The sequence below is a fragment of the Wolbachia endosymbiont of Ceratosolen solmsi genome, assembly GCF_017869155.1.
Lineage (GTDB): Bacteria > Pseudomonadota > Alphaproteobacteria > Rickettsiales > Anaplasmataceae > Wolbachia > Wolbachia pipientis.
Genome location: NZ_CP054598.1, coordinates 846,608 through 945,680, shown reverse-complemented (window position 1 = coordinate 945,680; position 99,073 = coordinate 846,608). Strand labels below are relative to the sequence as shown.

Here is a 99,073-nt window from a genome sequence, read left to right as displayed (position 1 = left end):
ATTTTCCTAATACACTATCCCTTATTCCTAGATCTCTTGCTACTTTTGCAACTGGTTGACCTACCTTTCTTTGTTCATTTGTCAGCTTAACAGCTTCCAATTTGAATTCTGCCTTATATTCTCTTGCCATTTCTAATCCTCCAAAATTTTATTTTACCCGAAAAAACTCCTTTCTTTCTCTCCACTTTTTCTGGGTAAGGTCAGTCTTTAGGCACCCAAACAAAGGGAAATGCTGGATAAAAAGAAAGTACTTTAAGAAGTATAATAACGAAAACTGGCGCTTTATGACAAGTAACAAGGTACGTCTTACTATACACAGCGATCATGTTATTAAACAAAGTGCAAAAAACCAGATCCCCATATGATGGTGATTGGGTATATTGGGGTAAACGTCTGAGAAAAATACCAGATAAGCCACTAGGAGTAATAAAATTATTGAGGTTGCACCAAAGTAAATGCGATAATTGTAGACTATGGTTTAAAAGTGATGATACAATAAAAATACATCACAAAGACCAGAATAGACGAAACAATATGATCACAAACTTATCTTTGTTACATGGACATTGTCACGATGAATTACACAGAAGGTGTGCATGAAAAGCACCAAATTAGAGAGAAGCCGTATGAGGCTCAAAGTCTCACGTACGGTTTTGAAGTCGAGTGAGGAGGGGCGACCTTCTTCACTTAGACAACAATATGCAGATGAAACTACGGAAGAAGACTTAAGGAAAATAGCAGAAAAAGCACCAATAATAAAGTTAGCCTACGATGAATTAGACAGGTTTAGCTGGAATGAAAAAGATTTAGTAGCATATGAAGAAAGAATAATGGATCTGCTGAAAGAAGAAGGCATCCTCGCTAAAAAACTTGATGAGGGAAAGATTGAAGGAAAGATTGAAGTAGCAAAAAACCTACTTAAGGCTGACATCTCTATTGATATTATCTCTCAGACAACCGGCCTTCCTCAAGCTGAGATTAAACGACTTCAGGAAGAAATCACCTAAAAGGCTAATGATCAACGAAAAAATTGTAAGAGAGAACTTAAAAAAAGTCATAGAGCAAAAAAGCGGTAAAGATGTGATCGCTCTTGGCATAATATCCTCAATTATTATTAAAGGTCAAGATGTTGGTTTTGTGCTTGAAGTTGCCGGTAACACGCAAGCAAATGAAGAATTAAGAAGAAATTGTGAGCAAGCTGTTAAAGCTATACCGGGGGTGACAAAAGTGACCGTGGTTGCTACTTGTCAAAAACAAACTGGGCAACAAAAAGCTAAATTACATATCGAAGGAGTGAAAAATATAATCGTTGTGGCCTCTGGTAAAGGCGGTGTGGGCAAGTCCACAGTTGCGCTAAATCTTGCTCTCTCATTAGCAAAGTTAAAACACAAAGTTGCGCTGGTTGATGCAGATATATATGGTCCTTCAATTCCTAAAATGCTTGGCGCTGAAAAATTAAAGCCAGAAATACAGGATAGTAAAGCAATGCCTATAGAAAAGTATGGACTGCATACTATTTCAATTGGCTATTTTATCGATAAAGATCGTGCAGCAATATGGCGCGGACCTATGATTACAAAAGCACTTTATAGTCTGCTAATGGGAACAAAATGGTCCGATATAGAGTATTTGATAATTGATACACCACCTGGAACTGGCGATGTGCATTTAAGTCTTATGGAAAATTTTAACTTAACTGGGGCGATAATAGTTTCAACTCCACAGGAGCTCTCTTTAATCGATGCTCGCAAAATTTATGATATGTTTACAAAGCTCAGCGTACCGGTTATTGGCATTGTAGAAAATATGAGTTATTTCATTCAAAGCGGCTCAAAAATATACATATTTGGAAAAGACGGTGCAAAAAAAATGTCTGAGGAGCTGGGCATCAAACTTCTAGGCAGAGTTCCTCTAGATCCACAAATATGCCATGCTTCTGATTGTGGAAATCCTTTAATGTTAAGTGAAGATTTAGCAGGGATTTATGAAGGTATTGCTAAAGATGTTATAGCTAAAGTGGCTCTACAATTTGAAAAACCGTCATTCCGCTACTAGTTAGCGCCGCGGCGGTATGACGTAGGGGTAACCGTTCACACTTAATTCTTCAATCTCACTAATAGAAAGGCCAGTAAACTTGACAATAGTGTTAACATCAACATTATTAGCCAGCATTGCTTTTGCGACTTCGATTTTCCCTTCAATTTTGCCTTCCTCTTTACCAATTTTTTTGCCTTTTTCAGTAGCAAGATCAAGTCTGTATTCAAGAATGGCTTCTTCTTTCCGTAGATCCATTATTCTTTCTTCGTAAGCTACTAAATCTTTTTCATTCCAGCTAAACCTGTCTAATTCATCGTAGGCTAACTTTATTATTGGTGCTTTTTCTGCTATTTTCCTTAAGTCTTCTTCCGTAGTTTCATCTGCATATTTGAAGAAAAATAACCAACGATCCACTATGCTTTCTAGCTGTTCTTTCTTATTCTTAGGAAATTTAGGTAGTTCAATAAATATAAATTGAAAATCTTTTAAGTCATGCTCATTGGTTTTCTCATCTCTTATAGTGTGGTTGGATATATAATCAACTTCTTCAGGAAGTAAGTTACAATTTGATATAGCAATAAAGAAGACTTTCTTTAAATCAATGTAGTTGCCAGATTTATCTAATTGTCTTGAGTAAGCCTTAGCAGCATACAGTTGAGCTCGTTTTTCGAAGCCTTTATCGCGAGTAAGCTGCATTTCAATCACATACCTGGTCCCACTAGAATCCCTGCAAAGAACATCAACTATACTTTGCTTATCAGAGGCAATTTCAGGATCCATTATAGTACTGAGGAATTCCACTTCTTGTATAGTATTTATCTCGGTAAACCCTAAAATATCATTCAAAAAATGTATGAGAATATTCTTATTTTTTTCAGTGCCAAAGATTCTTTTAAAGGTTAAATCCAGCTTAGGGTCGAGAAACTTAGATAAAGCCATAGCCAAAGTGCTTAAAAATATTAATAATTATACACTATTATTAACAATTATTCAACCATATTTTTGAAGATAGCTATGCCGCCGCGAACCGTCATACCGCCGCGGTATCTCGGCATAGATTCCGCTAACTAGTAGCGGAATGACGATTGTGTATCGTGCTTTGCTAAAAAAAAATCACAGAATGCAGTCTGGTTACAACCTTTCTTGGGTTAGCTATAGGTCTTTGTCTATAAAGTTTGTTTAAACTATTTTCAAAATAGATAAAATATAATTTTACAATTAGCGTAAATAAAATGAATTATGATGTAATCATTTCAGGTGGTGGGTTACTTGGTCTTATTACTGCAATTGGCCTCAGTTGTAACTCTGTGTCTGTAGCTGTAATTGAAAAAAATAGTTTGCCACGTGTAGTAGATGACAACCGAGCATTTGCTATTTCTCAAGGCTCGAAAAAAATATTGGAAAAATTAGGGATTTGGCAGTTTATAGAAAGCGAAGCTGAGCCAATACTTGATATATGCATATTAGATGCGGTTACTGTGCATTACAATCATAAAATGGTTGGTGAAGAACCAATGGGTTATGTTATTAACAATGCTGCTATATGGAATGCAATCAACAATAATTTTCTGAATAAACTAAATATATACTCTCCACATTCCTATAAAACAATTGCTTATGATTCAGGATATGTGGAAGTTATTCTTGATAATAACCAGGAATTAATATCATCGCTACTTATCTGCGCTGAAGGCAAAAACTCTAAATTACCAGAGTTATTTTCTATACCGACAGTGAAATTTGACTATAAACAAAGTAGCATAGTATTTAATGTAAAGCATGAACTGCATCACCAAAACTTAGCTGTAGAGCGTTTTTTTCCTGGCGGTCCATTTGCAATTCTACCGATGAAGGGTGGCTATACTTCTTCGATAGTTTGGACAGAAAAATCTGAAATTTCAAAAATGCTAATGGATCTGTCTGAAGAAGAATTTATTATAGAGCTTAAAAAAAGATTTGGTTCTTATTTAGGAGAGATAAAATTAGAGGGTGAAAGAAAACTTTATCCTTTAAGTTTTGCTTTTGCAAAAAAGTTATATAAGGGTAGAGTTTTGCTTATCGGCGATGCAGCACATTCAATTCATCCAGTTGCAGGTCAAGGGCTTAATCTTGGAATTAGAGATGTAGAAAGTATTATAAAGCACGTAGTTGCCGCAAAAGCATCTGGTATTGATGTTGGCAGTAGTTATTTATTAAAGAAAATTTCACGTAACAGATACTTTGATAATTTTACAATGGCGCTTGCAACTGATGGATTAAATAGGATGTTTTCCAACAGAATATTCTGCGCTAAAGCACTAAGAAATCTTGGCTTGATTGCAGTTGAAAATTCAAATTTCCTCAAAAAACGCTTCATTCGGCATGCTATGGGATTTATATAAATCACTATTTTATAGCTAATGCAAGTCAGGTTTCCCACGGCATACCGCCGCGGTATCTTGGCCGCTAACACGTAGCGGGATGACGAATGTATCTGTTCAGCAGTTGTGTTAAAAGTCAATAGAAAAATTGATGTAGCTGTGGATAAGCACGTTTATACAGATAAAAGTACTTATCCACAGCTATGCTGGCTCTTAGATAGAAACAGACAGAGAGTTATATTCCTCAGTAAAAACCCTGTCATCTCTGACTAAAGAGTTAGCAAGAATAAGCAATTTCCTCATGGCAGCAGTGGAAGCAATTTTATATGGCTTTTTATATTGACTATATAATCTAGTAAAGAAAGGTTTGATATAGGAATTAGGGGGGGAGGGGGGATGTATGGTCCCAGAGTGTGATGGTATGATAAAATATGAGAAAACAATACCATCAAAGGAGGAATTATGGGACAAATATTACATGGGTGCGCCAAAACAACAGAGACAATTCGTAGAGCAATACAAAATAGTAAAGAGAGCATAGCAAAACTCTCCAGGTACTATAACCTTAATCCAAAAACTATCATTAAATGGAGAAAACGGTCTTTTGCCAAAGACGCTGATATGGGTCCAAAGCATGCAAGATCAACTGTTTTAACTTTAGAAGAGGAGGCTGTAATTGTTGCATTTCGTAAGCATACTCTATTGCCATTAGATGATTGTCTCTACGCTTTGCAAACCTCAATCCCACACTTGACTCGCTCTAGTCTACATCGTTGCTTACAGAGGCACAGCATTAGCAGACTACCAGATGTTGATGGCGAAGTTAAACCAAAAAAGAAATTCAAACAATATCCTATAGGCTATTTCCATATTGATATTGCAGAAGTCAGAACAGAAGAAGGAAAGTTATATTTGTTTGTTGCAATAGATAGAACATCCAAATTTACGTATGTTGAGTTGTATAAAAGTGCTACAAAACCTATAGCTGCTGAGTTTCTACGTAATTTGATTAAAATTTTACCATATAAAATCCACACTATTTTGACAGATAACAGTGTACAATTTACCAACCAAAAACGCCATAAATACGCTTTTCAACATATATTTGATAGAGCTTGTGAAGAAAATGACATTGAACACCGTCTAACAAAAGTTAGCCATCCTTGGACAAATGGGCAAGTTGAGCGTATGAACAAAACTTTAAAGAATGCCACTGTTAAGAAGTATTACTATCAGTCTCACCAGCAACTCAAAGAGCATCTTTATGACTTTGTTATGGCCTACAATTATGCTAAAAGACTCAAAACTCTTAAGGGTCTTACACCTTTTGAGTTTATATCTTTACAGTGGACAAAATCTCCTGAATTGTTCATACTAAATCCACACCATCACACTCTGGGACCATACACTCCCTGTGTTTCGTAATATTATACAATCAAATTGATAAAAGCTGTATTATCTCCTTGCAGCATTAAGTGTATATTTTTTGCTATTTTTTCCACTAAGGAAGTAACATTATCAAAATTTGAAAATTTTGATAACACATAATCTGCTAAGCTTCTTTGATCTTCAGGTCTACCCACTCCAAATCTCAAGCGCCAATAATCGTTGCCAATAAAACTATCTATGGATTTAAGTCCATTATGTCCAGCAGAGCTACCACCTTTCTTTATTTTTATTCTTCCAAGTTCCAAATCAGCGTCATCGTGTATGACAACAATATTATCTAGCGATAATTTGTAAAAATTTCGTATTTTTGCAACAGGGATGCCTGAATTATTCATAAATGAATAAGGCTTTATTAACATGATTTTATTATCATTAATTATGCCAGAGGTTATTAGATAATCGGCTTTTTTAGAGAACGACTGGAAATTCCAATATTTGCAAATTGTATCAACTACGATGAAGCCGATATTATGATGAGTTAACTCATATTGACTACCAGGGTTACCAAGCCCAACTATCAGGTGCACTATTCCTCTGTTTCTGCTTGAGGTTCTTCAACGTCACTATCGGCAGCAGAAATTGTAACAATGGTAAAATTTTCTTCTTCATGGGCTACAAACTTAACACCTTCTGGTAATTTTACATCATTAATATGTATAGACTGGCCAATCATTTTACCGGATAAATCAACTTCAATAACCTGAGGTATTTTATCAGGAGAGCATTTAACAGCAATAGAACGACACAAAACATTAAGCACTCCACCTAACTTGATCCCTGGGGCTTTACTTTCATTCACAAATGATAGAGGTATGTCTATTTTAATTTCACTGCCTTTATCAACAAATTGAAAATCAACATGTTGCACAGTATCCTTTACTACATGCAATTGGATATCGCGAACAAGAGCATATTCCTTTTTGCCCGAAATATTCAGCTCTATCAAATGTGCAGAAAGAGAACCTGATTTATATTGCTTCGTGAATTCCTTTGCAGACAATGTCAAATTTACATTATCATGGCCCTTTCCATATATTATTCCAGGGATGTTTCCTTTCTTCCTTAGAGAATGCATCGCTTTTGTTTTTGTTATATCACGTAACTCTGCATTAATTGTTACTATTTCCTGTTGCATCATCGGTTACTCCTATTCAGCTAATCCTTTTAATATAATTTAATAATAATATAACATAAAAATATTTATTTCAAACTTCATTCTTTCATACTAATTGTTTGTGAAAGGATTTATTTAGATATATATTTAAGCTTATTTAACAAGAACTATGGGCATTGATGATAAAGTAGTTTTTAGGATTTATAAACCAACAAAAACTGCAACACAATCTGGTTTAGGTAATACAAATTTCTGGCACCTGAAAATTGAATCTGGCTCTTACTACATTGAACCTTTAATGGGGTGGGTTGGCTCAAAAGATCCAAAAAAACAGATTGTATTAAAGTTTGATTCTCGTGAAAAAGCAGTATTCTACGCAAAAAAACGCAACGTTAAATACATAATTGAAATGCCAAAAAATGTTAAGAGGCTGCCAAAATCTTACGCAAGCAATTTCATACTAAAGTAAGTTGCACAACAAATGGTGTTATGCAAGTAGCTGACACTGCTCTCCTTTGTCATCCCAGTGCCCAGACACTGGGATGGCTTTGTTGCATCGCTACTTATGAAAGGCTAACTATAGTTAGGATTATAAGCAACCTATTGAAAATCTTGTTTTTTTGCAATCAATCTGATCAAATTTAAGAATAGTAATTTGTTATTTATATTAATAAATTTAATTCTATTGAAAATAGCTAAAGCATTGAAATTCTTGAATTTTAGCCAGATTAGTGAGTGGTAGTGAAATTTCTTTTACTCAAATTTAGGTATTCACTGACCGTTCTTGTTATAAATACCAGAATAATAAGCTACTGATATTCGCTATCTTTTTTATCTTTAATCCATCATAGCTAGCGATGCAACAAAGCCCACTGGGATCCAGGAATTTTATTAAGTTGGTAAGCATAAAAATAGCTGTTTTACGTTAAAATACAATGTTTTTGATGATTATGGAAAGGCTGGATCCCAGTGTCAAGCACTGGGATGACACCATTTGTTGTAAACTCACTTTTACTCTATGGTTATACTACCTTGCCGCTATCCTGAACGGATACAAAGTAAGTTTTATTGTGATGTGCTCATCTGTAAAAAATAAGACTTAATCTCACTGTTGATCATGGATTTTAAGTTGTGCTAGCACACTGCGGCCATTTAAAGAGTCAAGATTTTAACCTGGCTAGCCAGTATTAAAGAGTTATTTTTCAGGTATTTCTTTACAAGACTTGCAAGCCTTTTTGGATTATTCAAATAGCTCCATTCTGCTTGTAAAACTTTCATATCACTTTGCACTAAATTAATTTCACTTTTTATTTTTATTAGCTCTCTATTTAATGACTGAACATGTAATTTTACCTTAAATAGTCCTACAATGCTAAGAAAAAACATAACTATTGAGATGATGCAGAAAGTTCTCATGACAACCTCTGTATAGCTCTTAGTTTTGCTGAGCGTGAACGCGGATTTGCACTTACTTCTTCTATACTTGCTTCGATCACTTTTTTATTTAGAAGAGAGAATGTCTTGCAATCAGTAGCACATAAATCTTTAAAAAAAGTTTTGACTATACGATCTTCTAAGGAATGAAAGGTGACGACAATTAATTTGCCATTCTCACTTAAAATCTCAGATGCAGCTTTAATGCCCTTTTCAAGTTCTCCCAGCTCATCGTTTACCCATATTCTGATTGCCTGAAATGTTCTGGTTGCAGGATCAATTTTGCTTTTTCCACGAAACACCACAGAACGTACAATATCCGCAAGCTCAAATGTAGTTTTGATAGTTTTCTTCTTCCGTGCATTTACTATTGCTCTTGCGATTTTGCGAGAATGACGTTCGCCTCCGTAGTTATATATAGTATTTGCGATTTCTTCTTCGCGTAAAGCGTTAACAAACGTTGAAGCGTTTATATAAGAAGAGTTATCCATACTCATATCGAGTGGACCATCATGTAAAAATGAGAACCCTCTATCTCCGTTATCAAGCTGCATAGATGAAACTCCGATGTCAAAAACTATTCCATCGATACCTTCAATATTGTTGCTATCTAATAAATTTTTAACATTACTAAACTTCTCAATAAATAGTTTTATTCTATCGGGATATCTAATGCTTAAATCATCATAAAACTTAGTTACCGTTTCATCTCTATCAATTGCATATACTTTGCAATCAGCTGACTCCAATATTGCTTTGCTATACCCTCCAGCTCCAAATGTGGCGTCCACATATATACCATCATCCTGCGGTGATAGTAGTGATAGCATCTCTTTTAACAAAACTGAAGTGTGTGTCATAGTGCTCCATCAAGAGACTCTGTGCATACAAATAAAAATAACTTCCCACTAAAACATATGGAAGTATATAGGCAATAATATAAAAACACTTGAATATAGTCAATGATATAAAAATATTAAGATTTAATAAGATGCTATTATTAATATGATGTTCAAATTTTTCTATTATATAAAAAAAGTAATGTATATTACTAAATACTAAACAAACTATAGAAAATTATGCAGCAAATAACAAAAGTAATATTTTCAAGTTTGATTTGTAACACTTTATTGTGGTATGACCACATGCTTTTTGGCCACTTAATAAACATAATAGGTAGTGTGTTTTTTCCATCGGATGATCAACTAACCAGCGTATTGAAAGCTTTTGGAGTGTTTGCAGTGGGTTTCTTAATGAGACCAGTCGGTGCTGCTATATTTGGTCACATTGGTGATAAGCATGGCAGAAGAGTTGCCTTATTGCTCTCGATTATATTAATGACTCTATCAACCGTATTAATTGCTTTTGTTCCAGGTTATCAAAGCATTGGAATACTAGCATCAATGCTGGTAGTTTGTTTAAGGTTATTGCAGGGTATATCTCTTGGAGGAGAAGCAGGAAATGCACCATTTTTAATAGAACATGCTCCTAAAAACAAAAAAGGATTTTTTGGCAGCATTGAAGTATTAAGCGCAATTTTTGGTTCAGTATTAAGCTTGATAGCGGTACTCATATGCAAAAAAGTATCTGATTTTGAATCTTGGGGGTGGAGATTACCTTTCATTTTCAGTTTAGCAATGGGATTAATTAGCATATATATGAGATATATACTTGATGAAAGCCCAGAGTATAAAAGACAGAAAAATCCATCTAAATTGCCATTAAAAGAGTTATTAAATAGCTATAAAAAACCTTTTCTGATATCAGTTGGGGTTGATATAGTTGAAAACTCATCTCTTTACATATATCTGGTATTTTTCAATGTGCTTACGAATAAAATATTAACAGTAAATACTCATTTTAATCATATAGTGGAAATACTGAGTCAAATTGCGCTCGGAGGATTGACAGTATTGTTTGCAATACTTTCTGATAAGGTAGGAAGAGAAAAAGTTATGAAGTTTGCATTTATAGCTTTTGTAATAGTGAGTTATCCAGTTTTTTCAATGTTATGTAGTAGCAATTACTTGCTGGCACACATTCTCTTTTATAATTCCAATAGCTGCATCGCTTGGTCCTGTCAGTGCACTTATGTGCGAATTATTTCCAACAAAGGTTCGGTACAGTGGATTTGGTTTATCAAGAAATATAGCTGCTGGATTTTTTGGCGGCCTTGCACCATTTATATGCACAACAATTATCAAGGTTACAGGACAAGAGACTTCAGCTAGTTTTTACATGATTTTCTGTGCATTAATTGGGCTAGTTGCTATATCGCAAATTAAGGGTGAGCTTTCTTCAAAATCACCCAAAGTAAACCAAGTATAGTTGCAGTATAGCAGAATTTAAAAAAATCTAATTATAAGGTGGGAAATGCCAATTCTTAGGTGATAATGTGAATATTTCAGCACCATCTTTTGTCACTCCAAGTGTATGCTCAAATTGAGCAGAAAGTGAAAGATCGCGTGTTGTTACTGTCCAGTCATCGAGTTTACTGAGCAGAGTCTCATGTTTTCCAGCATTAATCATTGGCTCTATTGTAAAAAACATACCTTCCTTTAAGACAAGATCTTCATCTTGATCATAGAAATGCACTACATTTGGTGGAGCATGAAAGACTTTTCCTATACCATGTCCGCAGTAGCTGCGTACGATAGAATATCCAAAATCTCTAATATATTTCTCTATAGCAAGCCCTATTTCATTTAACTTATTGCCGGGCTTAACTTGTTTGATTGCTTCCATCAACGCATTATAAGTAGCATCACATAAACGTTTTGCTTTGATTGATGGTTTGCCAACCCAAAACATGCGACTTGTATCACCATGCCAACCATTTAAAATCACCGTGACATCAATATTTAAAATATCTCCATCTTTAAGCGGTTTATCATCGGGAACACCATGGCACACAACTGCATTTTTTGAAGTGCAAATTGATTTTGGATACCCCCTATAGTTTAGTGGTGCTGGAATTGCACCTGCATTAATTATAAAGTCATGGCATAGATCATTTAATTCATTAGTTGTCACCCCTACCTTTACGTACGGTGCAATGAAATCAAGAGTTTCAGCAGCAAGCCTGCCAGCCTTGCGCATAAATTCAAAATCTTCTTGTGAGTGTATAGTTATGTTCATATTTTCCATGTCTTATTATAATTGGTACGCTTACTTGCAGTACATAAATGTAATAACTTTGCGTATTATGAAAATAAGCCCTATGGATCCTAGCGTCAAGTCATTTGTATGAAAGGTGGTCAAGCAAGAAGTCTATTTAATAATCTGAACTATACAACTATTATCTCAGGATAATCTGAAGGTTTTTTGTGATAGTAATCGATGCTCTTAGAATTCACCTCAATGTAAGTATTATAGATACGATTCTCAAAACCACCTCTCTCTTGTTTTTTAGAGATACGCTTTTCTTCAATTTGTTCTATTGATAGTCCACTTTCTTTGCCTAATGCATGTATGACCTCAAGTAAATCGGCTAACTCTTCAAGATTTTCATCTGGAGTTTTAGAGGCAATAACTTCCTTTGCTTCTTCTAAAAGTTTATCTTTGAGACGTTCAATGTATTCATCTTTTTCCATCACCCTCTCATAAACAATAATTCCATGGGAACGTATAATTTCAGTTGTATGATCACGAACCAATTTATTAATTTTGAAACAATGTTTTTTATTCATAATGTTTCCTTTGATAGATATAAGAATTTCATTCAGTAAAATTAAACTGTAACTTTTGATTTAACCCAATTATACAATTTACTCATTTTACCATCTTGTCCTAACATACCAGAGTTATTTTTATAAAAAGTGTCAACTATTAGCTTTATAGAACCTATAGCAGCAGAAAATACAGGATTTTTATCATATTCGCCATCAAGGCCACTGAGAGATTCAGGGGACCCAATTCGAACTTGTTTATTGAATATATAGCCTGCAATTTCCTTCATGCTTGTAAGTTGACTAGTTCCACCTGTGATCACTACTTTATTAATTGGATCTTTCTGCTCTTGAAATTGCTCTCTTACCATTTCAAGTATTTCTTCAACTCTTGGTCTTATGATGTTAATAAGCTCAGATTTGAATACTTGAGTAGGTTCATCATTTTCACTATTTTGGACTGTAATATATTCGTTCTCATCTATTGAAGTTACGATAGTGCTACCATACAGTATTTTTATATACTCTGCACGTTCTATGCTTGTGCATAGCCCGTAAGCAATATCTCGAGTGATATGAACGCCACCAATTGGAACGCTGCTTGCATACACAAGTTTCCCTCTTTTGAAAATTCCAATTGCAGTGCACCCACCGCCTATATCAACAATAGCAGTCCCGAGCTCTTTTTCATCTTCACTGAGACACGCAAGACCTGCAGAATATGCAGAAGCAATACAACCTGCCATATTTAATCCACCATTATTGGTAATACAGTTTTCAATATTGGTAAGCGCTGGACGCGAAGCAGTGACAACATTAACATCAGCAGATAGTCTTTTTCCGTACAATCCACCAACTTCTTTTATGTCAGTCATGTCATCTAAGTGATATTTTAGTGGTATATTGTGAATGATAACATTGTCTTCAATATATTTCTCAAATGTTTGAAAAACTAAACGTCTTATATCACGCTCAGAAATCTCATGGTTAGCTGCAATAATTTCATTATGTACATTGAAAGATGAGATGCCACATCCAGCAATGTTCACATATATCTGATCTATGGTTTCTTCTGATACTTGTTCAGTTAAACCTATAGTTGATGAGATGGAGTAATTTGCGTGTTTTACATTAGTTATTGATCCACCGTTTACACCTTCTGCAATCTTATAACCCGTTCCTGTTACTTTATAGCTGAAGTTGCCATTTATCTTAACGATTAGACAGATAATTTTTGTTGTACCTATGTCTAAAACAGCAAAAACATTTCTCTTTGGTTTTGCTATTACTGCAGAGTACATTAGTTAACCTTATTACGCAATTTCATTTAAATTGTAGCTTTCTTTAATAATTTATATTTCTATTATAGATATAGCAACATTTTAATATACACTAAATTCTGGACAAAAGGAAAAGTAAAACATAGAATGATAATTTTTATGTCCATATTACCAATTGTAATTGCCCCTGATGAAAGACTAATCACACGTGCCAGTGAAGTAACAGATATAAACGATAAAATTAAAGAATTAGTAAACGACATGTTCGAAACTATGTATGATGCAGAAGGTCTTGGCCTTGCTGCAGTGCAAGTTGGAGTGTTAAAGAGAATTTTTGTTATGGATATTCAGCTAGAAACAATTGAAAATGAGCCAGCAGGATATGGCTCAACTGGCAAATTTTACATGATTAATCCTGAGATTACAGAATTATCCGATGAACAAGTAATTCTCAAGGAAGGATGCCTTTCAATTCCAGAGCAAAGTCATGAAATTAAGCGTCCAAAGTATCTAACTGTGAAATATAAAGACTTAGATAATGAAGAACAAACACTAAAAGCTAGTGGTTGGCTTGCAAGGTGTATTCAGCATGAATTAGATCACTTAAACGGCATATTATATATTAGACATTTATCTAAATTAAAGTATGATATGGCGATGACAAAAGCACAAAAGATTAAAAAGCAATATGAGCAATAAAGACCTAGAATTATTAAAATTTTACCATGAAGTGGGCGTTGATTGCACACTAATGGAGGGTGAAGAGGAAAAAATTGGAGAGCAAAGAGAGTGTGCAACCCTCTGTTATCCAAACTGGGACCCAGAAGAAAGATGCAGATACGCGCTGGGGTGACACTAAAGATGGAAAAGACATGTTTCCAAGTGATTGGATAATTGAAGCAAGGAAACTTGCAGGTAAATGTGGTAGTGTGGATGAATTAAGAAGTGCAGTAAAGTCATTTGAAGGTTGTGAGATAAAAAAAACTGCAACTAATACTGTCTTTTCCGATGGTAATCCAAATGCAAAAATTATGCTCGTTGGTGAAGCTCCAGGAGCAAATGAAGACCTTCAAGGCATACCATTTTGTGGTGCAAGTGGAATGTTGCTCGATAAAATGTTAAATGCAATCAATCTTGATCGCACCAAAGTTTATATAAGCAATACCGTATTTTGGCGCCCACCTGGCAATAGAAAGCCAACCGACCTAGAGCTTGATATGTGCAGACCATTTGTCGAAAAACACGTTGCACTAGTTTCACCACAAATTTTAATTTTGGTCGGGGGAATCGCATGTTATAGCCTTCTTGACAGCACAAAAACTATATCGAATTTGCGTGGCAGATTTCATACGTACACTAACCAATATTTGTCCAATTCAATCACCACAGCCGCTATATTTCATCCAGCTTACCTACTTCGCCAACCGGCACAAAAACGTTTAGCCTGGGAGGACTTGAAGAAGATTAGGGAGTATCTTGATAACACCAATAACTGCACAAATACCTAATAAAGTGGTAGACCTCTTGCATAGTTTTTTGCAGCATGTTAACAATCGTTAGAAACGAAAAAACTTCCTTGACAAACTCCGCCAGCACTCTTATCATGAAACTGAAGCTATTGTATTTGCTTTCGCCAATCTGCAGATTAAAAGGTAAGGATTACTTAATGTATCGGCGTCTTATGTTCAATTTTTTGCAGTATATAGATACTGTATGTCTTTACAAAACTTCATCTACATCTAGATTTTTATCTAAATAAGCTGAACGCGCTTATAAAGCGTTACAAGACATCAAAAAATGCCAATACTCGACAGAGATAGTAAAAGACTAGCTAACTCGGGGATTCTTTGTCTTTTTTTCTGCTTAGTAAATTTCTTAAACATTTGCAGCGTAAGTTAGTTGCAATTAAAAGCAGCTAAATCTTGCTTGTCAAGTGTTTAAAACATAAAAAACGCCAATATTTTAAAGCGGATAATAACCCCAGGGCTTCTTTTGCCTTTTTTTTCATTTAGTAAATTTCTTAAATATTTATAGCTAAACGACAACCGTCATCCCGCTACGTGTTAGCGGGATCTCTTGTTAGCGGCTGAGATACCGCGAATAAATCGCGGTATGACGTAGAGCTCGCGTTAGCTACACTTTTATGCTTACCAACTCAGTATCCAATCAAAACCTGGATTTCAGTGTCAAGCACTGAAATAACACCGAAAGGGCTACTGCTGTCTTGGATGGAAACCAGTGTCAGCTACTTGAATCTGCCACGCAAATTGCCTGCAAATTGCAATGTTCGTACAGCTGTGCGTCATGCGCTGGAATGGCATCAAGGGGTAACTTTTTATTTAAACAATGATTGTAAAATGATTATAATAAGAGATCTATTGAAATTTTAAAGTTATTAAATATTGACGCTATATACTTAAGTGTTAAAATAGAATGAAAAGTTTTTAGGAGTTTATATGGCAGCAGGTGGGAAAGCAAAGACAGCTAGTAAAAATAACCCTACTCAGCGTAAGAAAGCTGAGCAAAAAATGTATAAAGATAAACCGGTAAAACCTGTTAGATATATAGATCGTGATTCGCGCATGAATTATATGTCTGCTCAATATGACAACGGCAATCTGGTTGAAGATGAGGTAAGCGGCAATCCTATAAAGTGGGAAGCTGTATAATAGTTGTGGTTAAAGTTACTATTAATTCTAAGGAATGTGAAGTAGAGCATGGGCTCACTATAATTCAAGCTTGTGAAGTCGTGGGCGTTGAAATTCCACGTTTTTGTTATCATGAGCGTTTAGCAATTGCTGGTAACTGCAGAATGTGTTTGGTTGAAGTGGAGGGTGGACCTCCAAAACCAGTAGCCTCTTGTGCAATGCCAGTTGCAGAAGGGATGGTTATTCACACTGATACCCCTAAGGTTAAAAAAGCACGTGAAGGTGTGCTTGAGTTTTTGCTAATTAACCACCCGCTTGATTGCCCAATTTGCGATCAGGGTGGTGAATGCGATTTGCAAGATATCACGATGGCTTATGGGAAAGGAACCAGCAGACTTGATGAGCATAAGAGGGCTGTGCCAAAAAAACACTTCGGACCACTGATTGAGACTGCGATGAATCGATGCATTCATTGCACTCGGTGTGTTAGATTTTTGTCTGATGTTGCAGGTACAAATGAACTTGGAGGAATCGGAAGGGGAGAAAATGTAGAGATTAGTACTTACATAAAAAGGCATATTAGTTCTGAATTATCTGGAAATATCATAGATCTCTGCCCGGTAGGAGCTTTAACTTCAAAGCCTTACTCCTTTACAGCGCGTCCATGGGAGCTATCACATTGTGAGACTATAGATGTGCTAGATGCTGTGGGTAGCGCAATTAGAGTTGGTTATCGTGGCCCGGAGGTTATGAGGATATTACCAAGGCTGAGCGAAGAGGTAAATGAAGAATGGATATCAGATAAAACCCGCTTTGCCTATGATGGACTAAAAGTTCAGCGTCTTGATCGACCTTATATAAAAAAAGATGGTAAATTAGCCCCAGTTGATTGGAATGAGGCATTAACTGTTGCTGCAAAGAAATTAAAGAATACAAAATCAAATAAAATAGCTGCAATTGCAGGTGATTTAGCAGATTGTGAGTCTATGCTTCTACTTAAAGAAATGATGCAGAAGCTCAGCTCGGGAAATATAGATTGCAGGCAGGATGGTGCAAAACTTATACCAAATAATCGTGGATCGTATGTGTTCAATACCACTATTGAAGGTATAGAGAATGCGGATTTGTGTCTGCTTATAAATACAAACCCAAGGATAGAAGCACCGATCATTAACGTAAGATTGAGAAAGAGATATTTACAGGGCAACTTTCCTGTTGCAAGTGTTGGTCCTAACATTGAATATTTGTATCATGTTGAGAAATTGGGCGATAATCCTGATATTTTGAGTGAAATAGCAAATGGAAATCATAAGTTCTGTAAGCTGCTGAGTGCTGCTCAGAGCCCTATGCTGATTATCGGTCAAGATGCATTAGTAAGAGACGATTCTGAATCAGTTCTAGTTCTAGCTGGCAAAATTGCAGAAAAATTTAACATGGTCAGAGATGACTGGAATGGCTTTAATATGCTGCATAAAGCTGCAGCAAGAGTTGGTGGGCTAGATATTGGGTTTGTTCCTAAAAAAGGCGAAAGGGATATTAATCAAATATTGGAACATGCAGAAAGTGGTGAAATAGAAGTTGTTTATCTTCTTGGTGCAGATGAAATTGACACATCAAAGTTAGAAAACACATTTGTAATTTATCAAGGTCATCACGGTGATAAGGGTGCACATGTGGCAGATGTTATCTTGCCTGGTGCTGCATATACAGAAAAATATGCAACTTATGTAAACACTGAAGGTCGAGTGCAAAGAACAAATTTAGCTGTATTTCCTCCAGGTGAAGCAAAGGAGGACTGGTTAATTATTAAAAATCTCTCGCAATATTTGGATCTCTCCTTACCATATGATAGTTTATTTGACGTGAGAAAAAAATTAGATACTATCGGTCCACAGTTTAGAAATGCTGATCAAGTGATAAAAAACACATGGGTACCAATCAGCAATGGTAAAATAAATTTAAGTAATACACCTTTTACTTTAAAGGAGTGTAATTTTTATATGACGGATTCAATAAGTCGCGCTTCAAAAATAATGGCAGATTGTACTAAAGCTTTTTATGAACACGCTAGTTAATATTTTATTTATTTTAGTACCGCTACTACTTTCAGTTGCATATTTGACATACTTTGAGCGTAAGGTCCTTGCTGCAATTCAACTGAGGCACGGCCCGAGTGTAGTTGGACCTTTTGGGCTATTGCAGCCATTTGCAGATGCTATTAAGCTACTGATTAAAGAGCCGATAATACCATTTAGAGCGAGCACCATACTGTTCATTATGGCTCCAATGCTTACCTTTATCTTGGCATTAATTGCCTGGGCAGTTATACCGTTTGGTGCTGAAGTAATTGTAGAAAATGGCCAGCAAGTAGTTATTCCTAAGGTTATAGCAAATATTAATGTTGGAGTGCTTTACGTGCTAGCTATATCGTCGCTGGGAGTATACGGCGTAATTATTGCAGGCTGGTCAAGCAATTCTAATTATGCATTTCTTGGTGCTATACGGTCGGCTGCTCAGATGATTTCATATGAAGTTTCAATAGGCTTAATAGTTGCTGCAGTCGTTATTACCACTGGAACATTAAATCTTGGAGAGATGGTGGTAGCGAAACACAATATGCCATTTTGGGTTGATTTACTACTAATGCCTATAGGAATAATATTTTTTATTTCTTTGCTTGCAGAAACTAATCGTCACCCATTTGATTTACCAGAAGCTGAAGCAGAGCTAGTCTCTGGATATAACGTTGAATATTCATCCATGCCTTTTGCCCTCTTTTTTCTTGGAGAATATGCAAATATGATTCTAGCAAGTGCTATGATGACGATATTCTTTCTAGGAGGATGGTATCCTCCGTTAGAACTTGGTTTGCTTTATAAAATTCCAGGTTTAATTTGGTTCGTTTTGAAGATAATTATACTTTTATTCGTATTTATTTGGATTAGAGCAACAATACCTCGTTATCGATATGATCAGCTAATGCGCCTTGGTTGGAAAGTATTTCTACCAATATCGGTGCTTTGGGTAATACTCATTTCAGGGGTGTTGCTCTTTACTGGGAATTTGCCTGGATCCAATGTTTAATTTCCCAAATACAAGATTAAGACGCAGGCGCTCGAGCAAATGGGTTCGCAATTTAACAAGTGAAAATAGTTTATCAGTAAACGATCTGGTTCTTCCTCTGTTTGTTCATGACAGAGAAGAAACAACTGAACCAATTTCTGGCTTACCAGATGTAAAGTGTTATTCAATAGATGGATTAGTGTCTATAGTTAAGGAAGCTAAAGATTTAGGAATTAATGCTGTTGCAATTTTTCCTGTAGTTGATAGTAAACTAAAATCTGAAAACGCTGAGGAAGCATATAATTCTGACAACTTAATCTGCAGAGCAATTTGTGCTGTAAAATTAAAGGTACCTGAAATTGGTATTATTGCAGACATTGCATTGGATCCATACACTATTCACGGCCATGACGGCATTTTAAAAGATAATCAGATGGATGTAGAAAACGATGAAACCGTGTCGATATTATGTAAGCAAGCACTTGCTTTAGCAGCATCAGGATGTGATGTAGTTGCTCCTTCTGATATGATGGATGGTAGAATAGGAAGAATCAGAAAATCATTAGATGATAACAATTTTCAAGACGTATTAATATTATCTTATGCAGTAAAATACTGCTCTAGCTTCTATGCTCCATTCAGGCAAGTCGTTGGTTCATGTGGGCTATCACATTCTATAGACAAAAGTGGTTATCAAATGGATTATAAAAATGCGCGCGAAGCAATGTGCGAAATTGAAATGGATATAAATGAAGGTGCAGATTTTATTATGATTAAACCAGGTATGCCATATTTGGATATTATCAAAACAGCAAGTGATAAGTTTAATTTTCCGATTTTTGCTTACCAAGTAAGCGGTGAGTACGCAATGATAAAAGCTGCTGCAAATAATGGCTGGCTAGATTATGACAAGGTGATTTATGAATCTTTGATTGGTTTCAAACGTGCGGGTGCAAGTGCAATATTCACTTACGCTGCACTTGATATTGCAAAAAATTTAAGTGCATAAGCCCTATAAAATTATTAAATTTTTGGCGCACGTTCTTCTACTGTTGCTGCATATTACCTAAAATCTTCCAATACATGTTTTAAGCTATTGATAAGTCTATTACAATACAGTATTATAAATAATATAAACCAAGTGTTACTTAGAACATGGGGATTTTTTTTAAATTTTTGGGGAAGATGCTAGGCAAGGTTTTTCCTGCTAAAACAGTAAGCTCTCTTTTAGGAATAGGATATTTACCAAGTTGGCAGAACTATTGGTCTTCTTTTTTAATATTATTTATTGTCGATGTTATATTAATTCTTACATATGGAGGCGAATACTTACTATATAAAATGCCAGACTCAGGAATAGTCGTAGCTGCTGTTTTTACAAAATTGGCAATAGTTATGTTAGTAATGCAATTAATTGGAATATTTATTTTTCATGCTCAAGACCCTTCAGCAAACAGTGGTGAAGAAATAGTAATACAAATAGCGTCAGGGCAAGTACTGACTGTAGCACTTTCAATGCCGGCAATGATGTCGATTTATTATGCTGTAAGTAAACTCTATGGGAATATATGTAAGCAGATGTTTCAATGCCCATTTTGGTTTAATGATTTTATGCACTTTTTCTTTTTTCTTATGATACCTTACGTATTTTTTAATGTCGTAGAAGTGATAAAACCATGGCCAATAAGTTCAATACAGCTCAGCTATAATAATGCAATGTCAATTACATTTGAGGGGATTTTTCACACATTTTATGCGGTGATTTTACTGTATTTAACAGCATTTATATTCTGCGATTTAACTATGCATGATGCAATTGTCCTAAATAAAAGCATAATTCAGTATGTGAGGGAAAGTTCAGCAGTTTTAGGTGATTATTTACATGATACTGTTAAAAAAATAGGTATTGAATAGTACTTATTTATTTATATATTTAGTATAAAAAGTGTGAAATTTGTGTGAACTTACAAAGTATAATAAAAGAGTTACAAGATTTTTGGGCTAGTGAAGGATGTGTTATACTTCACTCATACACATCTGAAGTTGGTGCTGGCACATTACATCCTGCAACAATTATGTCTGCAATTGATACAAAACCGGCAAAAATTGCATATCTACAACCAGTAATTAGGCCAGCAGATGGGCGCTATAGTGATAATCCTAATCGTTTGTATCAACATTACCAATATCAAGTTATAATAAAGCCATCTGGTAATAATTTACAAGACGTCTATTTAGATAGCTTAAAAGTTCTTGGCATATCTACAGAAAAATATGATATTAAGTTTGTTGAAGATGATTGGGAAAACCCAAGTGTTGGTGCATCAGGACTTGGATGGGAAGTTACATGCAATGGAATGGAAGTAACACAGCTTACTTATATACAGCAAGTTGGAGGGATTGACTGCAAGATGATTCCTGGTGAGGTGGCATATGGGTTGGAACGTTTAGCAATGTGCATACAAGGTGTAGATAATGTTTACGATATAATTTGGAACGATAACGGTGTAACTTACGGAAATATTTTTAAACAAAGAGAATATGAATTTTCTTATCTAGCATTAGATTATTATGATACTAAAGTGGTACAGCAGCAATTCGAAGATACGGAAAAATTGTGCAAGTTCCTTATTGAAAAGGAGCTACCAATGGCAGCTTATGACCAATGTATTAAAACTAGTCACCTACTTAATCTGCTTAATGCAAGAGGTGTGCTTGGTGTGAATGAACGTACAGCTTATATTGGTAGAGTTAGAGAGCTGACAAAAAAATGTTGTGAATTGTACATGAGTAAATAGCGTATGTCGTTGCAGTTGTTATTTGAGTGCCTTTCAGAAGAAATACCACCGAGAATGCAGAATGTAGCTGTAACTCAAGTTAAGAGCTGTATTGCCAATGTTTTTAACAAAAATAATGTAAAATTTACATCAATGGAGGTTTTTGTAACAGCACGTCGCATTACCCTATTTGTCGACAACATAAATGCTTTGGAGCTAAAGGATTCCAATAACGAAGTTAAGGGACCAAACATTAACGCACCAAAAAGTGCTATCGAAGGTTTTTTAAGAAAATATCAGAAAAATGAAGAAGATTTGCTCGTTCGAAAAGTAAATAATGAGGATTTTTACTTCATTAAAAGAGAAAGCTGCTCATTTAACATTCAAGAGTTTCTTAAAAATCAACTAGGAGAAATATTAAAAAATTTCTCTTGGCCAAAAAGTATGAGATGGGGCAAAGGAAAAGAAAGGTGGGTTAGGCCAATTAAAAACATTTTATGCATTTTAAATGACGAAATAATACCTGTGTCTTTTGCAGGGATCACAGCATCTAACACAACATATGGCCATCGATTTCTCTCAAGTGGTACAGCGTTAACTGTTAAAGCACCTAAAGACTATTTTGAATTGCTAGAAAAAAACAGTGTAATTCTCCAAATGGACAAAAGAAAGCAATTTATACTAGATCAGATTAATAAATTCACAAAAGAGCAGAATTTACAACTTGAGAAAAATGATTATTTACTAAATGAATTGACAGGGCTTATAGAGTGGCCAATCGTGCTGTTTGGTGAAGTAAATCAAGAAAAGTCATTTGGATTACCGAAGGAAGTAATACTTAGTATAGTTAATACACAACAAAAATACCTTGCTTTAAGTAATGGAAAGAGAATTTCACACTTTGTCACTGTTGTCAACGTCAACAATGGTGAAGTTGTTAAAGGGCACGAAAGAATATTAGAAGCACGTCTTGCTGATGCCCAATTTTTAATATCTCAAGATAAAAAGGAAAATCTAGATTATTATGTCAAAAAATTAGGTTCGATATTATTTCATGCTTCTCTTGGCAGCGTTGGAGAAAAGGTAAAGCGTATTACGGCTCTGTCAAAGTATATAGCTATATTTATTCCACATGCTTCGCTGATAAAAGTTGAACGCGCTGCATATTTGGCAAAAGCTGATTTGGCAACATCGATAGTAAGAGAGTTTCCAGAATTACAAGGAGTAATGGGTGGATATTATGCTTCTTATTTTCAAGAAGATAAAGAAATAGTGGAAGCTATAACTGAACACTATAAGCCAATCAGATCGGAGCAAGAATGCCCTAAATCCCCTTCAGCAATTGCTGTGTCAATTGCAGACAAAGTGGATAGCTTAGTTGGTTTAATTGCAGCAGGTGAAAAAATCTCTGGTTCGTATGATCAATTTAGTTTGCGGAGAATGACAATTGGTATAATTAGGACAATACTTGAAAATAATTTGCATGTTCCAATTAGGCTATTGATAGACAAGTCAGTATCTTTATATTCAAAACTTCTATTTAATAAAAATACAACGTCAGCTGATAAGCCAAATAGAAAACAAATTTCAGAATTAGTATTTAAATTCTGCTTAGAAAGATTCAAGGTTATTTTAAAAAATAGAGATATAAGACAAGATGTCGTAGATTCAATACTATATAAAATCGATATTAATGATCTGCTGACAGCAGAAAAGCAAACTGTTATATTGGATCGTTATCTTAGTACGCCAGAAGGTGAACAGATTCTAAGCACTTACAAAAGAGTCAGTAACATGATGAGCAAAGTAAGAAAAAGTGATGGCACTACTTATAGTGCATCTTACGGTAAGAGGTTTTTGATTGAAAGTGAAGAAATTGCGCTATCAAATTGTGCTATAACTGCTTGTAAAAACATAAAACAAGCGATAAAAAATAACCACTTTAATGTAGCACTTGATGAACTTGCTGGTTTTGCTCCGTTTATCAATCAGTTTATGGACAGTGTAAAGATTAACTGTGATTCTGATAAACTGAGGAGAAACAGATTATCTTTGCTTGAAAATGTAGTTTCCATCTTTCATTTAGTAGCAGATTTTAACCTCATACAGGTTAAGCAATGGATAAATGCTCAGGCAATATAAAGAACAAATCAAATCATCTCCACAGTCCTGTGGCGTGTATAAGATGGTTGGAGATAAGAATAAAGTTTTATATGTTGGAAAAGCAAAAAACTTAAAGTCGAGATTATCCGACTACCTTAAATTCGAAAACCTTTCTGAACGAATTAGAGTTATGCTCTTACAGGTTATTAAGGTTGAAATATTCATCACTGAGAATGAAATCGAAGCACTGCTTCTTGAAGCACAGCTAATAAAATCATTGAAACCACTTTATAATATTGTGCTCAAGGATGGAAAATTTTATCCTTATATAACAATTTCCAAGCACGATTATCCAAGAATAGCAAAATATAGAGGCAAATTTAAGAAAAATGAGTTTCATTATTATGGTCCCTTTACATCTGCCGCTGCTGTTAAGCAAACTATATTGTCATTGCAAAAAGCTTTTCTCCTAAGAGTATGTTCAGATCAATACTTTTCCTCAACAAAAAGACCATGTATTGAATATCAAATTAAGCGCTGCTCAGCACCATGCATAAACAAAATCACAAAAGACGACTACTGCCAATCAGTAAAACAGGCACGAAATACATTGCTTGGAAGAAATAAGGAAGTGAAAGAACAGTTACTTTTCACAATGAGAAAGTGCAGCAGTGAAGAAAACTATGAGCTTGCTGCTATATATAGAGATCGGGTAAAGTTTCTTGAGCAAATTCAAATACAGCACACGGATTTTTCTTTTGAAAAAGATGCAGATTTCTTCAGTATTGTACGTGAAGAGGATCTAGCATGTATTAGTGTGTTATCGTTCAGAAATAAAGACAACTACGGCAGCACTCCTTACTTTGCCGAGAACTGTGGTGATCACTCAAATGATGAAATTTTTCCACCTTTTTGGTCAATTTTTATAATTCAGCTAACATACCTCCAATACAAATTTACGTTCCAGATTCTATTGTGGATAAGGAAATTATAGAACAAGCACTATATAAGGTTGCTCAAAAGCCAGTAAAAGTTCTGCATGCAAAGAATAAAAAAGAGCGTGATTTATTGAAATTTGTTTATGATAACTCTCAGCATAGCTTAGAGCAGAAGCTTATCGATTATAGAAATAACCTAGAAAAGCTTGAGGAGCTTAGCAAAATCTTCTTGTTACCAAATATTCCAAAGCGTATTGAGGTTTATGACAATAGCCATATATTTGGAAACCAACAAATTGGTGTAATGGTTGTTGCAGGGCAGGAGGGTTTTTTAAAAAGTGAGTACAGAAAATTTACTATAAAGGAAAAATTTTCAGGCGATGACTATAAAATGATGAGGGAAGTGCTAACCAGACGTTTCTCCGGCAATATAAAAGGCATAATACCTGATTTTTACTGATTGATGGTGGACCAGGACATGTTTCCATAGTACAGAATGTACTGGAAGTATTGAATATAAACGTTCCTTTTGCTTGTATGGCAAAAGGTCCTGATCGTAACGCAGGAAATGAAAGATTTTATATGCTGGGCAGGGAAGAATTCAGTCTGGCAAATGACATCAAAGTCATGCTTTACTTACAATCGCTGCGTAATGAAGCCCACCGTTTTGCGATAACTTCACATAGAAAAAAACGCGATAAACAGTTTATAGTTTCACAATTAAGCAAAATACCCGGCATTGGCAACAAAAGAAAAAAAGCGTTGATGTCTTATTTTGGTTCAGTGAAAAATATAAGCAAAGCTTCTCTGGCTGAAATTCAAAACGTACCTGGAATTAGTAAAGGTTTAGCAGAAGTCATTCTTAAACACGTAAATTATAAGAGAGGAGTACTGGAATGACACAAAACCCGTTTTATTATTAGGGAATTTATATCTTAAAACCGCAAAAAAAGGTGTGCGTATTTGTGAAAAAAAATCTCCATGAAATTTAATGTGGTGGGACTAGTGCGATTCGAACGCACGACCTTCAGATTAGGAGTCCAACGCTCTATCCTGCTGAGCTATAGTCCCGTGTTTCCTACCATTCATGTAAAGTTATAGCAAAAAATCCTTTCTTTTCTAGATTTCTTGCATAACCAATTTATGACGACAAAAAACATTTCTGTACTTCTTGAGTATAATGCTATTATATTTAATAACATGGTTTAAGTAAGATTAATGCTAGTTAACAATATTGGTTATTTCTATAACAATCAAAACGACTTTGCTTTAAGCAATATAAACATTAAAGTAAAGAAAGGAAATGTTGCATGTTTATTGGGGCATTCTGGCTGTGGCAAGTCAACAATTTTGAAATTAATTGCGGGGATAGAAAATCCAAAATATGGAACTATTTTTATAAATGATAGGTTAGTTGCAAGTAATAAGGCATCAGTCGCTATAGAGCATAGAAATATCGGATTGATTTTTCAGCATTCTGCATTATTTCCTCACAAAACAGTAGTAGAAAATATAACCTTTGCTATCCGCAGCTCTTCCAAGAGAGAAAAGCACCTAATTGCATTGGAAATTTTGAAGTTACTCAATATAGAAAAATACGAAAATATGTACCCTAACGCCTTATCTGGAGGACAGCAACAATTAGTTGCAATAGCAAGAGTGATGGCACAAAACCCTGATGTTGTGTTGTTAGATGAACCATTTTCTAATTTAGATATACTGCTCAAGTGCCGAATAAGACAACATATATTGTCCCTTTTTAGAAGTAAAAATATCCCTGTGCTAATGGTAACTCATGACCCGCAAGAAGCATTGAAAGTTGCAGATTTTATCTACGTAATGAAAAATGGTAAAATTATTCAATCAGGAGTTTCTAGCGATATATACCATAGGCCTCAAGATGATACGCTAGCAAAGTTTTTTAGTGAGCTCTCTTCTACTCTACAGTTAAGCGAAAAGTTTCCACTTATTCGCTGCAAGAAAATAATCTAGTCTGGAATTGTTATAAAATAATTAAAAAACCTTGATTTATAATTAAATAAAGGTGATATAATCTATGTGTTACTTGACTTCAGTCAAGTTTTAATATTTAAAGGTCAATATTTTAAATGGAGGTGAAAATGAGTTTAGGACCATGGCAATTGTTTCTAGTCTTAATAATAATTTTAGTTCTGTTTGGTGCAGGCAGATTACCGCAAGTTATGGGTGATTTAGGAAAAGGCATCAAAAACCTTAAACAGGAGCTTAAGGACTCAGAAAAATTATCGTCTAACGAACCAGATCGTTAGCGTCCTCATACTTCGTGACATGCACCTTAGTGCATGTCATCTGTTTAAAAACTTAGTCAGGTTAAAGAATGAAAGAGATGAAGTATTGGTATGAAATAAATAATAAATATTGAAATACAGCAACAACTATGTTAGCTTAGGAGGAATATTTTATTAAAAGATAATTGTGCAAAAAAGTGAGAAACTAACTAAAGATAAAAAACTAGCTTCTGATATTCTAAAAGAGGTTGCAGATACCAATAACAATGATAGCAATAAAGTAACTTTGTTTGACATTAAAACAGCTTTGCATGAGCGCGGTTTTGGTATTTTAATAATCATCTTCTCCTTGCCGCTATCGGTGCCTATACCGGTTCCACCTGGTTATACAACTATTCTTTCTATACCTTTAATCTTATTCTCACTGCAGCTTCTATTTGGATTTGATTCTCCTTGGATGCCGCATTGGTTGGAAAGAAGGTCTTTTCAGCGTTCAACACTAGCTTTTGTGGTAGAGAAAACTTCTCCAGCATTAAAAAAAATAGAAAAGTTCATGAGACCAAGAATGTCTTTTATTTTCTATGGGCCCGGTGAAAAAATTTTAGCTTTTATAATGCTGCTTTGTGCGTTATCAATAGCTCTTCCACTACCTCTTACTAACTTCATTCCTGCAATTGGTACGACTCTTATTTCGCTTGGTATCATGAGTAAAGATGGGTTTCTATCCATATTGGGAGTTCTAATATCATTGTGTGGGTTATTGCTTACTCTTGTTGTAGTAGTCAAAGGGCCACAACTTATCATTGGGGCATTTTCTTTTCTCAAAAGCTTCGTATATGGTTAGGCTTTACAACACCTTAACAAAAAAAAAGGAGCTTTTTACACCTATCGATAAAGATCATGTGAAAATGTATGTTTGCGGACCAACAGTATATGACACAGCACATATAGGCAATGCACGGTCTGTTGTTGTGTATGATGTGTTATTTCAGCTACTTAAGTTTTGTTATGGCAAAGTTACCTATGTGCGTAACATAACCGACATTGATGATAAGATAATTAATGCAGCAAGTGAAAAAAATAGCAACATAGAAAGTATAACCACATATTACATTAAAGCTTTTCATGATGATATGGAAAGCATAAATTGTAAAAAACCAACATACGAACCAAAAGCAACGGAAAACGTAGATTACATTATAAAATTAATTGAACATTTGCTGCAATCAGGCCACGCTTATGAATCTGACAAACACGTGTATTTTAATATAGAATCTTACCATGAATATGGTGCTTTATCAGGAAAAAAAACTGATGAATTGGTTCCAGGTAGCAGAGTTGAAGTTAATGAAAATAAAAAGCACCCTGGAGATTTTGTGCTGTGGAAGCCTGCAAATGATATTGACTACAAACTTTCAAGTTATTGGAATAGCCCATGGGGAGAGGGCAGACCTGGATGGCATATAGAATGCTCAGCAATGTCATATGCTTACCTTGGCAAAGATTTTGATATTCATGGTGGCGGCATAGATTTACAATTTCCTCACCATGAAAATGAAATTGCACAGAGTAAGTCTGCATTTGCTGGATCAATGTTTGCAAAATACTGGATACATAACGGCTTTCTTACAGTAAATGAAGAGAAAATGAGCAAGTCCTTATTTAATATAGTCAAAGTAAGAGATTTGCTAGATAGTGGAATAAAGGGTGAAGTAATACGCTATGCACTGCTCAAAACTCACTACAGAAAACCACTTGATTGGACAGAAAACGTTATTTCTGATGCACAGGAAACCTTAAATAAATTTTATCGGTTATTACGTGGTTTAGATACAATAAGTATTGATGAAAGTAACGCAGAGATTTCTAAAGATTTTATAGACGCTTTAAAAAACGACTTAAACATTCCTGAAGCTCTAGCTATATTACATGAAATGGCTGCAAAAATTAACAAAATGAGTAATGAAAGTGAAAAGCTTAAATTAACTGAGAGTTTTGTTAAGAGCGCCAGATTTATTGGTCTTCTTGAGTCAAGTTATCAAGAGTGGTTTACTGCTGGTGTGAGTCATCAAGAAATAGAAAGATTGATAGATTTAAGAAGAGCAGCAAAACAAAATAAAGATTATAATACTGCAGACAAAATAAGGGACCAGTTGAAACAAATGGGGATTACAATTTCTGACAATGAAGATGGTACAACAACCTGGTAAACTCATATGGAAAACTACTTCCTGTTATTCACAGATAGTCTAGTATCGTCGTTAGTTTTACCCATACATCAAGGTTTTGTGTTCAATACCATGCTTTATTTCAGGTCGTATTACACTCCACTACTTATGTTATTTTTTGGAGTACTAGGATCAAGCCTTGGTGGAATAGTTAACTGGTATTTAGGTAGAATAACAATCTCTATACGAAAATCATACCGCAAACTAGAGAACGAGCATAAAACACCAAAAATCGTAAAAAATCTACTGATTTGTGCAGTTACATTACTTTCATGGGTGCCGGCACTTGGAAGTGTGATTCAAATTTTATCAGGTTATTTTAAGTTAAACCTTTATATCCTTGCCCCTTTAATCATTCTATCTAATTTCCTCTATTTGTTATATCTAATACTTACTTTTGGCGTATAACAGCTATAGTACTACAGCCATTAAAGCCCAAGTCATAGGATGGATGCACCATGAGCTAAAAGTAACTCCACAAGGTCCCTATGATTGAAATCAGTGGCATAATGTAATGCTGTTCTTCCTTCATTATTTTTAGCGTTAACATCGGCGTTGTGTTTTAGTAGTACTTTTGCTACATCAATCTTTCCATTCATAGCAGCGAGGTGTAGTGGTGTGTTGCCGTCTTTATCCTTAGCGTTAACATCAGCACCTTTTTGAATGAAGTATTCTGTTGTTCCCAACATTTCATTCAAATCATCCCCCCATAATAGACGGTTATTCTTGGCAATCAAGTGCAATGGTGTCCAGCCACGTTTGTCTTTAGCATCAACATCACTACCATCTTCAACAAGACATCTTACTACCTTCAAGTTCGCGTATAAAACTGCCCAGTGTAACGACGTTAGATCATCATTATCTTTAGCATTAACGTCAGCACCTTGCTCTATAAAATATCTTACCATATCAATCTTTCCTCTGATAGCAGCCCAATGCAATGGAGTACCGCCATATCCGTCTTTGATATCAATATCAATTCCTTTACCAATTAGGTACCTCACCGCATCCAGTTTCGCAAACCTAATAGCCTCATGTAACATAGTTTTGCCATTGCTGTACCTAGCACTAACATCAATACCTTTTTCTTTTATAAGGTATTCTGCTATATAAAAATTTTCATTCTCAACAGCCCAGTATAACGCAGTCCAGCCATAACTATCTTCAATATCAACACTAGCGCCTTTATTTACAAGATATTTTACCATGTCTAACTCTCCACTCTTAGCAGCCCAGTATAATGGCGTTTGGTAAAAACAGTCCCTAACATCAATACTAGCACCTTTATTGATCAGGTATTTTACTATGTCCAATTTCCCATTTCCAGCAGCTAAATGCAATGGAGCAATATCACACCCATCTTTAGCATTAACAATCTCACTAAGCTTATCTTGATGTTTTTTCTTTATATATGCTAATAAGTTTTTAATCGCTTTATAATCATCATTTTCAACAAGCAAATGTAAATTAGTATCTTTGTAAAAGTCATCAATCAACCTACCGTGTTTACTTGCATATCCCCAAATAGATGCAACATGAATTTTACTATCTTTCGCTAAATCACCACTGTTTATCAATTCTAGAGCCTTTCTGAGGGTTTTCTCTTCTTGTCGGTTCTCTTGTAATTTTAATCTTGTTACTTCCTGTACTAACCTATGGACATTTAATACACTTTGGTTTTGTTCACCGCCCACCATGGAATATCTCACAAGTAAACGGATGGCTAGCTTTAACTGCTTTTTCTTATAATCACTTACCGAATTTAAGAATATTTCTCTAGCGATTTTATCAGGTGCAAAATAAGCCAAAACATCTAAAATCTCTGAAGCTAATGGTCCATATTGTTCATCACTTCTTACTTTATCCATCGTAACTTCCCAAGCTGTAAAAGTTGTTTTAGTATAGTTATTATCAATTCCTTGAAATATTTTAGACTTAAGCAACTTCTTAGCTTTCTTTTCATACTCTTTTAGGTAATCACTAATTTTAAACTTCTCTATTATTCTCTGACCTTCGATATATGATATTGCTTGTTGTATAGCTAAAGGAAAGCATTGCAACCTTCTTACCAAATTTTCTATCTCCCGATCTTGCGATTTATCTTTTTTTAGTATATTAAATCCTTTTTTAACAAACTCTATAGCGTCTCTTTGTTCCAATTCTCCTAGCTTTATAACGTCTATTCCCTTTTCCAGTTCCTGATCATGCGAGGTAATCAAAATATGAGGCTTGTTAAGATCAGGAGATAAAGAAAATGGCAAAAATTTACTTATCTTTTTGTACTCTTGAACGTTATCGAAAATGAACAGGCTCCTCCTTCTTGCGAAGAAAGCATATACTTCTCTAACAATAGTTTCTATCGTTTTGTCGTTTCCATACTTATCTTTGGGAGAAATACCTAATCTATTTCTAGCTAACCTTAAGAAAGAATCTTTCATAGCTTCAAAGTTTTCAGCGCCTATCCATATAACATTGTCGTCATAATATCTTCTATGTTTACAAGCATATTTTCTAGCTAACTGGCTTTTTCCCATCCCCCCAGGACCACTAATAGACGTTATGTATGAAATTACAGCACCTTTGGGATTGCGTTGTAGCGAATCATGTAGCATTCCCAAATCCTCATCTCTTCCTGTAAATAGTCTGACTGGACCTCTTACATCAAACCAAACCGCTCCTAAAATTTCCTCTCTTATTTCTTCAAGAAGAGCTTTTGCTTTCTCATATGATAGAAACTCCTCTTCTTCTTTCTCCAGCAAAATCAGCACTTCTTCCTGGTAACGGCTGTAAAAGTGCTTTGCATCAGTATTGCTGAATTCCTTGCCCAATTCACTCTTAATAATTTCACTAAGTTCAGTTCCGCTTGGCAAATTGACTGCAAATACTAATTTATTTAAAAAGTCTTCTATTTCTTTATTGCTGACTTCTCTACCTACCTCACGCTTTACAAAATCCTTATTTTCCTGCAAATATGAGATAATACTATTATCAAATTTATATCTTACACCATCACCTACATCCAGAAACTCATCTTGTGTGTCTATTCTTATGACTGAAATTTCCTTTCCTTTATTCTTCCCACTCGGCATCATTCTCAGCTTTCTTACTGGATGCGATGTCGAATCCGCGGAATCAAAATCATCATTTGTAATAATGACAAAATCCTCTATTTCACCCTCAAACTCTCCACTACTTTTGATCTTTAAATAAGCAATGAGATATTTTATTAAGCCAAACGCACCATCCTTTCCCGGTGTTAATAAGTCACCTATGCTGATCTTTTTGTGCCTACCCTGCCTGTGCTTGACTTGTATGAATCTATGTACTATTTTCCCATCTTGTTCATACCGAAGAACAATATCATCAAAATCCTTAGCTGATTTTTTCTCTGTGAATAGGCGGAAAGAATACTCTCTATCTACTGCATGTTTAGGAAACAGCATTAGCCATCTCGCTTGATACATAATACCATGAAAGGTGCGCTTAACCGCCGAGCAGGATAATCTTACAGGCACCTCACTCTAATCTCTCACTCAAAATTGAATTCACAACATCAGGGCTGGCTTTTCCCTTGGTGAATTTCATGACTTCACCAACAAAGAAACCATATAATTTTGTTTTACCGCTTTTGTATTCTTGAACTTTATCTTGGTTGCTATTGATGATTGTGTCGATAACTTCTGATATTTGACCTCTATCGGTTATTTGCTTTAGGTCCTGCTCTTCTATGATGAGAGATGCAGGTTTGCCAGTTTCAAACATAATATCAAAAACTTGTTTACCAAGTTTAGCAGAGATTGTTCCATCAACGATAAAATCTAAGAGCTCGGACAAAGCATTTGCTTTGATTGGGGAGCTCACAATATCAATATTTGCTTTATTTAAACGACCGAAAAGCTCTACAGTTAACCAGGTGACCGCGAGCTTTGAATCATGTTTTTTTATCAATTCCTCAAAGTAATCAGCAATCGCCTTATCGGAAGTAATGACGTTTGCATCGTATTCGTTGATACCTAATTTTTCAATGTATCGCTGCTTTTTCTGCTCTGGCAACTCAGGTAAAGATGATTTAATAGAATCGATTTTATCCTGGCTTACCTCAACAGGTAATAAATCAGGCTCAGGGAAGTATCTATAGTCGCTTGCATCTTCTTTGTTTCGCATCACTTTTGTTTTTCCCAAAGCGACATCAAACAATAAGGTATCTTGACTTATTTCTTCTCCACTTTCTAAAATTTCAATTTGTCTTTGTATTTCATAGTCTATAGCTTGCACAATATAACGTATCGAGTTCAGATTTTTTATTTCACAACGAGTGCCAAATGTACTACTGCCTTTTAGGCGAACAGAAACATTTGCATCACAACGAAGTGATCCCTTTTCCATATCACCATCACACGAACCAATGTAACGCAAAATCTGCCTCAATCTTTTCATGCATTCTGCAGCTTCTGCAGATGAACGGAGATCTGGTTCTGAAACAATTTCCATTAAAGCAACCCCTGCACGATTTAAATCTACATAAGTTCTGCTTTCCTCATGAACGCTCTTTCCTGCATCTTGCTCTAAATGAATTCTCGCAATTCTTATTTCTTTTTCATTGTCGTTGATAAATACTCTACCGTTTTTAACTATTGGCTCAAAAAACTGAGTTATCTGGTAACCTTGTGGTAAATCAGGATAAAAATAATTTTTCCGATCAAAGTAAGAATACTTATTAATTTCTGCAGAAAGTGCAAGACCAGTGCGTATTGCTTGCTCTATGCAGTAATAATTTAGTATTGGCAGCGTACCTGGCATTGCCGCATCAACTAGAGAAACTTGAGTGTTATGCTCAGCACCAAATTCCGTTGATGAGCTAGAAAATAGCTTCGTATTAGAAGAAACTTGAGCGTGTACCTCAAGCCCAATTACCGCTTCCCAATCCTCTTTCGTCATGTATTTTATTTAAATGATAATCTTAATATTCTGCAAAATTAGCACAAAAAGTCAAAACAAAACTCATGTTAGCTAAGTGGTATGCAGATTGTTTTACCCATAGAAACGGGTTAAATGCAAAAGATTACTTGACAAGCTTCGCCAGCCCTCTTATCATAAAATTGAAGCTATTTATTTATCTTCTCTGTACAGATTAAATGACAAAAAACTCACGTATCTGGCGTCTCATGTTTAATTTTTTGCACTATGTGCACCTTATGTCTTTATAAAACTTCTACCTACACAAGCTGAAATATGCTTATAAAGCATTTAAAACATAAAAAAACGCCAACTTAAAAAATGGATAGTGAATAACTAGCTACCCTAGGGTTTCTTTTGCCTTTTTTCTGTTTAGTAAATTTCTTAATGTTTATAATTTAGATTAGTTGCGGTTTAAAAGCAGCTGAATCGCAGTTATTAAGTGTTTAGAATAAAAAAACGCCATACTCGAAAGTATAATGTAAGTAATTAGCCAACCACGGGGCTTCTTTTGCCTTTTTTTTCGTTTGGTAAATTTCTTAATGTTTGTAGCTAAACGATAACCGTCATCCCGCTACTTGTTAGCGGCCGAGATACCGCGAATGAATTGCGGTATGACGTAGGATTGCTGTCATTCCAGTGCCAAGCACTGGGATCCAGCCTTTATTATTTGGTTGAAATTAAGTCTTCTGGATCCCAGTGGGCTTTGTTGCATCGCTAGCTATGATGGATTAAAGATAAAAAAGGTGGAGAATATCAGTAGCTTATTATTCTGGTATTTATAACAAGAACGGTCAGTGAATACCTAAATTTGAGTAAAAGAAATTTCACTACCACTCAGTAATCCGGCTAAAATTCAAGAATTTCAATGCTTTAGCTATTTTCAATAGAATTAAATTTATTAATATAAATAACAAATTACTATTCTTAAATTTGATCAGATTGATTGCAAAAAAAAGATTTTCAATAGGTTGCTTATAATCCTAATTATAGTTAGCATTTCATAAGTAGCGATGCAACAAAGCCATCCCAGTGTCAGCTACTTGGATGACACCATTCTTTTTCCTGGATTCCAGTGTCTGGGCACTGGAATGACATCCTCCCTTGTGGAGATTGCTCTCAAATCACAATGTTCGTACAGCTATGCAAACACAAAGGTGTCATTCCAGCGCGTGACGCTGGAATCCAGTTGAGCTATTTCAACAAAAATACTGCATTTTGAGATGAACGTCTATTCTCACCAGACTTATTTACAAGTATAACAATTAAAGTCTGGATTCCAGTGTCAAGCACTGGAATGACATCATAGGGGCACTGCCCTTTTGGATGGAAACCAGTGTCAGCTACTTAGATGATACCTTTTTTCTACTTAGTTTGGGTTATGCAAGAAGTCTATTGCATTCCTGAGCAATTTGATTCATTATTCTTTTTGTAAAAAATTTTCTTAACTTTCTCTCCACTTTTTTGGTAAGGTCACTTTAAAGGAAGTCTAATAGATGCTACATAGAAATCCAGATGAGTTTCTAAAGTCTATTCCAAAAGATAAGCGCATAATGTGCCTTGACATGGGAGAAAAGCAAATAGGCATAGCATTTAGCGATAAAACACAGCTCATAGCCACAGCTCATAGCATATATCACAGAAAAAATATGAGCAAAGATTTAGGTTATCTGCATAGAATATTCAAAGAAAATGAATCTGGATCAATGGTAATAGGACTACCATTAAAAATGGACGAGCAAGAAACTAAATGGTGTAAAACTATAATCCAATTCGCAAATAAAATAATAAAAAAATATAAAGTAAATATATACTTACAAGACGAAAGCTTCTCAACATCTATCGCAACTCATACACTAAAAATTACTGGAATATCAATCACAAAATCGAAAAAAATAGATGATAAAATCTCCGCATGTATTATTTTGCAACGAACGTTAGACAAGATAAATACAATCAAATAGTTTTTCCAGATCTGGAAATCTTCAAACTGAATCCCATATAAAAGTTACTCAACAAAACAAGAACCTTTCGTATAAGCATGACAAATTGCTACAGCAAGAGCGTCAGCAGCATGGTGGCATTTTATACTCAAATTTTTAACTATTTGCTTCACCATAAATATCATCTGATCCTTATCAGCATGGCCATTTCCGGTAATGCTTTTTTTTACATAGTTTGCATCATATTCATTCATAGTTAGCTTTGTTATTTTTAACGCTAAAATTACAACCCCTCTTGCATATCCTAAAGTTAGTGAAGATTTAGGATTTTTATTAACAAAAATTTTCTCCACCGCAGCTTCATTCGGAGAGTATAGGGAAATTACTTTCTTTAATTGTTCAAAAATTGTATGTAGGCGTTCACCTGTACCCAATTTACCATCAGTTGATATGGTACCGCCGCCCAAAAATTCAATATTATTTTTTTCGTTCAGGCTGATAATGGCCCACCCAGTCTTGCTTATTCCTGGATCTAGACCTATTATTTTAACCACTTAATAAACGCTTAACCAATAGACAAACAAAAATAAAAATATCCAGACTACATCTACAAAGTGCCAATACCAGGAGGCAAACTCAAAGCACAAATGGTCCTGAAGTGTAAATTGGCCTTTCCGTGCTCTAAATAAACACACTGATAAAAATATTATTCCTATTATAACGTGTGCGCAGTGAAAACCGGTAATCATGTAAAAATTGGATGTATAAATAAGCTTTTCTCCTGTTTCTTGTAGAGAAAAACTCGCTTCATGATACTCTATTGCTTGCACTATTATAAAAAAAACTCCAAGCAATATAGTTATGGACAGCATTTTAATCATGCTCTTTTTATCATTTTTAAGTAAAGAGTGATTTGCCCAAGTAATTGTTGTACCAGAAAGCAATAATATTAATGTATTCATGAATGGTAGTGACCACGGATCAGGTGGCAAAATTCCCTCAGGGGGCCATTCAACTTTTTTTGCAGGAGAAAACGCCTCAAATAAAAAAACTGGATCAAGCCAGGCTTTAAAGAATGAACAAAAGAACACTATAAAAAATACGACCTCCGAGAGAATAAACAAGTACATTGCAAATTTGAGTCCATGTTTTACAATGGCAGTGTGACATTTGTCATAAATGGCCTCCCTTATTACATCTCTCCACCAATAAAACAGCACCCCTGATACTGCGGAGATTCCCAAAACTAAACAAAACATTCCGACAATTTGTTTATGAAGCGCGCCAACTAATCCAAGTGCAAGAATAAGAATTGCTGCTGATACAGCAATTGGCCAAGGGCTTGGATCCACTAAATGAAAATCATGTTCTTTACTTTTCATAGCATTTTAAAAAATACTTATTAAGGATACAAATTAGCTTAAAATTGTCAATGTTCCTTAGGAAATTGATTGAATCTTGAAAAATTATATGCACCGTTCAAAAAATCTAACACAAATTGTGCAGTTATTCTAAACAACTCAAGCATTCTGCTCTTTTCGTTTTCTCTTGCTCTGCTGCAATATCCATCAACAATATTTTCCAAAATAATGCATCCAGACTTTACTGAATCACTGTAACAAAAATTAAACCAATCCCTATATCTATTATTTTTCTTGAATCTATTTTTCATGCTATCAACGACAGTCTCGTATATAAACATGCAAGAATACAAAACCGTCATAGCCTCATAGGTATTACTATGCGAGATGGATAAAAGAAAATTAGTGAAATTAAAACACTCAAAAGATTTCTTTTCGCGACTTATACCGTACATAGTAAAGTAGTAGTCATATAACATTCTATTAACAGTCACTACTCTTTGGGCTACTTCAGCAAGCGAGATAATACTACTATAATCTTCCATTTTGGATGCAGTAATTAAGGTGGTACGAATATAATCACCTAAGAACAACGTCTTTTGTTGAGCATAGAATTTGAAGTTCTCTATATTTAGGGTGTTATTCGCTAACTCAACATTAAAAGGATGCTCAATTATATCCTTTAAAAGATTTGACCCGTAACAGCTCCTAATTATGCCACTGAACACTGTAGTTATCGATAAAAGATCAAGTTAACGTAAATAATCCGCTGCTAATATTCTTTGCTAGATATATTAGAGTAATATGCCTCATCCAAAAACATTATTTCTAATTCCAGCCCTTTCTTAAAAAACTCATACATCCTCTTTTTTTCACAGTCACTAGCTTTTTTATATAGCTTATTTGTAATATCAGTAACCTCATCAATTACAGCATTTACTGTTTCGCTACTATAAATGTTGATCCACTCTTTGTATTTGTTATTTTTAACCCCTTTAGTTGTTATCTCATTTACCATATGGCGTATAACGATTTGGTATATGTTAAAGCAAGAATAAGATGCTACTAAAGCTTCATTAACAGAATTGTGATATGCGGCACTCATGAAAAAGTCAGTAAAGGCAGAACAAGCTCTTGACTTTTTGTGATCATCAGATAGATCACAATCTTCAAAATATTTTTTATACTGTTCTCGAACATAAAATGCTCCTTGTGCCAAATTGATTAAACTACTCATCATTTCAATATCATCAACTCTAGCTGCAACAATTAAAAAAGCACGAGCGCAATCTATACAATACAGAAAATCCTGCTGAAGGTAGAATTTGAATTTTTCATAATCTAATGTATTATTTATCAATTCAACATTAAAAGGGTGTTCTTTTATTTTATCAATAAGATCAGAAAACTCTTTTACAATTACGTTGTACAGTTCTCCTTCTATTTCGTTATACACTTTATAAGCCTCACAATAAAAATTGAATATAAAAATTATTACTAATATGGTATAATTATTATGAAAAAGCGTGCTATGCTTTAACAATAAGCTAGTATATAAATATGAGGCTGTAAATCAAAAATTTTAGCAATCTAAAGAAATTTTACTATTACCTTCTATATTGAATTCTCTACAAAGATCAGCAGATAAGTCCATGTTTTCCCAAGAAAATCCACCGTCCCTTTCCGACTGTTTACCAAAATGTCCATAACAGGCTGTACGTTTATATATAGGGCAATTAAGCGATAAATGCTTGATTATGCCTTTTGTTGATAAATCTATATTATTCTCGATAAACTTTTTAATTACTCTTTCCTCTACCTTATTCGCACCAAATGTATCAATATAGAATGAAGTAGGTTTTGATACACCAATTGCATAAGAAAGCTGCACAAGACAACGTTCAGCCAAACCTGCAAAGACAATATTTTTAGCAAGGTATCTTGCCATATAAGCTGCAGATCTATCAACTTTAGTTGCATCTTTTCCGGAAAATGCCCCTCCACCGTGTGGAATATAACCCCCATAAGTATCAACCATAATTTTTCGTCCGGTTAATCCACAATCACCAACTGGCCCACCAATAACAAATCTACCAGTTGGATTGACTAAGAGATTTTCCTCAGGACACATCCATCCTTCAGGTAAAGATGAAACTATGTAAGGGTAAATTATTTCTTTTACTTTTGATTGATCCAAATTCTCAGGGTGCTGTATCGAGACAATAATACTTTCAGCACGTACCGGGAGGTTATTCTCATATGCCAAAGTGATTTGTGACTTTGCATCTGGACCAAGTTTTGCTTCTTTAACTGCGCTCATGATATTTTTCAGAATCGAGTGTGCATAAAAAATGGGTGCCGGCATAAGGTTTTCTGTCTCTGTTGTTGCATAGCCATACATTATGCCCTGATCTCCAGCACCTTGATCCACCCCTATTGCAATGTCATTTGATTGCTCATGCAGCAATATATTTACTTTCACTTTTCTCCAGTGGAACCCATCGTGCTTGTAACCAATATCTTTTATTGTATTCCGTACAATACTTTCAATCCTGCTATTTTTGATGTTAGGCCCAAACACTTCCCCAGCTATAATAACGTTATCTTTGGTGACTAAAGTCTCTATTGCAGCTCGCGCAAAAGGATCAGTAAAAAGGTACTCATCAAGTATTGCATCTGAAATTTGATCTGCTACTTTATCTGGATGACCAGCCGCCACTGATTCACTGGTTACTAAATTTTTATATAAACTCATGTTTTTGCTTATACAATATCAAAACCGCTATAGAAAACACAGTTAGTAACTACTAAATGGTGGGTCTGGGAAGAGTTGAACCTCCGACCTCACGCTTATCAGGCGTGCGCTCTAACCACCTGAGCTACAGACCCATGATTTATTCAAGCTGAAGCTTTCATATTATCTGTAGGCACGATATCAATAAAAGTCTTTTTATTTGCTGACCTTCTAAAGCTGACCCAGCCTTCTATTTTAGCAAAAATCGTATGATCTTTACCTATACCAACATTCTTCCCAGGATGGAATTTTGTGCCTCTTTGGCGCACAATTATGTTACCAGGAATAACCTTCCCATTCTTCTTTATTCCTAACCTACGACCCGCTGAATCTCTACCATTACAGGAACTACCACCTGATTTTTTAGTTGCCATATCTTACCTCTTACTTTTGAAGACTAATTTCATTTATACGAAGAACAGTTATATACTGCCTATGACCAGTTTTCCTACGGTAATTTTTTCTTCTTTTCTTCTTAAAGATTATAATTTTTTCCCCCCTGCACTGCTGCAACACTTCAGCTTTAACAGTAGCATTAGATGAATAAGATAAGCCATTATTTGAAATACAAATCACCTTATTGATTTCCACCTCTTTTTTTTCTTCAGCTTCTAACTTCTCTACCTTTATTATACTACCTTCTTTTACTAAATATTGCTTTCCACCAGTCTCAATTACTGCAAACATGATAAATATAAATTATTGTTATTAACTTTAATCGTAAACGATGTCATATACGCTGTCAATATAAATAAAAAGCATGACTTAACGTTCTTTTTAAGCTATCTAAACACTTCTATCTTTCTTCACCCTTTATCTACTTTTTCTCAGACAGTAGACTTCTTGCATAACCTAAGCAGAAAAAAGGCAAATAGTTATTATAGCTCTAAGTTTACCGACACCGTCATTCAAGTAGCCCCTTCTCCTGTCATCCGAGTAGCTGACACTGGTTTACCTTATGATGATGTCATGAAAGTAGCTGACACTGGAATCCAGCCTTTTCATCCAAGACGGCAGCGCCTCCTTCTTCTGTCATCCCAGTGCCCAGACACTGGGATCCAGGAAAGTTTGCTTGTGAGCAAGCAAACTAGCATAGAAAGTGGTTACAACATTTTCGATGAGATTATATGGAAAACTGGATCCCAGTGTCAAGCACTGGAATGACATCATAGGGGCTCGGGTGACAAAAAAAGGAGCACTGGAATGACACCTTCCTGCCCAATTCATGTTGCTATAAATATTAAGAAATTTACCAAATGAAAAAAAGGCAAAAGAAGCCCCGTGGTTATTATCCGCTTTAAAATATTGGCGTTTTTTATGTTTTAAACGCTTGACAAGCAAGATTTAGCTGCTTTTAATTGCAACTAACTTACGCTGCAAATGTTTAAGAAATTTACTAAGCAGAAAAAAAGACAAAGAATCCCCGAGTTAGCTAGTCTTTTACTATCTCTGTCGAGTATTGGCATTTTTTGATGTCTTGTAACGCTTTATAAGCGCGTTCAGCTTATTTAGATAAAAATCTAGATGTAGATGAAGTTTTGTAAAGACATACAGTATCTATATACTGCAAAAAATTGAACATAAGACGCCGATACATTAAGTAATCCTTACCTTTTAATCTGCAGATTGGCGAAAGCAAATACAATAGCTTCAGTTTCATGATAAGAGTGCTGGCGGAGTTTGTCAAGGAAGTTTTTTCGTTTCTGTGGGCTACTTGGATTAATATTATATAGAAAGTCTGCTGCCAATAAAGCCTAAACTTACCAAATACATTTCTGTAGATTCAGATCTACTTGACTTTGGTTTAAAGTATTTTACTGTTTTAAACATTTTTTTTAGCTCGTTACAAAAATCTTTATCAGATTCTCCTTGGAAAATTTTTACTACAAACGTGCCACCATGGCTCAAGAAATGCTTTGCAAAATTGAGCGCTGCCTCACATAAAAGCATAATTCTGATATGATCCAACGATTTTAAACCACAAGATTCGGGCGCCATGTCAGATAAAATTACATCAAATTTTTGATCCTTGAATTTTTCTCTTAAAATTTCAAACTCATTGATAATATCACATTGTATAAACTCTACTCCATTAATTGCGTTCATTGGTTTTATGTCAAGAGCAACCACATTTGCACCTTTCTGAGATGCAACTTGTGACCATCCACCAGGAGAAGCACCAAGATCAATAATTTTTTGCCCTTCTTGGAATAATTTAAATTTGTTATCCATTTCTACCAGCTTATATGCTGAGCGTGACCTATAACCATCCTTGCTAGTTTTTTGCACATACTGATCATTCAAATGACGATGTAGCCACCTTGTTGAAGATAGTTTTCTGCCTCTAGCCGTCTTTACTCTAGTTTTTATTGCTAATACCCTACTTATTATTGATTATATCTTTAAGCTCTTTTTCAACTACTTCTTTTACCAGTGCATGTAGATATTTATTCAGCCATTCTGAGAGCTGAGGTTTTAAAAGAGATGTAACTAATTCTTCAACAGTAAGGTTCGCTTTTTTTTGTTGTTTATGCTGTAATTCGTTTTGCATTTTTCCAAGCAACGCTTTGATCTCTTCCATATTCTCTTTTAAAATTAGATGATCGTTATTTTGCGCTTGTAAGCCGCTATTACTCGCTTTGTTATTACTCATTTGGATATTATCGTACAAATAAATATCTTTTTTTTCTTCTGAATTGTAGCTATGGCCATTAAATTGGTTATTGTTGCAAGCCATTTCCTCACTTTGGTCATCATTATCAATGTCCTCTTTTTCATTATTTTCTTTTTTGCCATCTTCTTCTATTTCTTCTGGATACTCTTCCTCAAGGTATAGCACATCATCATTTTCATCCTTTATTTCTGCTTTATCGTTACTCGCGTTTTTACCCGATATAGCTTTTTTTATATCTTCTAGGATATCTTTTACAGATTGATTGCCTTGTTCATCATGCATAGTGCTAATACCATTAAATTTAGAGGTCTATACTATTTATCATAAAAAGCAAGTTGTAAACACTAATCACATAATTGCTTTTTGCTTCAACTAAGTCTGAACGTGCTTTAAATAATGCATCTTCAGTGTCCAAAAGGTCAGATGTACTCTTTAAATTTAAGTTTACTTCTTGCTCAACTCCTTCCAATGCTAGAGCTGCTGCTTTTTCCGCTTCTTGACTTGCTTTGATAATGGCCTTTGCTGTCAACACATTATTCCAAGCATTTACAACTGCTTGTTCTATATTTTTTACCGTTTCATAATAATCGTAGGTAGATTTTTTTGCATCCATTTTAGCTTTACTGACACCAAAAGCATTAACTCCTCTCTTAAAGATTGGAACATCAAGAGTAAAAACTACATGAACATTTTCTAATAGTTTGTCTACCTTCATACCATCCTCCCCAAAATTTTTGCTTGCACTTAGATTTAAAGAAGGAAGCCACTTGGAGCTTTCAGCAATCACTTCCATTCCGGCTGCTCTTTTTTGATAAACTGCTGCTTTTAGAGATAAATTATTGGTTTTTGCTAACTGTAAACATTCATTTAGCTCTGGAACAGAAGGTAGTTTATCATTAGCTTCAGAAAGGTCATCAGCATCTTCGCCAATCAAATGATAATAAGCAATATTTACCAACTTTAATTTACCTTCAGCATCAACTCTTTCGGATATAGAAGACGAAAATTTTGCTTTTGCTAACAAAACTTCAGCATTGGTTACCTCTCCAAGGGAAAAGCGTTTTTTCATAGCTGACAAATGTTCCAAAGAAACGCGTTCTTTATGTTCTCTAAGCTTTAATATTTCTGTCTTTTGTAAAACATTAACATATGCTTTCACAGCATTAAGTGCAAGCTCTTGTTTTAATTGCTGAAATCGCATCTTTTCTGCTTTGAGAAGATGGCTTGATCGACTGAATGTGGCAAAGGTACCACCGCCATCGATTAATTTCTGGCGCAATGTAAGTTTTTTTTCAGATGTATCAAGATTAAAGTTACTATCGAAATTGTATTGCAAATTAATGTCAGGTAAAAATCCAGCTAACCCAGAAGATTTATAGTGTTTTTCTGCGCTTTTATATTGGTAAAATTGAGACTTTATTTTTGAGCTATTTTTGATGGCTTTGCTTATCACTTCTCCCACATCGGTTGCATAGCAACTTATAGTATTAAAAATTATCGCAAGTGTGATAATCAATCGAAACATTCTAATTCCTATGCATATTGGTTGCGCAGCTCAATTACTAACATAAATTACTTTAATAATCAATAACTAATATTGTTGACACTATTGAGAAATTAAGTATATCATAGCTTACTATTGTTGGATCAAATAATGAAGACTTTTTTCTTAAAGGAGAAACAAATCAATAAAAAGTGGTTTGTCATAGATGCAGAAGGATTAGTGGTAGGGAGGCTTGCAGCATTTGTAGCGACACTATTACGTGGAAAGCATAAACCTGAGTATACACCTCATATGGATTGTGGCGATAATGTAATTATTATCAACGCAGAAAAGGTGCATTTCACCGGAAAGAAGCTTAAAGATAAAATTTACTATAAGCATACAGGTTATTCTGGTGGTTTGAAGAAAACTACTCCAGATAATATTTTAAATGGCAAATTTCCTGAGCGTGTAATAGAAATGGCAGTGAAAAGGATGCTTGATGATGGGCCTATGGCACGTAGACGCTTTGAAAATTTGTATGTTTATTCTGGTTCAGAGCATAAGCATCAAGGACAGCAACCTGAAAAGATAGATTTTGCCTCTTTGAATCGTAAAAATAAAAAGTAATGGAGTAAAAATGAAGAGTTCTACAATAAATAACAATGATTGGTCAGAAAAGACAATTAAATCAGCAGTTGATTCGCTTGGTCGTTTATATGCTACAGGCCGAAGAAAAGAATCTGTAGCAAGAGTATGGATAAAGCCGGGGAGTGGAAAATTTAGTGTTAACAAAAAAGGCGATCTAATTTCTTATTTTAAAAGAGAGTCAGTGTGCCAAACAGTAAAAATGCCATTTGTTGCAACCTCTATGTTAGATAAATATGATGTATTTGCAACTGTAAAAGGTGGAGGGCTATCTGGTCAAGCAGGTGCTCTAGCTCATGGAATAAGCAGAGCTTTAAGTAGCGTAAGCCAAGATTTGCATTCTATATTACGTAATGGTGAGTTCTTAACTAGAGATTCACGTGTTGTTGAACGTAAGAAATATGGTCAACATAAAGCTCGGAAAAAGTGTCAATTTTCTAAGAGATAGTTATTTTATAGTGGTGTTTTTTTGTAAGTATTATACAAATATTTGCAAAAATGTATGATATCCTCTATTTTTGTGATGAATTTAGTTGACTATCGGTGTCAACATAATATGCTATTTATGTGATTTTTTCAATATTAAGGTAATTTATGAGTAAAGAAGATATAATAAAACAATTAAAGGAAGATTGTTCTAGTCAGAATATAGATATAACAAAATCTGATTTGAGCAAGATTCATGATGCGTTTATTAAAATAATAAAGAATGAGCTGCATGGGAAAGGTGAAATACGTTTGCATGGAATAGGAACATTTTCTACTGCTATCAGTCAGGAAAAACAATGTCGTAACCCCCAAAGTGGTGAGATCATGACTGTTCCTAAAAAGACAAGGGTAAAATTTAAAGCAAGCCAAACTCTTTTAAGTATTTTAAATGAGAAGGAAAAAGCAGCAGTTAGTTAGACATTGTCATTTTCATTGTTTTTACTACGCTGTGTAAGCCGTAAAATACAGCTTCGCTAATTAAATAGTGGCCTATGTTAAGAGCTGAGATGTGAGGTATTCTTGTCATCTTCTTAGCGTGTTTATAAGTTATGCCATGTCCTGCGTGGCATTCTATTCCTAATTTATTGACGTACTCTGCAGCATTAGTAATTAACTGTAACTTTTTTTCTGATGGATTATCACAGTAATCCCCTGTGTGAATTTCTATTATGTCAGGTTTTGTCCCTAGCTTTTCAAGATATGTTAGTTGATCAATATTTGGATCGATAAACAGTGAGACTTTTATGCTAGAGCTATGCATTTCCTCTATTATACTAGAAAGTTTACTGTGCATATTCACGATATCCAGGCCACCTTCGGTTGTTAATTCTTCTCTTTTTTCTGGTACTATACTAATCGAATAGGGTTTTACCTTTTTTGCTATTTCAAGCATTTCTTCCGTGGCTGCAATTTCAAGATTTAACTCAGTGCTAATGCTTTTTTTTAGGTTAAATACGTCTTCATCTCTAATATGCCTTCTATCTTCTCGTAAGTGTACAGTAATAAAGTCTGCTCCAGCGTCAATGGCTATTTCTGCTGCTTTCAATGGATCTGGATAAGAAGTTCCGCGTGCGTTGCGGAGGGTTGCAACGTGATCGATATTAACACCTAGTTTCACAATCTACCTCAGAAATTATTTATAGATTATACATGTTATTAGTTTTTTTGCATAGTCATTGTTTGACCTTACCCAGAAAAAGTGGAGAGAAAGAAAGGAGTTTTTTCGGGTAAAATAAAATTTTGGAGGATTAGAAATGGTAAGAGAATATACAGCAGAATTCAAATTGGAAGCTGTTAAGCTGACAAATGAACAAAGAAAGGCAGGTCAAACAATTACAAAAATAGCAAGAGATTTAGGAATAAAGGGTGGTTTATTAGGAAAATGGATAAAGAAACACAACGAAAAAAAGTCGGCAGCAGATGCATTTCCAGGTAGAGGTAACATGGCTCCTTACGACAAAGAGAGGTTTGATTTACAAAGCAAGAGTAACAAGGGAAAGAGACATTTAAAAAAAAGCCCTGGCCAGTCAAAAAGAGTAAAATATTTTTTTATATAGTAACTGCTATAAAGTACAGAAATTATGTAGGATTTTCTGCTAGTGGCTACTATAAGTGGACTACAAGGAAAATAAGCAGTAGAGAATCAGCAAATAAAGAGCTACTCGAAGCTATTCAAAAAATATATCAAGCTTCTAAATGTAGATATGGAGCTCCTAAAATTCATTCTGAATTAAAGGCTTTGGGTAAAAGTTGCAACTTAAAAACAGTGCAAAGTATTATGCAGAAAAATGACATCAGGGCTATACTGAGAAGAAAGTTTAAANCAAAAATCTACTATTACATAGTGATAAAGGTTCACAATATACTTCGCAAGGTTATCAATATCTCTTAGCTGTAAAGAATATAGATGAGTCATAAAGGTTGTTGTTACAACAATTCTGTTGTGGAAAGCTTCTTTAGCTCATTGAAAAGAGAAATACTTATTGATACTTCACAACACTCTGCTCAACAAACTAGAACTGCAATATTTGAATACATAGAAATTTTTTATAACAAACAACGTCACTATTAACTATTGCATTCCAGAACAATTTGATGCATCATTCTTTTTGTAAAAAACATTCCACACTTTCTCTCCACTTTTTCTGGGTAAGGTCATCATAGCATTAGTTAGATGCATTAGAATTGATCATGATGATGTACATATAATGTTTAGGTTTCAAGAACTTGCTCTGGAAATGCAAAAAAAATGTTCAACATTATGTCGCGAGTCAAACTTAGGGTATTTGGCGTCTCATGTTTAATTTTTCGCACTACGTGCATCGCATGTCTTTAAAAATTCTGGGGTTTTTACCTATATAAGCCGAAACGCGCTTATAAAGCGTTACAAGACATCAAAAAATGCCAATACTCGACAGAGATAGTAAAAGACTAGCTAACTCGGGGATTCTTTGTCTTTTTTTCTGCTTAGTAAATTTCTTAAACATTTGCAGCGTAGGTTAGTTGCAATTAAAAGCAGCTGAATTTCGCTTGTCAAGCGTTTAAAACATAAAAAACGCCAATATTTTAAAGCGGATAATAACCCCAGGGCTTCTTTTGCCTTTTTTTTATTTGGTAAATTTCTTAATGTTTATGGCTAAACGACAATCGTCATCCCGCTACGTGTTAGCGGGATCTATGCTTTGAGATACTGCGAATGAATCGCGGTATGATGGTTAAGTAAGGGATCTATGCTAAGAGATGCCAAAGACCTTCATGAAACTTTGCCCATTTGGCTTCTCTAAAGATTTCGTTTACAGAATCTAGTAACTCAGCTATGCAGAATAAAAAAAGTTTGTATGGTATACAAATAGTGTGTTTTTTTTATAATTATTTTCTATAATACATAAACCTTTGGTCCAAGCTGTAAATGCCACCATAGGCATTAAAAGTTAATTAACAAACTGCAATGTATAATTAAATAAAGAAACTTGTAAGACTTTGATCTTACAGATTATAAACTTGTCATAAAGTTTAATAGTGTCTGTTACTGCTTTTAGGTGTGAGGCTAGAGGGTTATTAGCAGTAACAGACACTATTAAACTTATTATAAAATTTACTTAAAGTAAATACTTAATTTAAAATATTATAATATTTTTACTTACAATAGATTTATGTAAATGCTTTTTTCCTCAATTAGTATTGTACTATTATACTTGTTGAATGCTAAAAAATTATTAACCATCACTAATCTCTATTTGCATAGTAAGTTTATATATACTATTATACAGTATATCACTTAGTTTTATAGCAAACAAACAAAAGATATGGTGAAGTTATTTGCACTATTGATAATATTTTACTCAAATATATCTGTTGCCTCTGCTCCTACTTCCTGGCAATTTGGATTTCCTGCTCCTGCAACTGAAGTAATGGAGGCTGTAGTTAGGTCACATTCGTTTGTGATGCTTGTGATGGTTACAATAATGCTTTTTGTGTGGGCGCTGCTTGCTTATATAGCGTTTCGCTTTCGTAAAAGCAAAGTAACAAACATAAGTAAAACTACCCATAGTGTTCCTTTAGAAATTATTTGGTTTGTTATACCAACTATCATTGTTGGTATATTAGCCTTTGAAAACGCTAAATTACTGAAGCTACAGGAAGAAATACCGAAAGCTGATATAACACTGAAAGTTATTGGCCATCAATGGTATTGGAGTTACCAATATCCAGAATATCAAGGTGTGTCATTTGATAGTTATATTAAGGGAAAAGAAGACTTTATCGAAGGAGATTTAAAGCTGTTCTCTGTTGATAACAACATCGTTTTACCCGTTAATGCTAACGTTCGTTTACAAGTTACAGCAGGAGATGTTATACATAGCTGGGGAGTACCAGCTTTTGGTGTAAAAATTGATGCGATACCAGGTAGGCTGAATGAGGCGTGGTTTAATATCAAAAAGCCTGGTGTTTATTATGGGCAGTGCTACGAATTGTGTGGTCAAGGCCATGGATTTATGCCAATTGTTGTTGAAGCAGTAAGCAAAGAAGATTTTAATAAGTGGATTGAAAATAGAAAATTAGTGAGTTAAATTTGGAGTATAGATATGAGTGACGTACCAAAGGGCATAAAGCGTTGGTTGTTTTCCACCAATCATAAAGATATAGGGACACTGTACATTATTTTTTCCATATTAGCTGGAATTATTGGTGGATTATTATCGGTGATTATTCGCACTCAGCTAATGCACATTAATATACTTAACAATAACTATCAATTATATAACGTAATGGTTACAGGGCATGCGTTGATAATGGTGTTTTTTATGATAATGCCAGCCCTCATGGGAGGATTTGGTAACTGGTTTGTACCTCTCATGATTGGCGCACCAGATATGGCGTTTCCTCGTATGAATAATTTGAGTTTCTGGTTATTAGTGTCATCTTTTATTTTGCTCATTCTCTCAGTGTTTATTGGTGAAGGTCCAGGTACAGGTTGGACTTTATATCCACCTTTATCACAGGTAATGTCCCATCCAAGTGCAGGAGTTGACATTGCTATACTTGCACTCCATGTTGCTGGTATGTCGTCAATTGTTGGGGCGATCAACTTTATAGTTACTATATTTAACATGCGCGCAAAAGGCATGTCATTAACTAAGATGCCACTGTTTGTTTGGTCTGTCTTGTTAACAGCATTTATGTTGATTGTTGTCTTACCAGTGCTTGCCGGTGCTATAACTATGCTTCTTACTGATCGCAATATTGGTACTTCCTTTTTTGATCCTGCCGGTGGCGGCGATCCTGTGTTATTTCAACATCTATTTTGGTTTTTTGGTCATCCAGAAGTTTACGTAATTATTTTTCCTGCATTTGGCATCATAAGTCAGGTTGTATCAACTTTTTCTCACAGACCTGTATTTGGTTACATAGGGATGGTTTATGCAATGATAGGTATAGCAGTATTTGGCTTTATGGTTTGGGCTCACCATATGTTCACTGTTGGGCTTAGTGCTGACGCTGCTGCATTTTTTAGCACTACCACAATTTTTATCGGTGTTATAACTGGTGTAAAAGTCTTTAGCTGGATTGCAACTATGTGGGGTGGAGCAATTGAGTTTAAGACCCCTATGCTATTTGCACTAGGTTTTATTTTCATGTTTGTTGGCGGTGGCATAACGGGAATAATTCTTTCTCATGGTGGAATAGATAAGCTCTTGCACGACACCTATTATGTTGTTGCTCACTTCCATTATGTCATGTCACTTGCTGCATTATTTGGAGCTTTTGCTGGCTTTTATTATTGGATTGGTAAAATGTCGGGTAAACAATATAATGAGCGCTTAGGTCAAATCCACTTTTGGCTTACTTTTATTAGCACCAATATCACTTTTTTACCTCAACATTTCTTGGGATTAGCTGGTATGCCAAGACGTATACCTGATTATCCTGATGCGTTTATCCCTTGGAATTATATATCCTCAATTGGCTCATATATGTCCTTTGTTTCAGTTATGTTTTTTGTGTTTATAGTTATACATCTCTTCAAATGGGGCAAGAAAGCTGGAGATAATCCTTGGAAAGGTGACACCTTGGAATGGACGGTATCTTCACCACCGCCTTTTCATACTTTCGAAAAGCCACCAGTGGTAAAATAGAATGTACACAAGTGTTTTGCTAAATGTTGAATCAACAATACTGGATTTTTGGCGTTTGCTGAAGCCAAGGATAATGTATCTTGTGGTATTTACTGCAGTTGCCGGTATGGTTGCTGCACCAGGTGGTATGCATCCTTTTCTAGCATTAATATCTCTTATATGTGTTGCTCTTGGCTCAGGATCTGCAGGTGCTATAAATATGTGGTATGACAGAGATATAGATCTGCTCATGGAAAGGACAAAAAACCGCCCTATACCCTCAGGTAGAGTTTCTGCAGAAAGCGCGCTTGAATTTGGTATCACTCTTGGAATATTATCAGTATTTATCATGGCAATAGCAGTAAACTATATTTCTGCTGCTTTACTTGCAATCAGCATATTGTTTTACGTTTTTGTATATACGATCTGGCTCAAAAGACGCACTCCGCAGAATATCGTTATCGGTGGTGCAGCAGGTGCTTTCCCTCCAATGATTGGCTGGGCAGCTGTGACTAATTCTGTAAGTTGGGAAAGTTTCATTTTATTTTTAGTAATTTTTATGTGGACTCCACCACACTTTTGGGCCCTATCTTTAAATAAGTCTGAAGACTATGTAAAGGCATCGATTCCAATGTTCAATATTGTTTATGGTCCGAAGAAAACAAGAAAATATATATTAATTTATAGTGTTTTGCTGGTGCTAACTAGCTTGCTTCCAGCTCTATTCTTGAAAAAGGCTTTACTTTATCTAAGCATGGCAACCTTTGAAGGGTGCGTTTTTATTTGGTACGCTATATCAATTCTCAGATTCAAGAACCACAACTCACAGAAAAAAATGTTTTCTTATTCAATTTCTTATCTATTTTCCCTATTCGCCAGTATTATTTTTTGTTCTATTGATTTATTTTAATTATGAAAGAACGGCAGAAGCATAAAAACTATTTTTTACTTTTCCTTTTGGTAATGCTCGTTGTCACACTTTTTTTTGTTTCTATAATAAAATTTAAAGGTGCAGCTTAAACTACCTTTAGAAATTGTGCTTTCATAGAAGCAACTATATACTTTATTAATTCATTACAGTTAAAGATGAGCAAAAAGGAAGTGACAATATATACGGATGGGGCGTGTTCTGGTAATCCTGGAGCGGGAGGATGGGCAGCTATCATATTATTTCAAGATTATAGAAAAGACATTTATGGTAGAGAAGAAAATACCACAAACAATAAAATGGAGTTAACAGCGGTGATCAATGGGCTGAAAGTATTGAAATTTTCTTGTAATATTAATTTATATACGGATAGTCTCTATGTTAAACATGGCATAACAGAGTGGATAAATAAGTGGAAAATGAATGGTTGGAAAACAAGTAATAAAAAATCAGTAAAAAATATGGAATTGTGGAAAGAGTTAGACAACGTTGCTTTACAACACGAAATTGATTGGAAGTGGGTTAAAGCACACAGTGGCAATAAGTATAATGAGGAGGCTGATAGTTTAGCAAGAAAAGCAATAATCAATGCTTAAAAAAATTACTGTATTATTTTCCGTAGCTTTATTGTTCATATTGTGCTTCTTTATTTTTTTAAAGCCTTTAGAAATCAATATTAATTATGTTAATTTTTATGTTAAACATAAAATATCAAAAATATTTGTTGGCTCAAGCGTTAATGTGGAGAATACCTCAGTTGTTTGGCAGAAAGGTAGCAAAGATCCGTATTTAGTCATTACAGATTTGGCAATAGCAAACCCTAATTTTACTATAAAAGTTCCTGAGCTTTTTGTACATTTTAAGTTAAGTTCCTTATTTAAAGGTAACATAAAATTTTCTCAAGTTTTAGCTGATAATGTGCGTGTATATATCAAGAGAGAAGAAATTAATGTTAATCCGCAAAACTCATTAGACCTTTTGGATAATCATTATTTAAGTAATAACCGCCTTCCTTCGGTGTCATTCCAGCGCGTGACGCTGGAACCTAGAAAAAAAGAAACAAGTAGTCAAGCTACTTGGATGACAGGAAAAAAAGATACTGGGATGACAGGGAAGAATTTCAAGATGACAGAAAGCAGTGCAAAAAATCTATTAAAAACAATAAGGGAATTTTTTTTTGACTTAAATGCGGATTCAAAAATTGAATTTACTAACATCGCTATTAATAAAGGCACGGAAGATGAATTTTTTATTGATAAATTGTATATAGGGAAGGGGGAAGATTTTAATGTTTTAGATATTCATGTGAATACAAAAGATGAAAAGGGATTTTTGGATGATTTATCAATTACGATAAAAAATCGCAACAATTTGCTAAATGTGTACGGGACATTTTATGATCTAAAATTGGGACTATTAAGCGAGTTTTCTACATTAGTTAAAAGCTACAATTTGGACAAAAATATAGGATTCAAAGGAAGCTTCTCAGTGAAAATTAATAAAAAGGATGAAATTGTAGATGGAAATATATACGTATTGAATACAGAAAATTATTTGAACAAAAATTTGGCCTTAACTAATGTAAATATAAATTTAACATATAGTAATGGAATTATTAGTGTAAAAAACTTCCATTTTAAGTTAAATGACACGTATCTCTCTTTAATAGGCAAAATGAACTTTGGTACAAGTCATGCTTTGCTTAGAATTAATATTAGTAAGTTTGCTGCAAAGGATTTATGTACTTATATAACAGATAGTGTAGTAAATAGTAAATTTAAAAGCTGGTATTGTGATAATATTGATGGGGATGTTTTAAATACCATTGTAAGTTTCAATGGCAAAATTAACAATTTGGTTGATGACGATCTGTCAGACATTGTAATTGTTGCTGATATAGAAAACGGTAGCGTAAAATTTGATGAAGATTTTGAGCAAGTAAAGGAATTAAAGGGTGATTTGATCATCAAGAATAACGATCTTGAAATTACTGTAAATAGCGCTAAGTTTCAGAATTTCACTGTTAATGGTGGTGATATTGAAATGAAATCTCTAAATAAGGAAGATTCAGTTCTAACCATTAATGGCAAAGCTGTAAGTGATGCGTATGGTTTATATGAGCCTATAAGATTTAAGCTGGATGATGTGGTGAAGGTTGAAAGGGATAAAGTAAGTGGAATGGCAAAATCCGTATTTAATTTTCGCATTTTTAATCTAAATGCTGATGACAAAAAAGTAGACTTCTCAGCAAATTTTCATTCTGAAATTGACAATTTGGCCGTCTATAATGCAAGTCTTGGTAAATATGATATTAAGCTTAGTTTTGGCAGTGACTTTATAGATTTAAATGGTAGTGGTATGGTGAATAACACACAGCTATTATTTGACCTGAAAAGTAGCAATAGGAATGAAAGTTTCGCCTGGAATTTGACCGGAGATTTACCCGCTCAAATATTTAATTTTGATAGTGGCTATGTCAGTGCAAATTTAGAGTCAGTGATAAATCAAGATAAGACGGGGTATGTTAATGGTGATATAGATTTATCAGAATTTGAATCACATTCAAGCTACTTAGGGTGGAAAAATCGCTTTGAAGATCACAATAAAATTTTGTTTTCTACAAGGTTAAAAGGAGCAGGTGAATTGTTAGTAGATAAATTAGACATTGTAGGAAATGACCTAGATATAAAATTCAGCGGAAGAGTAGAAAATGGAAATTTATATTTAAATTCTAGTAGCTTTAAATTGCCTGATAATGATTTTAGTATAGAAATTGAATCAGGTAAGGAGAAAAATGCCATAACTATTTATGGTGAGGAAATTAACTTAAGTGATATTTTAGGCTTGCTTGGCAAAAACAGTAATGGATTAAATAAAGATATAGAGATTAGTATGAATGTTGACAATGTAATTATGAAAGAAGGCATCGTTATCAAAAATGCTAAGCTGAATGTAACCTGTACTAAAGGTAATTGCAATGGAAGTCAATTTACAGGGCAGTTTCTGGAAGATAGCAGCAACATACTAGCAGAATACAGTGGAATAGGGCTCGAAATATATGCGGATAATTCAGGTATGCTTTTGCGTTCCTTAGGCATTAGTAAATCAATTAAAAACGGCAAATTGTCTTTTTATCTCTCTCCTCAGAGAGAAAGTGGAGAACATTATGGTACGTTATCCATTAGCAATTTCTACATCAAAGATGCTCCACTACTTACTACTTTATTGTCGATGTCTTCATTGCCTGGCATTGTAAATGCCATAAAAAATGAAGGTGTATACTTTTACAAATGTAATGCACCTTTTTCATACAAAGATGGCACTATTGAAATTGAAGAATCTTGGCTTGAAGGGGCGGAGTTAGGTATTAGCACTGGTGGTAAGCTCGATATTAGAAATTATAAATTCCAGGTTGCAGGACAAGTAATACCAGCATATTCAATTAATAAATCTTTGTTAAAAATTCCTATAATTGGAAAACTTCTTACTGGTGGGAAAAGTAGGGGAATCGTTTCAATAGACTATAAAGCAAGTGGTGATGACAAAAACAATAACGTATCTGTTGATCTTATCTCTTCGCTAACTCCAAACCTATTAAAGAGGTTATTGGGAGTGTTTGATCGCATTATGACAAAAACTAACGAAAGTGGCTTAAAAGGTGGTGTGAAAAAGAAATTTGGTTCGATATGACCAAAAGGGAAGTTATTTAACAAAATTATGGACAAAAATGCAAGAATTTCAGAATGATCTACCTGGTTTTTATTTAGTTGTTTAAGTAATACCACTCCCTTTAACCTCTCTATATTTGCTGAACAACTAAAAAGGGTAGGGGGGTGGTTGTAAATTGTATCTGTTCAGCAGAGTGGCAAAATAAGGTAGACGAGAAAAGACAACTATAGGAACAAATGGGTGTCATCCCAGTGCGTGACACTGGTTTGGCTTTGTTGCATCGCTCTTCGGATAGTAGGTAACGCACAATAAATTTATGAAGCTATCTCAAATTTAGCCATACCAATATCAGTGAACTTATTGAGCAAATAGCATTTAACAAGTAGTTCCTTCTCTCTATTTGTCTCAGATTTATTCCTAAAACTAAACCCGAATGTTTGTTTCAGTCGCGAGAAAAAACCTTCTATATAAGATCTTTTTCCATAACTCATCTCTTTTTTCCACTTCTTTATACCATCTTCATCATATGACTTTATGAGCTTGACTGCAGAATTTCTCTCAGCCATATAGTCTAACTTTGGATGCTCTGCTGCGTTGTTTTTCGGAGGAATTTTCGTTTTTATACCATATTGATTACACAGCTTATAGAGCTTTTCTCTGTCATATGCCCTATCTGCATATAGTACTTTTATGACATACTGAAAATCGACTTCTTTTAGCAAATCACAAGCTCCATAGTGATCAGCCGTTACTGTATTTTACAGCTATGGCTTTTTTGCTGTTTGTATTCAACATTACATGCAATTTTCTTGTCTGTTCATAGCTGCGATACTTTCTATCTTCGCTATTTTCTTTGCTATGACCAGGAGTGTTGTTGTATATACTAATTCCTGTACTGTCTATAGCAATTTCGATATCTTCCATATTATTTTCTGCAATCATTGATCTTAATATTGAGTTTCTTAAACCTTCTTGATGATTGTGAATAGCTGATAACTTGCAAATTTTTCCCAATTTGCTCAAGGTATCCTGCTATAAACCCAACTGTTTGCCTCAGGCCTATTCTAAATAAACAAGTTATTATGTGCACCAAAATTACAACTTTATCGCTATAAATATTGTTGCCACCTGGTATTTTTGGACCATTCTCGTACCACTTTTCTATGGCTTCGTTGATATAATGAAAAATATTTCCTCTTTTTTCTAGAAATTTGTTATATTCGCTATGGTTACTGACCCTCATTTTTTGTGGCATATTTTTTCTTTCAAGGTTAAATGGCTATTTTATAATGAATTTTGTCAGTAGCCACCAGATTTTTTCAGTTGCTATGCAACAAAGCCATCCCAGTGTCAAGCACTGGAATGACATCACAGGGGCACTGGAATTTTTGTTTCAATATTTGTACATTAGCCATGCATCTGAACAGATACTGTAAATTAGCTATATTACATTAGCCCATCAGATGAGTTGTAATGGTTATAATTGTCTGATAAGTGATCTCTAACATCGTGACCTAACTCATTGGCATCAGGCTTAACTTCGTGATCTAACTCATTAGCATCGAGCTTAAACAAAGAAGGATTATCATCAGATTGTTGATTAGACTCTTTCTCTTTCGACCCAAATAACCATGAAAAGAGTGATGAGATAGAATCAATAATGGATTTAATTGCTGAAAAAATATTGGATAAGAAATTACTGGGTTGCTGAGTATCCTCTTCGGCTGATTCTGGTTCAGGCTCTTTTCCTGCTGTGTCATCCACATCTTGTTCAGGCTTACTTCTGCTTATGAGTGTCTTATCTAACCATTTGGACATATTCTTGTCTGGATTATGAAAATACATTTTCTCTATGTCCTTGTTTTCATCAACAAAAATTACTACAGTTGCATTCTGACTTAATGACCCTTCATTTAATCTATAACGTTCACTAACGAGCGATTCATGAGAGTTCTTTATATCTTGAATCAATCGAAGTTTTTCTTCTTCTACTAAAAGGTAACCTCTGTGTTGTATAGCATAATTGGTCCCTTTGTACTTAAATTGCAACATTCCTGTAACCTCTGTGTAGTCATCACATTTTTGTTCTTCTTCTGGCTCTGGATTCGTGCGGTTTTCATTTACCTCTTCTTCAGACTTACTTCTGCTTATAAGTGTCTTATCTAGCTGTTTGAATATATTTTTGTCGGAGTTTCGAAAATACATTCGACTTATCTCCTTATTTTCATCAACGTGAATCGATAAAACTGTATTCTCATTCCCCAATCCATCACATTCACTAACGAGCGATTCATGAGAGTTCTTAATGTCTTTGATAAATTGAAATTTTTCTTCTTCTGAAAAGTACTTGCATCTTACGTTATAAGTGGTGCCTTTGTATTTAAAACTAAATATCCATCCATGGTCTTCATATTCATCTAGTCCAGAATTCTTGACACGTTGTATAATTTGAAATTTTTCATCTTCTGAAAGGTCCTTGAGGTATATACTACCAGTTGTATCTTTATATTTAAATTTAAACATCCATCCATGGTCTTCATATTCATCTAGTCCAGAACTCTTGACACGTTGTATAATTTGAAATTTCTCTTCTTCTGAAAGGTTTAGGCGGTATACACTACCAGTTGTACCTATGTATTTAAAAATAAAACTCCATCCATCGTATTTATATTCATCTACACCCATCTGCTTGCAAATAGCTTTATAATTTTTTTCTTCTACTTCTCGTCCAACAACATTTGCTATGAGTTCAGTATCCAGAATACTCAAAGTTTGGACTGTTGCCGATGGTGAAAAACACAATTGAAATATGTGGCCTAGCTCATGACCCAGAACAAAATCCATGGCACTTTGCTTATATGTCAGAATATTCTGACAATCTGTTACTCCTCGTGTAATATATCCTGGACTACCATCTTCATCTATGCCGAGAAGATTGTTATACTTTGTATAATCGCTTCTATTATTGAAAATGTAAACCGTTATATTTTTACTTATGCTACTATCTTTGAAGCAAAACTTTTCTTTAAATGCCTCATAGGCAGTTTTAATGTCTGTTTCTATTTGGTTTTGTTCCTGCTCAGATAAGTTGTCGTATTTTATAGTACAATTTATATACCCGTATTTAACGGTAAAGCTGTTAGACAAAACATCATGTATATTTGTGGAAAAATAATTGAACTGCTTTGACTCGGCTTCTTTATACAATTGATGCCCATATTTATCACTAGAATACTTTGGTAGTTTAGGTACTTTGGCAATTAAGTTTTTGTTACTATCAAAAAAAGAAATATCAGAATTACCAATCCTAAAATCCTTTATAGATTGCCCGCAAGTGCCATCATTTGCACAATCATGATTATCTTTCTTATTAAACCATGCGTTGGTGTATTTTTCCATTTTGATACCTCACTACCAAACCTTACTATATTATTATCTTGGTAAAAATCATAATAATTCGTTAACTTGTATTTTAAATCTGTATCAAATGTGCTTTTCTCGTAAGGTATCAATTGTGAAGTAATTAACTTTATTTGTTTAAAATTTTGCTAAAATAGCTCTTTTTATACTATGTTTTATATAGCTAAACTGACTTAGATTTACTGACAATTTGAAAAACAAAAATTCGTCATTCCGCTACTATAGTATTTTCTAAAACGAATGATAAACGTCTAAAATGGTATTACCAATTAAAAGGTGTAAGTTTGTACATTGATGCATTAGAGGTCTGAGGCGACTTTTGATGGTGTGCCAACAATGCTCTATCGGATTTAGATCTTACTATTACCCACAAATATAAATGTTTGTTGCATAGCTCTTAATGGCATAACTTTTGCTTGAAATAACTGTTTATATGGTGCAATTTACAGCTTTTAGTTGCTAAAATTATAACTCTTAGTTTAATAATTTTAGTCTAATAAGCTTTCAGGTTAATAAAATTAAATTATTTGAGTAAATACAATATTATGTTTTTATTTGTGGGTAATAGTAAGGCTTAAAGCAAAATGTAGTACGAACGGTAGGTGGATCTAAAAGATCGAATTACAATCCTGTATACAGCATTTTGCATTATTGTTTGATTATATTTATAGGTACAAAAATGGCTAGAATAATTTTCATGGGAGTAGATGTTTCCAAGGAAGCATTGGACATCTCAATTAATGGCAAGCATAAGCGCATAGCAAACGTGAGTGATGCTATATCTAAGTTTATAGAAACAAATATAGTCGATTTACCCATCAAGTTATATGTAAACTGGTGGCTATGAAAAGCTCATTATAAAATTGTTGCAAGATAACTGTCCATAAAGCTCACCCGAATCGGGTATATGCATTTGCCAAAGCTTGCAATCATTTTGCAAAAACTGACAAGTTAGATGCTAAATTACTGGAAAAATACGCTGAATTTGTCAGTAAAGACGGTGAAGTAAAAGGATGTATAATTTCACAAAAGCAAGAGGAATTAAAGGAGCTGGGGGCAGTTGAGCGTAATTTAAATGATGCAATTCATGCAAACAAGTGTCGCCTGCAAAGTGCGACGGGAAAAGCTAGAGAATACATAGAAAGACAGATAGGGTTTGCTGAAAAACAATTGAAAGAAATTAGGCAAGACATAGAAGACACAATAGATTCTGACCTTGAATTGAAAGGAAAAAATGAGCTTTTAATCAGCTATAAAGGTATTGGTCAAAGACGGCGAGCGTTCTACTGACAGAGGTGCCTGAGCTTGGTAGATTAGAGAATAGAGAAATTGCATGCTTAGTTGGAGTTGCACCTAAAACTAGTGAAAGTGGAAGAAAAGTTGGCAAAGCTCAAATCAAAGGAGGCAGGTTTTATGCAAGGAAAGCACTATACATGTCAGCTCTTGTTGCTATGCGCCACAACAGAAAAATGAAAGCGTTTTATCAGCGTTTGGTTGATTCTGGCAAAGCTGCTAAGGTTGCATTAGTTGCTGTCATGAGAAAAATATCGTTTGTTTAAATGCCATGATAAAAAATAACAACTTTTATCTTGACTCTTAAGACGGTAGATGACAGACCATTGATTGTATGGGTTCCATCTGTTATATATAATCTTTTTGAATACGAAGAAAACTGATGAATGAGTATGATATTACGGTTATAGGTAGCGGTCCTGGTGGTTATATAGCGGCAATTAGGGCGGCACAGCTTGGGTTTAAAACTGCAATTGTGGAAAAAGAAAAAAATTTAGGCGGTATATGCTTAAATTGGGGATGTATACCAACAAAATCACTGCTTAGAGCATCTGAGGTTTATAGGCTAATAAAAAGATCAAAAGAGTTTGGTATAGAAGTAAAGGGAGCGAATTTTGATATACAATCAATAGTGAAATACTCAAGAAACGTTGTTGATAAATTGTCAAGCGGTGTTGCATATTTGATGAAAAAAAATAATATCAAAGTTCATCAAGGTTTTGGTAAACTTGCAGGCAATGGTACTATAAAAGTCGTTAGCGATAAGGAAGAACAAGAAATTGTTTCCAAGCATATCATTTTAGCAACAGGCGTGAGGGCACGGAATCTGCCTGGAATAGAGGCAGATGGAGATTTAATATGGAATGCGCAGCACGCTATGACTCCAGAGAGATTACCAAAATCGCTACTAATTATAGGGTCTGGTGCAATTGGAATAGAATTTGCAAGTTTTTATAGTACTTTGGGGGTTGATGTAACAATCATAGAGATAAAGAGCACTATTTTGCCGCTGGAGGATAAGGACATTTCAGATTTAGCACAAGAAATATTCACAAAACAGGGGATAAAAATATATACAAACAGTAGCGTAAAAGCTCTTACTAAAAGTAAAGACTCTGCTCAAGTGCTACTAAGTAGTGGTGAAAGCAAAGAATTTGATAAGGTGATTGTTGCGGTTGGAATTCAAGCAAATATTGAAAATATAGGTTTAGAAAATACAAAAATTAAATTAAGCACTTCTGGCTTTATTGAAACGAATGAATGGTATGAAACTAGTGAATCAAATGTGTATGCAATAGGTGATGTAGCTGGCCCACCATGTTTAGCACATAAAGCGAGCCATGAAGCCGTGATCTGCATTGAAAAGATTGCTGGTAAAAATGCTCATGCGTTAAAAAAAGAATGCATACCAAATTGCACTTATTCTCATCCACAAATAGCGAGCATCGGCCTTACTGAGGAACAGGCAATAAAAGGTGGGTATGATATAAAAATAGGAAAATTTCACTCTAATTTTAATGGTAAGTCTGTTGCACTCAGTGAAACTGAAGGGTTAGTGAAAACGATTATAGATAAAAAAACCGGAGAAATTCTGGGTAGCCACATGATAGGTGCAGAAGTAACGGAGTTAATTAGCAATTTTGCTCTTGCAAAGCAACTAGAAGGAACAGACTTCGACATAAAATCTACGATTTTTCCTCATCCAACCATTTCAGAGATGATACATGAATCAGTGCTTGCTGCAGATGTTAAATAGTTGAACTAACGTTCCATCGTTTTAGAGTTGTCAATGTCTTGAGTAGTAGTTTGATTAGGCACTTTAGTTTCAATAGATTGATTACCACCAGCATCAGAATTCTGTAACTCTTCTTTCAATCCCTTAGCTGCTTCTTTAACTTCAAGCTTTGCCTTTGGATGAAGATCTTCTGGGCCTTTTCCTTTAGTATCCAAACCTTGTTGTAGATTAGTGCTTTTCATTTTATTATGCTGCTCGTGCTCAGGTAGGTCAACGACCGAATTGAAAAGAATTTTTATTATATTTTTTAGCAGTTCTAAAAAACCTCCGCTTCTGCCTTCTCTTTGTTCTTGAGGTTTATTTTTCTCATTAGGTTCTTTTTTACTATTACTTTTAGGCATTTTTAACTCAACTATCATAACGCTTAATAAAATTCTACGTGCAAATTGTTAAATAACAGTTAACAATCTAGGATTTATTATTTACAGATGGATATTATTTTAGCAACAGGTGGCACAGGTGGGCATATCTTTCCGGCCATAGCTTTAGCAAAAGCACTAAAGACACAAGGATACAATTGCATATTATTCACTGATAAAAAAACAAATAAAAATACCGACATAGAAAGCTACACCTTACCATTACGTAGACCAAGCAGCAACAAATTTAAGTTTTTCCTTTTCTTGATATACAGCTCTATGTTAGCACTGTATCAAGTAAGAAAATTAAAACCAAAATCGGTCATTGGTTTTGGTAGCTATGCTTCTTTTCCAACTCTTCTTGCAGCAAGAGTTCTTTCTATACCTATAATTTTACATGAACAAAACACAGTTTTAGGGAGAGTAAATAGATTCTTTTTCAAGAGTGCAAAATTAATTGCAACCAGCTTTCCGGAGACTAAATATGCAGAGGGCAATAAATGTATTTTTACAGGAAATTTTGTTGATATAAAAGCACAGAGCCATTCTAGCACTGAGAAAATCCTAAATATATTGGTCATAGCAGGCAGCCAAGGTGCAAATTTTTTTGATGATGTAGTAAGCAGCGTAATTTGTGATTTACCTATTAAAATGAAAAAGAAAATTAGAGTGACGCAGCAATGTACGAAGAAAAATGTAAACAAGGTCAAAAGTCTATACAAAAGTGAAAAGATCGATTGTGAATTGAGTGAATTTTTTGATGATATGGAGAATAGACTGGCCAATGCTCACTTGGTAATTAGCAGAGCAGGAGCAACTTCAATAGCAGAGATCACTCTTGCTAGGCGTTCTGCTATATATATTCCTTACCCTTACTCAAAAGATAATCACCAATTTTATAACGCAAAATATATTGAAGACTCGAGAGCAGCTATAATAGTTGAGCAGAATAGTGAAGCAAAAAAAAATCTAACAGAGGTACTATTTGATCTATTAAATAATTCTCAAAAATTGCGTGATATGACCAATAGTACAGAAAAAACAGGGATAAAGAATGGGACTACTGAGTTTGTTAAGGTGATTGTTCACAGGTTTAGTTGATGGCTGCTTGCTTTTTCTTCAAACACGTCCCAAAGATCCTTTTCTAGCGATATATTATACAATTTATTGATATAAACTACTCCCGTGGGTGAAGTTGTGTTAATTTCGAGCAGGAAGTCATCTATAATATCAATACCAACAAATATTAGCCCTCTTTTCTTTAATTCAGGACCAATTTTGTTACATATTTCATTGTTTCTATCGTTCATTTGAGCGGGCTCAAAACTTGCTCCAAGTCGCATGTTTGTTCTGATCTCTCCACTGATTTTTGGAATTCGTTTCATTACACCAATTGGTTGGCCATAAAGTAGCAATATTCTTTTATCTTTATCTATGTTTTTACAAAATGATTGTGCAATCACAGGGCATTCGTATTTTGCTATCATGAGATCCACTACTACTTGAATACTATTCTCATCTTGTATTCTTATCACATCGTTTCCTCCATAACTATACAATGGCTTCAGAATAATATCTTGATAGTTGTAGTAGAAATCTCTAATCATTGATATATTTTCAGTAATCAAAGTTGGCGGAATTAGCTCTGGAAATAATGAAGTTATCAATTTTTCAGGACAATTTCTTATTTCTGTTGGATTGTTAATTACCAATGCGCTGGTTTTTTCTAAGATATATGTTGTTGTAATATAACGCATATCAAAGGGTGGATCCTGTCTGATAAATATGATGTCCATTTCATTCAAGTTGATTGCTACATCCTCTTTAGAGATAAAACTAAAATCATCAACGCTGACTTTCTGAGCCAGAGCAATTGGATGGTTTAGCTTTAGTGCTAAATTGTTAGGAGCATAGACAAAAACTTCGTGCTTCCTCCTTTGTGCTTCCTTTATTAGCACGAATGTAGTGTCAGTTTCAAAATTTATATTTTCATCCATCTGAAAGGCAATTTTCATTTATGTTCTCTACCTATTGTCACAACTGTACAAATGTTATAATTTGAAAGCGATTTTTGCCTAATGGCGTAACTTACTGTACCTGTATCGTACATAACTTACAACTTGTTTTACTCCCTTTACTTTTCTTGCAATTGCTATTACAGCTTTTAATTCCGCTTTATTTTGGGCTATACCCATCAAATAAACAACTCTATCAAGCGTATTAACGCTATAATTAATTGACTTAATATTTCTTTTTCCCAGGAGTCTTGTTCTTATTTCCGCTGTTATCATGCCATCTACAGTGGTGTCTAGCATGGAAGCCATTTGAATTGGTATTACTCTTATTTCATTTATCACTTCTTTAATTTCTTTTTGCTGCCAAGCTATTTTTTCTGCTGTAAGTTGTTTTTCAGGAGTGTCAACACTTCCAATGAGCAATACTCTTCCTTCACTTACTTTAACCTTTATGGATGAAAATAGCCCATGTTTTAAGAGCCCCTTATTAATTCTGATGACCATAGTCGTATCATCAATGATATTTCCCAAGGATTTGTCCTGCATTGTTATTGCTGTTGCTGTCGCTGTAGCCACCACACCACCTATTATAAGGGTTGTGCAACCACTTTGTGTAATCAAAAAAATTGCGAGTAAGAAGCTTGTTATTAATCTCATTATTGATTTTCATGGTTTAGAGCTTTCATTAAGAAATGTTAATAAGCTTTTTTGATTGTGTAAATACCATAAATTAAGTAAGACTTTAAACCTTGAATATTTTTAATGGAATACCTATAATAGGGTACTGAAAATTTCTTGCGGATATGGCGGAATTGGTAGACGTGCCAGGTTTAGGTCCTGGTGAGCTTGCTCGTGGGGGTTCAAGTCCCTCTATCCGCACTTTAAAGTCATGTAACTTAGGTTTTAAGGGAAAATTTATAATCACTAAATACACTTTTGTTTGTGTAAAAACCTGTTCTTAAGGATTGTGTTTAACTTAAATTCTGGTAAAATGACTCTATTAAGATATGAATTAAAATGTTAATAAATGAATTATGATGTCTAATAATATACCTCAAAATACAGTCGAAGTAAGTAGCGTATATACCTACAAAGAGCTTAGTATAGATAAACTAAAGTATGAGTATGAAATCACAGTTGGTAGTGATTATATAAAACAAAAGGTAAATTCCAGGTTGCAAGAGATAGCAGAAAATGCAAAATCACCTGGATTTAGGGCTGGAAAGATGCCCTATGACCTTGTTGTTGCAAATTATAAAAACGAGGCTTTGGAATATGTGATAAATAATACAATTGATTATTGCTCAAGTGATTTGATGAAAAAAATTGAAGTCAAGTCTCACATTTATCCTAAGGTTGATGTTATATCATTACCAGATCTGGGCAAAGAAAATGAGGAGGGCAATTTTGTATACAAGCTATCTTTTGAGTCGATGCCTGAAGTACCGATGATAGATCTTGACAAAATAAACTTAAAGAAAATTGAAGCAAAGATTGAAGAGGAAGATATAAAAGAATTTATTGATTCTATCAAAACAAAGTTCCCCAATTTTGCCTCTGTTGATGATGCTTCTTATCAAGCGAAAGATGGGGATAAATTGATAATTGATTTTGAAGGGCGGATTAGGAATAAGCTCTTTCAAGGTGGAAGTAGCAAAGATTTTGCCGTTAATTTAGGGTCTGGCACATTTATTAATGGTTTTGAAGATCAATTAACTGGTATGAAAAAGGGAGAAACAAAGAACTTTAAGTTGAAATTTCCTGAAAATTACCAAGCCATTTCCCTTGCAGGACAGGAAGCTGATTTTTCTGTGCGAGTTAATGAGATTCAAATTGCCAAAGATTTTGAAAATGATGATGAAATAGCTAAGAGTATTGGGTTTAAAGATTATTCTTTGCTAATAAATCATGCAAAAAAAATGATTGGTGATCAGTGCACCGAAATGAGAAATCTCTTAATTAAAAAGGAGCTGTTTGATTATTTGGATGCTAATTATAGTTTTGATTTACCCACAGACATAGTAAAACAGGAGCAACAAAGAATGGAAGGAGAATTGGGTGCTCAAAATGATTCTCGTAAAGAAGCTGAAAAACGTGTAAAGCTTGCTATGTTATTTATGAAATTTAGTGCAGAACATAAAATATCATTAACTCAAAATGATGTTTTGAGTGTTATTGTAAATCAATATGTCAGTAAAGATGTGCAATTTGACAGAGTAATTAAGCATTTTGAATCAAATAAACAATTTCAAGAATTAGTTAGAGGGCAAGCGCTTGAGTATAAAGTGACAGATTATATAATAGAAAAAGTTAGTAAAGAAGAGCAGATTGTTTCTGTGAAAGAATTAAAGGAATTATTTGATAATATTTAATAGGAAAAGGTATGACTCTTATACCAATTGTAGTTGAACAAACTAGTCGCGGTGAGCGCGCTTATGACATATATTCAAGACTAGTGAAAGAAAGAATAATTTTTGTAACAGGTCCTATTGAAGACAATATGGCCAGTGTAATAGTAGCACAGCTTTTATTTTTAGAATCGGAAAATCCCGATAAAGACATTTGTATGTACATCAACTCACCAGGTGGTGTTGTAACTGCTGGTTTGTCGATCTACGATACAATGCAGTATATAAACCCAGACGTTTCAACTTTATGTATAGGTCAAGCTGCGTCTATGGGTTCTTTATTGCTTGCAGCTGGTACAAAAGATAAGCGCTACTCTCTACCTCATTCAAGAATTATGATACATCAGCCATCTGGTGGTTATCATGGTCAAGCAACTGATATAGAAATACATGCTAATGAAATTTTGCGAGTTAAGAAAAAACTAAATCAAATTTATGAAAAACATACTGGAAATTCACTGAAGAAAATTGAAGGAATGATGGAAAGAGATAAATTCATGGATCCTGAAGAAGCAAGGAAAATTGGCTTAATTGACAGGGTGATAGCTGAGCGTACAGATATTGAAATTGAAAATATTAAAGTTAAACAAAAGGTGGGTTAATGGATAACAATAATGATTTACACTACTGTTCTTTTTGCAACAAGGCGCAAGATGAAGTAGATAAATTGATTACTAACTCTTCGGATGGTTTAAAGGTGTTTATTTGTAATGAGTGCATAGAATTATCCCATAAAGCAATAAGTCAAAAGAAAGATAGATCTTTTAATTCAGATCGTATATCTGATATGAAGCTATTACTAAAGAAACCTGAGGATATAAAAAACTTTCTCAGCAAGCATGTTGTAGGTCAAGAACACGCGCAACACGTTTTATCTGTAGCTATGTATAACCATTGTCAATCCATGGTACAATTTCATGCTATAAGTGATATTGAAATCGAGAAGTCAAATATAATGCTTATTGGTCCCACTGGTTCTGGTAAGACTTTGCTAGCCAAAACACTTGCTAAAGTTTCAGATGTGCCATTTGCTATGGCTGATGCGACAACTTTAACTGAGGCAGGTTATGTGGGTGATGATGTAGAAAGCGTGTTGTCGCGTTTATTACAAGCTGCAAATTATGACGTTGTAAAAGCACAGCGTGGTATAGTGTTTATAGATGAAATAGACAAGATTACAAGAAAATCTGAAAGCACTTCAATAACCCGTGACGTTTCAGGTGAAGGGGTCCAGCAAGCTCTGCTTAAGATTATGGAGGGTACAGTTGCTTATGTTCCGCCACAAGGAGGGCGAAAACACCCGCAACAAGAGTTTATACAAGTGGATACTAGTAACATACTGTTTATTTGTGGAGGAGCTTTTGAAGGCCTCGATAAAATTATTGAAGCGAGAAAAAAGGGAACGTCAGTTGGCTTTGGAGCAGATATAAGTCAGTCTAAAGAGCAAAAGAAAAAGAATGCTTTACATGATGTTCAACCTGAAGATTTAATCAAATTCGGTTTAATACCCGAATTTGTAGGGCGGGTTCCAATAACTGCTGTTTTAGATGAGCTGGATCATGAAGATTTAATACATGTGTTGACAGAGCCAAGGAATGCACTAATAAAACAGTACAAAGCATTGCTTGCGTTTAGCAAAGTAAACCTTGAGTTTTCAGATGAAGCAATATCAGCTATTGCTAAAAAGGCTATAAGCTACAAAACAGGTGCAAGAATGTTACGTGCTATCTTGGAGTCACTTTTGCTTGACATTATGTATACATCTGGAAACGGAGGCTTTGAAGGTAGCACTATAGTAATCACTAAGAAAATGGTAGAATTAGGAAAAGCAACGGTTAATCATAATAACAATGGCAATGTTATAACGGTTAATGATTAATTTGAGGCATATATTATGAACATTGAACGTGCTGTAAGCTCTAGTTTTACTGCATTGCCAGTATTACCTTTAAGAGATGTAGTAATTTTTCCAAATATAATGGTGCCTTTATTCATAGGCAGAGAAAAATCTGTTAATGCACTAGAGTATGCAATAAGTAGTAGTAATCACCAAAATGAGATTTTTCTTGTAGCACAGAAAGATGGCTCTGTTGATAATCCAGAGCCTGAAGATCTTTATGAAGTAGGTGTGTTAGCAAGCATTGTACAACCGTTAATAAAATTACCTGACAATGCAGTAAAAGTTATAATCCGGGGGATAAGAAGGGGAAGAGTTGTAGAATATATTAGCTCTCATACTTTATTACAAGCCAGGGTAGAGTTAGACAATCATTATAAAGAAGATGAAGACAATATTGATTTAGAAGCTTTAAGGCGGTCTGTTGTAGACGCGTTCGATAGCTGGTGTAAGCTAAACAAGAAAAATCAACCCGAGGTTGCCATTAACTCCATTGATCAAATCAAAGAAGTTGATCAACTTGTAGACACGGTAGCTTCACATTTAAATATAAAAGTATCAGATAAACAAAGTATACTTGAGGCTTATGACCCAGAAGAGCGTTTAAAAAAAGCTTTTGCTTTTATTGAGAGAGAAATGAGTATTTTGAACGCACAAAACCGTTTATATAAGACAATTAAATCGCAAGTTGAAAGCACTCAGAAAGTTTACTACCTTAACGAGCAATTGAAAGCTATACAGAAAGAATTAGGCGAATTTGAGAATGGTGATGAAGGGAATATACTCAATGAATTTGAAAAAAAGATAAATGAAACAAAGCTTTCTCAGGAAGCAAGAGAGAAAGCTATAACTGATTTGAAGAGATACAAGAAAATGAATCCCATTTCTCCTGAAGCTACAGTTATATCTAGTTACTTGCATTGGTTGCTTGAGTTGCCATGGGGAAAGTACAAAGATGCAAAAATTAACTTAAATGCAGCTAAGAAAATCTTAGATGAAAATCATTATGGCATAGAGAAAGTAAAAGATAGAATAATAGAATTTTTAGCGGTATTAAAAAGAGTAAAAGAGATAAAAGGTCCTATACTTTGCTTAGTTGGACCGCCAGGTGTTGGTAAAACTTCTTTAGCTAAGTCTATGGCAAGAGCAGTAGGAAGAGATTTTGTTCGCATAGCTCTTGGTGGTGTGCGTGATGAGTCTGAGATACGAGGGCATAGGAAAACTTATATTGGCTCAATGCCTGGTAAAATCATTCAACACATGAAAAAAGCTAATTCATGCAACCCGCTTTTTCTGCTTGATGAAATAGATAAGATGGGTTCTGATTCGCGTGGCGATCCTGCATCTGCATTACTTGAGGTTTTAGATACTGAGCACAATAAACACTTTACGGATCATTACTTGGAAGTTGAGTTTGATCTTTCAAGTGTAATGTTTGTAGCTACGGCAAACAGCTTAAATTTACCACATCCTTTGCGTGATAGGATGGAAATTATACAATTGTCCGGGTATACTGAAGATGAAAAAATCAGTATTGCTACACACCACCTTATTCCGAAGTTAAAGAAGGAGCATGGTTTGTATCAGAAGGAATGGGACATAACTAATGAGGCGTTATACGAGTTGATACGTTTATATACACGTGAAAGTGGTGTGCGGAGTATGGAAAGGGAGCTTGCAAAGCTCATGAGAAAGGCAGTTAAAGAAATATTGACTGATAAAAATAAGAAAATATCCGTAGGGGTTGACAATTTACAAGATTATTTAGGGGTACGTAAATATACCTTTGGCATTGCGGAAAATGAGAGTTTAGTAGGAATAGTAACTGGGCTCGCCTATACTGAAACAGGTGGTGATATTTTGATGATAGAATCAGTCCTAATTCCGGGCAAGGGAGAAATAAAATACACAGGAAAGCTTGGAGAGGTTATGCAAGAATCTATAAAAGCTGCGTATAGTTATATTCGATCAAATTGTTTGTTTTTTGGTATAAAGCCCGAAAAATTCCAAAATAATGATATACATTTACATGTACCTGAGGGTGCAGTACCAAAAGATGGCCCTTCTGCTGGCGGCGCGGTATGTACGTCTATTGTTTCTCTTATGACGAATATACCAGTTAACAAAAATGTTGCTATGACAGGCGAAGTGACATTGCGTGGTAGAGTTTTAGCTATTGGGGGCTTAAGAGAAAAATTGCTTGCAGCGCTCAGAGGATCAATCAAAACTGTGATTATACCAAGTGAAAATGAGAAAGATATGCAAGAGATTCCGGCAAGCATCAAAGAGGGGATCAACGTAGTTTTTGCTAAGAATATTGATGAAGTTATGAAAGTTGCTTTAATGCACCCTACTACTCCAATTGATGGTGATGATAATCAAAATAGTGTGCCTTCCTCTATAGAAAGTAAAGATGATACTTTTCCTATGTCGGAAACATTGAAGCATTAGATTAAAAAAATATTATCAATCTCCATTTCTCTTTTATCTGGCAAGAATCCACCAACTTGTGCATCCCATAAGGATATGACTTGCTTTGTTGTTATGTCATTCATATTTTTTACTTATTCTATCTCCCAGTTTAATTCAAGTAGATGATATATTATAATAGTCCTTTTCATGGAAACCTTTTCTGGTGGATTGCTTTCTAGAAAAACATTGGTCAAGGTGCCAACTGTGGTTTATAATAATATAAATTATATCATAGTTGATTTGCGTTTATCAGAGCTGAGGCATGTTTTATTTTACAAATTTTTGCCTATTTTACTGTTCCTATTTCTTTTTGTAGGAAGCGGCATATATTTTACTGTTCTTGGCGTGTCAAATGCTTTTTATCAGTTATCTCCACTAGTAGCCATTGTTCCTGCCATAGCTCTGGGTTGGGTTTTATACAAGGGCAATACTGAAGAAAAAATGTATGCCTTTCTAGATGGGGTAAGAGATCGTAATATTATCACTATGTGCATCATTTTTTTACTTGCAGGTGCATTCAGTGAAGTAACTAAAGCAATCGGTAGTGCTGATGCCACAGTTAATTTGGCTCTTTCATTTATACCAACACAATTTTTACTCATAGGATTATTTTTTGTAGCAGCTTTCATCTCCACTGCTATTGGTACATCAATGGGCACCATTGCAACAATTGCTCCTATTGCAGTTGAACTGACACAAGCTGGGATTTCTCCTTCCTTAGGAGTTGCAACCGTTGTAGGAGGAGCAATGTTTGGCGACAATTTATCTATTATCTCTGATACTACAATTGCATCTGTGATGTCTCAAAAGGCTGATATAAAGAAAAAATTAAAACTGAATGCAAAAGTGGCACTAATTGCTTCTATATTCACAATAATTATATTATTTTATAGCTCAAGCAATAGTGCTGCTATTTCAGTTAAGGAGTATTCTTTATTGCTTGTGACTCCTTACATAATACTTATATTGCTTGCAAACTTTGGAATAAATGTATTTACGGCATTGGTTTTAAGCATAACTTTTGCTGGAATCATTGGATTTATAAATAACAACAATTATGGTTTATTGTTTTTAAGCCAAAACATCACTAAGGGGTTTATGAGTATGCATGAAATTATGCTACTGTCATTGATGGTTGGCGGGCTTTCAGGACTGGTAGGTAAAAATTCTAATGAGCTTGCAGATAAACTTTCATCTTGGGTTATGATACAACGTGGTGGACAAAAAACTGCGCAATTATTTATTGCAAAAATAGTCAGCATATTTGATATTTTACTTGCAAATAACACCATCGCTATAATTTTTAGTGGTGAAATTGCTAGAGATATTGCTAAGAAATATGAAATACCGCCTTACTATAGTGCAGCATGGCTAGGCATATTTTCTTGTGTATTTCAAGGATTAATACCGTATGACGCTCAATTGCTTTTGGCTAGCACTATTGCTGGAGTTTCACCTTTGGCAGTCGTGCCACACGTATACTATTGCTATGTTTTAGGTATTATTGCAGTGTTATATATTGTATTGAACAAAATTGAGAAAAAAGATTGTGCTTAATATACAAGACAACGCTCCGCTCTGTAGAAAATGGATGTTCTTGGCAGTATGTGCTCTTGCTTGCTCTGGGTTACTGTCAATAATTGTTATTTTTCTACGATTGCCTTTTATCTCCTCTCTTGTTCCTTCTGCACAATATATTTTTGATAATGCGCTGGTAATACACGTGAACTTGTCAATTTTAGTGTGGATGTGCTCTATAATATCTCTGCTCTTTATCATAAACCTACAAAATACCAATAGTTGGTTTAACTTTTCATGGGTTCTATCAACCCTTTCGATGCTGCTCATGTTTATATCCGCATTCGTTCCAAACACTGAAGTTATCAAAAGTAATTATATTCCCGTGTTACAAAACAAATTATTTTTGTTTGGACTCAGTTTATTTATTGCCAGTATATTAGTAAATACAATGCTAGCATACACATCAAAAAAAGAGGTTTCATTTCTCTCTGTTGGGCAAATTGGGCTAGTTATTATACTTGTATCGTCATTTCTTTGCTTTGTTTTAGCATATAATAATATGCCTCCAGGTCTATATCACTCAGATAATAATTTATTTTACGAATATCTCTTTTGGGGAGGCGGACATTTATTGCAGTTTGCTTTTACTCAAGGAATGTTTTTAGTCTATTTAATGATCAGTGATGTTAGTTTAGCTTCAAGCAATAAAATTACTATTTTACCACTATTTATAAACACGATTTTAGCTGTAGGAGCACCGTTTGTATATTTTGTTTATCCAGTTGATAGTGCCAAGTTAATACAGTTTTTTACTTGGCATATGAGGATTGCTGGAGCAGTTTTGCCGTGCTTTTTGATAATATTAGTGTGCTGCAACATCAGAACTTTTATTAATGATAAAAGCAACTATTTATTACATTCATTTTTGTTGTTCACTTATGGAGATGTGCTCGGAGTGTTGACTATTGAAGGAAATGTCACCATTCCCGCTCATTATCACGGTTCTGTAGTTGGGATCACTATAGCTTTTATGAATTTCATTTATTGGCTGTTACCCAAATTAAACTTTAAAGAGATAAAAGGTTCCATGGTAAGATTACAGATTTATGCCTACAGTATAGGGCATTTTCTCCATATCACTGGTCTTGTGTGGCTTGGTGGATATGGTGCTTTAAGGAAGGTTGCAGATCTGCCAAGTATTTCATCAATGTTAGCACGCACGTGCTTCATTATAGGTGGCGCTATATCAGTTGTTGGTGGAATGTTGTTCGTAATAATTGTGCTTTTACATCTGTTAAAAGGCAAAGCGCGTACCAACTGACCCATAGAAACAAAAAAACTTACTTGACAAACTCCGCCAGCCCCCTTATCATGAAACTGAAGCTATTTATTTATCTTCTCTGTACAGATTAAATGACAAAAAACTCACGTATCTGGCGTCCCATGTTTAATTTTTTGCACTATGTGCACCTTATGTCTTTATAAAATTCTAGGTTTTTACCTAATATAAGCTGAAATGCGCTTATAAAGCATTTAAAACATCAAAAAACGCCGATTTAAAAAATGGATAGTGAATAACTAGCTACCCTAGGGTTTCTTTTGCCTTTTTTTCTGTTTAGTAAATTTCTTAATGTTTATAATTTAGATTAGTTGCGGCTTAAAAGCAACTGAATCGCGGTTATTAAACGTTTAGAATAAAAAAACGCCATACTTGAAAGTATAATGTAAGTAATTAGCCAACCACGGGGCTTCTTTTGCCTTTTTTTTCGTTTGGTAAATTTTTTAATATTTATACGGAAGGTAGCGCGTGACGCTGGAACCCCAAAAAAAGGATGATGTCATCCCAGTGCTCCTTTTTTTGTCATCCGAGTAGCTGACACTGTCCTCCTTTGTCATCCCAGTGCCCAAACATTGGGATCCAGCATTTCACGCAATCCCATCAAGAACGTTGTATTTTACATAACACTTTTATGCTTACCAACTTAATAAAATTCCTGGATCCCAGTGGGCTTTGTTGCATCGCTACTTATGAAAGGCTAACTATAATTAGGATTATAAGCAACTTATTGAAAATCTTGTTTTTTTGCAATCAATCTGATCAAATTTAAGAATAGTAATTTGTTATTTATATTAATAAATTTAATTCTATTGAAAATAGCTAAAGCATTGAAATTCTTGAATTTTAGCCGGATTAGTGAGTGGTAGTGAAATTTCTTTTACTCAAATTTAGGTATTCACTGACCGTTCTTGTTATAAATACCAGAATAATAAGCTACTGATATTCTCCACCTTTTTTATCTTTAATCCATCATAGCTAGCGATGCAACAAAGCCATCATAGTCAAGGCACTGGAATGACAAAAAAAGGAGGCACTGGAACGACAAAGTGGAGTGTCTGCTTCTGTCATTCTATGATAGCTAAAAAGACCTGGTCACGCGCTGGAATGACACCGAAGGGGCTACTGCCCTCTTGGATGGAGACCAGTGTCAGCTACTTAGATGATACCTTTTTTCTACTTAGTTTATGTTATGCAGAAGTCTAATACAATTATAGAACAAGCTTAAAAATTCTGGTAAAGTAGTTTTATTTACAAAGAAAGAATATGCTACTTGAAATTGAAAAGCGCAGCATAACAAATGCATTGTGGAAGTTGCAAGAAGCAGATCAAAGGCAAATCTTAACTCTTACACAGAGATTTGAGTTACCAGAAATATTAGCAAGAATATTGGTTACTCGTGGTGTTAACATAGAAAATGCAAGCGACTTCTTATATCCACTAATCAGATCGCTATTACCAGATCCCTTTCACCTTCTTGATATGGATAAAGCTGTTTCTCGTATAATACGGGCAATGAAAAATGATGAAAACCTTGCAATATTTGGTGACTATGATGTTGATGGTGCAACGTCGTCAGCATTGATTAACAGGTACCTGAGAGCAATCGATATACACTCTATAATCTACATTCCAGATCGTGTTGATGAGGGTTATGGATTAAACACAGATGCTTTATTACAACTTAAAAAGAATGGAATTGATTTATGTATTTCCGTTGATTGTGGTACGCTTGCATATCAACCAATAGAAGATGCAAAGGCTTTTGGTCTTGATATTATAGTTGTTGACCATCACCTTGGTACGGAAAAATTACCAAGCGCCGTAGCAGTTGTGAATCCAAACCGCCTTGATGAGAGCTCTCCTTATAATAACCTAGCAGCAGTTGGAGTGTCATTTCTGCTAATTGTTGCTCTTAATAAAAGCCTACGTGAGCAAGGATTTTTTACCAACAAAAAAGAACCAGATTTATTTGATCTGTTGGATTTGGTTGCCCTGGGAACTGTCTGTGATGTTATGCAGATCACAGGCCTCAATAGAGCACTTGTCTCACAAGGATTAAAAGTTATGTCAACAAGAAAAAACGTTGGCTTGCGTGTTTTATTTGATGCTTTGGGAATCCTTGAAAAACCAAGTGTTTCGCGGTTGGGGTTTAGCATTGGACCGTGCATAAATGCTGGAGGAAGAATTGGAGAAGCATCGCTTGGTGCAAGGTTGCTTTCCACCGATGATGATGAAGAGGCACATTCAATCGCGCTAAAATTAATAGATTTGAATAATGCAAGAAAAGTGTTAGAAAATGAGGCTCTCTTGGAAGCTACAGCACAAGCGGAAAAGTCTGCCCAATCAGGTGCGAATTTTATAATGATAAGTGGCAATTGGCACCAGGGAATAATTGGTATAATTGCATCAAGGCTAAAGGAGCAGTTTCACTTGCCAACAGTAGTGATATCTTTAAATAATGGAATAGGAAAAGCAAGCTGTAGATCAATTTTGGGAGTTGATATCGGTGCTGCAGTCCTTTCCGCAAAGTTTATAAATTTGATTATTGAAGGTGGTGGCCATAGTATGGCGGCAGGATTTTCAATTAAAGAAGACAAAATAAATGATTTGCATGATTTTTTTACTGAAAGATTTTCAAACTCTATAAATGAGAAAACTTTAAAAGCTGATAGTATAGTAACTGCTAAAGCAATAAATTTGTCTTTATGGAATCAATTGCAACGCTTGGGACCATTTGGAGTTGGAAATCCTGAACCAAGGTTTATTATCCAAGGAGCAAAGATAAGAAAGCCTGAAGTTATAGGAGTTGACCATATAAAATGTTTTATTGCTGATGATAATGTTATGGTAAGAGCTATTGCATTTCGTTCTGCAAATACTCATCTTGGCTCTGCTATCATGCAGGGTAATGTTAAAGCTATTTTGGGTAAAATCTCTATGAATTACTGGAATGGCAATGAATTTGTACAATTTTTAATAGAAGATGTATTGACCATTAGTTGAGTGTATCTGTTCAGCAGAGTGGCAAAATAGGTAGACAAGATAAACCAAAAAATCGAGAAAAAGTGAGTTTACAACAACTGGTGTCATGAAATTATCTGACACTGATTTCCATCCAAGAGGGTGTCATCCCAGTGCGTGACACTGGGATGACACCCTACTTAACCGTCATACCGCGATTCATTCGCGGTATCTCAGCCGCTAACAAGTAGCGGGATGACGGTTGTCGTTTAGCCATAAACATTAAGAAATTTACCAAACGAAAAAAAAGGCAAAAGAAGCCCTGGGGTTATTATCCGCTTTAAAATATTGGCGTTTTTTATGTTTTAAACGCTTGACAAGCGAGATTCAGCCGCTTTTAATTGCAACTAACTTACGCTGCAAATGTTTAAGAAATTTACTAAGCAGAAAAAAAGACAAAGAATCCCCGAGTTAGCTAGTCTTTTACTATCTCTGTCGAGTATTGGCATTTTTTGATGTCTTGTAACGCTTTATAAGCGCGTTCAGCTTATTTAGATAAAAATCTAGATGTAGATGAAGTTTTGTAAAGACATACAGTATCTATATACTGCAAAAAATTGAACATAAGACGCCAATACATTAAGTAATCCTTACCTTTTAATCTGCAGATTGGCGAAAGCAAATACAATAGCTTCACTATCATGATAAGGGCGCTGGCGAAGGGTGTCAAGTAAGTTTTTTCGTTTCTATATGCGCTACCTTAAGACTTCAACGTCTTAACGCACCTAACTCCATCTGCATATAAATTTGCATGGCTCTTTCCAGTATTAAGCAATGCAAATCCAATGTTGTCTACACTAGAGCGCAGTTCCCCTATTTCCTCATTGTTTTCATTTGTCACTTTAGTGCCAATATCTGGAAGTGCGTTATCCCCCTCAACAAGGTAAAGTTTTCTTCTGAATATTTCTTGTCTGCTCATTCGATTTACAACTTCCTGACCTATATAACACCCCTTATTAAAGCTTATACCGTTTACCTTATCGATTAAAAATTGCAGCGGAAACGATGAATTCTGCACCATATCTTTCGCTCCATCTGGAACGAGATTTTGAATTCTAACTTTTTCATACTGAGTAAAATCCCCAACCGGCTCTTTTATTTCATCTTTATGTATGATCCTCATTCCTAGCAGCTTGTGCCTTGGATCTTGAAAAATAACTTGTGACTTACCACTACACTCCGCCAACTTAGTATTAAACAAAACTCCAACCTTATATAGTGCGCTAACGTCTTTAATCTTCACTCTCAAGTAAGTTTTAAGCAAATCCAGTTTCTCGATTATTTGCTGCAAGTGCATGTTTTCGCACTCTAAGAGGGTGTATTTACCATATTCAATAAGAAAAAAATCATATAGATATTTTCCCTGAGGGCTAAGCAATAAAGAGTAAATGGCTTTTTGGCTATCCAACTTATTAATATCATTGGTTATAATACCCTGCAGAAAATCTCTAGTGTCAGGCCCATATAGCACTATCACACCACGACTTAAAAATGGTATATAACTCATGAAATCTCTATAAATAAATCTAAATTTTATTATATAACATTAGGCTCTTTTAGAAACTGCTTTTGGCGTGCATATTTTATAATGGCGTGCATATTTTACAAGCTCCAGCCCTTGAAATCTAACTTACGAGTATATATATAAACTTATAAGTTAATTTGTTGATGAGGAAAAACAAATGTCAAGTATAAGTTTAAATGTATTAGATGATAGCGTGCTGATCAAGCCTATTAGCGAAGAAAAGCAAGGTGGAATTGTGCTTCCATCAAGTGCTGAAAAGAAACCTACTAAAGGTGAAGTTATAGCAATTGGTGAAGGTTCACGCAATTCAAGTGGCGAACGCGTAACTTTAACTGTGAAAGCTGGTGATAAAGTGTTCTATCGTCAATGGGCTGGTACAGAAATAGAACATAATGATGAAAAGCTTATCGTGATGAAAGAGTCCGATATACTTGCTGTCATTAAATAGCAGTCTTTATTTTACTAAACTTAAACAAAGCGCAACATGACGCATTGTGAATGATTTTATTATAGTTTTCTAAATTTTTTATTAACAAGAGGTGATAAAAATGACTAATGTAGTAGTATCAGGTGAGCAGTTGCAAGAAGCCTTTCGTGAAGTCGCAGCAATAGTAGACTCAACGGTGGCAATAACTGCGGGACCTAGAGGAAAAACAGTAGGGATTAATAAGCCCTATGGAGCACCAGAAATTACAAAAGATGGTTATAAGGTGATGAAGGGTATCAAGCCTGAAAAACCATTAAACGCTGTAATAGCAAGCATCTTTGCACAAAGTTGTTCTCAATGTAACGATAAAGTTGGTGATGGTACAACAACGTGCTCAATACTAACTAGCAACATGATAATGGAAGCTTCAAAATCAATTGCTGCTGGAAACGATCGTGTTGGTATTAAAAACGGAATACAGAAGGCAAAAGATGTAATATTAAAGGAAATTACGTCAATGTCTCGTACAATTTCTCTAGAGAAAATAGACGAAGTGGCACAAGTTGCAATAATATCTGCAAATGGTGATAAGGATATAGGTAACAGTATTGCTGATTCCGTGAAAAAAGTTGGAAAAGAGGGTGTAATAACTGTTGAAGAGAGTAAAGGTTCAAAAGAGTTAGAAGTTGAGCTGACTACTGGCATGCAATTTGATCGCGGTTATCTCTCTCCGTATTTTATTACAAATAATGAAAAAATGATCGTGGAGCTTGATAATCCTTATCTATTAATTACAGAGAAAAAATTAAATATTATTCAACCTTTACTTCCTATTCTTGAAGCTATTGTTAAATCTGGTAAACCTTTGGTTATTATTGCAGAGGATATCGAAGGTGAAGCATTAAGCACTTTAGTTATCAATAAATTGCGTGGTGGTTTAAAAGTTGCTGCAGTAAAAGCTCCAGGTTTTGGTGACAGAAGAAAGGAGATGCTCGAAGACATAGCAACTTTAACTGGTGCTAAGTACGTCATAAAAGATGAACTTGGAATCAAGATGGAAGATCTCACGCTTGATGATCTTGGTACGGCTAAAAATGTTAAAATTACTAAAGATAATACCACAGTTGTCAGCGAAAATAGCGATTCTGACAGTGTGAAAGCTAGAATCGAGCAGATTAAATCTCAAATTGAAACTTCAACTTCTGATTATGATAAAGAAAAGCTAAGAGAACGTTTAGCGAAATTATCAGGTGGCGTTGCTGTGCTCAAAGTTGGTGGAGCAACTGAAGTGGAAGTTAAAGAACGTAGAGATAGAGTCGAAGATGCGCTGCATGCAACAAGAGCTGCAATTGAAGAAGGTATAGTTCCAGGTGGTGGGGTTGCGCTTCTTTATGCTTCATCTGTTCTCGACAAATTAAAAGGTGCAAGTGACGAGGAACAAATAGGCATAAACATTATCAAGAAAGTTCTCAGTGCTCCAATTAGAAGGTTAGTCAAAAATGCTGGTCTTGAATCTGCTGTTATAATTGACTATTTGATTAAGCAGAATGATAAAGAGCTTATATACAACGTTGAGGCTATGAATTACGCTAATGCATTTACAGCTGGTGTGATTGATCCAGCAAAAGTGGTGCGTATTGCTTTTGAAACAGCGGTATCTGTTGCGAGTGTGCTGATAACTACTGAATCTATGATAGTTGATGTACCAAGCAAAGAAAATGCTTCATCTCCTATGGGTGCAGGAGAAATGAGTGGCATGGGTGGATTCTAAGTAGAATGAAACCGTGGAGCAATTGCTCCACGGTAGTTCCAAAAAATCTCACATTTTACTATTCGTTAAAGGTAATACGTTTGGTGCAGAAATGCACTACTGTTTGCATCCGTTTCATGCCTTTATATTGTGGTTGTCTAATAACAAAAAGGCAGCATAAAAGAACTATAATCCCTAGTATATTTATACTATAGCTAACACGTCATACCGCGATTCATTCCACAACTGTACGAACATTACAATATGGCACATAGTAAACGATGTCATGAAAGTAGCTGACACTGGAATTCAGGAAAAAGGATGATGTCATTCCAGTGCTTGACACTGGAATCCAGCATTTCCATAATCATCAAGACATTGTATTTTAACAAAAAACAGCTATTTTTATGCTTGCCAACTTAATAAAATTCCTGGATCCCAGTGTCAAGCACTGGGATGACACCCTCCTTATGGGCCAAAATCACAATGTTCGTACAGTTGTGGATTCATTCGCGGTATCTCGGCATAGATTCCGCTAACAAGTAGCGGAATGACGAATTTGTCGTTTTTCAGATTGTTGTAAGTCAGTTTAGCTATAGCATAATGCTATATTAATAAATAATCTATATAATGCTATTAAATGTAATAATTAAAATCTAAATCACTTTCTCTATAAAAGGAGAAATTTACCTTAATGAAAATATATATATATTTAATATTATTTTTATTTTTTTCTTGCGCTCAACTATATGCTGACGAGGAAATTGCAAAATTTGATTTACTTATTGGCGAGATAAATGAAGCAAGCTTCACTCTTAAAGGTGCAATAAAGGTTACAGTAGAACCAGGCTGGCACATATATTATAAAGATCCTGGAGATTTTGGCCTTCCCACGTCTATTAGTTACAAAGGTAATGCATCAGATATAAATATTCACTGGCCTATTCCAAAGGAACATAAAGATAAAGTAGGGAGAGAGACGTTTGTAAGTAACGTATATGAGGATATGGTATTATTTCCCTTTAAGATGAATATATTTTTAAATCAAGGGTATATTGACCTTAACTTCCATATAAATTATGCGATATGTAAAGATAGGTGCATCCCTAAAAATGTTGAGATAAAAATCAGGCAACCATTAAAGGATTTTATAGATTCTGATATCAATAAACTTATAAATGAGTGGTATGAAAAATAGAGTTCTCATGGGGTAGGTGTCATTCCAGCGCGTGACACTGGAATCTCATTTACTTTTTTGTTCACTATGTGAGGAACTTGGGCCTACAAGTATATAAACATAATGGTTTCACATAAAAAATTTAGATCCCAGATACTGTCTCTGCTGTCAAACAAATTATCCAACAAAATTACAATTAAATGGTTGATTCTTTTTAAGAATACCAAAAAAGACATGCATTAATTTTCGCATTAACGCAAGAACTATGACTTTTGGACATTTGCCTTTACTTGCTAGACGCTGACAAAACTTTTGAAAATGATTATTATGGTTTTTGACTACTATAGCTGGCATATAAAGAGCTTTTCGAATACGCTCAGATCCTATTTTGCATATGCAACTTCTCTTACTTACTGACGATCCCGATTGATAATGTCCTGGCAGCAAAAGCTGTAAATTGTTTAGCATTGTCAAAGTTATCAACTGATGGCATTTCTGCGACAACAGCAACAGCAGTAAGATATCCTATACCTTTTATAGTCTTAAGGTTTTCCACCATATTTTTTAGATGTGGATAGTTATTTATATGCTCATTAATTTCTTTTTCGAGAACAATAATTTGCTCCTCTATTGCCAAAATTACTTTAGATATAGCTTCTTTGCAACTGGAATGCATATTTTTGTTTTCCAAGCGATTTGTCTGTTGCACCTTATCATCTTTTAGCGATTGCATGCAACGCCCTCAAATGCCTCATTTCAGGTGCAATGGGCTTCCAAAGAGCAGGTTTGTTGGCGATACAAAATCTAGCTATCATAGCTGCATCTGATTTATCTGTCTTATTTCTGAGCAGCTCACTTTTGCCAAAAGCTTTCTGGGTTTACTATACTGACATTATGTCCTAAATCATGCATAAAAGTAGCCAAATCTTCTCCATACCAACTAGTTGCTTCAAGACATAAATGAGTAAGATTTGCTCCATGGCCATTGCACCAAACTACAAGTTTTGCAAAACCATCTTGATTATTTTGAAAGACTTTGTGTCGTTTTTTACTGTCCACTAACAAACAAACATCAAATTTCTTTTTTGAAATATCCACACCCAAAATAGCATTTACTTGCATAAAATTGCCTCCAAGACTATAAATAAACTGAGAGTTTAGACTAACCTTGTAATACGTGATATAATTCCAAAAGATACTGTTCAGTCTTTAACTCTATGGGAGGGAAGCAAAATCTGGCTTAATGGCATTAGTGTCGCATCAGCTTCACCCTCCCTGTGAGGTATTTTAGCTCTAATGCCTCACATCATAAAGATACAAGTGTCACGCACTAACCGTACGAACATTGAGATATAAGAGTAATTTGTACCAAGAAAAAAGATGTCATCCCAGTGCCCAGACACTGGGATGACATCGTCTTAACATTGTACCATATTACAATGTTCGTACAGTTATATGTCACGCTACTTGGATGACAAGAAAAGGTTTCTAGAATGACGGAAACGAAGTCATACATAGAAAATAGGTTAGGTATTTTCAATTTTTGTTGTATACTCAAATAAAAATCTCACTTTTACAGATGGATACAGTAAAGTTTGTTTTATTACTGCCAACAATATTACTCATGCTAGTTGCTGGTGTTTACCTATCGATTAAACTAAAATGGCTACAGGTATTTAGATTACCATACGCCCTTTCACTCCTTGGAGCTAAAAAAGGAGAAAATAAATTTTCTTCTATAGCCGCTCTGTTTACAATTTTAGGGGGAAATTTGGGAGTAGGAAATATTTCAGGAACTGCTGTTGCTCTAAAAACCGGAGGACCGGGCTCTATTTTGTGGATGGCGATAATTATTGTTATCACTTCTGTGATAAAATATGTCACTTGTTATCTAAGTATAAAAACCAGAAAGGAAAAGAACGGACGGTTTATAGGCGGCCCTGTAGCCTACATGGCTGATGCATTTAACTCTAGAAAAGCTACAATTGTGTTTCTAGTTGTTATGATAATGGTTTCAATAACAGTTGGTAACCTTGTTCAGGTAAATTCTCTATCAATACCACTTAACATGATAGATGTGCCTGTAGTCATTGGTGGCATTGTAATGGCCATAATATTTTTTGTTGTTGCAGCTCTCAGCTTAAAAAAAATTAAAATTTTTATATCGGCTATGATACCGATAATGACGGTAAGTTACCTCACACTTTGCGGTATCATATTATTTAAATTTAGTGAAAATATTCTTCCTTCTCTAAAACTAATAACAAGCAGTTTTTTTACAACCAGTAGCTTTAACTCTGGTTTATCTTTAGGTTTGATTTTAGAAATGTTGACTATTATTCAAGTTGGAACTTTGCGAGGTATTTTTGCAACAGATATAGGGCTTGGCCTTGAAGGAATCGTACATTCTTCAATTGTTCCTAAGAAAAATAACAATAAATTTATTATTGAGCAGAGTCTAATTACGATAATATCGCCTTTTATAGTTGCGTTTATAGTGTTTATTACAACAATGGTACTGCTTGTCACAGATTCTTGGATTACTGATTTAGAGAGCACTAACATGTGCATATTTGCTTTTAGAAAGGCAATGAATTGGCCTTATATTGACTATTTAATTATGGCCATAATGTTTTGTTTTGCTTTTACTACTATTTTTACTTGGTTTTTTTGCTCAAAACAGACAATACGCTATGTGTCTATGGATAATAAATACACTAAAATCTGGATTGTAATTTTTACCATGATCATTCCGCTTGGTGCGATAGGTAAGGTCCGGTTGCTATGGGATGTTGCTGATATCTCGATTGCTGCTTTGTTGTTTATCAACATACTCGCTATACTCAAGCTAACCTCTCAAGATCCAGAAGTGTTTACTATGAGTAGCAGATATTTGAAGTTGCAAAAACAGAGCTATAGCTAAAGCAATTTAGGCTATGCAGCTGTTGTGATATAAGAGTGATTTCCGCCAAGAAGGATGTCATCCCAGTGCCCAGACACTGGGATCCAGGAATCTTGATTGGCACTAAGTTAGTGAGCATAAAAGTAGCTAATCTTATGTTAAAACACAACATTTTTGATGGGGTTCGTGAAAGGCTGGATTCCAGACTGGAATGACAACTTAAATCGTTTGATGTTACCATAAAATAGCTTGTGTCATCACATTAGTAACACAACCTTCCTTAATAAAAATTCAACCAATGCTTGTGATAATTATATTAGCTAGTATTAGCTAGAACTAAAGGCAGAGGGTTATTAGTGAGGGATATATGGGCACTAACGATACACAACAAGAACACATTTATAATGAGCGCATTCAAGAAATTTTTCCTTTATTTGATAAAATAAGAAAGGAAGACGACCCAATTTATAATGCTAGAGTTGATTTTAACACAGTAAAGTTTTTAACAAAACACGCCAACTGGAATTGGGACGAAGAAGAAAACAAAGATAAAGCATATGGAGTTATTCTTCAGAAATGCGACAAGACAAAGAAAGCTGGACAAGACCTTGAAAGTGAAGTTAAAGAAAGGTTGAAAGAGTATGTTGATGATGTTGCAGGAGTTTCAATATACGGTAATCACGCAAGTATTACGCTGGGAAATAACAAAAAAGAGTTTAAAATCAGCGAATTTTTAAACAGTGATTTTTGTGAGAAGAATGAAATCTCGGGATTTTCAACATTGCATAGTGATGGAAAGAGCGGAATGCATGGTTTTGTTGCCGAGGAAGAAGGGAAAAAAATAAGACATTATGTCGTAACTGATGGTTCATATGAAATGACTTTAAAGTGGTATGCGGAGGGGAAGGAATGTAAGATCAAAATTAAGATTGATGCTAACGGTGTAGACCTTGTTAAAGGTGATGATTTTTCTCTAGAACGGTTAGAAGTAAACAGAGATGTAAAAATAGGTGGTTTATTCTTGCATGAAATACAATTCAGGGAGAAAGGACAAGGAAAAGTGAATGAGGTGCAACATAATAAAGACAGTAACGAGCTATCATCTGAAACTACAACAAGAATTGATGTTAATAGAGATGTTAGCGTTCAAGCTACTGATATAACTCGAAAAAAAGAAGATCACCATTCACATTTTGGACCACAATCTAACAGCAGAAGGCAGTCTTACGATAGCGGAATTGGAAAAGATTTTGATGATAAAATTAATTCTCAGGAGGCTAAAGAAAAGCGTGAGCTTAGACAAGCAGCACGAGAAGCAAATTCGGGAGGTCAAGTTTATAACCTACAATCGCTTTTTGAGGAGAATCCTCAGAACAAAAAAACTCCTCCGCCACTTCCACCTAGAACTAGTTCACTACCACCTAAAAAAGGTGTTTTCGATGAGCAAGGGGGAGCCAAATCTGGAAGCCAAAAACCAGATGACTTGCGCGAAAATGAGCAAACACCTAATAATCAGCAAAAAGGTGCAACTTCTGATTCTTCAGATAGTTCTACTTTCACCAAGTCTGTAAGCCACAATCAAGATAATAGGCAAGAAGATGAACGGTATGACAATCCTACATTTGGACATGCTGTACCTGGAAGCCAAAAACCAGATAGAAGTGAGCAAACACCTAATGATCAGCAACAACCTAAAACCCAGCAACAAGAAGGAAATAGCAAAGGCGATCTGTTACAAGACATCAGAAATTTCAAGAAAAACAACTTACGGCACATTGATGTTGATGATAGAAAAGCATCAATTGCAGGAAGTAGAAAAAATAACCCATCACCGTTAGAGACATTAAAGGACAGAATTCCTTATTCATCTTCTCCAGATAACAGTGATAACCAAGATGCTAGTGATGCTAAGTGGAAAGAAAGTGAACAGCCGCTCTCTGCTACAGCACTCAATAATAAAAGTGACTCGGGCTATTCATCTCCAACTCATGACAATAATGAACAATCTCAAGTAAATCCTGAACAGTTAAAGAAGAGCTTAGAGAACATTGAACAAAGTGATCAAACTCCACCTGAAAATCTTCTTAAAGAAATCAGAGATAGATCACAGCAGGATAATAGAGGATTAAGGCAAGTTGATCCTACTGATAAACTGTCACAAGATAAAGAAGATGGATTGCAAAAAGACGATTTAGCAGATGTAAAAATAGTGGAAGGTCCAACTGTTAGTGTCTCTGCTTCAACACCAAATAGTATAAGTGATTCAGGCTATATATCTCCAACTAATAGTGATAGTAAATCTCAAACAGATTTAAAACAGGTAGGAAGGAAATTAGAAGAACATATTAGACAAAGTAATCTAACTCTATTTGAAGAACTTAAAAATACATTAGGTCAAGAAAATCTCGGGTTAAAACCAGCTGATCAGAGTCAGATTAGCGAAGAAACTAAAAAACGCTTGAGAGAAGTTGGGTTGCTAAAAGACAGCTCAACAGACATAAAAGCAAACGATTCGGGCTATTCATCTCCAACTCATGACAATAATGAACAATCTCAAGTAAATCCTGAACAGTTAAAGAAGAGCTTAGAAAACATTGAACAAAAAGAAATCGGAGATACGAGTGAGTTAAAAGGAGCATTGGGAAACCCGGATAAAGGGTTAAGAGAACCGGCACAACAGGCTACTAAAGAAAATATTCCTAAAGATTCATTCTCAGAAAACATTTTAGAAAAGATAGGAGAAGGTAAACAATATGACCCTATACGTAAGTGGTTAGAAAAAACAGTGGCAGAACGAGAAAATAATGACACTAATCCAACTGTAGATAAAAATAGCGAACTATATAAATTACTAGAGAAAGATGAAGCACAACTGAAAGCTGGAGTAATAGAAGAAGAAAGAGGAGATACTTTAACAGAACACACTGATGGTTATGATCGCAATAGAATTGCATTAGCTAACAGAAATAAAAGACCACTAGATTGGGCTAAACAGGTTGCTGAGTCACAACAAAAAAAAGATACTAATAAAGGTATTTCAATATAAATTGAAGTTAAAATAATTGCTTAGCAAACAATAGGTTTCATGTAATGGTAACCCTATAACGGAAGAGTAGGAGCCGCGTAAGAACAATACGAACACTCCAGCTAGGCCTTGTATATTGCATCCCCCCGCCCTATTTTTCCACTCTTCTGATGCTAAATAATACTTAATTTCTTGTTCACTGAGACGTTTAAATTTCACTATTGTAACCACAGTCCTGATATGTTGTTTAGATTGATCGGGAGTTAATAGACATACACTGGTGTATACTCTATGCCTTCTTCCTGATAACAAGCGGATACATTTTTCTGCTTGCTCAACGTTTTCAGCTTTGAGCAATATCCTTCTACCACAAGCAACAACTGTATCAACACCAAGCACAAAGTAATTTGGATTTGAGCTTTGTATTTTCTCCGCTTTACTTTTTGCCATACGGATTGAGTAATCCTTCGGAAGTTCCTTTTTTAAAGGGGCTTCATCTATATCTGCTGGCAAAATTAAACCTGGCTCAATGTTTATTTGTTTTAGTAAAGCTATACGCCTTTTCGATGATGAAGCAAGAATAAGATTATTTAGAGATCGTTCTGTCACTTGTACCTTTAAGCCTTCTAATGATCCTACCCTTTCTCGCATTCCTATCGTAAATGCTCATCTCAACTAACACCCTATCCCCTATAATGATGCGTATTTTACTTCTTCTCACTTTCCCTGATACATGACAGATAATCTCATGTTCATTGTCCAGTTTCACTCTAAATTCTGCTGCAGGTAGTAAAGCAGTTACTGCCCCTTCCACTTCAAAAATTGTTTTCGATTTCTCGTCTTTTATCATATGTTATATTATAATTTAATAATCTTTTTTAGTCTACTATAGATTTTAAATTATTATCAACACAAAAGACCTTTTGCGCCCCACTTAAGTTGCAACTTAACCCCAACCATCTTCACACCCTACCTACGTTTCTACTCTCTGCCACCTTCTCAATAGAACTTATAGGACTTATGTTGAAAGATAAATCATTATCACAATTTTCTTCATCGCTATCAAGTCCACTATCAACGCTTAAAGATCTGAGTAATGTTGTCTTCTCTCTCAGTGGAACATAAGACTCATTATCAACGCTTGAAGATTTGGATAACCTTTTCTTCTGTCGTGGAGCATTACCAGACTCATTAGAAATTTCTCCCGTTAATTGATTGTTGAAGCTCCTTTGTTCATCAGCACGAATTTTTTCTTCCAGTCCATCAAGCATTCCTACCAATTCATCACCCCATTCATTTTCTTCTTCTAATAATTGTTTACACTTTTCTTTCTCACGCTCTAGCTCGTTTCTTAACTCTTCGACTTTATCTTCATCTTTAGTGAGTTCAAGTGTAAGCACCTTATCTCCTGGAAATTCCTCGTACTCGTTTTCTAGTTCTTCAATGTTGAGTTTTAGTCTCTCTTCTCCAAGTGTATCTTGTAAATCGCTATCCTGCCTATCTGATTCTTTAATCTTTTGCCCAATTTCTACTTGTACCTTATATTCCTGATCTAATTCTCTTAGCTGATCTTTCAAGCGCTCTTTCTGCTGGCGTCGTTCAACCATTATCTGTTCCGCATCTTCTCGTGCTTGATTTAGCTCTTTTTCCAAATTCTTCTTTCCTGCATTAACAATTTTCAGCTCTTCCTTTAGCTTTCTTTTTTCTTCATATACACCTTTAAGTTCTTGTGCTTTCCCTTGTAGCTCTTTTAACACACCTGCTAATTCTTCATTTTTTTGTGCCAGTTCAGTTTGCAATTCCGTGTTTTTTTGCTCCTCTTTTTCAAACCTGTCTTGTAAATCGCTATTCTGCTTCTCTAACTTTACAATTGTTTGATTAGCTTCTGCTTGGGTTGTTTCTAGTTTCTCCTGTAGTCGCTGATTTTCTTGTATTAATTCATGGTGCTTTTTATTTATCACTTGCAACCCTGCTTCTATTTCTTGCTTCAATTCAACAGCTTCTTTTTTCAAATTTGACATTTCTTGCTTCAATTCAACGTTTTTTTCGGACAGCATCTGATTATTTAAAATCAATTCATCCATTTGTTGTGAAGCAAATTCTGTCTGAGTTCCAGTGTGCTGTAAATTGACTTCCGTTTTAGTTTCGATTTGTTGTGAAGCAACTTCTGTTTGAGTTTCAGTGTGTTGTAAATTGACTTCCGTTTGAGTTGATGCATTGCTATTAATAGAAGGAGGAAGGCTATTGTCAGCATCAACTTTAGGGTCTAATTCCCCCTCTGGTTCCTTGCGATAGGCCACTATAGATTCATTTTGAAAATTGTTATTAGCAGTAGGCACAACATCAGCAGCCTTACCCTTTTCTAGTACAGCATCATATAAGGAGAGACTTTGAATATATAATTCATCATTTTGCTTTATCAATTCTAAGATCTCCTCCGATGAAACAAAATCTTCACCATTAAATTTTAGTACTTCAGTTATGCGACCGCTACTCACATTCATAATCATGGTACAAATTGAAACATTCCCGAACTCATCCTTTATAGGCCAAGTGCTTGTCATTTCATAACATGTGCCTTCTTTAAATTCATAATATCTTTTCTTATCTTCTTGATAAGCGTATATTTCATGTTTTTTATTGCAATAGATATTCAATTTTTTAATATCTTTCTCTTGCTGTAAAATGTCACTAATTCTTGTTGGCTCACTTTTATTGTAATTAATAAGGTTAACATTCAAAACTCTATGAGCATTATCAGTTTCTGTGTAATAAGCTTGAAGCTCTACGTCTTTCCTCTCAAAATATTTACTTGCAGTTTTTTTTCCCTGCTCTGCCAACTCTATGCATTTATCTATATCTTCCTTAAAGCTCTTATTAGCAGACTCTGTTACTGCTTTATCTATGTACGTTTGTTTAAAATCTCTATCGTTTATTAGGTCATAAAAACTCCACCCATCCCCAAAAGCCCCTGCACGTAAGTGAAATTCTTTTTTTTCCTTTAGTTCTCTTAAGAACCACACCTTTTCTTTCAGATTTTTCAGTTGAAAGCTTACCCTTGCCTTTACACTAGAGTTTTTGGCAGGAATACTAACTTCTTCTAATTCTTTAAGTAATTTGTTATTTTTTATAATTGAGGAGCAAAACTTTACAATAGCAGAATTTGCAAACGAAGGATCTTTTTTTATATCTTCATCAATAATTTCTTTAAAACGTGCAAATTGAGGTAGAACATAAAAATTGATTATTTCTTTTTCTGATCTTGTTTTATTAGCATAAGAGATATCACCTAATTGTGAATATAACTCTTTTAATGTATAGTAGATAAGCGTAGAGCAATAAACCTCCCTATTCAGTGAAGTTGGTCCAATACACTTTTCAAGTTGATCACCTGTTTTTCCTGCCTCTGCTGTTTTTTCTTCTTTAGCCAAACTTCCAATCATAATACACCTCCTTAACTATATTTATATTATACCAATTAACATATATTAAAAGAAATCAAACTGTATAACCTGGTCCTACACTAACTTTTATGATTACTTAATTGTGTAAAAATAACTGCAAGTGTTAAACTTGAGCTTTTATTTTTCATTATACATTTCTTACTACATGTTTATACTGCTGTCTTGCATAATAGACTATTCGAAGTTACACAAGTATTTTTTTTATTAGATAAGAGTTAGTAAGAGCCTGTTCATAATTTTTTCAGAAGTAAGGCAGTGAAAGCCAGAACTACCATTTGTAGGCTAGTATTGAGTTTTCGCTCACAATTTTTCCACAATCTTCTACATTTTTCTAACCAAGCAAAAGATCGCTCCACAACCCATCTTTTGGGCAATACAACAAAGGAACGTAATTCATTTCTTTTGATCACTTCAACGGTTGCACCAATAATCGTTTTTATTTGAGTTACAAAATTCTTTCCAGTATAGCCTGCATCAACCAGTACATTTTTAACTCCCGAGAGGTTTTCTTTTGCATTTTCGACCATTCTCACAGCACTGCTACGGTCAGTTATCTCTGCTGTTGTTGTATAAATTGCATGCTTGCGTATCTACTGCAATACGGCCCTGAAATCTTCTTGCCTGCATCATAGCTTCAGCAGTATCTGCATTTTTTATACTCTGTGCATCAATTATGCAGAAGCTTTTCCGACCATTGTTTTGTCGCAATTATTTTTTTTTAATACCAGCTCCAGAACACTTTCTTTATTTGCATCTGGTTTTTCACTCCACTTCTTAAAATAGTCGTAACAATTGCGCCATTTTGGGAACTCTTTTGATACCATTCTCCACTGGCAACCACTTTTTAACACGTATAACACTCCACAAAATACATCATGTAAATCAAGTGTTCTTGGTTTTGTCTTCTTTCTGCAAGATTCCAGATCTGCTACAATAATCTCAAACTTTTCTCGACTTATGTCACTTGGTTATAAACTTCGCATATCCTACTTTATATACTTTATCCTCTCACTTTATCTCTTTTTTGAGATTACGTACAGGCTCTAAGATACAAAGACGTTTTCAGAAATCTTTAAGCTTAATAACATCCTCTCTCTTTGGACTAGTTGAGATTAGATGAATTGGTACACCTATTAATTTTTCTAACCTGTCTATATATTTTATTAAATTGATAGGCAATGCTTTAATCGACCTTTTACCTTGAGTGTTTTCTTTCCAGCCAGGAAACTCTTCATATATTGGCTCTAATTCCCCTTGTATTGAATGCGATGCGGGTAAATAATCATACATTTTTCCGCTATACTTGTAACCAGTGCATATTTTAATTGTATCAAAAGAATCAAGCACATCTAATTTGGTTAATACAATGCTTGAAACTCCAGAGAGTTGTACGGCCTGGCGCACTAAAACTGCATCGAACCATCCGCAACGCCTTCTCCTATTGCTCACTGTTCCAAGTTCCTTGCCTATAGTAAATAAGCTGTTCCCCACTTCGTTCTTTTGCTCAGTAGGGAATGGACCATTGCCCACTCTTGTTGTATAAGCTTTTACCACACCAATAATGTAAGCATTGGAGGATAATCCTGAGCCTGTTATTGCTTGCGATGCTACGGTATTACTTGAAGTAACAAAAGGGTAAGTTCCGTGGTCGATATCTAAAAATGCGCCTTGGGCACCTTCAAATATTATTTTCTTACCTTCTTTCATCAAGTCATTTAATATCTTCCATACAGGTTTTTTATATGGAAGAATTTTTTCTGAAATCTCTTGAATTTCCTTTAATATTTCTTCTTTTTTAACCACCTGGTAGTTAAGGCCTTTTCTGATAGCATTGTGGTAATTCAGAAGAGTATCCACTCTTTTGTTGAGCTCATCTGCGTTTTCTAAGTCACAAAGGCGTATAGCTCTCCTGCCAACTTTATCTTCATAACATGGCCCTATCCCTTTGTTTGTTGTACCAATTTTGTGATTTCCGTTTAAATCTTCAAATAGCTTTTCCTTGTCCTTATGTACGCTAAGTATTAATGGACAGCTCTCGGATACCATCAAGTTGTTATAGTTTATGTCCACTCCTTTAACTTTCAATGACTCTATTTCTGAAACTAGAGCATGCGAATCAAGAGCAACACCGTTTCCTATAATAGATATTTTGCCTGGCCTCAAAACAGCAGAGGGCAGTAAATTTAATTTATAAACCTCATCATCTACTACTATAGTGTGCCCTGCATTATTTCCTCCCTGAAATCTCACAACTACATCTGCATTCTCAGAAAGATAATCTACTATTTTACCCTTGCCTTCGTCACCCCATTGCAGACCAATAATTACAATGTTATTCATCATTATTTTCTAAATTAATACATAAATATTAATACAGTACGCTACAAATGAAAAGAGAAATCTACGCCTTTCCTACACCCCTTAAATAAAGAAATATACTGTCGATTTTCTTAATATATTACCAAATTATTCATCATTATATGATATAACTTACAGCATATTTACAGTAAGGTGTTATTTATGAAAGAGACAAAAGGAAAAAATAATAAGAGTCCAGTAGTTAGATTAAAGGCCACAGCTAAAGAGTTCAATTTTAGTAAATTAAGAGCAGATCAAGATAATAAATTAGCGAATTCCGGTGAAACAATGTTCTTAGATTTTCAAAGGATGAATTTTATTATTAACGGAAAAGAAATAGATAAAAATCTTATTATTGCATTTAAGGAAGGAGCTAAGCACCGCAAAAGCGAACTTTTTAATAGTGATGATATATATAATGACGAAATATTTAACAAAAAAGGAACAAGAGAAATAGATACGGATCATGGCAAAGCTTTTGTTGCTTCAGTACTCGAAGATATTGAGAAAGAGCTTGTAAGTAATGCATTGGGTGAGCTATGGAAAAATCACTGTGAAAATTCCAAAACTGCCAATCATCAAAAAACCGATTCATATAAGAAAGAATTTGAAGAATTTTACAATGCTGGCCAAAGGTATATCCATCTATTACCAACAGAGAAAGATGAAAACAAGGATTACCGTTCCTTTGCAAAAGAAGTTTTCAAAAAAATGTTCAGATACGCTGGGGCAGAAGTTCCAAGTGATGCTATTTTAGAAGAGCTAGTTACCAATTGTAATCAAGCAGGGTATGAGGCTGCTCCATTTATACAAACCCAACTTGCACTTGGACAGTCGTTCATAGTAGAAAATCCTAAAAAAGTAATAAACATTGATTGTGCTAACCAAAATAATGTGAGAATTAGATCTGATATGAGGCTACCAATACTCTCTGTTAAAAATCAAGTTATGCATGGCGATAAGATATGTAATCTGTCTAGTTCATTGGAATTTACAATTGAATCTCACAATGGTGAAGACTTTGTAACATACAGAGATGGTAAATTGTCACTTACTATTCCTAAAGAGTTAAAAAATTATAAAGATAATGGCAAGAGCTTGTTTGACATTATTAAAGAATATTTTCAGAAATTCTGTGCAAAATTAGGATTTAAACCTGAGACAAAAATACAAATAGAGCATGGCTTCGGTGCTCAAAGTAACTATTTAGATGGTACAATATCAACCACAGGATCAGATGCAAATGAAGAATTTATCAATCTTTTAAGCGAAAATCTCAGAGAGAGGTTATTGGGGTCAGGAGTTGCTCTAGAAGATGAAGATGTTGATGATATTGTTGAAGTCAGAGTATCTACCGTTATAGATCTATTGAGTGATTATGCTAAATTGGAAGATAATAAAGAACACAGAGAGTTATTAATAAGTAAAGTAGCAGATAATTTAGGACTTTCCACTCAAGATAAAACAGCACCAGAAGTATTGATGGAATTAGGCTCTTTACCTTCTTTGATAAAAGGTCAGGTTAATCATAATCAAGTGCAGTCTGTTGTAAATACTTTTATTAAGTTAATTATTGAAGGGAAAAGCGAAGTATACAAAAAAGGAGGTGCGATTAATGCAATTGATGCAATTCATAAGGAGATAGATAAGGCAATTGTTGAGCAAGAAAAAAAAGCAACCAACAAACAAGATATAGAAAATGATAAATGGACAGATAGAATCAAAAAACAGAATTATTCTGCGGAATCACATGAACATTTACCTTAAAGATATTAGTAGGCTCTTTAAATATTTTAGAGTTCATGGTTGCAACGGTTGCTATTTTACAGCGCACCTCATCGTAAAAACTACGTGCCGTTGCATCATATGTTTCAAGAACGTTGGTAAAATGTTCAAGTTGATCTCGATTCAATACCCCTGATCTATTCTAGTTAGTTGGTCATTGCTGCTTTTAAAATTAGTTAGATCACATAACATAGCACGTTCTTCAGTTTCAGCAGGCAAGTATTTAAAGTGACCAAAGATATTTTGCCTAATTTTCTCTAGCATATTTACCTGTATACTTACAAAGCTACCTAATACCGCATACTGATTTCTCTCTTTATCTTATATAAATTAATTAAGTAAAGTGAATACAGTATCCACACTACTAAAAAAAATGTGGCACAAAACATAAACATTGCAACCAGTGGCAACAGCAGGGAACTTTCTATTGCTATTCCACCTTTTCTCAAAATGCTTGCTGGCTGATGGAGAGTGGACCATAAATTCACGGAAAATTTTACTATAGGAATATTTATAGCACTAAAGATGGCAAATACTGCTGCTGATTTTTCTGCCCTCGCTTCATTATCAAAAGCGCTCCACAATGAAAGGTAGCCAACATATAGGAAAAGTAAAATCAGCATTGAAGTAAGTCTTGCATCCCATACCCACCAAGTGCCCCAGGTTCCTTTTCCCCAGATGCTGCCTGTGATTAAACATATTGCCGAAAAGATTGTCCCTGCAGGAGCAGCAGCATGTGCCAAGACACTAGCAACGCTATTGTTCCATACCAATGAAATGAAACTGAGTGATGCAATTAATCCATATATTCCAAGAGCAAGCCATGCAGAAGGCACATGAATGTACATGATTCGTACAATTTCTCCTTGTTTATAATCTTCTGGAGAGAAGAATAACGCCAAAGACATTCCAATTAAAAAACATGCGAAACAAATAACCCCAAGCCAAGGTAGAGCTTTCTTAGAAAAATAAGAGAAATTTGTAGGCTTTAATAAAAACATTCGTTTTGAGAATAATTGTGTTAAGAATTTACCAATTAGTTTGAGTTTTATCAACAGGATAGTTTTTCTATATTTACGTAGGTCAACAAATTAGCATAATTTCAGTAGCAGATTGCTAGCTATTATTTTTAGTATATGACCCTTAAAAAGCTTAATCTACACTTAGTATCAGATTCAAGTGGTGAAACTGTTATATCAGTTGCAAAATCAGCTCTGAAACACTTTCGTTCTATAGAAACGATCGAATATGTTTGGTCTTTTGTGAAAAAAGAGGAGCAGATTGACAAAATTCTGGAGGAAATTAATAGGAAAAGTGATGAGCATAATTTTGTTATATGCACTATTACTGATGATGAGCTAAGAAAATATTTAAAAGATAACTGTATAAAGTTGAAAATTCCCTATAGAGCAATATTATCACATATTATTAGAGAAATTTCGTCCTATCTTGAAATTGAAAAAGACGAAAAGCTTGACTTGCATACTGAGATAAATAACGAATATTTTCAGCGCATTGAGGCAATAAACTACACTATTAATCATGATGATGGACAAAATATTCAAGATATTGATAAAGCAGATATAATTTTGGTTGGAGTTTCACGTACATCAAAATCTCCCACCAGTACGTATTTAGCTTACCGAGGCTATAAAGTTGCAAATATTCCTTTTGTTAGTGGAGTACCCTTTTATGTTGACTTGGCAAAATTAAAAAATAAACTAACGATAGGGGTAACAATAGACGTAAGTAGGCTAATAGAAATACGCAAAAATAGACTTACTTCAATTAACAACGAAGATAATAATATATATGCTAACCCTGAGAAAGTAGAAAAGGAAATTAAAGAAGCAGAGGAGCTCTTTAAACAGAATAACTGGCCAATTATCGATGTCACGCAAAAGTCGATCGAAGAAGTATCAGCAACAATTATACAATATTTTAATAAAATGTTATCAATTGACTAACTCTTGATAAGTGATTATAATGTAAAGTAATTTAATTCTTACTATAGATATGAAAGTCAAAGGGTCGCTAAAATCTCATCGTAACAGAGATAAAAATTGTAAAGTTGTGAAAAGGGGTGGTAAGATTTACATTATAAATAAGGTAAAGCCAAGGTGTAAAGCGCGTCAAGGTTCTTAGCTTTTTGTTCACCTTTTCATGTTATATATTTTTTATATGTGAAAGTACGGTGCTTATATCTAAAAAGAAGCAAAAGTTACTGTGTTTAAGCGCAGCCTTACTCATTTCTTCCCTTACATTATATTTCAGCATTAGCACAATTACAGGTAAACGTGGCTTATTGACGTTAATCGATTTAAAAAAAGAAATCGAGTACAATAAACTTTTGCTAAAGGATGTCTCTTCTGAAAAGGAAAAGTTGGACAACAAAGTATTTGGCTTATATGAAAAAAGCTTAGATTTAGATCTGCTTGATGAGCAAGCAAAAAATGCTTTAGGTTATGTGAACCCTAATGAACTTATGGTTGTTCTTGACGTGAAATAGCAGTAGAGATCTCCCTACGTCATACCGCCGCGGCGCTAACACGTAGCGGGATGACGGTTTTTCAAATTGTCGGTAAATCTAAGTCAGTTTAGCTATATTGTCTCTCACACCGCTTAGCTGAACAGACAATGGCGTCAACTTAAGGAAAAATGTCAGCGATAGTGTATAAAATTTCTCTCTAAAATTTTTACCATTAAATTACCCAAAAGCTGCATGACCTTACCCAGAAAAAGTGGAGAGAAAGAAAAGAGTTTTTTTGGGTAAAATAAAATTTTGGAGGATTAGAAATGGCAAGAGAATATAAGGCAGAATTCAAATTGGAAGCTGTTAAGCTGACAAATGAACAAAGAAAGGTAGGTCAACCAGTTGCAAAAGTAGCAAGAGATCTAGGAATAAGGGATAGTGTATTAGGAAAATGGATGAAGAAATATAACGAAAAAAAGTCAGCGGCAAATGCATTTCCAGATGTAGCACCTTATGACAAAGAGAGATTTGATTTACAGAAAGAGTTAGCAAAAGTAACAAGAGAAAGAGACATTTTAAAAAAAGCCCTGGCCAGTCAAAAAGAGTAAAATATTTTTTCATAAAAGAGCATAGTAAACACTATAAAGTGCAGGAATTATGTAGGGTTTTCTGCTAGTGGCTACTATAAGTGGACTACAAGGAAAATAAGCAGTAGAGAATC

The 99,073-nt window shown here is 34.7% G+C and carries 82 protein-coding genes, 3 tRNA genes and 10 pseudogenes; 57 read left to right on the top strand and 38 right to left on the bottom strand.

The window, feature by feature from the left end; genetic code table 11:
- The first annotated feature begins 339 nt into the window (after positions 1 to 339).
- The 3 genes and pseudogenes from HUB95_RS04650 to HUB95_RS04640 all read left to right on the top strand — a co-directional run bounded on the left by HUB95_RS04650 (position 340) and on the right by HUB95_RS04640 (position 2,055).
- A complete protein-coding gene (locus tag HUB95_RS04650) occupies positions 340 to 600 on the top strand; it encodes an HNH endonuclease signature motif containing protein (RefSeq protein ID WP_209452359.1) in 261 nt (86 codons plus the stop codon).
- Positions 601 to 695: 95 nt separating this feature from the next.
- Positions 696 to 1,007: pseudogene (locus tag HUB95_RS04645) on the top strand (nuclease/transposase family protein); the annotation flags it as partial.
- Positions 1,008 to 1,014: 7 nt separating this feature from the next.
- Positions 1,015 to 2,055 (top strand): Mrp/NBP35 family ATP-binding protein, encoded by a 1,041-nt coding sequence (locus HUB95_RS04640; RefSeq protein WP_015588818.1) that lies wholly within the window; start codon positions 1,015 to 1,017, stop codon positions 2,053 to 2,055.
- Here the strand turns inward: HUB95_RS04640 and HUB95_RS04635 are convergent, their stop codons facing one another.
- The gene (locus tag HUB95_RS04635; protein ID WP_209452358.1) at positions 2,056 to 2,976 is read right to left on the bottom strand and encodes an Rpn family recombination-promoting nuclease/putative transposase; all 921 of its coding nucleotides are present in this window, start codon (positions 2,974 to 2,976) and stop codon (positions 2,056 to 2,058) included. It abuts the gene before it with no gap.
- A gap of 293 nt (positions 2,977 to 3,269) precedes the next feature.
- Between HUB95_RS04635 and ubiH the strand changes: the two genes are divergently transcribed.
- Positions 3,270 to 4,418: a 2-octaprenyl-6-methoxyphenyl hydroxylase gene (gene ubiH, locus HUB95_RS04630; protein WP_015588816.1), complete on the top strand. Its 1,149-nt coding sequence runs from the start codon at positions 3,270 to 3,272 to the stop codon at positions 4,416 to 4,418.
- Positions 4,419 to 4,859: 441 nt separating this feature from the next.
- Complete coding sequence (locus HUB95_RS04625) at positions 4,860 to 5,822, top strand: IS481-like element ISWpi4 family transposase (RefSeq protein ID WP_015588815.1); 963 nt, start codon at positions 4,860 to 4,862, stop codon at positions 5,820 to 5,822.
- 2 nt (positions 5,823 to 5,824) lie between these two features.
- On the opposite strand, the gene pth is transcribed toward HUB95_RS04625, so the two are convergent.
- Entirely contained in the window at positions 5,825 to 6,373 is a 549-nt protein-coding gene (pth, locus tag HUB95_RS04620; protein WP_015588814.1) for an aminoacyl-tRNA hydrolase, read from the bottom strand.
- Complete coding sequence (locus HUB95_RS04615) at positions 6,373 to 6,984, bottom strand: 50S ribosomal protein L25/general stress protein Ctc (RefSeq protein ID WP_197907361.1); 612 nt, start codon at positions 6,982 to 6,984, stop codon at positions 6,373 to 6,375. Before HUB95_RS04615 ends, pth begins: the two co-directional genes overlap by 1 nt.
- A gap of 145 nt (positions 6,985 to 7,129) precedes the next feature.
- On the opposite strand from HUB95_RS04615, the gene HUB95_RS04610 reads away from it, so the two are divergent.
- Positions 7,130 to 7,429 (top strand): NADH dehydrogenase ubiquinone Fe-S protein 4, encoded by a 300-nt coding sequence (locus HUB95_RS04610; RefSeq protein ID WP_141456789.1) that lies wholly within the window; start codon positions 7,130 to 7,132, stop codon positions 7,427 to 7,429.
- A 683-nt stretch (positions 7,430 to 8,112) separates the two neighbouring features.
- Here HUB95_RS04610 and ftsL read toward each other — a convergent pair.
- Positions 8,113 to 8,376 carry a cell division protein FtsL gene (gene ftsL, locus HUB95_RS04605; protein ID WP_244662738.1) on the bottom strand — a complete coding sequence of 88 codons (264 nt, stop codon included), beginning with the start codon at positions 8,374 to 8,376 and terminating at the stop codon, positions 8,113 to 8,115.
- Entirely contained in the window at positions 8,373 to 9,254 is an 882-nt protein-coding gene (rsmH, locus tag HUB95_RS04600; protein WP_209452357.1) for a 16S rRNA (cytosine(1402)-N(4))-methyltransferase RsmH, read from the bottom strand. The genes ftsL and rsmH overlap by 4 nt, the downstream gene beginning before the upstream one ends.
- Positions 9,255 to 9,473: 219 nt before the next feature.
- On the opposite strand from rsmH, the pseudogene HUB95_RS04595 reads away from it, so the two are divergent.
- A pseudogene (locus tag HUB95_RS04595) lies at positions 9,474 to 10,722 on the top strand (MFS transporter).
- 27 nt (positions 10,723 to 10,749) lie between these two features.
- Here HUB95_RS04595 and map read toward each other — a convergent pair.
- From map to ftsA, 3 genes are all read right to left on the bottom strand, one after another.
- Complete coding sequence (gene map / locus HUB95_RS04590) at positions 10,750 to 11,532, bottom strand: type I methionyl aminopeptidase (RefSeq protein ID WP_141456790.1); 783 nt, start codon at positions 11,530 to 11,532, stop codon at positions 10,750 to 10,752.
- Positions 11,533 to 11,681: 149 nt separating this feature from the next.
- On the bottom strand, positions 11,682 to 12,083 hold the full coding sequence (locus HUB95_RS04585; protein ID WP_015588808.1) for a nucleoside triphosphate pyrophosphohydrolase: 402 nt from the start codon (positions 12,081 to 12,083) through the stop codon (positions 11,682 to 11,684).
- A gap of 41 nt (positions 12,084 to 12,124) precedes the next feature.
- Positions 12,125 to 13,363, bottom strand: coding sequence for a cell division protein FtsA (gene ftsA, locus HUB95_RS04580; protein ID WP_209452356.1), 1,239 nt, complete (start codon positions 13,361 to 13,363; stop codon positions 12,125 to 12,127).
- Between the two features lie 138 nt (positions 13,364 to 13,501).
- Between ftsA and def the strand changes: the two genes are divergently transcribed.
- The 10 genes and pseudogenes from def to uvrC all read left to right on the top strand — a co-directional run bounded on the left by def (position 13,502) and on the right by uvrC (position 25,771).
- A complete protein-coding gene (gene def / locus HUB95_RS04575; RefSeq protein ID WP_015588806.1) occupies positions 13,502 to 14,041 on the top strand; it encodes a peptide deformylase in 540 nt (179 codons plus the stop codon).
- Positions 14,031 to 14,850, top strand: a pseudogene (locus HUB95_RS04570) (uracil-DNA glycosylase). The gene def and the pseudogene HUB95_RS04570 overlap by 11 nt, the downstream one beginning before the upstream one ends.
- Positions 14,851 to 15,798: 948 nt before the next feature.
- Positions 15,799 to 16,011, top strand: a complete 213-nt coding sequence (locus HUB95_RS04565) for a hypothetical protein (RefSeq protein ID WP_006279675.1) — start codon at positions 15,799 to 15,801, stop codon at positions 16,009 to 16,011.
- Between the two features lie 5 nt (positions 16,012 to 16,016).
- Positions 16,017 to 18,065, top strand: a complete 2,049-nt coding sequence (gene nuoG / locus HUB95_RS04560) for an NADH-quinone oxidoreductase subunit NuoG (RefSeq protein ID WP_209452355.1) — start codon at positions 16,017 to 16,019, stop codon at positions 18,063 to 18,065.
- Positions 18,049 to 19,074: an NADH-quinone oxidoreductase subunit NuoH gene (gene nuoH, locus HUB95_RS04555; protein ID WP_015588803.1), complete on the top strand. Its 1,026-nt coding sequence runs from the start codon at positions 18,049 to 18,051 to the stop codon at positions 19,072 to 19,074. The genes nuoG and nuoH overlap by 17 nt, the downstream gene beginning before the upstream one ends.
- The gene (hemB, locus tag HUB95_RS04550) at positions 19,067 to 20,062 is read left to right on the top strand and encodes a porphobilinogen synthase (protein WP_015588802.1); all 996 of its coding nucleotides are present in this window, start codon (positions 19,067 to 19,069) and stop codon (positions 20,060 to 20,062) included. The genes nuoH and hemB overlap by 8 nt, the downstream gene beginning before the upstream one ends.
- 146 nt (positions 20,063 to 20,208) lie before the next feature.
- Positions 20,209 to 20,967 carry a phosphatidylglycerophosphatase gene (locus tag HUB95_RS04545; RefSeq protein ID WP_138265045.1) on the top strand — a complete coding sequence of 253 codons (759 nt, stop codon included), beginning with the start codon at positions 20,209 to 20,211 and terminating at the stop codon, positions 20,965 to 20,967.
- A gap of 44 nt (positions 20,968 to 21,011) precedes the next feature.
- Complete coding sequence (locus tag HUB95_RS04540) at positions 21,012 to 21,851, top strand: glycine--tRNA ligase subunit alpha (RefSeq protein ID WP_209452354.1); 840 nt, start codon at positions 21,012 to 21,014, stop codon at positions 21,849 to 21,851.
- Positions 21,852 to 21,854: 3 nt separating this feature from the next.
- Complete coding sequence (glyS, locus tag HUB95_RS04535) at positions 21,855 to 23,972, top strand: glycine--tRNA ligase subunit beta (RefSeq protein ID WP_015588799.1); 2,118 nt, start codon at positions 21,855 to 21,857, stop codon at positions 23,970 to 23,972.
- A pseudogene (gene uvrC, locus HUB95_RS06435) lies at positions 23,956 to 25,771 on the top strand (excinuclease ABC subunit UvrC). The gene glyS and the pseudogene uvrC overlap by 17 nt, the downstream one beginning before the upstream one ends.
- Positions 25,772 to 25,865: 94 nt before the next feature.
- On the opposite strand, the gene HUB95_RS04525 reads toward uvrC, so the two are convergent.
- Positions 25,866 to 25,942 (bottom strand) — tRNA-Arg (locus tag HUB95_RS04525).
- 147 nt (positions 25,943 to 26,089) lie between these two features.
- Here HUB95_RS04525 and HUB95_RS04520 point away from each other — a divergent pair.
- From HUB95_RS04520 to HUB95_RS04500, 5 genes are all read left to right on the top strand, one after another.
- Positions 26,090 to 26,863 (top strand): ABC transporter ATP-binding protein, encoded by a 774-nt coding sequence (locus HUB95_RS04520; RefSeq protein ID WP_209452353.1) that lies wholly within the window; start codon positions 26,090 to 26,092, stop codon positions 26,861 to 26,863.
- Positions 26,864 to 26,991: 128 nt separating this feature from the next.
- Positions 26,992 to 27,159, top strand: coding sequence for a twin-arginine translocase TatA (tatA, locus tag HUB95_RS04515; RefSeq protein WP_006013840.1), 168 nt, complete (start codon positions 26,992 to 26,994; stop codon positions 27,157 to 27,159).
- A gap of 166 nt (positions 27,160 to 27,325) precedes the next feature.
- Positions 27,326 to 27,982 carry an exopolysaccharide biosynthesis protein gene (locus HUB95_RS04510; RefSeq protein WP_209452352.1) on the top strand — a complete coding sequence of 219 codons (657 nt, stop codon included), beginning with the start codon at positions 27,326 to 27,328 and terminating at the stop codon, positions 27,980 to 27,982.
- Positions 27,975 to 29,348 carry a cysteine--tRNA ligase gene (gene cysS / locus HUB95_RS04505; protein ID WP_174516857.1) on the top strand — a complete coding sequence of 458 codons (1,374 nt, stop codon included), beginning with the start codon at positions 27,975 to 27,977 and terminating at the stop codon, positions 29,346 to 29,348. The genes HUB95_RS04510 and cysS overlap by 8 nt, the downstream gene beginning before the upstream one ends.
- Before the next feature lie 6 nt (positions 29,349 to 29,354).
- Positions 29,355 to 29,774, top strand: a complete 420-nt coding sequence (locus HUB95_RS04500) for a YqaA family protein (protein ID WP_015588794.1) — start codon at positions 29,355 to 29,357, stop codon at positions 29,772 to 29,774.
- A gap of 32 nt (positions 29,775 to 29,806) precedes the next feature.
- Here HUB95_RS04500 and HUB95_RS04495 read toward each other — a convergent pair whose 3' ends face one another.
- Positions 29,807 to 32,830 (bottom strand): ankyrin repeat domain-containing protein, encoded by a 3,024-nt coding sequence (locus HUB95_RS04495; RefSeq protein ID WP_209452351.1) that lies wholly within the window; start codon positions 32,828 to 32,830, stop codon positions 29,807 to 29,809.
- Between the two features lie 52 nt (positions 32,831 to 32,882).
- Positions 32,883 to 34,304, bottom strand: coding sequence for an Asp-tRNA(Asn)/Glu-tRNA(Gln) amidotransferase subunit GatB (gene gatB / locus HUB95_RS04490; RefSeq protein ID WP_015588792.1), 1,422 nt, complete (start codon positions 34,302 to 34,304; stop codon positions 32,883 to 32,885).
- Between the two features lie 1,031 nt (positions 34,305 to 35,335).
- On the opposite strand from gatB, the gene HUB95_RS04485 reads away from it, so the two are divergent.
- Both HUB95_RS04485 and ruvX read left to right on the top strand, forming a co-directional pair.
- On the top strand, positions 35,336 to 35,515 hold the full coding sequence (locus HUB95_RS04485; protein WP_144054585.1) for a hypothetical protein: 180 nt from the start codon (positions 35,336 to 35,338) through the stop codon (positions 35,513 to 35,515).
- 303 nt (positions 35,516 to 35,818) lie between these two features.
- On the top strand, positions 35,819 to 36,286 hold the full coding sequence (gene ruvX, locus HUB95_RS04480) for a Holliday junction resolvase RuvX (protein WP_010082183.1): 468 nt from the start codon (positions 35,819 to 35,821) through the stop codon (positions 36,284 to 36,286).
- 44 nt (positions 36,287 to 36,330) lie between these two features.
- Here the strand turns inward: ruvX and ruvC are convergent, their stop codons facing one another.
- From ruvC to rplU, 8 genes are all read right to left on the bottom strand, one after another.
- Complete coding sequence (gene ruvC, locus HUB95_RS04475; protein ID WP_015588791.1) at positions 36,331 to 36,819, bottom strand: crossover junction endodeoxyribonuclease RuvC; 489 nt, start codon at positions 36,817 to 36,819, stop codon at positions 36,331 to 36,333.
- Positions 36,820 to 37,647, bottom strand: a complete 828-nt coding sequence (locus HUB95_RS04470; RefSeq protein WP_006279354.1) for a cytochrome c oxidase subunit 3 — start codon at positions 37,645 to 37,647, stop codon at positions 36,820 to 36,822.
- A gap of 47 nt (positions 37,648 to 37,694) precedes the next feature.
- Positions 37,695 to 38,354: a TenA family protein gene (locus tag HUB95_RS04465; RefSeq protein ID WP_209452350.1), complete on the bottom strand. Its 660-nt coding sequence runs from the start codon at positions 38,352 to 38,354 to the stop codon at positions 37,695 to 37,697.
- A gap of 44 nt (positions 38,355 to 38,398) precedes the next feature.
- The gene (locus HUB95_RS04460; protein ID WP_209452349.1) at positions 38,399 to 39,082 is read right to left on the bottom strand and encodes a TenA family protein; all 684 of its coding nucleotides are present in this window, start codon (positions 39,080 to 39,082) and stop codon (positions 38,399 to 38,401) included.
- A 126-nt stretch (positions 39,083 to 39,208) separates the two neighbouring features.
- The gene (metK, locus tag HUB95_RS04455; RefSeq protein WP_174516991.1) at positions 39,209 to 40,381 is read right to left on the bottom strand and encodes a methionine adenosyltransferase; all 1,173 of its coding nucleotides are present in this window, start codon (positions 40,379 to 40,381) and stop codon (positions 39,209 to 39,211) included.
- Between the two features lie 57 nt (positions 40,382 to 40,438).
- A tRNA-Ile gene (locus HUB95_RS04450) sits at positions 40,439 to 40,515 on the bottom strand.
- A gap of 9 nt (positions 40,516 to 40,524) precedes the next feature.
- Complete coding sequence (gene rpmA / locus HUB95_RS04445; RefSeq protein WP_006279564.1) at positions 40,525 to 40,794, bottom strand: 50S ribosomal protein L27; 270 nt, start codon at positions 40,792 to 40,794, stop codon at positions 40,525 to 40,527.
- Positions 40,795 to 40,804: 10 nt separating this feature from the next.
- Positions 40,805 to 41,107 (bottom strand): 50S ribosomal protein L21, encoded by a 303-nt coding sequence (gene rplU / locus HUB95_RS04440; protein ID WP_015588788.1) that lies wholly within the window; start codon positions 41,105 to 41,107, stop codon positions 40,805 to 40,807.
- A gap of 156 nt (positions 41,108 to 41,263) precedes the next feature.
- Between rplU and HUB95_RS06240 the strand changes: the two genes are divergently transcribed.
- Positions 41,264 to 41,584 (top strand): toluene-4-monooxygenase system B family protein, encoded by a 321-nt coding sequence (locus tag HUB95_RS06240; RefSeq protein ID WP_242049588.1) that lies wholly within the window; start codon positions 41,264 to 41,266, stop codon positions 41,582 to 41,584.
- A gap of 561 nt (positions 41,585 to 42,145) precedes the next feature.
- On the opposite strand, the gene HUB95_RS04430 is transcribed toward HUB95_RS06240, so the two are convergent.
- From HUB95_RS04430 to HUB95_RS04420, 3 genes are all read right to left on the bottom strand, one after another.
- Positions 42,146 to 42,724, bottom strand: coding sequence for an RlmE family RNA methyltransferase (locus tag HUB95_RS04430; RefSeq protein ID WP_015588787.1), 579 nt, complete (start codon positions 42,722 to 42,724; stop codon positions 42,146 to 42,148).
- 76 nt (positions 42,725 to 42,800) lie between these two features.
- A complete protein-coding gene (locus HUB95_RS04425) occupies positions 42,801 to 43,376 on the bottom strand; it encodes a PopZ family protein (RefSeq protein WP_010082598.1) in 576 nt (191 codons plus the stop codon).
- A 19-nt stretch (positions 43,377 to 43,395) separates the two neighbouring features.
- Entirely contained in the window at positions 43,396 to 44,619 is a 1,224-nt protein-coding gene (locus HUB95_RS04420) for a TolC family protein (protein WP_006279873.1), read from the bottom strand.
- Positions 44,620 to 44,748: 129 nt separating this feature from the next.
- Between HUB95_RS04420 and rplM the strand changes: the two genes are divergently transcribed.
- The 3 genes from rplM (at position 44,749) to HUB95_RS04405 (ending at position 46,131) form a co-directional block, all read left to right on the top strand.
- Positions 44,749 to 45,207 (top strand): 50S ribosomal protein L13, encoded by a 459-nt coding sequence (rplM, locus tag HUB95_RS04415; RefSeq protein ID WP_010082596.1) that lies wholly within the window; start codon positions 44,749 to 44,751, stop codon positions 45,205 to 45,207.
- Positions 45,208 to 45,217: 10 nt separating this feature from the next.
- Entirely contained in the window at positions 45,218 to 45,673 is a 456-nt protein-coding gene (gene rpsI / locus HUB95_RS04410) for a 30S ribosomal protein S9 (RefSeq protein ID WP_007548415.1), read from the top strand.
- Between the two features lie 146 nt (positions 45,674 to 45,819).
- A complete protein-coding gene (locus HUB95_RS04405) occupies positions 45,820 to 46,131 on the top strand; it encodes an HU family DNA-binding protein (RefSeq protein ID WP_006279876.1) in 312 nt (103 codons plus the stop codon).
- Here HUB95_RS04405 and HUB95_RS04400 read toward each other — a convergent pair.
- Positions 46,124 to 46,831 carry a pyridoxine 5'-phosphate synthase gene (locus HUB95_RS04400; protein ID WP_141456804.1) on the bottom strand — a complete coding sequence of 236 codons (708 nt, stop codon included), beginning with the start codon at positions 46,829 to 46,831 and terminating at the stop codon, positions 46,124 to 46,126. The two genes, HUB95_RS04405 and HUB95_RS04400, sit on opposite strands and share 8 nt — an antisense overlap.
- Before the next feature lie 136 nt (positions 46,832 to 46,967).
- On the opposite strand from HUB95_RS04400, the pseudogene HUB95_RS06640 reads away from it, so the two are divergent.
- The 6 genes and pseudogenes from HUB95_RS06640 to HUB95_RS04360 all read left to right on the top strand — a co-directional run bounded on the left by HUB95_RS06640 (position 46,968) and on the right by HUB95_RS04360 (position 55,947).
- A pseudogene (locus HUB95_RS06640) lies at positions 46,968 to 47,828 on the top strand (IS3 family transposase).
- A gap of 1,191 nt (positions 47,829 to 49,019) precedes the next feature.
- Complete coding sequence (gene coxB, locus HUB95_RS04380) at positions 49,020 to 49,784, top strand: cytochrome c oxidase subunit II (protein WP_015589127.1); 765 nt, start codon at positions 49,020 to 49,022, stop codon at positions 49,782 to 49,784.
- A 15-nt stretch (positions 49,785 to 49,799) separates the two neighbouring features.
- Positions 49,800 to 51,350, top strand: a complete 1,551-nt coding sequence (gene ctaD, locus HUB95_RS04375; RefSeq protein ID WP_197907216.1) for a cytochrome c oxidase subunit I — start codon at positions 49,800 to 49,802, stop codon at positions 51,348 to 51,350.
- Between the two features lies 1 nt (position 51,351).
- Complete coding sequence (locus HUB95_RS04370) at positions 51,352 to 52,239, top strand: heme o synthase (RefSeq protein ID WP_209452347.1); 888 nt, start codon at positions 51,352 to 51,354, stop codon at positions 52,237 to 52,239.
- A gap of 176 nt (positions 52,240 to 52,415) precedes the next feature.
- Positions 52,416 to 52,853 carry a ribonuclease HI gene (gene rnhA, locus HUB95_RS04365; protein WP_209452346.1) on the top strand — a complete coding sequence of 146 codons (438 nt, stop codon included), beginning with the start codon at positions 52,416 to 52,418 and terminating at the stop codon, positions 52,851 to 52,853.
- A complete protein-coding gene (locus HUB95_RS04360) occupies positions 52,846 to 55,947 on the top strand; it encodes a YhdP family protein (protein ID WP_209452345.1) in 3,102 nt (1,033 codons plus the stop codon). Before rnhA ends, HUB95_RS04360 begins: the two co-directional genes overlap by 8 nt.
- Before the next feature lie 293 nt (positions 55,948 to 56,240).
- Here HUB95_RS04360 and HUB95_RS06635 read toward each other — a convergent pair.
- Both HUB95_RS06635 and HUB95_RS04340 read right to left on the bottom strand, forming a co-directional pair.
- Positions 56,241 to 57,181, bottom strand: a pseudogene (locus HUB95_RS06635) (IS5 family transposase).
- A 191-nt stretch (positions 57,182 to 57,372) separates the two neighbouring features.
- Positions 57,373 to 59,325: a hypothetical protein gene (locus HUB95_RS04340; RefSeq protein ID WP_209452344.1), complete on the bottom strand. Its 1,953-nt coding sequence runs from the start codon at positions 59,323 to 59,325 to the stop codon at positions 57,373 to 57,375.
- 700 nt (positions 59,326 to 60,025) lie between these two features.
- On the opposite strand from HUB95_RS04340, the pseudogene HUB95_RS06630 reads away from it, so the two are divergent.
- Positions 60,026 to 60,946 (top strand): annotated as a pseudogene (locus HUB95_RS06630) (IS110 family RNA-guided transposase).
- 75 nt (positions 60,947 to 61,021) lie between these two features.
- Entirely contained in the window at positions 61,022 to 62,395 is a 1,374-nt protein-coding gene (lpdA, locus tag HUB95_RS04325) for a dihydrolipoyl dehydrogenase (RefSeq protein WP_209452342.1), read from the top strand.
- Positions 62,396 to 62,400: 5 nt separating this feature from the next.
- Here lpdA and HUB95_RS04320 read toward each other — a convergent pair whose 3' ends face one another.
- A complete protein-coding gene (locus HUB95_RS04320; RefSeq protein WP_006279962.1) occupies positions 62,401 to 62,793 on the bottom strand; it encodes a hypothetical protein in 393 nt (130 codons plus the stop codon).
- A gap of 69 nt (positions 62,794 to 62,862) precedes the next feature.
- On the opposite strand from HUB95_RS04320, the gene murG reads away from it, so the two are divergent.
- Positions 62,863 to 63,894, top strand: coding sequence for an undecaprenyldiphospho-muramoylpentapeptide beta-N-acetylglucosaminyltransferase (murG, locus tag HUB95_RS04315; protein ID WP_015589119.1), 1,032 nt, complete (start codon positions 62,863 to 62,865; stop codon positions 63,892 to 63,894).
- On the opposite strand, the gene gshB is transcribed toward murG, so the two are convergent.
- Together gshB and HUB95_RS04305 are read right to left on the bottom strand one after the other, a co-directional pair.
- Positions 63,879 to 64,808, bottom strand: a complete 930-nt coding sequence (gene gshB, locus HUB95_RS04310; protein ID WP_015589118.1) for a glutathione synthase — start codon at positions 64,806 to 64,808, stop codon at positions 63,879 to 63,881. The two genes, murG and gshB, sit on opposite strands and share 16 nt — an antisense overlap.
- 60 nt (positions 64,809 to 64,868) lie before the next feature.
- Complete coding sequence (locus HUB95_RS04305) at positions 64,869 to 65,465, bottom strand: BON domain-containing protein (RefSeq protein ID WP_209452341.1); 597 nt, start codon at positions 65,463 to 65,465, stop codon at positions 64,869 to 64,871.
- Positions 65,466 to 65,605: 140 nt separating this feature from the next.
- On the opposite strand from HUB95_RS04305, the gene HUB95_RS04300 reads away from it, so the two are divergent.
- The 9 genes from HUB95_RS04300 (at position 65,606) to recJ (ending at position 77,448) form a co-directional block, all read left to right on the top strand.
- A tRNA-Leu gene (locus HUB95_RS04300) sits at positions 65,606 to 65,687 on the top strand.
- A 158-nt stretch (positions 65,688 to 65,845) separates the two neighbouring features.
- Entirely contained in the window at positions 65,846 to 67,180 is a 1,335-nt protein-coding gene (gene tig, locus HUB95_RS04295; protein ID WP_015589117.1) for a trigger factor, read from the top strand.
- Between the two features lie 11 nt (positions 67,181 to 67,191).
- A complete protein-coding gene (clpP, locus tag HUB95_RS04290; RefSeq protein WP_197907222.1) occupies positions 67,192 to 67,818 on the top strand; it encodes an ATP-dependent Clp endopeptidase proteolytic subunit ClpP in 627 nt (208 codons plus the stop codon).
- Positions 67,818 to 69,095 (top strand): ATP-dependent Clp protease ATP-binding subunit ClpX, encoded by a 1,278-nt coding sequence (clpX, locus tag HUB95_RS04285; RefSeq protein ID WP_006279985.1) that lies wholly within the window; start codon positions 67,818 to 67,820, stop codon positions 69,093 to 69,095. The genes clpP and clpX overlap by 1 nt, the downstream gene beginning before the upstream one ends.
- A 15-nt stretch (positions 69,096 to 69,110) precedes the next feature.
- A complete protein-coding gene (lon, locus tag HUB95_RS04280; protein ID WP_141456951.1) occupies positions 69,111 to 71,564 on the top strand; it encodes an endopeptidase La in 2,454 nt (817 codons plus the stop codon).
- 168 nt (positions 71,565 to 71,732) lie between these two features.
- On the top strand, positions 71,733 to 73,142 hold the full coding sequence (locus HUB95_RS04275; RefSeq protein ID WP_244662735.1) for a Na+/H+ antiporter NhaC family protein: 1,410 nt from the start codon (positions 71,733 to 71,735) through the stop codon (positions 73,140 to 73,142).
- 34 nt (positions 73,143 to 73,176) lie between these two features.
- A complete protein-coding gene (locus HUB95_RS04270) occupies positions 73,177 to 74,427 on the top strand; it encodes a cbb3-type cytochrome c oxidase subunit I (RefSeq protein ID WP_174516867.1) in 1,251 nt (416 codons plus the stop codon).
- Between the two features lie 999 nt (positions 74,428 to 75,426).
- Positions 75,427 to 75,648, top strand: a complete 222-nt coding sequence (locus HUB95_RS04265; protein WP_209452340.1) for a hypothetical protein — start codon at positions 75,427 to 75,429, stop codon at positions 75,646 to 75,648.
- Between the two features lie 60 nt (positions 75,649 to 75,708).
- A complete protein-coding gene (gene recJ / locus HUB95_RS04260) occupies positions 75,709 to 77,448 on the top strand; it encodes a single-stranded-DNA-specific exonuclease RecJ (protein ID WP_209452339.1) in 1,740 nt (579 codons plus the stop codon).
- 718 nt (positions 77,449 to 78,166) lie between these two features.
- Here recJ and ygfZ read toward each other — a convergent pair.
- The gene (gene ygfZ, locus HUB95_RS04255) at positions 78,167 to 78,973 is read right to left on the bottom strand and encodes a CAF17-like 4Fe-4S cluster assembly/insertion protein YgfZ (protein ID WP_015589111.1); all 807 of its coding nucleotides are present in this window, start codon (positions 78,971 to 78,973) and stop codon (positions 78,167 to 78,169) included.
- 184 nt (positions 78,974 to 79,157) lie between these two features.
- On the opposite strand from ygfZ, the gene HUB95_RS04250 reads away from it, so the two are divergent.
- The 3 genes from HUB95_RS04250 to HUB95_RS04240 all read left to right on the top strand — a co-directional run bounded on the left by HUB95_RS04250 (position 79,158) and on the right by HUB95_RS04240 (position 82,366).
- The gene (locus HUB95_RS04250) at positions 79,158 to 79,439 is read left to right on the top strand and encodes a co-chaperone GroES (RefSeq protein ID WP_173862882.1); all 282 of its coding nucleotides are present in this window, start codon (positions 79,158 to 79,160) and stop codon (positions 79,437 to 79,439) included.
- 100 nt (positions 79,440 to 79,539) lie between these two features.
- The gene (gene groL, locus HUB95_RS04245) at positions 79,540 to 81,189 is read left to right on the top strand and encodes a chaperonin GroEL (protein ID WP_141456977.1); all 1,650 of its coding nucleotides are present in this window, start codon (positions 79,540 to 79,542) and stop codon (positions 81,187 to 81,189) included.
- Between the two features lie 673 nt (positions 81,190 to 81,862).
- Entirely contained in the window at positions 81,863 to 82,366 is a 504-nt protein-coding gene (locus HUB95_RS04240; protein WP_015589109.1) for a protein-disulfide reductase DsbD domain-containing protein, read from the top strand.
- Between the two features lie 156 nt (positions 82,367 to 82,522).
- Here HUB95_RS04240 and HUB95_RS06625 read toward each other — a convergent pair.
- Positions 82,523 to 83,467 (bottom strand): annotated as a pseudogene (locus HUB95_RS06625) (IS110 family transposase).
- 208 nt (positions 83,468 to 83,675) lie between these two features.
- Positions 83,676 to 83,903, bottom strand: coding sequence for a hypothetical protein (locus HUB95_RS04220; protein ID WP_197907227.1), 228 nt, complete (start codon positions 83,901 to 83,903; stop codon positions 83,676 to 83,678).
- 21 nt (positions 83,904 to 83,924) lie between these two features.
- Here HUB95_RS04220 and HUB95_RS04215 point away from each other — a divergent pair, with 21 nt between their 5' ends.
- The 3 genes from HUB95_RS04215 to HUB95_RS04205 all read left to right on the top strand — a co-directional run bounded on the left by HUB95_RS04215 (position 83,925) and on the right by HUB95_RS04205 (position 88,293).
- Positions 83,925 to 85,268 (top strand): alanine:cation symporter family protein, encoded by a 1,344-nt coding sequence (locus tag HUB95_RS04215; RefSeq protein ID WP_015589108.1) that lies wholly within the window; start codon positions 83,925 to 83,927, stop codon positions 85,266 to 85,268.
- A gap of 35 nt (positions 85,269 to 85,303) precedes the next feature.
- Positions 85,304 to 85,462 carry a hypothetical protein gene (locus HUB95_RS04210; protein WP_153296804.1) on the top strand — a complete coding sequence of 53 codons (159 nt, stop codon included), beginning with the start codon at positions 85,304 to 85,306 and terminating at the stop codon, positions 85,460 to 85,462.
- A gap of 152 nt (positions 85,463 to 85,614) precedes the next feature.
- The gene (locus HUB95_RS04205; RefSeq protein ID WP_209452338.1) at positions 85,615 to 88,293 is read left to right on the top strand and encodes a hypothetical protein; all 2,679 of its coding nucleotides are present in this window, start codon (positions 85,615 to 85,617) and stop codon (positions 88,291 to 88,293) included.
- Here the strand turns inward: HUB95_RS04205 and HUB95_RS04200 are convergent.
- From HUB95_RS04200 to HUB95_RS04180, 5 genes and pseudogenes are all read right to left on the bottom strand, one after another.
- Positions 88,285 to 88,881, bottom strand: a complete 597-nt coding sequence (locus HUB95_RS04200; protein ID WP_007550161.1) for a Maf family nucleotide pyrophosphatase — start codon at positions 88,879 to 88,881, stop codon at positions 88,285 to 88,287. The genes HUB95_RS04205 and HUB95_RS04200 overlap by 9 nt on opposite strands.
- The gene (gene infA / locus HUB95_RS04195; RefSeq protein ID WP_007550159.1) at positions 88,859 to 89,122 is read right to left on the bottom strand and encodes a translation initiation factor IF-1; all 264 of its coding nucleotides are present in this window, start codon (positions 89,120 to 89,122) and stop codon (positions 88,859 to 88,861) included. Before infA ends, HUB95_RS04200 begins: the two co-directional genes overlap by 23 nt.
- Positions 89,123 to 89,234: 112 nt before the next feature.
- Positions 89,235 to 91,715 carry a coiled-coil domain-containing protein gene (locus HUB95_RS04190; protein WP_209452337.1) on the bottom strand — a complete coding sequence of 827 codons (2,481 nt, stop codon included), beginning with the start codon at positions 91,713 to 91,715 and terminating at the stop codon, positions 89,235 to 89,237.
- Between the two features lie 251 nt (positions 91,716 to 91,966).
- A pseudogene (locus HUB95_RS04185) lies at positions 91,967 to 92,695 on the bottom strand (IS5 family transposase).
- A 103-nt stretch (positions 92,696 to 92,798) separates the two neighbouring features.
- The gene (locus HUB95_RS04180; RefSeq protein ID WP_209452336.1) at positions 92,799 to 94,076 is read right to left on the bottom strand and encodes an adenylosuccinate synthase; all 1,278 of its coding nucleotides are present in this window, start codon (positions 94,074 to 94,076) and stop codon (positions 92,799 to 92,801) included.
- Between the two features lie 180 nt (positions 94,077 to 94,256).
- Between HUB95_RS04180 and HUB95_RS04175 the strand changes: the two genes are divergently transcribed.
- The gene (locus tag HUB95_RS04175; RefSeq protein ID WP_174516894.1) at positions 94,257 to 95,861 is read left to right on the top strand and encodes a hypothetical protein; all 1,605 of its coding nucleotides are present in this window, start codon (positions 94,257 to 94,259) and stop codon (positions 95,859 to 95,861) included.
- A 141-nt stretch (positions 95,862 to 96,002) separates the two neighbouring features.
- Here the strand turns inward: HUB95_RS04175 and HUB95_RS04170 are convergent, their stop codons facing one another.
- A complete protein-coding gene (locus tag HUB95_RS04170; protein ID WP_209452335.1) occupies positions 96,003 to 96,143 on the bottom strand; it encodes a hypothetical protein in 141 nt (46 codons plus the stop codon).
- 26 nt (positions 96,144 to 96,169) lie between these two features.
- Complete coding sequence (ccmC, locus tag HUB95_RS04165) at positions 96,170 to 96,880, bottom strand: heme ABC transporter permease CcmC (protein ID WP_015589102.1); 711 nt, start codon at positions 96,878 to 96,880, stop codon at positions 96,170 to 96,172.
- A gap of 135 nt (positions 96,881 to 97,015) precedes the next feature.
- Between ccmC and HUB95_RS04160 the strand changes: the two genes are divergently transcribed.
- From HUB95_RS04160 to HUB95_RS04145, 4 genes and pseudogenes are all read left to right on the top strand, one after another.
- Positions 97,016 to 97,846 (top strand): pyruvate, water dikinase regulatory protein, encoded by an 831-nt coding sequence (locus HUB95_RS04160; RefSeq protein WP_015589101.1) that lies wholly within the window; start codon positions 97,016 to 97,018, stop codon positions 97,844 to 97,846.
- A gap of 49 nt (positions 97,847 to 97,895) precedes the next feature.
- The gene (ykgO, locus tag HUB95_RS04155) at positions 97,896 to 98,024 is read left to right on the top strand and encodes a type B 50S ribosomal protein L36 (RefSeq protein ID WP_006279631.1); all 129 of its coding nucleotides are present in this window, start codon (positions 97,896 to 97,898) and stop codon (positions 98,022 to 98,024) included.
- Positions 98,025 to 98,073: 49 nt separating this feature from the next.
- Entirely contained in the window at positions 98,074 to 98,388 is a 315-nt protein-coding gene (locus HUB95_RS04150; RefSeq protein ID WP_015589100.1) for an FtsB family cell division protein, read from the top strand.
- A gap of 287 nt (positions 98,389 to 98,675) precedes the next feature.
- Positions 98,676 to 99,073 (top strand): annotated as a pseudogene (locus HUB95_RS04145) (transposase); the annotation flags it as partial.

Bases quoted from the DNA above. Each gene is read 5' to 3' on its own strand.
- clpX (WP_006279985.1), top strand. From the start codon at position 67,818: ATGGATAACAATAATGATTTACACTACTGTTCTTTTTGCAACAAGGCG.
- HUB95_RS04190 (WP_209452337.1), bottom strand. From the start codon at position 91,715: ATGATTGGAAGTTTGGCTAAAGAAGAAAAAACAGCAGAGGCAGGAAAA.
- HUB95_RS04305 (WP_209452341.1), bottom strand. From the start codon at position 65,465: ATGAGATTAATAACAAGCTTCTTACTCGCAATTTTTTTGATTACACAA.
- HUB95_RS04625 (WP_015588815.1), top strand. From the start codon at position 4,860: ATGGGACAAATATTACATGGGTGCGCCAAAACAACAGAGACAATTCGT.
- tig (WP_015589117.1), top strand. From the start codon at position 65,846: ATGTCTAATAATATACCTCAAAATACAGTCGAAGTAAGTAGCGTATAT.
- HUB95_RS04615 (WP_197907361.1), bottom strand. From the start codon at position 6,984: ATGATGCAACAGGAAATAGTAACAATTAATGCAGAGTTACGTGATATA.
- HUB95_RS04170 (WP_209452335.1), bottom strand. From the start codon at position 96,143: ATGCTAGAGAAAATTAGGCAAAATATCTTTGGTCACTTTAAATACTTG.
- ubiH (WP_015588816.1), top strand. From the start codon at position 3,270: ATGAATTATGATGTAATCATTTCAGGTGGTGGGTTACTTGGTCTTATT.
- HUB95_RS04205 (WP_209452338.1), top strand. From the start codon at position 85,615: ATGGGCACTAACGATACACAACAAGAACACATTTATAATGAGCGCATT.
- HUB95_RS04565 (WP_006279675.1), top strand. From the start codon at position 15,799: ATGGCAGCAGGTGGGAAAGCAAAGACAGCTAGTAAAAATAACCCTACT.
- HUB95_RS04635 (WP_209452358.1), bottom strand. From the start codon at position 2,976: ATGGCTTTATCTAAGTTTCTCGACCCTAAGCTGGATTTAACCTTTAAA.
- HUB95_RS04420 (WP_006279873.1), bottom strand. From the start codon at position 44,619: ATGTTTCGATTGATTATCACACTTGCGATAATTTTTAATACTATAAGT.
- HUB95_RS04320 (WP_006279962.1), bottom strand. From the start codon at position 62,793: ATGATAGTTGAGTTAAAAATGCCTAAAAGTAATAGTAAAAAAGAACCT.
- glyS (WP_015588799.1), top strand. From the start codon at position 21,855: ATGTCGTTGCAGTTGTTATTTGAGTGCCTTTCAGAAGAAATACCACCG.
- HUB95_RS04405 (WP_006279876.1), top strand. From the start codon at position 45,820: ATGAGTAAAGAAGATATAATAAAACAATTAAAGGAAGATTGTTCTAGT.
- HUB95_RS04640 (WP_015588818.1), top strand. From the start codon at position 1,015: ATGATCAACGAAAAAATTGTAAGAGAGAACTTAAAAAAAGTCATAGAG.
- groL (WP_141456977.1), top strand. From the start codon at position 79,540: ATGACTAATGTAGTAGTATCAGGTGAGCAGTTGCAAGAAGCCTTTCGT.
- HUB95_RS04270 (WP_174516867.1), top strand. From the start codon at position 73,177: ATGTTCTTGGCAGTATGTGCTCTTGCTTGCTCTGGGTTACTGTCAATA.
- HUB95_RS04610 (WP_141456789.1), top strand. From the start codon at position 7,130: ATGGGCATTGATGATAAAGTAGTTTTTAGGATTTATAAACCAACAAAA.
- ftsL (WP_244662738.1), bottom strand. From the start codon at position 8,376: ATGAGAACTTTCTGCATCATCTCAATAGTTATGTTTTTTCTTAGCATT.
- hemB (WP_015588802.1), top strand. From the start codon at position 19,067: ATGTTTAATTTCCCAAATACAAGATTAAGACGCAGGCGCTCGAGCAAA.
- HUB95_RS04265 (WP_209452340.1), top strand. From the start codon at position 75,427: ATGCAACAAAGCCATCATAGTCAAGGCACTGGAATGACAAAAAAAGGA.
- nuoH (WP_015588803.1), top strand. From the start codon at position 18,049: ATGAACACGCTAGTTAATATTTTATTTATTTTAGTACCGCTACTACTT.
- def (WP_015588806.1), top strand. From the start codon at position 13,502: ATGTCCATATTACCAATTGTAATTGCCCCTGATGAAAGACTAATCACA.
- gatB (WP_015588792.1), bottom strand. From the start codon at position 34,304: ATGACGAAAGAGGATTGGGAAGCGGTAATTGGGCTTGAGGTACACGCT.
- rnhA (WP_209452346.1), top strand. From the start codon at position 52,416: ATGAGCAAAAAGGAAGTGACAATATATACGGATGGGGCGTGTTCTGGT.
- HUB95_RS04275 (WP_244662735.1), top strand. From the start codon at position 71,733: ATGGAAACCTTTTCTGGTGGATTGCTTTCTAGAAAAACATTGGTCAAG.
- HUB95_RS04425 (WP_010082598.1), bottom strand. From the start codon at position 43,376: ATGCATGATGAACAAGGCAATCAATCTGTAAAAGATATCCTAGAAGAT.
- clpP (WP_197907222.1), top strand. From the start codon at position 67,192: ATGACTCTTATACCAATTGTAGTTGAACAAACTAGTCGCGGTGAGCGC.
- rpsI (WP_007548415.1), top strand. From the start codon at position 45,218: ATGAAGAGTTCTACAATAAATAACAATGATTGGTCAGAAAAGACAATT.
- recJ (WP_209452339.1), top strand. From the start codon at position 75,709: ATGCTACTTGAAATTGAAAAGCGCAGCATAACAAATGCATTGTGGAAG.
- ccmC (WP_015589102.1), bottom strand. From the start codon at position 96,880: ATGTTTTTATTAAAGCCTACAAATTTCTCTTATTTTTCTAAGAAAGCT.
- coxB (WP_015589127.1), top strand. From the start codon at position 49,020: ATGGTGAAGTTATTTGCACTATTGATAATATTTTACTCAAATATATCT.
- HUB95_RS04340 (WP_209452344.1), bottom strand. From the start codon at position 59,325: ATGGAAAAATACACCAACGCATGGTTTAATAAGAAAGATAATCATGAT.
- HUB95_RS04545 (WP_138265045.1), top strand. From the start codon at position 20,209: ATGGGGATTTTTTTTAAATTTTTGGGGAAGATGCTAGGCAAGGTTTTT.
- cysS (WP_174516857.1), top strand. From the start codon at position 27,975: ATGGTTAGGCTTTACAACACCTTAACAAAAAAAAAGGAGCTTTTTACA.
- HUB95_RS04180 (WP_209452336.1), bottom strand. From the start codon at position 94,076: ATGAATAACATTGTAATTATTGGTCTGCAATGGGGTGACGAAGGCAAG.
- ctaD (WP_197907216.1), top strand. From the start codon at position 49,800: ATGAGTGACGTACCAAAGGGCATAAAGCGTTGGTTGTTTTCCACCAAT.
- HUB95_RS04175 (WP_174516894.1), top strand. From the start codon at position 94,257: ATGAAAGAGACAAAAGGAAAAAATAATAAGAGTCCAGTAGTTAGATTA.
- rplM (WP_010082596.1), top strand. From the start codon at position 44,749: ATGAAGACTTTTTTCTTAAAGGAGAAACAAATCAATAAAAAGTGGTTT.
- lpdA (WP_209452342.1), top strand. From the start codon at position 61,022: ATGAATGAGTATGATATTACGGTTATAGGTAGCGGTCCTGGTGGTTAT.
- HUB95_RS04495 (WP_209452351.1), bottom strand. From the start codon at position 32,830: ATGTATCAAGCGAGATGGCTAATGCTGTTTCCTAAACATGCAGTAGAT.
- HUB95_RS04370 (WP_209452347.1), top strand. From the start codon at position 51,352: ATGTACACAAGTGTTTTGCTAAATGTTGAATCAACAATACTGGATTTT.
- rsmH (WP_209452357.1), bottom strand. From the start codon at position 9,254: ATGACACACACTTCAGTTTTGTTAAAAGAGATGCTATCACTACTATCA.
- HUB95_RS04470 (WP_006279354.1), bottom strand. From the start codon at position 37,647: ATGAAAAGTAAAGAACATGATTTTCATTTAGTGGATCCAAGCCCTTGG.
- HUB95_RS04500 (WP_015588794.1), top strand. From the start codon at position 29,355: ATGGAAAACTACTTCCTGTTATTCACAGATAGTCTAGTATCGTCGTTA.
- HUB95_RS04360 (WP_209452345.1), top strand. From the start codon at position 52,846: ATGCTTAAAAAAATTACTGTATTATTTTCCGTAGCTTTATTGTTCATA.
- HUB95_RS04240 (WP_015589109.1), top strand. From the start codon at position 81,863: ATGAAAATATATATATATTTAATATTATTTTTATTTTTTTCTTGCGCT.
- ruvX (WP_010082183.1), top strand. From the start codon at position 35,819: ATGCTACATAGAAATCCAGATGAGTTTCTAAAGTCTATTCCAAAAGAT.
- ykgO (WP_006279631.1), top strand. From the start codon at position 97,896: ATGAAAGTCAAAGGGTCGCTAAAATCTCATCGTAACAGAGATAAAAAT.
- infA (WP_007550159.1), bottom strand. From the start codon at position 89,122: ATGATAAAAGACGAGAAATCGAAAACAATTTTTGAAGTGGAAGGGGCA.
- rplU (WP_015588788.1), bottom strand. From the start codon at position 41,107: ATGTTTGCAGTAATTGAGACTGGTGGAAAGCAATATTTAGTAAAAGAA.
- lon (WP_141456951.1), top strand. From the start codon at position 69,111: ATGAACATTGAACGTGCTGTAAGCTCTAGTTTTACTGCATTGCCAGTA.
- tatA (WP_006013840.1), top strand. From the start codon at position 26,992: ATGAGTTTAGGACCATGGCAATTGTTTCTAGTCTTAATAATAATTTTA.
- HUB95_RS04585 (WP_015588808.1), bottom strand. From the start codon at position 12,083: ATGAATAAAAAACATTGTTTCAAAATTAATAAATTGGTTCGTGATCAT.
- map (WP_141456790.1), bottom strand. From the start codon at position 11,532: ATGAACATAACTATACACTCACAAGAAGATTTTGAATTTATGCGCAAG.
- ftsA (WP_209452356.1), bottom strand. From the start codon at position 13,363: ATGTACTCTGCAGTAATAGCAAAACCAAAGAGAAATGTTTTTGCTGTT.
- HUB95_RS04215 (WP_015589108.1), top strand. From the start codon at position 83,925: ATGGATACAGTAAAGTTTGTTTTATTACTGCCAACAATATTACTCATG.
- HUB95_RS04485 (WP_144054585.1), top strand. From the start codon at position 35,336: ATGCAACAAAGCCATCCCAGTGTCAGCTACTTGGATGACACCATTCTT.
- murG (WP_015589119.1), top strand. From the start codon at position 62,863: ATGGATATTATTTTAGCAACAGGTGGCACAGGTGGGCATATCTTTCCG.
- ygfZ (WP_015589111.1), bottom strand. From the start codon at position 78,973: ATGAGTTATATACCATTTTTAAGTCGTGGTGTGATAGTGCTATATGGG.
- metK (WP_174516991.1), bottom strand. From the start codon at position 40,381: ATGAGTTTATATAAAAATTTAGTAACCAGTGAATCAGTGGCGGCTGGT.
- HUB95_RS04520 (WP_209452353.1), top strand. From the start codon at position 26,090: ATGCTAGTTAACAATATTGGTTATTTCTATAACAATCAAAACGACTTT.
- rpmA (WP_006279564.1), bottom strand. From the start codon at position 40,794: ATGGCAACTAAAAAATCAGGTGGTAGTTCCTGTAATGGTAGAGATTCA.
- gshB (WP_015589118.1), bottom strand. From the start codon at position 64,808: ATGAAAATTGCCTTTCAGATGGATGAAAATATAAATTTTGAAACTGAC.
- HUB95_RS04160 (WP_015589101.1), top strand. From the start codon at position 97,016: ATGACCCTTAAAAAGCTTAATCTACACTTAGTATCAGATTCAAGTGGT.